Raw genomic sequence first — 113821 nt, 5'->3', positions numbered from 1 at the left:
CCAGCGCGCGCTTGCCCGCAAGCGGCTGGCGGCTGGCGATATCGGCGCCCCAATGCATGTCAATGGCATCGCGGATAAAGCCCAGACGCACCGGATTGACCTTGTGCAGCATCGCCGAGGAACCGGCAGGGTCCCACCATTCATCGGCCAGCTTTCCGAAATGGGCGGCTTCTTCGGGCCGGATGGTTACGGCTGATATTGTTGCATTGGACATATGATCCCCTTAACAGCGCGCCAACCGAACAGCCAGCATCCGCTTGGCTGGCCCTGACAAACCGCAGCAAAAAGGCGAAGCATAGTGGCTCGCATCGTGATGAAATTCGGCGGCACCTCGATGGCGGGGACAGAGCGCATTCGCCGCGTCGCCAATATCGTGCGCCGCCAGCAGGCCGCCGGGCACGAGGTGGCGGTCGTAGTTTCGGCCATGGCGGGTGAAACCGACCGGCTGGTCAATTTCTGCCGCGAGGCGAATCCGCTTTACGATCCGGCCGAATATGACGTGGTCGTCGCAGCCGGTGAACAGATCACCAGCGGCCTTCTGGCGCTGACGCTGCAGGCTTTGGGCTGCAAGGCGCGTTCGTGGCTGGGCTGGCAGGTGCCGATCCACACCGACACCGCCCATGCGAAGGCGCGCATTACCGATATCGACGCGCAGGCGATGATGGACAGCATGGCGGCGGGCGAAATCGCCGTGATCCCCGGTTTTCAGGGCATTGCCGATGATGGCCGCGTTGCAACGCTTGGCCGTGGCGGCAGCGACACCAGCGCGGTCGCCGTGGCGGCGGCGGTAAAGGCCGATCGCTGCGACATCTACACCGATGTCGACGGCGTCTACACCACCGACCCGCGCATCGTCGCCAAGGCCCGCAAGCTGAAGGCCGTGACGTTCGAGGAAATGCTCGAACTCGCTTCGGTCGGCTCGAAGGTATTGCAGACCCGCTCGGTCAGCCTCGCCATGAAGGAAGGGGTGCGCGTGCAGGTGCTGTCCTCTTTCGTGGACGATGACGCACCGCTTGCGGACGACCTCCCCGGAACATTGATCGTCAGCGACGAAGAGCTTGAAGGACTCGACATGGAAAGCCAGCTGGTAACCGGCATTGCCGCCGACAAGAACGAAGCCAAGGTCATCCTGACCCGCGTGCCCGACCGCCCCGGCGCGGTCGCATCGGTGTTCACGCCGCTGGCCGCCGCCAATATCAACGTCGACATGATCATCCAGAACGTCGGCCGCGAAAAGGGCGAAACCGACGTGACCTTTACCGTGCCCAGCGCCGATCTGGTGCGCACGCAGGCACTGCTGGAGGAAGCCAAGCCCTCCATCGGCTTCAACCGCATCATCACCGATCCCAAGGTCGCCAAGATCTCGATCGTGGGCGTGGGCATGCGCAGCCATGCGGGCATCGCCTCGACCATGTTCAAGTCGCTGGCCGATCGCGGCATCAACATCCAGGCGATCTCCACCAGCGAGATCAAGGTCTCGGTGCTGATCGACGAGGACGAGACCGAACTGGCCGTTCGCATCCTGCACACCGCCTACGGCCTCGACGTCAACGACGAAGCGGCCTGAACCGCCACGCATGACTGACGCCCCCGTCGCCATCCGCGGAGAACGCGCGAGCGACCGGGGCGCGATTGCCCGCCTGACAACAGAGGCTTTTCGCACCGCGCCCCATGCGGGCGGCAACGAAGCCGCGATCATCGACGAGTTGCGCAATGCAGGCGCGCTGGCGATCTCTCTGGTGGCCGAGCAGGGCGAGGCGCTGGTCGGACATGTCGCCTTCAGCGAAATCGCCATCGATGGCGAAGTGCGCGGCTGGTTCGGCCTTGGCCCCGTTTCCGTGCTGCCCGACCGGCAGGGCGCAGGTGTCGGCGCGGCGCTGATCGAGGCGGGGCTTCAGCGGCTCCGCGAAGATGGCGCGGCAGGCTGCGTGGTACTGGGCGATCCGGCCTATTATCCGCGATTCGGTTTCGCGGTGCAGCCGGAACTGGTGCTGCCGGGCGTGCCGGAGGAATATTTCATGGCGCTGGCGTTTGATGGTGCCGCGCCAAGGGGCGAGGTCGCCTATCATCCGGCATTCGCGGATTAGATCAGTAATCCGTGACCGGGCGATCAGACCCGTTCCACGCCATTTGCCAAGCGCCAAACGAAAACCCCCGCCGGGCCATGGGGCCGGGCGGGGGCTTCGTAATTGCTTGATCGCTGGTCTTATTCGACCGGAGCGGTGGTGTCGGTGTCGGCGGCGACCGCTGGGGTGGTTCCTGCATCCGAATCGGCAGCTGCGGCGGTCACCTCTGCGGGTGCCTCAACGCCTTCCTCGGCGCCTTCTTCCTCTGCCGGGGCCTCGACCTCGGGCAGCGGCAGGTTCGACCCTTGCGCGTTCAGATAGGCGATGATGTTGGCGCGGTCCTCGGCATTGCCAAGGCCGGCGAAGCTCATCTTCGTGCCGGGGGCAAAGGCGCGCGGGCTGGTCAGCCATGCGTCCATGTTCTCGAACGTCCAGCTGCCGCCATGCGACTTCAGCGCGTCGGAGAAGGCATAGCCGCCCCTGCCGGTGGCAATCGCCTCGCCCAGTGTGCCGTAAAGATTGGGGCCAACGCCATTGGGGCCGCCCGACGCGATGGTGTGGCAGGCCTGACACTTGGCAAAGATCGCTTCGCCCTTGGCAACATCGGCCGTGCTCAGCAGCATGGCAAGCGAGGGACCTTCCTCACCGCCTTCTGCTTCCACGCCTTCGATCACATAGCCCAGCTCCTCCGGGCGTTCGCTGTCGAAGATATGCGAGCTGACGCTGGAGAGGCCGAGCGCGACAACGCCACCAAACAGGGTCCAGCCAAAGATCGTGTTGAGCTTGCCGTCCATCTCAAGAAATATCCATCTGCCAGTGAGCGTGTGTTTATTGCGATCGTCCCGGAGCCAAGAAGGCTCGCGCAGCGCTCTAAATAAGCGTTCGCCGCATGACAAGGGCGTTTCATGGTGCCTACCCCATCATTGTGCGCAGTTTCTGTACTTGGCACAGGCGCAGGTGTGGCCTAACGGCATCGCCTCATGAGCAGTTCGCCCGATCCTTCGTCGCCCGCAGCGACCGACCTTGCCCGCCCTTATGCCGCGCCTGCCATGGCGCTGGTGCAGGAGATGACAGCCGCTGCGCTGGCCGAACCGGACCGCGCCGTGGCGTTTCAGGGCGCGCCGGGGGCGAATTCGCATATCGCGGCCTTGCAATATGATGCGGACTGCCTGCCGCTTCCCTGCTTCTCCTTCGCCGATGCGATCGATGCGGTAAAGGAAGGGCGCGCGCGCCGCGCCATCATCCCGATCGAGAATTCGCAGAACGGGCGTGTGGCCGACATCCATTTCCTGCTGCCGGAATCGGGGCTCGCCATCACGGGTGAGCATTTCATGGAAATCCATCACACGCTGATGGCGGTGGGAGCCGGGCCGTTCACTTCCGTGATTTCGCATCCGCAGGCGCTGGGCCAGTGCCGCCACCGGTTGCGCGCCGACGGGCTGGTGCCGCTGGACCATCCCGACACGGCGGGCGCCGCCGCCACCGTGGCCGAGCGCCGCGACCCGCAGCTGGCCGCCATCGCGCCTGCCATGGCCGCCGAGCTTTATGACCTCACTGTCATCGCGCGCGACATCGAGGATGCGCATGACAACATGACCCGCTTTGTGCTCTTGGCAAAGGATGCGCTGGACCCGGCAACGGTCGCGGGGACCGCGATGACGACCTTTGTGTTCGAGGTGCGCAACATCCCTGCCGCACTTTACAAGGCGCTGGGCGGGTTTGCGACCAATGGCGTCAACATGACGAAGCTGGAAAGCTATCAGAAGGGCGCTGCCTTCGCCGCTACGGAGTTCTACGCCGATATCGTGGGTGCGCCGGGACAGCCGGCGGTCGACCGCGCGCTGGAGGAGCTGGGATTTTATTCGAAGCACCTGCGCATGCTTGGCACCTATAGCCAGGCCCGCGCCCGCTGATCGCGCACGGGCAGCCGGATCAGCTGCCAAGAACGCTCCACGCCAGCATGATGCCGGCGATGATGATCGCCCACAGGACGCAGCCCAGCACCAGCCCGAAGATCATGCCGATGGGGGCTCTCGACGGTGTCTCGGGCTGGGCCGGGGTCGACATAATGTTTTCAGTTGATTTGGCAGGGGCGGAAAGCGGCTGAGCAGACGCGGGGTCCGCATCACGATCCTGCCCGGTATCGCAGCCGATCTGTGGCATGTCTTGATCCCGATCTTCGGGGAAGTCGCGCTGCCGCCCCATGGTCATGGGCATGACGCGGCAGCGCGATCAGGACGAGTTCGAGCGCGCAGAGCCATCCCCCAACGGCAGATGCGACCCGATTCAAGCCCCGAAACCGACGAGTGTGTCATATTCGCAGGCATGCGAACTTAGTACGCAATCGTCAAATATAATTCATCATCAGTTCTGATGATCCGACGAGTCCACTAACAATAGAATTATGGCCGGTTCAAGAAATAAAAGTACAGAATCTATGATAAGCCCCTGCTGCCACGCATAATTTCAGCATGGGAGATTTCGCAGTCGCGATACGCCGCGGCTCTGTGAAGAAAGATGACCCAGTTCGGGATGGCCGTGAAGAAGCGATGACCGCTTCACTTGCGCATCTGGCCGAAAGTGCAGCGTTTTTCAATGGGATGGCGCAGAATTTAGCCCCAAATCGGATCAATCCGCCGCGCTGCGGCGTTTCGCGCACATCGTAACGGCTTGGCCGGTGGGGTGAGGGTGATTCGCCCTGCATGCTGCATTGCGGTCGGCCTGCTTGACCCGGCAGGCGGTTTCGCTCCATCGCCCCGTGCGTGGAAATGAGGGAGGGCGACGTCATGAAGGCAAGGATCAGCCGCCGGGATCTGGGGGCGGTCGCATTGGGTGGACTGGCCGCATATGCCACCGGCTGCGGCCCGGCCGTGGAGGCCGTGCCTGCCGCGTCACCCGATCGCGGTGAGCAGGCTCTCGCCGCCCTGCGCGCGCTGGATACGCAGGCGGGCGGTACTCTGGGAGCCTTCATCCTCGACATCGCGAACGGGGAAAATATCGTGTGGCAATCCTCGAGGCGATTTTGTCATTGCTCCTCGTTCAAGCTCAGCCTGGCAGCGCTGATGTGGCGGGAGGTCGATGCGGGCCGGCTCGATCCCGAAGAGATGCTGCCCTACACCCGCGACGATCTCATGGCCGTGTCCCCTGTCACCACGCGCAATCTGGACGAGTCGACGGGGAAGGGCGCGCTGCCGATCCGTACGCTGGCAAGGGCGATCCAGGTCACCAGCGACAATGCTGCGGCCAATCTGCTGCTCAGGCGGCTGGGCGGGCCAAAGGGGCTGACTGCGTTCTGGCGCTCAATCGGCGATGATGTCAGCAGGCTCGATGCCTATGAGCCGGAATTGAATCGCATCCCGCCGGGCACGACCGAGAATTCCACCACGCCCGAGGCGATGGCCCGCACCGTGGCGCGGCTGACCACCGGCGATGTGCTGGAAAGCGATTCGCGCGAAACCCTGCGCCAGTGGATGGCCGACACCGTCACCGGCACACGCCGCCTTCGTGCCGGTGTGCCCGATGAATGGTGGGTGGGTGACAAGACGGGCACCAGCCTGTGGCCGGGCTTTCCCAGCACCTATGTCGATATCGGCCTGATGATCCCCGCCGGCGGCACCCCGCTGGCTGTGGCGGCCTATTACGTGACCCCTGAAACGGAGACCGAGATGAACCCTGAAAGCGAAGCGGTTCTGGCGCAGGTGGGCCGGATCGCGGCCGATTGGAGCGGATCGTGACGCGCTATACGATGCGGTTCGCAACGCCCGACGATACCGCGGCGCTGGCCGATCTTTCGCGTGACAGCTTTTGCGCCGCCTTCGCCCATCTCTACCGGGAGGAAGATCTCGGCGCTTTCCTGAAAAGCGCCTATGCGCCCGAGGCGATCGCCGCGCAGATCGCCGATCCCAAACGGCTCTACCGGCTGGCGGTGGGCGAGGACGGCACCTTGCTCGCCTATTGCAAGCTGGTGCTGGAAAGCGAGTATGCCGAGCATTCCGACGCGCGCAATCCGCTGGGGCTGGGCCAGCTTTACACCGCGCCGGGGATGACCGGATCGGGGCTGGGCGCGGCCTTGATGGAATGGGCGCTGGACGAGGCGCGCGAACGCGGCTGCGATGCGATCCAGCTATCGGTGTGGAGCGAGAATTACGGCGCGCAGCGATTTTACCAGCGATATGGTTTCGCCAAGATCGCCGATATCGACTTCTGGGTCGGCAGCCACCGCGACGATGAATTCCTGTATGAGCTGAAGCTGGATGGCGTGCCTGGCTAAACGCCCGGCGGCGGAAGATGGGCACCAGGGAACCTTAACGCCGAACCCACCTGCCGCCTGCCGGGCATTCCCCAAGCGACGCCCGGGGGCGGCCGGGGCTTTGGGGGCAGAACCGTAGCCGAATGGCGTGAAGCGATCCGGTTACCGCACTGGTAATGACACCGGGATGTTACGTGCGGATCGACCCAAACCTAGGGGAAACCCCCTAAGGACGGCGCATCACAGCCATTTCCATTTCCAGAACAGGAACAACTGCACGGCAAGAATCATGCCGCACATGGCGACCACTTCCCAAAAGGCATTGCCGTCATCGACCCCCGGCATGCCGCCGACATTGATGCCCAAAAGCCCCGTCACGAATCCCAGCGGCAGGAAGATGCCCGCCACGATGGTGAGCATATAGGTCGCCTTTTCGCTGCTGGATGCCGCTCGGGCGCGGATTTCATCCTGCAGCACGACGGCGCTTTCCTTGGATATGTCGATATCGTCAAGGAAGCGGCGCAGCCGTTCGATGGTCTCGGCGATTTCGCGGCGGTCGTGGTCCTCGAACCAGCTGGGCGCATCGCGGCTGATCCGCTCCAGCGCCTCGTGCTGGGGGCTCATGTGGCGTTTCAAGGCAAGGCAGTTGCGGCGGATCGTGGTGATCTGCGCGAGCATTTCCTCGGCATCGTCTTCGGGGTCCTGGTCCTCCAGCTTGTCGATATGCTCGTTCATATCGACGATCGACGCGCTCATCCGCGCGATCATGTGTTCGGTCAGCTGGGTGATCAGCGATCCGGCATCGGTGGGGCCGATCCCCTGGTCGATATCCGCCAGCGTGTCGCGCGGCGTCTGCAGCCGCTGGCGGCGCAGCGTGATCAGCCGCCGCCCGTCGCACCACATCTGCATCGAGACCATGTCCTCAGGCTCGGCATTGGGGTTGAAATTGATGCCGCGCAGCGTGGCGACGATGGTCTGCCCTTCGCGAAAGGCGCGCGGGCGGGTCTGGTCGGATACCAGCAGCTCCGCCGTGGGTTCGGGGATCTGCATCATCCCCTCCAGCCAGTCCTGCACGCCGGGCTGGTTGCGGCAGATATGCATCCACAGCACTTCTTCGGGGTGCAGCTTCGACGGGGTCCAGCTACGCGCCTCCTCCCAGTCGATCTTGCGCCCGCCGCCCTTGCCATCCAGCACGCGGGCGAACAGCAGCGCCTCCTCGCCGGTCTGGTCGTCGTAAAGCTGCTGGTCCAAGATCGTCTGTCTCCTGATGCTGGCGCGCCTTTAGGAATGACGTAACGCACCGGCACGCGCAATCGTGCCGCGACGGGGCGTGGACGGTTTCGGAAGGCTTCCTAACCCGCCTTCGTCAATTGCCCATCCCGCTAAGCGGCTGTATAGGCAGCACCCATGTCCTCAGACAGTATCGCAGCAATCCGTCCGTGGCGCATGATAGAGCGCCGCCAGTCACGCCAGATCATGGTTGGGAGCGTGCCCGTCGGCGGCGATGCCCCGATCAGCGTGCAGACCATGACCAACACGCTGACCAGCGACGCAAAAGCGACGATCGACCAGATCCGCCGGTGCGAGGATGCGGGCGCGGACATCATCCGCGTATCGTGCCCCGATACCGAATCGACCGATGCGCTGGGTGAGATCGTGAAAGCCGCGCAGGTGCCGATCGTCGCGGACATCCATTTCCATTACAAACGCGCATTGGAAGCCGCCGACGCGGGCGCGGCCTGCTTGCGCATCAATCCCGGCAATATCGGATCGAGCGAGCGCGTCGCCGAAGTCGTGCGCGCGGCCAAGGCCAATGGCTGCGCCATCCGCATCGGCGTGAATGCCGGCTCCCTCGAACGGGACCTCCTCGAAAAATACGGCGAGCCTTGTCCCGAGGCACTGGTGGAATCGGCGCTCGATCACATCAAGCTGCTGCAGGACCATGATTTCCACGAATACAAGGTCGCGGTGAAAGCGTCCGACGTGTTCCTCGCCGTCGCTGCCTATATGGGCCTTGCCGAAGCCGTGGATTGCCCGCTGCATCTTGGCATTACCGAGGCGGGCGGATTGATCGGCGGCACGGTCAAATCCTCGATCGGCATGGGCAATCTGCTCTGGGCCGGGATTGGCGACACCATGCGCGTCTCGCTTTCGGCAGAGCCGGAAGAGGAAGTGCGCGTCGGCTTTGAAATCCTGAAGGCGCTGGGCCTTCGCACCCGCGGCGTGCGCGTGGTGTCGTGCCCCAGCTGCGCGCGGCAGGGTTTCGACGTGATCCGCACGGTGCAGGCGCTGGAAGAACGGCTGCAGCACATCAAGACGCCGCTGTCGCTCTCGGTCCTTGGCTGCGTGGTCAATGGGCCTGGCGAAGCGCGTGAAACCGATATCGGCATCACCGGTGGCGGCAATGGCAAGCACATGGTCTATCTGTCGGGCGTGACCGACCACCACGTGCAAAGCGCCGACATGCTCGACCATATCGTCAAGCTGGTGGAAGCCAAGGCCGCCGAGATCGAGGGCGGCATGTCGGATGCAGGAAAAGCCACCGAACCCGCCGAATAGGCGTAATTCCGCGCCAGTTTTACCGCTACTTAAGCATGCCGCCCTAGGCTGGCGGCATGAGCGAGATGCACAAGATCTTCTGGGGCGTCTTTGGCCTGTGCGCCGTGGGGGCAGTCGTCACCGGCATGTCGGATAATGGCGATAATGCTGCCGATATGCCGCCAACGCCAGTTGGCGAGGCACTGGCCCTGTCCGGTCCGGTCCCGTCGGCGTCCGGCGACATGCATGGCGGCGCGATTCGGCTAAGGCGTGAAGTCGACGGGCATTTCTATGCATCGCCCAGCATCGAGGGCGCGCAGATGAACGTGCTGGTCGATACCGGCGCCAGCTTCGTGGCGCTGACAGGCGAGGATGCCCGCGCGGCGGGCCTTTACTGGAGCGAATCCGACGTCCGTCCCATTGCCCGCGGCGCCAGCGGCGTGGTCGAAGGCGTGCCGATGATGATCGACCGCATCGAACTGAACGGAACCGAGATCCGCGATGTCGAGGCCGCGGTGATTCCCGAAGGCCTGTCGGTCACGCTGCTGGGCCAGAGCTTCCTGCAGCGTTTCGACAAGGTCGCCATCGAAGGCGACACGATGGTGCTTAGCCAAGACTAACCGTTTCGGGACAATCTTGACCGTTAATTCATTCGCGTCCCGAACTGTGGTAAAGTCACAGGATGAACGGACCGGAAACCATATCCAAATCCATTTCAGCGCTCAGGATTGGGCGTCGCGGCCTTATCAGGACCGCTGCCGTCGGCGCTGCCGCCGCCGCCCTTCCGGCGAAGGCCTTTGCCGCCGCGACCAGCCTTACCGATCAGCAGCGCCGCATCCTCGACCTTGCCCGCGACAAGATCGCACAGCACGGCGAAACATTGTGGCGGCGCGACATTGCGGGAATTGCGGATTTCGGGGTCCACTCCTCGGTCCCGCGCTTTCATTTCGCCAATATAGAGGCGGGGACGGTAAAGAGCTTCCTTGTCGCCCATGGCACCGGCTCTGATCCGGAGCATGACGGCTGGCTCAATGATTTCTCCAACGTGCCGGGGTCGAACGCGACCAGCCGGGGCGCCTATGTCACCTATGAATGGTACAAGGGGAAATACGGCACCTCGATCCGGCTGGGCGGGCTGGACGACGATAATTCCAATGCCCTGCCGCGCTATATCGTCGCGCATCCGGCCGAATATGCGACCAAGGCACATGTCGAGAAATGGGGACGGCTGGGCCGCTCCAACGGCTGCTTCGCGATGGACCCCGCCGATTTCAACGAGGCGCTTTGGCACCTGTCGGGCGGACGTCTGCTCTATGCCGACAAGCTTGGCATAGGCTGACGCCGGAAAGGGCCGGGGCGCTTACAGCCCCGGATTCTCGATCGCGACGACTTCCTCGCTGGTCTTGTGCTGGCCGTGCTTCAACTGACGCGGCGCGGCAAAGCTCGCCAGCACCGGCTCGTCACGGCCATAGATGTCGTCGAAACTCCGCATCTCGCCATCAATGTCACGCGCCATGGTGAAATAGGTGATGTAGACGGGCAGCTCCTTTTCCAGCGGGACCCGCGTGTATTTGCGCGAATTGGCGATCTCGACCGCTTCCTCGCTCGACAATCCGCCCAGACCCTTGGCAAGGATCATGGCCAGCTTCATCGCGTCTTCGGTGCGCACACAGCCGTGGCTGCGGGCGCGCTGGTCGGAATTGAACAACGCCTTTGCCGGGGTGTCATGCAGGAAGATCGCATGCGGATTGGGCATGTCGAGCTTCATCAGGCCCAGCGAATTGCCCGGCCCCGGCTGCTGCACGACGATCGTCATGCCCGCATCGTTCTTGTAGCCCTTGTACCCATTGTTGCGCGCCCAGCCGGGATTGCCCAGCACTCTTGCGCCCAGCCCTTCGCCCACGACGATCGACTGCGGCACCGTCCATGTCGGGTTGAAGATCACGCCCTCCACCGTCTCTGCCAGCTGCGGGGTCGCGGTGCGCCCCGGCTTGCCGACGATGGTGCGGAAGGAGGTGTGGACCTTGTTATTGACCACCAGCCGCAGCTGATATTCGGGCACATTGGTGAGAAGATAGTTCCTGCCCAGATTGCGGCCCAGCCAGCGCCAGCGGTCCATGTTGGCGCGGATCTTGGCGCGGGCATCGGCGTCGCCCTCGCTCGTTTCCATCAGCATCTGCTTCAGCACCGCGTAGTCAGGGTGCACGGGATTGAGCGAATCGAGCGCCGCGACGATCCCGCCACTGCTGTTCGCGCCCGCGCGCCCTGCCAGCGCCTTTTCGAGGAGAGGTTTGATCGGGGTCAGCTTCCAGTCCGGGTCCTCCACGAACCATTGGCGGCGCGAATCCATCTCGGTGCGGCCATCGCGCAGGTCTTCGGCCAACCATGTGAACAGCCGGGTCGCGGTTTCGTTCAGCTTCGCCGGATCGCCCGAGGCAAGCGCGGCCTGCAATTCCTCGGGCTTGTAGTCGGCGGCGAACAGCCCCTCGTTCCCGATATTCTTGATATAGGCGAGAAGCTGCTCTGCCTGCGCGACCTGCCACGTGGGGGCGGCCTGGAAATAATCGGTCGGCAATTCCTGCACGACCGGGCTCGATTCCATTGCCGCCTGTCCGTTGGGAGCTGCCTGTCCGGTGGGGGCGGGCGATACAGGCTGTCCGCCGACAGCTGCCGGATCGGTGGTGACAGTCGATGCCGGGTCCTGCTTCGCCGGCTGGCTCACCGGCAATTCGCGAACCATCACGGTGCCGGGACGCGCATTCGGCGCCTGCTGCGCCATGGCCCCAGGCGACATCGCGCCGGCGCACAAGGCAAACAACCCTGCGCCGCCCAGCAAACGATTGAGACCAGCGAATTTCGTGGTGGCGGACATCTGACTACTTTCCCTATCAAGCCCCGGTGGCTGCGCGCCTGTCGCATATATGCGCGTCCAGCCTCTCCCCATGGGAACGACATGCGCCATTGCACGGTTCCAGACGAGCGGTGGGAAGCGATTATCCCCGTACTTGGCTTTCTGGCGGCTGAATCCGCGCATTTCGGCGGGCATGGGCGCGATATAGTCCTTTTGTCTGAGCCATGTTCGCCTTGACGAAAACGCCGTTTCGGCCCATCGCGCGCGCAAACATATTGTGCACCCGCAACACCCCGCGCGAGTCCTGCCAGCCTGGCCAGTGACGGCGCGCGACAGATCAAAAAGGGAAAAGCTCGCATGACAGCAGTTGGCAACGATACGCTCGGCACCCGCTCGACGATGACCGTCGGCGGTAAGGAATACGCATATTACTCGCTGGCCAAGGCCGCGGAAACGCTGGGCGATGTTTCCAAACTCCCCTTCTCGCTCAAGGTCCTGCTTGAGAACATGCTCCGTTTCGAGGACGAGGGTTTCACCGTGTCGAAGGACGATGCCAAGGCGATCGTCGACTGGCAGAAGAACCCCAAGGCCCCGCACCCCGAAATCCAGTATCGCCCCGCGCGCGTGCTGCTGCAGGATTTCACCGGCGTTCCCTGCGTCGTCGACCTTGCCGCGATGCGCGATGCGATCTCGGCGCTGGGCGGCGACACGCAGAAGATCAACCCGCAGGTTCCCGTGAACCTCGTCATCGACCACTCGGTCATGGTCGACGAATTCGGCCACCCCAAGGCATTCGAGAAGAACGTCGAGCTGGAATATCAGCGCAACGCCGAGCGCTATGACTTCCTCAAGTGGGGCGCGAAGAGCCTCGACAATTTCTACGCTGTCCCCCCGGGCACCGGCATCTGCCACCAGGTGAACCTGGAGCACATCGGCAAGGGCGTGTGGACCTCGAAGGACCCGTCGGGCGCTGACATCGCCTATCCCGACACCTGCGTCGGCACCGATTCGCACACCACCATGATCAACGGCCTTGGCGTTCTGGGCTGGGGCGTTGGCGGTATCGAGGCCGAGGCCGCGATGCTGGGCCAGCCGGTTTCGATGCTCATCCCCGAAGTCGTCGGCTTCAAGCTGACCGGCGAAATGGCCGAGGGCATCACCGCGACCGACCTCGTCCTCACCTGCGTGCAGATGCTGCGTGAAAAGGGCGTCGTGGGCCGCTTCGTCGAATTCTACGGCGAAGGCACCGCGAAGCTGAGCCTTGCCGACCGTGCTACCATCGCCAACATGGCGCCCGAATATGGCGCGACTTGCGGCTTCTTCGGCATCGATGAAAAGACGCTCGACTACATGCGCCTTACCGGCCGTGACGAAGACGCGATCGCGCTCGTCGAAGCCTATGCCAAGGAACAGGGCCTCTGGTTCTCGCCCTCGAATCCCGAGCCGATCTTCACCGACACGCTCGAACTCGACATGGGCAGCGTCGTCCCCTCGCTCGCAGGTCCGAAGCGCCCGCAGGACAAGGTCGCCCTCGACAAGGTCGACGAGCTGTTCAACACCGACCTCGAAAAGCTGTACAAAAAGGCTTCGGCCAAGCGCGTTCCGGTCGACAGCGAAGGCCATGACATCGGCGACGGCGACGTCGTGATCGCCGCCATCACCAGCTGCACCAACACCTCGAACCCTTCGGTTCTGGTGGCTGCCGGTCTCGTCGCCAAAAAGGCGCATGAAAAGGGCCTGACCCCCAAGCCTTGGGTGAAGACCTCGCTCGCTCCCGGTTCGCAGGTCGTGACCGACTATCTCGTGAAGGCAGGGCTTCAGGACCACCTCGACGCGATCGGCTTCGACCTTGTCGGCTATGGCTGCACCACCTGCATCGGCAACTCGGGTCCGCTCGCAGAGCCGATCTCGAAGGCGATCAACGGCAATGACATCGTCGCCGCCTCGGTCCTTTCGGGCAACCGCAACTTCGAAGGCCGCGTCTCGCCCGACGTTCGCGCCAACTTCCTCGCATCGCCGCCGCTCGTCGTCGCCTATGCGCTGAAGGGCACCGTGACGCAGGACATCACCGAAACCCCGATCGGCACCGGTTCGGACGGCTCGGAAGTCTATCTGAAGGACATCTGGCCGACCAACGCCGAAGTCGCCGAAGTCATGGCCGGCGCCATCAGCCGCGACATGTTCCAGGCCCGTTATGCCGACGTCTACAAGGGCGACGAGCACTGGCAGGCGATCAATGTCGAGGGTTCGGACACCTATCAGTGGCGCGCCGGTTCGACCTATGTCGCCAACCCGCCGTACTTCGAAGGCATGGGCATGACGCCCGCGCCGGTGAACGACATCATGGATGCCAAGCCGCTGGCGATCCTGGGCGATTCGGTCACCACCGACCACATCTCGCCCGCCGGTTCGATCAAGGAAGACAGCCCCGCGGGCCGCTACCTGACCGAGCACCAGGTCGCGAAGGCCGACTTCAACAGCTACGGTTCGCGCCGCGGCAACCATGAAGTCATGATGCGCGGCACATTCGCCAACATCCGCATCCGCAACGAAATGGTTCCGGGCGTCGAGGGTGGCTACACCACCTATAACGGCGAGCAGATGGCGATCTACGACGCTGCCATGAAGCACAAGGCGGACGGTACCCCGCTCGTCGTCATCGGCGGCAAGGAATACGGCACCGGCTCCTCGCGCGACTGGGCGGCGAAGGGCACCATCCTGCTGGGCGTTCGCGCAGTCCTCGTCGAAAGCTTCGAGCGTATCCACCGCTCGAACCTCGTCGGCATGGGCGTGCTGCCGCTGCAGTTCAAGGAAGGCGATACCCGCGAGACGCTGGGCCTCAAGGCCGACGACAGCTTCACCATCGAGGGTCTCGACAATCTGAAGCCGAGCCAGGACATCACCGTCAAGGTGACCCGCGCCGACGGCACCTCGTTCAGCTTCGATGTGCTGTGCCGCATCGATACCGCGAACGAGATGGAATACTATAAGAACGGCGGCATCCTGCAGTACGTTCTGCGTAAGCTCGCCGCTGAATAAGCGCGCGCTTTACCAACACGAAAAGGAGAGGGCGGCCCCGGCAAAGGGCCGCCCTTTCTGTTTCAGCCGTTCCATTCGATCAGCCGCCCTTGCGGGTGCCATATTCCTCACGCAGCTCGGCCATGCGGGCGCGCGCATTCAGCATGGCGCGGCGATAGCAGCGTTGTTCCGCATCGGTCGGTGGGTGCGAGCGGGGGTGATGATCGCGGCAGACAACCCGAGCCGCGCTTCGTAACCGCCGCTCCAATCGGGCAAGCCCCTCGGGCGTGGCGAAATCTGCGGCGGTGGCCTTTACCGAGCGGTGACGCGTGACCTCGTTTGCCTGCGCGGGGAGGGAAAGGGTTGCGGCAAGCGCCGCGGATATGAGTGCGATGTTGCGCATCGTTCTGTCCTTCGTATCGGGCGGGCGGGATTGCGCCGCGAAGGCCATTTTATGCTGCATCGGGTGGGCAGGCGGCTGGGGTTCGACCAGATACCGCCCTGCATCGGCAGGCGGCGAATCCGGGCGACAAGGCGTCGACCAGCATCGGCGAACATAAGACGGGTTAACGCGTCGCCCATGAAAAAGGGCGGCCCCATGCATGGGGACCGCCCGTTTTCGTCAGTGATACAATATGGGTTCAGCCGCCCGAGCGCATGGCGCGGTCGCGCTCCATATCGGCCAGCTGCGCGCGCGCATCGATCATGGCGCGGCGGAAGCAAGATTTCTGGCGGTCGTTCATCGGCCCCTTGTTGACGCGGCCCACGGTGCACACTTCGCGCGCGGCATCGCGGATCTCGCTCACCAGCGCCACGCGCTGCTGCACATTGCCGCTGCGGTCACCGACCGAAACGGTAATTTCCTGCGTATCGGGGTTGGCCAGCGCCGGGGACGCCAAAAGCCCGCCGCACATGGCGACGGCCAATGCGATCTTTCGCATCTTCGTTCTCCTCTCACGGTTCGGACCCGTTTTCGGGCCTCTTTAGGGGAACCACATATAGGCACGATCGGCGCGATTGCGCGGTTTTTTCGACCAACGCCATGAAATGGCTGCCCCGTATCCTAAGCCAAGGCCCGACGAGCCGAGCCGACAAGGCGTCAAGCCGCGCGAAAAACTGCGCAATGGGGCTAGAACCCGCAATAGTCGTCGGAATATCGCGCATCTGCGCCCTATAACTGTGCCCGCCATGGTTTCCCCCAAGACTTACGCTGGCGCAGGAATGGCGGTTTGGTTGAACGAGGAAGGAACATCCGTCAGCTGACGGGTCTGCGCGGAGTTGCGGCCCTGGGGGTCGTGATAAAGCATGCCGCGGACGAGGCCGGTGCAAGCTGGAGCCTGCCGGGCCAGCCGATGGTCGATATCTTCTTCGTGCTCTCGGGCTTCGTCATGGCCTATGTCTATATCGGTCGCCCGCTGAACTGGCTTTCCTTTGCGCAGGCGCGATTTGCCCGGATATACCCGCTGCACATAGCCACCGCGCTCTTGATTACCATTGCCGCGATAATCGTCGCGCGCATGAACGGCGATCCGCTTCCAGACCGGATCGCGCCCGGCCATGCTCTGGATGAAATCTTCCTCACCTCCACCATACCCGTCATCGGGGGCGAGCAGCCGTGGAACTTCGTGTCATGGTCGATCTCGGTCGAATGGTGGGTCTATTTCACGCTGTTCCCGCTGCTGGTCTATTTCGGCCAGCGCCTTCCGCGCAGGCTGGCCATGGCGATTGTCCTGCCGCTGGCGGCCGCGCTCGCTGTTTCATTATACGAATCGCCATCGCCGACCGGGGCATGGATCGCGTTCGCGCGCGCGCTGATCGGCTTTGGCGGAGGCTGGGTGGCGTTCCGCTTCGCCGTGGCCAAAGGCAATCTCGTGCGCTCGGGGTTTACCAGCCTATTGGCCGTCGTCATTTTGATCGCGATCTACGCCGTGCCGATGCTCACCCGGACAGAGGCGTGGTACATGCTGCCGGTCTATCCGCTGCTTATCTATTGCCTTGCCACCGACGATGGTGGTCCGGCGAGCCGGTTTCTGGCGTGGCAGCCGGTCAAATGGCTGGGGGACATCAGCTTCTCGCTCTATCTGATTCACCCGATCATCGTGAACCTGCTCTTTGAATTCGACGCGCGCGTCATTGCGATCGGCGGTCCGGTGAACTGGCTGGTCGTGACGCTCGTCCTTGCCATCACAATATCGGCCATGAGCTTTTACTGGTTCGAGATGCCGATGCGCCGCTGGCTGCATCCCAGGCCATCGCCCAGCTCAGCCGCCCGTCGTTCCGCTACCGTTGTCGAATAAACCGCCCTGCGGCATCGCGCCCGATGGCGGGGTGAGCCCGAGATGCTGCCACCCCCTGTCGTTGAGGCAGCGCCCGCGCGCGGTGCGGGCGATCAGGCCGAGCTGGATCAGATAGGGTTCGATCACCTCCTCGATCGTGTCGCGCGGTTCGGAAAGCCCGGCGGCCAGCGTTTCGACGCCAACGGGGCCGCCCTTGTAGATATCGGCGATCATGTGGAGGTAACGCCTATCCTGCGCGTCGAGGCCGAGGGAATCGACCTCCAGCCGGGTAAGGGCATCATCGGCGATCTTCGCCGTGATCGTGCTGGCCTTTGCGACATTGGCGAAGTCGCGCACGCGGCGTAGCAGGCGGCCCGAAACGCGCGGCGTGCCGCGCGAGCGGCGGGCGATTTCGGTCGCCCCGCCAGCATCGATCCCGATGTCGAGCAGGCGTGCGCCGCGGCTGACGACTTTCTCCAGCTCCTCTACCGTGTAGAAGTTGAGGCGGACAGGAATGCCGAAACGGTCGCGCAAGGGCGTGGTCAGCAGCCCCTGCCGCGTCGTCGCGCCGACCAGCGTAAAGGGCGGCAGATCGATCCGCACGCTGCGCGCCGACGGGCCTTCGCCGATGATGAGGTCGAGCGCCCGATCCTCCATCGCGGGATAGAGCACTTCCTCGACCACGGGATTGAGGCGATGGATCTCGTCGATAAAGAGGACGTCGCCCTCTTCCAGATTGGTGAGCAGCGCGGCGAGATCGCCCGATTTGGCGATCACCGGCCCGCTGGTCGCGCGGAACCCCACGCCCAGTTCGCGCGCGACGATCTGTGCCAATGTCGTCTTGCCAAGTCCGGGAGGGCCGAAGAACAGCACGTGGTCCATTGCCTCGCCGCGCGACTTCGCCGCCTCGACGAATACGCGCAGGTTCTGGCGTGCCGCTTCCTGCCCGACGAATTCGACCAGCGTTTTGGGGCGCAGGGCGGCATCCGGGTCCTCGGGCTGACGCTCGGGCGAATGGATCGGGGTTTCTTCGGTCATTGCGTCCGGCAAATATCTCTATTGTAATCCCAAGCGCCACCCGCATCGAGGCAATCATCGACCGCCAGCCAGGCCATGGCGCGCCATGCGAGCACGGCACAGGCACCGGCGACTGCGGCAAGGATGGCGGCGCGCTTCATCAAAACGGGTTCAGCGTATATCCCTGCTGCTGCAGCAGCGCGTGGGCAGTCATGGCCGAAAGCGCCATTTTAACGCCGGGAAGAAGATCGCTCTTCTCGATTCCCATCATTGCCGCGCTCTGGCCGCAGATGATGATCTGGACATCATGCTTCAGCAGTTCGGCGATGATTTTTGCGTTGGGATTGGTCGCCCCCTCGTGATGCCTCGCATAGGCCGCCTCGTTCAAGAGGTCGATGCCTGCAGGCCCATGCACCACCACGGCAAGGTGAATGTCCTCTTCAGCCACGCCCGCCTTTGCATGCATGTTGAAGAACCGCGCCAGACTGACGAGCCCGCGATTGACCTCTCCCGCATCGGCGCCCTTCGACAGGTCGAAAGCGACGCGAAATTCGGTTTCTCCGGGGATCGGCATGTCGCTGTCGATTTCGGCCACCGGGCCGAAAGAGAAGACGGGGCCGGGCTGCATGGTTTCGGGCATATCCTGCGCTGGCGCAGGGGCGGTGAGCATGGCTGCACCCATTGCGGCGACAAGCGAGATTTTGCGTGCCAGTCCCATCAGTAAAACCCCTTTCCATCGCCATGACAGCCCTGACCGATGCCGGTCCGCTGCCAATGTCCACCATCCGCCCTGCATTGCGCCGCTTGCCATTCCTCGATCGCGATGAAGATCGCGATCATCAGCAGGGCGATTGCCACGCCAGCCAGCCTGCGCCGCCAGGAGAATTGCGGTTTCACCCCGACGCTTTCTTCAACGCCAGCCGGATTAGCGCGCTTTCGCCTGCGTCCTCGCCCAGCTCGCCCTGTGCCTCTGCCACGGCCTTCGCCGCGACGGCGGGCTTGAAGCCGAGGTTTTCGAGCGCCGACACCGCATCGGCGCTGGCACTGCCGGCAGGCGCAGCCGCTATGCCGGGCGATCCCGGCGCGGTGGGCAGGCCGCCCGCCTTGTCCTTAAGCTCGTTGACGATGCGGCCTGCGACTTTCGGCCCCACGCCCTTGGCCCGCGCGACCATGGCGGTATCGCCCTGCGCGCAGGCTTTCTGCAATTCCTCGGTAGAGAGCGCCGACAGCACGGCCAGCGCCATTTTCGATCCCACGCCCTGCACCGCGTTCAGCAGGCGGAACCAGTCCCGCTCCGCCCCGCTGGCAAAGCCGATCAGGCGCATGTCGTTTTCGGAAACCTGCAGGTCGGTATAGACGGTGCACGCCTCACCCACTTCGCCCAGCGCCGATAATGTGCGCGCCGAACAATGGACGAGATAGCCCACGCCCTGAACGTCGATCACGGCCCAGTCTGTGCCGGTCTCGTCAAGCCTGCCTGATAGCTTTGCGATCATGGGGCGGGACGCTAGCGCAGGCGGAACGGGAAGGGAACACGCCGGAGCGGTTTATCCCGGTTCAGTCATTCGCCTGCATCTCTTCGGGCACGTCGTCCTCGGGTCCGAAATACAGTTTTGCGCAGTCGCAGCGCAGCACCCCGCCTTCAAGGCTGAGATCGTCCTTATAGGCATCGGCGATGTAATCGAGCGTCGAGAGGTGCCGGTCCTCGAAATACATCTCGTGCACATCGCCCCGGCCCGCGCCATAGACGATGCGCGACACGCCCGCCCAGATGCTGGCCATAGTGCACATGCCGCACGGCTGCAGCGTGGAATAGAGCGTCGCGCCTTCGAACCGCATCTCGCCAGCCTCTTTCCCGGCAGCGCGCAGGGTCACGATTTCGGCATGGGCGGTGGGGTCGCAGTCTTCGGCGGTGCGGTTGACGCCCTTGGCAAGCACCCTACCTTGATGGACGACAAGCGCCGCGATCGGCGTGTTGGCGGGATCGGTGCCCTTTTCGCTGGTGGCCAGGTCAAGCGCCTCGCGCATCCAGCGCGCATCCTCGGTGTCGGTCATGCCCCAAGAGATGGGAGAGCCCCGCCCAAGAGCAAGAGAGGAAATGAGATAATGGCAGGTGGATGGTCGCGCGATGGCGCGGTTCAGGACCAGATCGACGACACGGTGAACGATGCCGTCGCAGGGGCGCGCTCGCGCATTCCCGCGGGCGAAAGCCTGAAATATTGCGCCGAATGCGGCGAGACGATTCCCGAAAAGCGGCGCAAGGCGCTGCCCGGCGTCAGGCGCTGCATCGCGTGCCAGTCGGGGCAGGACAAGGCCGTGCGGCACAGCGCCATCAACCGGCGCGGCAGCAAGGACAGCCAACTGCGTTAATTAATGTCGTGGTCCCAGATGCGCATGCGCGATCGCCACGGCCAGCGCATCGGCGGCATCGGCACCGGCGACCTTCGCGCCGGGCAGCAGCACTTTCAGCATCGCCTGCACCTGTTTCTTGTCCGCGCCGCCGGTGCCGACGACCGATTTCTTCACCACCTTGGCCGAATGTTCGTGCACGCCCAGCCTTGCCGCGCCGCAGGCGGCCAGCACCGCGCCGCGCGCGTGGGCCAGCTTCAGCGTCGATTGCGGGTTCTTGTTGAGGAACACTTCCTCCGCCGCCGCGACATCGGGGCGATAGCGCACGATCACCTCCGTCACGGCGGCGTAAAGCGCAGCCAGCCGGTCGGCGATCTCTTCCCTGGGGCTGCTGGCGATCTGGCCATTGGCGACATGGGTCAGCCGCGCCCCCTCGCTTTTCACCACGCCCCATCCGGTGCAGGTGAGCGAAGGGTCGAGGCCCAGAACGATCATGACGAAGCCTTGGGGACGATCACTCGCCCAGCTTCTCCATCACCTCGTCAGAGATGTCGTAATTGCCCCAGACGGTCTGGACATCGTCATCGTCGTCCAGCGCGTCGATCAGCTTCAGCAGCGTCTGCGCCGTGCCTTCGTCGCAATCGACGGTGATGTTGGGCTTCCACGCGAGCTTGACGTTTTCCGCCTCGCCCAGCGATTTTTCGAGTTCGCCCGCCACTTCGTGCAGCGCTTCCATCTGGGTCCAGATGACATGGCCGTCATCGCTGGATTCGACATCGTCGGCGCCCGCCTCTATCGCGGCTTCCAGCACTGTGTCCTCACCGCCGACGCTGGCGGGATATTCGATCATGCCAAGCCGTTCGAAACCGTGGGCAACCGCACCCGCAGTGCCGAGATTGCCGCCATTCTTCGAAAACGCGGTGCGCACATTGGTCGCGGTGCGGTTGCGATTGTCGGTCAGCGCCTCGACGATCAGCGCCACGCCGCCCGGGCCATAGCCTTCGTAGCGGATCTCTTCGTAATCATCGCCCTCGTTCGCCGAAGCCTTGTCGATGGCGCGCTGGATATTGTCCTTGGGCATCGACTGGCCCTTGGCGTTGTTGACCGCCAGGCGCAGGCGCGGGTTCATGTCGGGATCGGGCGCGCCCATCTTGGCAGCGACGGTGATCTCTCGGGAAAGCTTGGAGAACATGGCAGAGCGCTTCTTGTCCTGCGCGCCCTTGCGATGCATGATGTTCTTGAATTTGGAATGGCCGGCCATTGCCGTTCTCGTCCTCTGAATCTCTGGTGTGGCGCGCCCTTACAGCAGCCGGGCGGGGAAGGGCAAGCACAGGGGTGGCTAGAGCGCCCGAAACTGGCCCCAATTAGGCGAAATCACATGACGATCAGCCGGATCGACCACATCAATATCAGTACCTCCGACCTTGCCGCCACGGTTGCGTTCTTCCGCGACATGCTCGGCCTCACCCCTTCGCCGCCGCCGGGGATGGACCCTGACTGGAACAGTTGGATGCTCGACGATGTGGGCAATGCGCTGGTGCATGTGAACACGCGGCCCGGCGGGAGCGAGCCGGGCCCGATCAACCATGTCGCCTTTGCCTGCAGCGGTTACGACGCTTACCTCACCCGCCTGAACGGCGCGGGGCATCAATGTTTCGAAAACGACCTGCGCGCCGTGGCGGGCGTGCGCCAGATCTTCGTCATCGGCCCGGAAGGCGCGCGGATAGAACTGAATTTTCGGGGGGATTAGGGTTCGGCTGCCCTTATCAGGGCATGACCTATTGCTGCGCTCGATATTCCTCGATCGTCATCGCGTCTTCATAACCTTCCTCCCCAGGGGCAAGGCAATTTCCGGAGGCCGAGACATAGCCGAGCAACCCCTTTTCCTTGACCGGTTCATCCGGGATTATCCGCATGTTCTCGCCCCGGGCCTCACATCGTTCCGCCAAGCCCCGCTGGGCATTGCGCGTTGCCATTTCGGTACAGGACGACAGGGAGATCAGCGCGCATGTCAGGAAAGCCCATTTGAATGGCTGCAAGGTTCTACTCCGCATAAAGCTGGTTGGCGTTTCAGGTTGATGCCCGCCTATCGTTGACATCGCGTTGATATGCCACCTCACCTAAAGCAGCCGCTGCCACCAGCTGACATCGCGCCAGCCATCCAGCTTCCAGCCAACCTCGCGATATACGCCGACCGGGGTAAATCCGCAGGCCTCGTGCAGGGCGATGCTGGCGTCATTGGGTAGCGCGATCCCGGCAAAGGCGGCATGGAACCGCTCTTTCAGCATCGGCAGCAGTTCGTCCATCAGCGCCCGCCCGACGCCCTGCCCGGCATAGTCCGGGTCGACATAAATGCCGACATCGCAGGATGAGCCATAGGCCGCGCGGGTGCGGTGGGGGCTGCCATAGGCATAGCCGATGACCTGCGTCCCCTTCACCGCGACCAGCCAGCCGTGCGACTGGCCGAAATCCCGGATGCGGCGCAGCATTTCCGAAGCCGTGGGCGGCTCGGTCTCGAAACTGACCCATGTGTCGGTGACGAAGGGGGCATAGAGCGCAGCGCAGCCGGCGGCGTCGTCGGCGCGGGCGCGGCGAATACGGTATTGGGTCAAGTGTCGCCTATTCGAGAATGACAGCAGTGCCCGAGACCGAGACCATCAGCATCGAGCCATTCTGGCCCAGCACCTCGTAATCGATGTCGACACCGATCACGCCATTGCCGCCCAGCGAGAGGGCTTCCTGCCGCATTTCGGCCAGGGCTTCCTTGCGCGCGCGGGCCAGCACTTCCTCGTACTTGCCAGAACGCCCGCCGACCAGATCGGTGATCGAGGCGAAGAGATCGCGGAACAGGTTCGCGCCCACGATCACCTCGCCGGTGACGATGCCGAGATATTCGACAGCCGGGCGGCCTTCGACCGAAGTCGTGGTGGTGACCACCATGCCGCCGCCGTCACCGCGATTGCTCCAGGGATTGGGCATGAACTCTCTCCTCTCGTCTGCGCTTCGATATGGACGCCGCCGGTTCTACCCGGTCGCCGCCGCGATGCAAGGAGGGGAGAGGCTCCTGTCTTACTCGATGCCGAGCGCCGCCTTGTAGGTCTCGAGGATGGTTTCCATCTCGCGGCGGTCGTCGGGCTTCATCTTACGGATGCGCACGATCTGGCGCATGATCTTGACGTCATAGCCCACGGCCTTCGCCTCGGCGTAGACGTCGCGGATGTCGTCGGCGATGCCCTTCTTCTCTTCTTCAAGGCGCTCGACGCGCTCGATCAGAAGGCGCAGGCGATCGTCGGTGTTTTCGGCTTCGGCCATGGCTGGTCAGCTCCGCAAAAGGAATCGGTGTCACAGAATCGGTTGAAGTCGGGCCTGATAGGGGCAGCCCCGGCGCGGGTGAAGCACCGGGGGGCATACTTATCCCCAAACTGGCCCGTTCTGCCTTATTCCGAAGCCGGTGCGACGGCGTTCCGCTTCAGGCTCTCTTCCATGCGGGCCAGCTGTTCGTCGGTGGCGGGCGTCTGGAACTTCGTCTTCCATTCGTCCATCTCCATCCCGTGGATAACGGCGCGCGCCTCGGCCTTGTCGCCCTCGAACCCGGCGTCGCGGATCCAGTCGGCAAGGCAATTGCGGCAGAAACCGGCAAGGCCCATCAGCTCGATATTCTGGGCATCGTGGCGATGGCGCAGGTGTTTGACCAATCGGCGGAATGCGGCTGCGGCGACATCGTCGGGCAACTGGTCGATGGGATCACTCATGATACGCTCCAATAATCTGATTTTGCGGTGCACGGGACCGCTGCAAAGCTTGCGCGGGTCGCCCTGTAACCGGTAGGGCAAACGCTAGCCAGCCAACAACACAGCAAGAAGCGGACCTTTCCCTTGGCCAAGTTCGAACCGCGCGACCGCAAGGTCAAGATCCTCGCCACTCTCGGGCCGGCCAGCACCGACCCGGAGATGATCGCCCGCCTGCACAAGGCAGGGGCCGATGCGTTCCGCATCAATATGAGCCATGGCGACCATGCGAGCCATGAAAAGACCTTCAACGCGATCCGCGCGCTGGAGCTTAAGACCGGGCACCCGATCGGCATCCTGTGCGACCTGCAGGGCCCGAAACTGCGCGTCGGCAAGTTCGAGGGCGGCAAGGCGGTGATCCCGCACGGGCGGCACTTCACCCTGGACCGCGATCCCACGCCGGGCGATGAAACCCGCGTCCAGCTGCCGCACCCCGAACTTTTCGGTCTGATGGAAAAGGGCCAGCGCCTGCTGCTTGACGATGGCAAGCTGCGCCTGCGCGTCATTCGCGCCGATGAGAACGAGATCTTGTGCTCCGCCGAAGTGGGCGGCGTGATCCGCGACAACAAGGGCGTGAATGTGCCCGACGCGGAAATCCCCATCCCCGCGCTGACCGACAAGGATCGCCGCGACCTTGCTTTCGCCGTGCAGCACAAGGCGGACTGGATCGGCCTGTCCTTCGTCCAGCGGCCCGAAGACCTTGCCGAGGCGCGGAAGCTGATGGGCGGCTATGGCGCGCTGATGGCCAAGATCGAAAAGCCGCTGGCCGTGCGCCACTTGTCGCAGCTGATCGAGATGTCCGATGGCATCATGGTCGCGCGCGGCGATCTGGGCGTCGAACTGCTGCCCGAAGAAGTGCCGCCGCTGCAAAAGCGCATCGTCGAGCAGGCGCGCGGCGCGGGCAAGCCCGTGGTCGTGGCGACGCAAATGCTCGAATCCATGATCGAGAGCCCCGCGCCCACCCGCGCCGAGGTGTCGGATGTGGCGAACGCGGTTTATGACGGCGCGGACGTGGTCATGCTCTCGGCCGAAACCGCGGCGGGCCAGTGGCCCGAAGAAGCGGTGACGATCATGGACCGCATCGCCAAGCAGGTCGAGAACGATCCGGGCTATGACGTGCGCATCGCATTGTCGCGCGGAGAGCCCGATCCCACGACCTCCGACGCGCTGGCCGAAGCCTGCGCCTCGATCGCGCGGACTTTGCGCATTTCGGCGGTTTCGGTGTTCACCTCGTCGGGGTCTTCGGCCCGCCGCGTGGCGCGCGAACGTCCGCGGGTGCCGCTGCTGGTGCTCACGCCTTCGCAGGTGACGGCGCGGCGCACGACGCTTCTGTGGGGCGCGCATCCGGTGCGGACAAAGGACATCGGCAGCTTCGAAGAGATGATCGCCAAGGGCAAGCGCATGGCACTGCGCCACGGTTTCGGAGAAGCCGGCGGAAAGCTCGTGGTGCTGGCGGGCGTGCCCTTTGGCGTGCCGGGGGCGACCAACCTGCTCCATGTCGTCACCCTGCAGGGCGACGAGTTGAAGCGCCATGGCGAGGCCGACCATCTGGGCTGATATTCGGGGCTTTCAAAGCCGCGCTTGACGCGTGGACCTGCAGCAAAGCATGGGCAGCGCATGACAGCCCTTACGCGACTCTTTGTTTCCGACAATGCCGCCTGCGTCCATCCCCGCGTGTGGGATGCGATGCGCGCCGCCGATGGGCCTGATATGCCCTATGATGGCGATGCGCTGTCGCAGGCGCTGGATGCGCGCTTTTCGGCACTGTTCGGGCGGGAGTGCGCGGTTATCTGGACCAGCACCGGTACGGCGGCCAATGCGCTGGCGCTCGCCTGCCTGACCCCGCCCTTTGCCGGCATCGTGTGCCATTACGACGCCCATGTGGAGGCGGATGAAGGCGGCGCCCCCGAATTCTACACCCATGGCGCAAAGCTGATGCTGGCAGGCGGTGAAGGCGCGAAGGTCACGCCTGAGGGTATCGCCAAGGTCATCGACCCGATCCGCGACGATGTGCACCGCGTGCAGCCGCATACGCTGGCTCTGACGCAGGCGACGGAAGAGGGGCGCGTCTATTCGCCAGGCGAACTCGCCGCACTGACGGCTTTTGCCCGCGAAAGGGGCCTGCGCGTCCATCTCGACGGGGCGCGTTTCGCCAATGCGGTTGCGCATCTGGGCTGCGCGCCCGCCGATGCGGGGCCCGCGCATGGGATCGACACGCTTTCCTTCGGCTTCATCAAGAATGGCGGGATGAGCGCGGAGGCGCTGGTCGTGTTCGACACCGGCCTTGCCATGGAAGCGCGCCGCCGCCGAAAACGCGCCGGGCAATTGCAGTCGAAGGGCCGCTATCTCGCAGCGCAGCTTCACGCCATGCTCGACGATGATCTGTGGCTCGCCAATGGCCGCGCCGCCAATGCCGCGGCGCAGACCATCGCGCAGGCCGCGCCCGACCGCCTGTTGCAACCGGTGGAGGCGAACGAGATCTTCATGACGCTGACCGCGCCAGAGCGCGAGGCGCTGCGCAATCAAGGTTTCGCCTTTTACGACTGGTCTGACAGCTCGGCGCGCTTCGTCACCTGCTGGAACACCAGCGAGGAAGACGCAGGCGCTCTCGCTGCCGCACTGGCGGCGCTTTAGACATGGGCGAGCCATCCGCGCTGAGGCGCTGGTTTCCCTTCATTCTGTGCGTGCTGATCTGGTCGTCGACCTGGCTCGTCATCAAGGACCAGGTCGGGACGGCCAGCGCGGGCTGGTCGATCACCCTGCGCTTCGCGCTTGCCAGCATCGGCATGTTCGTGCTGGCCGCGGTGCGCGGCGATGGCTGGCGGCTGAAAGCGGGCTGGGCGCCGGTGACGATCATCGTCGCGATCACCCAGTTCGTGGGCAATTTCCAGTTCGTCTATCGGGCAGAAATGTATCTGACATCGGGCATCGTCGCGGTGTTCTTCGCGCTGCTTCTGGTGCCCAACGCGATCCTTGCGCGGCTGGTGCTGGGGCAGACCAGTTCCCGGCGTTTTTTCGTCGGTTCGGGCATCGCGATCTGCGGCATCTTCCTGCTGTTCGCGCATGAATACACCAAGGCGGGGCTCGATGGCGGCGTGCTGGCGGGAATCGTGCTGGCAACGCTTGCCATGCTGTCCGCCTCGGTTGCCAATATCAGCCAGGCGACCGAGGCTGCGCATCGTCAGCCGTTCATCCCGATGCTGGCATGGGCGATGCTGATCGGCACGATCGTCAATGCCGCGATCTCGATCGCGCTGGAAGGCGCGCCGACATGGCCATCCGATTGGCGCTATTATGGCGGTATCGCCTATCTCGGCCTGATCGGTTCGGTGCTGACCTTCCCGCTTTATTTCGGTCTGGTGCGTTCGATGGGCGCAGGCCATGCCGCCTATGTCGGGGTGGCGGTGCCGCCCATCGCCATGGGGCTGTCGACCGCGTTCGAGGGCTATGAATGGAGCGCCATGGCCGCGGGCGGCGTGGTGCTGGCAATGGCCGGCCTGATCATCGCGGTTCGCACCAAGGCGAAACCGCCCGCTGAGCCGCCCTTATCCGCCGAAACCGCCATCCGCGAGGCAGGCGACTAACCCTTCGCGATAGGTGGGGTAGGCAGGGTCCCAGCCCAGCACCCGCTTCGCTTTCCCATTCGCGACGCGGCGGTTCTCTGCATAAAACCCGCGCGCCATGGGGGACAGGTTGGCCTCCTCCATCGACTGTAGTGGCGGAGGGGCCACGCCCAAGAGGCGGCATGCCTCCTCGATCAGTTCGTTCTGCGGACACGGCAGCTTGTCGGACAGGTTATATGCCCCCGGCGGCGCATTGCCCGTGAGCGCCAGTGTCACCCCTTGGGCGATATCCTCGACATGGACGCGGCTGAAGACCTGATCCGGAATGTCGATCCGGTGGGCGCGGCCCTCTTTCACCCGCTCCAACGCGCTGCGGCCGGGGCCATAGATGCCGGGCAAGCGAAAGACGCAGGCACCTGCCGCCAGCCAATGCGCATCCGCTTCGGCGCGCGCCGTGCGGCGGCCCGTGCCGGTGGGCGATGCCTCGTCCACCCAAGCGCCGAGCGCATCACCATAAACCCCGGTTGAGGAGAGATAGCCGCGCCAGCCGCGAAAACCCGCCAGCGCTTCCCCATGCGTTTCCAGCACCGGATCGCCGCCGCTCTTTGCCGGCGGGACGGAGGACAATATCGCATCGGCCCGACCCAGCGCGGCGGCAACCGCGTCACGGTCGGCAAATTCCAGCGTGCCGTCGCTGCCGGTCGATTCGATGTCCCAGCCAGCGCCCTGCAGCCGGGCCGCGATCCGCTTGGCGCTATAGCCGAGGCCGAAGATCAAAATTCGCATGGCCCCCCATAACCCGCGCTTTGCCGTGGGTGCGAGGCAAAACTTGCGCCCGCGTTTATCCAATCGTCAAAAATACCTTGAGAATCCTTCGCCAAGGCATGATCTAGTTTCCATGGATATCGCCCGTAACCCCGCCACCGTTCCCGGTAACCCCGAACTCGCCGATGCCGCCGTCGAACCGGCACAGCCGGAGACCATTCATCGCCTCGATTACACGCCGCCCGCATGGCTGGTGCCGGAAATCAGGCTGGAATTCGAACTGGGAACGGAGCTGACCAAGGTGAAATCGACCATGAAGGTCGAGCGTAACCCGGATGGCTCGCACGATCAGACCATGCATCTGTGCGGCGACAATATCGCGGTGATGAGCCTGTCGGTCGATGGCAAGCCCGCCGAGGGCTGGACGATGTCGGGCGCGAACCTGCTGCTCCCGCTGCCCGGCGACGCGCATGAGGTGACGATCGAGACGCATCTGCACCCGGCCACCAACAGCCAGCTGATGGGCCTCTATGCCTCGAACGGCATGCTGTGCACCCAGTGTGAGGCGGAAGGCTTCCGCCGCATAACCTTCTTCCCCGACCGCCCGGACGTGCTGTCGCGCTATACCGTGCATATGAGCGGGCCGAAGGATGCATTCCCGATCCTCCTGTCAAACGGCGACATGACGGCAAGCGGTGAGGGCGAAGACGGCACCCACTGGGCCGAATGGACCGATCCGTGGCCCAAACCTTCATACCTGTTCGCGCTGGTCGCGGGCGAGTTGGTGGCGCGCAAGGAAGTCTTCACCACCATGAACGGGCGCAAGGTCGATCTGGCGGTCTATGTCCGTCCCGGCGATGAAGAGCGGACGGAGCATGCGATGCGCTCCCTCGTCAATTCGATGAAGTGGGACGAGGAGACGTTCGGCCGCGAATATGACCTCGACACGTTCAACATCGTCGCCGTTTCCGATTTCAACATGGGCGCGATGGAGAACAAGGGGCTCAACATCTTCAACACGCGCTATATCCTGGCCGATCCCGATACCGCCACCGATGGCGATTTCGACGCGGTGGAGGGCGTGGTCGGCCACGAATATTTCCATAACTGGTCAGGCAATCGCGTGACCTGCCGCGACTGGTTCCAGCTGAGCCTGAAAGAAGGCTTCACCGTGCTGCGCGACCAGATGTTCAGCGCGGCGATGGGATCGGAACCGGTCAAGCGGATAGAGGATGTGCGCATCCTGCGCGCTGCCCAGTTCCCCGAGGATTCCGGGCCGCTGGCGCATCCGATCCGCCCCGATTCCTATCAGGAAATCAGCAATTTCTACACCGCGACCGTCTATAACAAGGGTGCGGAAGTCATTCGCATGATGCACACCATGGCGGGGCCCGAAGCGTTCCGTAAGGGCAGCGATTTGTATTTCGACCGCCATGATGGCGAAGCCGCGACCTGCGAGGATTTCGTCAAGGCGATGGAGGATGGCGCAGGCCTCGATCTCACCGCTTTTCGCCTTTGGTACGAACAGGCGGGCACGCCCAAGGTCACGGTCCACTCCGAATTTTCTGACGGCACGCTGACGCTGACGGTGAAGCAGAAAGTTCCGGCAACTCCGGGCCAGCCGCACAAGAAGCCGATGCCGATCCCGCTCAAGATCGCCCTTTTCGACCGTGCGACCGGCAGCCATTCGGGCGAACACACACTCATGGTCGACAAGGCGGAGCAGGTCTTCACCTTCGACGGCTTTGCCGAGGCTCCGGTCCTCTCGCTCAATCGCGGCTTTTCCGCCCCGATCCAGCTGGAGAGCGAGGTTTCGGACGCCGATATCAAGTTCCTCGCCGCGAAAGACGACGATGCCTTCGCTCGCTATGAGGCGCTGCAGCAGCTGCTCACCCGCGAACTGCTGGGTGCGGTCGAGCATGGCCCAGACGAAGCCCGCCGCGCCGCCATCGCCGAGGCTTTGGCCGCAGTGCTGGACGATGACGGTATCGACGATCTGATGCGCGGGGAGCTGATGATGCTTCCCACGATCTCGTTCCTGATCGAATTGTCGGCCCCTGCCGATCCGATGGCGATCCATGCGTCGCGCGAACGGCTTAAGGCCTATCTTGGCCAGAGGCTGCACGATAGGCTGACGGCGCTGCATGACCGTGCAAGCGCCGTGGCATATTCGCTTGAGGCCGACGCCCGCGGTGCGCGCAAGGTCAAGACGCAGGCGCTGATCCTGCTCTCTGCCGCTGACGAGGCGGAAACCGCCCGCCGGGCGGAGGCGCAGTATCGCGCCGCCGACAATATGACCGACCGGCAGGGCGCTTTGGCTGTGATGGCCAGCCTCGATGCGCCGGCGCGCGATGATTTGCTGGCCGATTTCCATGGCCGGTATGAAGGCAATGCGCTGGTCATCGACAAATGGTTCGCGATCCAGGCAAGCTCGCTGCGCCCTGATGTGCTCGATGCGGTGGAGGCGCTGGCAAAGCATCCCGATTTCACCATGAAGAACCCCAATCGGGTCCGCTCGCTCTATATGACGGTGGCGGGCAATCCGATCGCGTTTCACGATGAAACCGGGCGCGGCTATCGCATGATCGCCGATCTCGTGCTGGCGCTCGACCCGCTTAACCCGCAGACGGCGGCGCGTTTCGTGCCGTGGCTGGGCCGCTGGCGCAAGATCGAGCCGAAGCGCGCCGCGATGATGCGCGCCGAGCTTGAGCGCATGGCCAAGGAGCCCAGCCTGTCGAAAGACGTGCGCGAGCAGGTGACCAAGAGCATCGACGCGGCCTGAAAATGCCGGGGGTCGACGTGATCACCGCCGCGCCGCTGGCCGGATTGCCGCATGGCTTCCTTGGCCGCCGGGGCGGGGTATCGGCGGGTGCCTATGCATCGCTGAACGTGGGCACGGGTTCGCCCGACGATCCGGCATTGGTGGAGCAGAACCGCCGCATCGCCGCCGATGCGGTGATGGCAGGCGCGCCGCTGGCAACGGTCTACCAGGTGCATTCCGCGCTGGTCGAGCGCGTCACACAGCCATGGCCGCTGGATGAGCGCCCGCATGCCGATGCGATGGTCACCGACACGCCAGGCGTTTTGCTGGGCATCCTCACCGCCGATTGCGCGCCGGTGCTGCTGGCCGATGAAGCCGCTGGCGTCGTGGGCGCGGCCCATGCCGGATGGCGCGGCGCGATCGGGGGCGTGACTGACGCGACGCTGGCCGCGATGGAAAGCCTTGGAGCGGATCGCAGCCGCATTGCCGCTGCCGTCGGCCCATGCATCGCACAGGCGAGTTACGAAGTGGACGACGGTTTCCTCGCCCGGTTCTGCGAGGATGAGCCCGATAACGAACGTTTCTTCAAGCCCGGAAAGCCCGGTCACCAGCAATTCGACCTTGCCGGCTATGTCGCGGCGCGGCTGGCGCGGGCGGGTGTGAAAACGGTCGCCATCACCGGTCATGACACGCTGGCCGATGATGCGCGCTTCTTCTCCTATCGCCGCTCGACGCTGGCGGGAGAGGATGCCTATGGGCGGCAGATCAGCCTGATCGGGCTTTCGCCCACAGGCTGACCTGCGCGGCCCCTTAAAGCGACGAGAACAGCGCCATCATCCGCGCCCACGCCTTTTCGGCAGCAGCTTCGGCATATTTGGGGCTGTCGATCACCGTCCAGCCATGGTTGCCGTCATAGACCTCGACCTCGGCATCGACGCCCTTTTCGGCGGCGGTGTCCTTCAGCACGGTCTTGGCCTCGGGGTCCTTCTCGTCATCGTCCTTGGCGATGGCGACAAGATAGGCCGTGCCCGGTTCCATGAGCTTGTGCGGGCTTTGCGGACCATCGGTGACAAGCCCGCCGCCGTGCATAGAGGATGCGGCCTTCACGCGGTCGGGCACGGCGTGCGCGGCGTAGAAACTCCATGATCCGGTCATGCAATGGCCGTTCGCGCCGATACCCTTGGCGGTGTCGACCGCGCCTTGTTCATCCAGCCATGCGACAAATGCCTTTGCATCGGCCATCACAGCATCGGGGGTGAGCTTTTCACGCCAGGGGCCCACGGTCTGGAAGCCGCCGCTTTCGGCGAAACCGGCGAAATCCTCGAACTGGGTGCCTGATACATCGCGGTAATAGGGGTTCATGTGCAGCACCGCATAGCCTTCGCCTGCCAGCCTTTCGGCCATGGTGCGCGTTGCGGGGCGGACGCCTGCGATGTCGGGCCATTCGATGATCGCGGCATGCGCGCCTTCGGCCGGGTGATAGAAGAACCCGTCGGCGGTGCCCGCATCGGTGGGGATCGAAACCGGCGTCACCATCACGCCGCTCGCGTCCATGGCGCTTTCCTCGCTGCTCGCTTCCTGTGCGGGGGTGCATCCGGCCAGCACGGCAGCGGTGCCGATCGCGCCAAAGCTCCTGCGGTTCATCCGGCCCGAACGCGAAAGCTCGCCCCGCATGTTCGCCAGCTGTGTTTCATCGCACATCGTATCGGTCTCCTTGGGCCACCCGTCTGACCCAAGGATAGGTGCTCACCGATTACATGCAACCGGCGAAGCGGCCGCCCCATTCCTGTGGGCCGCTCAGCGCCGCGTAAGCGCCGCTTCGCTCTCTGCCAGCAGCGAGGCGATGATGTCGGCGACCGGCTCTTCGGTCTTGACCATGCCGACCGACTGGCCTGCCATCAGGCTGCCGTTCTCGATATCGCCGTCAATCACCGCGCGGCGCAGCGCGCCTGCCCAGTAATGCTCGATCTGCAGCTGCGCCTCGCTCATGGCGATGCCTTCGCCATCGAGCAGGCCCGCCACTTCGCGCTGTTTCGCGGTGAAGGCCTCGGTGCCCTTGTTCTTCAGCGCGCGGACCGGGATCACCGGCAGGCGCGGATCGACCTGCACGCTGGCAATCGCGTCGCGGGCCCCGGCGCGGAAGAACGCCTTTTTGAAATCGGGATGGGCGATGCTTTCGGTCGCGGCGGCAAAGCGGGTGCCCAGCTGCACGCCAGCCGCGCCCATTTCCAGATATCCGGCAATCGCCTCACCGCGCCCGATGCCGCCCGCCACGAAGACGATGTGATCGGCAGCGAGTTCAGGCAGGAATTCTTGCGCCAGCACGCTGGTCGAGACGGGGCCGATATGGCCGCCTGCCTCCATCCCCTCGATCACCATGGCGTCTGCGCCCGAACGCAGCAGTTTTTTCGCCAGCGCCAGCGTGGGAGCAAAGCAGATCACCCTGGCGCCGCCTGCCTTGATCGCATCGACGCTGCCCTTGGGCGGCAGGCCGCCTGCCAGCACGACATGGCCGACGCCATGCTTCTTGCACACTTCGATCAGTTCCATGATCTGCGGGTGCATGGTGATGAGGTTCACGCCGAACGGCTTGTCCGTCATCGCCTTGGTCGCGGCAATCTCGGCATCGAGCAGATCAGGCGTCATCGCGCCGCAGGCGATCACGCCGAACCCACCGGCGTTGGAAATGGCCGAGACGAGGTTCCGCTCCGATACCCAGCTCATCGCGCCACACAGGATCGCATATTCGCTGCCGAGGAATTCGGCACCGCGCGCCATCAGCGCCTGGGTCTTGGGGTAGCTGGTCATATTCGTCTCGCGTCCTTGCCGGGAAAGCCGGGCCAGCGCATAGCTGGTCGCGCGGCTTTAAGGAGCGCGCTGGCGAACGGCAAGTGCCGGGAACGAGCCTTGCACTGCGAATGGCGAGGCGACCGGGTGAGGGGAGCGTCCGCTATTGGGCCCGGTTTCGATGTCGGCTTATGACCGGAATGGGGTGGGAAGCGGACGTCAGTCCAACACGAGACGAACCCCATCTTCAGCCTCGTCGCCGCCTACATCGTGTTCACGGATTATCTCAAGCAACCAATCGAAGACGGTGGGTCCTTCACCTTGTTTCGCTCTGGATAAATCGGCTCTGACATGCTGCCGGTTCGACGGGTGGCATTGCTCCAGCCGCTTCTCCAATTGCTTTACAGTCTCGGCATAGCCCAATCTTTCGCGAGATGCGCCCGAGTTTGCCCATCTCAAGATAAAGCCCCCTTCTGGCGTGCCAAAGCCGCCACGAAGGATGTCGTTGAAAGCGACTAAGTTGCGCCCCCAATATGCGCCAGGAATAAGCGTATCGCTTATCGCATCGTAGAAGGCATCTAGCGAAGTAACCTTCGAGCCATCGAGGATGTATTCCTTGGTCATGTAGCCCAACTTAAATCGGCTAAGACATTGTCCGCAATCGATCGTTAGCAGACCGGCCGCTTCCGTCCCCAAATGCAGCAAAGCCGCGGCGATCCTAAACCTCGCGGCTTTCAGGCGGGCCCTTGCAGCCGCTGGCGATGACGTACCATTCCGAACTGTCTTTGCGGCTGGCTGGCGGCTTGGCGTGTTTTACGCTGGTGAAGTGCTTTTTGAGCACGTTCAAAAGCGCCGTGTCGGTGCCGCCTGCAAAGACCTTGGCAATGAAGGTGCCGCCTTCGGCCAGGGTGCGGATCGCGAAGTCGGCGGCGGCTTCGACCAGCCCCATGGTGCGAAGGTGGTCGGTCTGCTTGTGGCCGACGGTGTTGGCGGCCATGTCGCTCATCACGAAATCGGGCGCTTCGCCCAATGCGTCCATCAGCTTTTCGGGCGCGTCATCGGCCATGAAATCCATCTGGAAGATGGTCACGCCCGGCAGCGGATCGACTTCCAGAAGATCGATGCCCACGATCTTTGCCTGCGGGTTCTTCTTGGCCACATACTGGCTCCACCCGCCCGGCGCGATGCCCAGATCGACGACGGCGCGCGCGCCTTTTAGCAGGGAGAATTTTTCGTCCAGTTCGGCCAGCTTATAGGCGGCGCGGCTGCGATAGCCCTCGGCCTTTGCCTTGACCACATAAGGATCGTTCAGCTGGCGCGACAGCCAGCGATGGCTGCTCGCCTTGCGCTTCTTGTTGCTCTTCAGGCGCTGGCGATCATTTCCGGAACGGCTCATGGATCGGCCCTACAGCGGGTGTTCGCGATGGGGAAGGGCCGAGCGGTCGCCCGATCCCGAATTCGCATGGGTACCGCCCATCAGCGACCGCAGGATCCCTTCGCGAATGCCGCGATCGGCCACGCCCAGCCGCGTCGCGGGCCACAGGTCGAGAATCGTTTCCAGAATGGCGCAGCCCGCCACCACCAGCTCGGCGCGTTCGCGCCCGATGCAGGGCAGCTCGGTCCGCTCGTCAAAGCTCATGCCCGACAGGTCCGATGCGATCTGACGCATCGCCTGCGCCGGGACGATCAGCCCGTCGACCGCCTGCCGGTCATATTGCTCAAGGCCAAGGTGCACGCTGGCCAGAGTCGTCACCGTGCCGCTGGTGCCCAACAGGCGCGGGCCGTTCTCGTTTTCCTCCCGCGGGATGCCGCGAAACGGTTCGAGGCGGCTTGAGAAATCGCTGAAACTGCTAGCCACCTGCGCGCGCATGCGGCGATAGCGCGTCAGCCGCTCCGCGTCGCTTTCGTCATCGGGTGCGGGGAAGCTTTCGGTCAGCGAGACCACGCCCCATGGCACGGATTGCCAATCAAGGATGCGCGGCACGGTATCGCCGGTCTCGATCAGCACCAGCTCGGTCGAGCCGCCGCCGATGTCGAAGATCATGGCAGGCCCTTCGCCGCGTTCAAGCAATACATGGCAGCCCAGCACGGCAAGGCGCGCTTCTTCCTGCGCGGAGATGACATCGAGGAGGATGCCCGTTTCCTCGCGCACACGGTCGATGAAGGCCTGCCCATTGGATGCGCGGCGGCACGCCTCCGTCGCGACGGAGCGGGCGAGATGCACATTGCGGCGGCGCAGTTTCTGCGAGCAGACCTTCAATGCCGACAGGGCCCGGTCCATCGCCTCGTCAGACAGGCGTCCGTTCTGCGCCAGCCCTTCGCCCAGCCTGACGACGCGGCTGAAAGCATCGATGACCATGAAATTCTCACCCTGCGCGCGGGCGATCAGCAGGCGGCAGTTGTTGGTGCCAAGGTCGATCGCGGCATAGGCCTGCCGTGATGCAGTAGGCCGTGATGCCGGGGGGCGCGATGCCGGAGACCGCGATCCGGGTGCCTCACGCGCCTGGCCGTTCGCACTCGCAGCCTTGGCCGGGGCGTTCCTGTCCGCTGCATTATCGGTTTTCGTGTTACCGGATTTCAAGTTGTCGGAGTTCGGAGCAGCCGGGCGCGAGTTTCCGCGCTGGCTCCTGCCTTGCCGATCATGACCCTTGTTGCCGACACCATTGGGGGCGGATTTGCCCTTTCGGGGCTTGCCGCCGTGATCGGCGCTCGCACGGTTACGATCGCGTCGTGCGCGCCGATCCCCGGATTGCGATGCCGGCGGAAGCGATTCCGCCATTTTGCCAGACTTTCCAAACATTCACATCGACCGCGCGGACCGGAAACGCCGAAAATATAGCGCAGCCGTTATTGGCCCGAGCGGGGGACCTGACGATGATGCTAGCGATGGGGCACCCCGGTGGCAAGTTCACCAATACTGCATTATATGAGGTGACCGGAACCGGGACTCGAACAGATGGGTTGACGCATGGCACGACCCTATATAGAGGCCCCGGCTCACAGCGTTGCCCCGTCGTCTAATGGTAAGACTACGGACTCTGACTCCGTCAATTGAGGTTCGAATCCTCACGGGGCATCCAGCTGTTTTCCTCAAGCTTCTGTAAATAAATGCTTTTTCGACGTTTCGATCCGCTGGTTCCCACAGAAGAACCCTACTTGAGTTGGGCTTGCATTGGCTGAGGTTGGTTGGCTTCCCGGGCCAGACTTGCGAATTTTTGCTATCGCGCTGCCGCGTCGTGCGACGAATGAATGGCGGCGATCTTGCCTGCGGTCCGGCTAATTGAAAACGGGCGGAGCATGGCCGAGAACATGTGGTCGGGCAGGAGGCCAACGTCCTCCGCGAACATGCAGAACACCAGCCGGTTGACGAAATGGGCAACCTCGTGCCCCTCGTGGCCGCGAGAGCGAAGCCGCTGGGCGAGCTGGGCGAACTCCTCCGCCGCTTCCTCGGTAAGCATCTGCCGGGTCTTGGCCGGGCGAAGTTCCTCGGGATGCAAGAAGGCATTGCGCAGCAGATCGCGGGTGGATGCGTCCATCAGGTCGTCGAGTGCAAACTCGTGCACCTGCTGCACGGTGTTGGTCCAGTTGGTGTGGATGCGGAAGCGGTCCATGTCGGACACGATCAGGAGCGGGGGGTTCTCCAGTGCGATGGCGTACTGCTGAAGCTGGGCGAAGGCCTTGTTCAGGTCCTTCTTCTTGCCCTTGTACTCCCAAGCGAAGCAGCCCTTGCGCCATACATCGGCCCACCCGTCGCCCCCGCCGGTCTTGGATGCGCCCTTCTCGAAGGTGTACCAATCGCCTTTGGGGTCTGCGGTCGTAGGATCATCGATGTCGAGCAAACGGCACAGATCGAGAAAATGGCTCTGGGACGCGGAACGCTCCTTGAGCTCGATGTTGCGCCATTTGGCGATAAATTCATGAGGTTGCATCTGGAGCGTGATAGCGCCGCAAAGTTACCAGTGTCATCCGGCCATCGATGGTATCAACAGCAAGACGATTTTCGAGATCTACTTCGGCATTATGTGGGAATCGGTGTGGGATCGATAAATCTAAGTCAGAAAACTACTATTGTTATCAGCGCTATATTCTAATCCAGCGGATTCCTATCTAGGATTAGAATTGGTCCGGTCGGCCCATTCGGAGGGGCGGAGCATCGCCTTCAGGAGCTCCGGCATGGCGGCCAGCGAAACGCGCAAACCTAAGCCATCCAAGGTCACGAAGTCTTCAACGGCATCGGGTCGCGTCTCTGCTAGCCGATCCACCAGAACCCGGAGCGCTTCAATGCGCGTTCGAATCTTGATGCCATCAGCGGCGACACCTGATGCGAGCGCGAACAGCGTAGTCGCCTCGTCCTGGGCTCGGGTGAGATCGGTTTGGCCTGTGCGTAGGAACTGAGCATCGGCGCGCTCGATTGCAGACGGGAAGGGGATAAGGTTGTCAGTCATCGCTTTGCTCCGCTTTTGTGGAGCTTCGGCATTGTTCGCATAAATTGGTGTCTGTCGACGAGATTGTTGCCGGTTGGCATTATCGGCAGATCGGACAGCTACGGCGCCGGGCGAGATAGGGCAGTCTTCCAGCCATTCTACTGACGATGTGGCGCCCGAGCTTCGGTGGGTGGCAGCCCTTGATGCCATCCGGTGAATGATAGGGCGCGAGCCCAAAGCCGAGAATGCAGATTGCCGGTGTAGCGAGCACCTACGGATAGCGGGCCACATCACCGCGCGGCTGGGTCCCCCACCCCCCGGCCCCACCCCGGCGCCGGGCGAATATACCATTCCCATCGCCCGCACTAAATTTTTTTAACGCTCCGATGCTTCCCCCAATTTGTAGTAATATCTCACTAGAGGCGCGATTATAGGCGGGATACCCGTAGTACTAAATATGATAGTTACTACAAAATGTCTCAATAATCCATAGTTTACATAAGGATAGTGGTGTTGACCGGAGATGATTTTTGTCCATGTATAGATATACATCACTATGGGGTGGCAAAAAATCATGAATGAAGAATTGAACCCGCTTGCTGATACTGTGGATGTTGCAGCAACGCGATTGAGCATCTGTCGAGCTCAGCTCTACAAAGAAGTGGCTGCTGGACGCTTGAAAGTTCGTAAGGCTGGGCGCCGTACTCTGGTAGAACGGAGTGAACAACAGCGTTGGCTCTCTGCACTCCCCGTCAAGTCTGCTGCAGATTGAAGGAGCGCGCATGATGCCACGCACGCAAAACTTTTATTACCAGAGGACCCCCACGACGCAGGTTGCCGGAAGTCTCGCCAAAGCCCTCTTTGGCGACCCAGCCGCGCGAGCAGCGCAGGCGCAGCGCGACGCAGAGCTCGAGCAGATGCAGGCCCGAGCTCGTGCGTCCAACGCGCAGGCGGAGCTCTATTCTTCGCAGGAGCAGGGGCAGGCGCAGCAGAACGCGGCGGCAGCAAGCCTGCCGGAGCTGATGGCGCGCATGGGCACGGCAGAGCCGCAGCCCGCAGCCGCGCCCGCCCCACAGATGGGTTTCGCGGATTGGCTCGGGGGCGGCGCGACCCTGCCCGCCACGGCGGCCGCAGCGCCCCCGGTCGAGAATGACTTGCTTGCTGGCACGCCCATGGCGGGGCCGGTCGAGCAGCCTGCAGCGCAGCCTGTGGGGATGCAGGCGTCATTGCCGCAGGTGCTCGCGCAAATGGCAATCATGAACGGCGAAGGCGTCGATCCGCGCCAGATCATCGGCACCTATGCGGCAATGCTGGGCAATGATGAAATGGCTCGCCGCTCTCTCGTCGTGCAGGGCAAGACCCCCGGCGAAAACTTCGCGCTCACGGCGGGCCGGGCGGATGATATTTCCGCACGCGATGCAGCCGAGGATTATCGAAAGTCCACGGGCGTCGCGACGATCAATCACGCGAACGACATTCCTGTGGCGAATATCCGCGCCGGAGCTACCCGCGACGCAGCGAGCATTCGCGCCAGCGCGACGCGCGATGTTGCCAATATTCGCGAAAAGGGCATGACTTCGCGCGCAGCCGCCAAGAACGGAACCGGTGCGGACGGCAAGCCGCTGAAGCCAGTCAACTCCGCGACGCTGAAGATGATCGATGCGGAGCTGATGCAGCAACTTGGCGAGCTGGGCTATTATGGTGACGGCGCGACGGATCAGGTGTCGGGGGGCACGATCAACCTGCTTCGCCGCCTTGCCGTTGAACGCTACCGGGGCAGCGGCGATCCGTCTGACGCTGTGCGCGCTTCGATCAAGCAGATCGAGGATCGGCGCGACGAAATGAACCGCGAACGCGGCATTGCCACCGACGAGTTCGCTGCTCCCCCGCCTCCGGTTGTGCAAACGCGCCGCCGTGGGGCGCCCTCCCTGCGGGCATTCTTGATGAAGGCTCGCGCAGCGAACCCCGCTGTCAGCGATGCGGAGCTCACGCGATACTACAATGAGAAATATGGCTCATGATTGTTTGCGGTGGACCAACAAGCAGGGCCCGAATTCTAAGTCCATTAAACGCGTAGGTCGACATGACCGGATGGCCAGAGCCGACCGTGGGCTGAGGTCAGGGATGGCCTCGCGGCGCACGAGACCTAGCTACGGTTCTGACGCAGTAGCCCTGTTGCGTGGCAGGGATGCGCCACCGCGATCGCAGAGAAATCAATCCGTCTCGGCCGCCACAATTACCCGCGCCGAAGACCGGAAGGCATGACTGAGGTTAAATCCCATGAATAATGAAGGTATCAGTTACCGGGTTGCGCGCGTTACCCTCCAGCTAGAGGGGGAGCACCCTGCCGGTCTAGGCTTCTTTAGCGAAGACGATCCACGCGATCCCGACCGCTTCGTCGCGGGTGACAGCGGCCCGTCACTGGATGAGAAATACCAGAAGGCCGAGGCGGACGCGAAAAGGGTGAGGCGCGCAGAAGAAGCTTTCCAGTGGGTCAGTTGCGCTATCACCCCCATAACCGACCATCTGGCGTCCCTTGGAGCGATCCGAGCGGACAATTGTTCAAATGCAATTTTTGGTTCGGCCGGTGCTTGCCACGATCCCACGTTTTTCATCGTTTATGAATGCAGTCCCCAAGCATCCGCGCACCTTGTCGAGCTTGGAAATCTGGAAGCCGCTTTGGCGGGGGTTTCGTGCGATGAACTTGTTGAGTTTGATGTTTCGGCGGACTTCTTGACTGTAGATGACGATCCCTTGTTGATCGTGCAGGCGGTGTTCAACGCAATGCCAAGGCGCGAAGCATTCGCTGGTGTCGGCATCTGGGGCGGCACCGGGACGCCTGAACGACTGCCGCAGGAGGACGAAGGCCTGAGCGGCTGGCTGGAGCGCGTGGCGCTTTCTGAGACGGACTTGGCGGCAATGGCGGAGCGGTGGGAAGTCGTGGGCCGCGACATCGATCTATTCAATGCTTTTGGCTCCCATCTGGAATGCGGAGGACCGCAAGAGGTCGAATTTCTGGTGCCCGGCGTGCTCGCGAGAGGCGCAATCACTTCGCTGGTCGGAACAAATGGCGTGGGAAAATCAACCATCGCTCACGAGTGGGCCGCTATCCTTACCGGGGAGCCGCTGAGCCGCCCGAGAAAAATCCTGGGTAAAGCAGTGGACGGCTGCCCAAGGGTGGCGCTCGTGTCTGGGGAAGACGGGCCGGGGCGCGTGAACGAGCGATCAAATAAACTCTCAACCGTTTGGGGTGTCTCCCGCTATTACCGGTTCGACGGGACATCGCGGTCTTGGGATCAGATATATACTTGGCTGGAACGGGCGCCGCAGCTCGATCTGGTCATTCTTGATCCTGTTCGCGTTGCGATGACCGGGAATGAAGACCTCTCGGGCGACGCCTCAAACTTCTACGACGATCTGTCCCGACTGGCGCGCATAAAGAAATGCGCGGTGCTCGTCGTTCATCATCTGTCAAAAGGGCATCCGCGTCGATTGAGCGATCTGCGCGGAATGGTCCGTGGCTCTGGCGTCCATGTCGACCGGCCCAGAATGGTGATCGGCATTATTGGCCGCGCCAATGGGGCAATCGAAATCGGACCCATCAAACACAATTTCGATCCGGATACGGTTTGGAGTAAGCTCAACGAGGGAACGCTTTATCAGCGCGACCCAGCTAGCGACACGCTGATCCCGCTGGCCGAGATGGTTGAGAGCAGCGCTAATCAGGACAGGACCAGCCGCGTGCTCGCTGCCATTGCTCGCTTGAACGACGCCGGTCAGATAGTGCGCCGCTCCGGCAAAACCGGCCTATTCGAAATGAGGCTGCCGGAAATGTCAGGCCTCTCTAGGAATGTCATTCTCGAAACTATCGAAGAGCTTGCGCAGTCTGGCTCAATTGCCATCGCCTCAGACGGCGGGCTTGTGGCGCAAAATACCGACTAGTTGTCGTAATGACTTTTAAGCGGTATCATAATACCGTCCCCAGCAGCATCCCCAGCCATCCCCGCGTTGGGGATGGCGCATGACGAAACTGTAAAAAATGGCAGATTTCTGCGGTTTTCCCATTTCCGCCCCATCCCCGGCAGCCATCCCCAGCCGCAATGATGAAAGTGATTTTATCATTATTTTTCAGTGCTATCGCCATCCCCATTTTCGGCTCCCCGCTTAAGAGAGAGAGGGTAGGGATGAACCTACCCTCTCTCTAGCTTAACAGCCGAAGCAGACCGACGAAGGAGGAATACCAATGCCGATCCCCAGCATCTCCGAACAGAAGCAGGGCTTTCATTCCATTCCGCTCGTGCTCGAAGAAACTTGGGACGAAACGGAACGACGCTGGTTTGCGTCTCTTCCGCCAGGCCATCCCACATGGCCAATCTTCATTCAGTGAAGATGAAAATCGGCCTCCACGCGCTTGGTGCTGATCGCTCTGGAGGGAGGCAATCACTCTCCCTCCAGACATGCATCTGGGTCTTCGTCGGCTTGACAGCTTACTTCGTCCAACGCTCCCCAAGAGGCGCCAAACAGGGACAGGAACAGCGCTACCGCGACTAGCGAGCCTACGAGGCGGACAAACCATTCCCCGACGGCTGACTTCCCCGTGCTGCGCTGAACGCTGGCCCCGTTGCGGAAGATGAAGAGAGGCCCAGCCGCGGCAGCGAGCAGGCCAAACATCAATATCGCCATAAGAAGGGTCGCTCCGATGGAGCCCATGATGTCGAGAAGATATCCAAGCCATGCAATCATCGCTGGGTTATCTCGCTTGAGGGGACAGAAGCTCGAAACGCTGCCCACATACCCGCCAGAAAGATCGCGGATGACAAGACGTTTAGGGCCGCCCAATGCTCGCGCGCCAAGCTGATCGGGAATATCGGATTAAAAATCGGCTATTCGGATTTGAGTGTTGAAACGGCTGCTGCATGTGCTACTCCTATTTCGGATTAGCGTGTGGAAAGGAGTGTCGTGTGATGAAATGGTTTCCGAAGTTTGAGGTCGTTGGTAGTTCGACCTGTAGCGCATGGTCTGACGATAATTTCGAAGGCCGGACCCTGGTCGTCGGTTGGGGGCGATGGCTCTTTGAATGCAGCCTGTCGAGGAGGGTCGCGCGATGACCGAGCACACCCCCGGCCCATGGTCCTTGGATGAAAACGACATCCGCGACGAAGCACAAGCAGTGCTGACGGATCGGTTTGGCGGGACAGTCGCAGATGTCTTTACCGGCCATCGCCATGGCGAATGTGAAGCCAACGCCCGCCTAATCGCAGCGGCTCCTGAATTACTCGATGCGCTGGAGTATCTAGTCTCGCTTGGTGGTGGTGACTGCCTCGATATGGCCAGAGACGCCATCGCGAAAGCTCGCGGGAGTAAAGCATGAGGCCCTTTCTCGTCGTGGCCGATCTCGACAAGCCTACTGCCGAGCCGTTCATGGTGCTTTCGGTCGACCCGACCAAGAGGGTGGACGGAGGCTGCAAAGCGATCGTCATGTCCCTGCATTGGACCCGGGAAGAAGCGGAGGCGGCAATCGCGGCGGCAGACTCCGACTCCACATCTTAATCCGACCGAGGCAACACGTGGTTGATGTCGAATCATTTCTATCCGGAGTGGACCGTGGCTGAGGTCCGCGAGATCGGTGACACCTACGAGGTTGATGCCAGCTACGATGTGGACCCCGAGGCTTGCCTGAAGTGCGGCGTCGTCGGCCAGCTTTACAAGCACGGCACCAAGACGATCCGCTACGTCGACGCCCCGGTCCACGGTCGCCAAACCTTCGTGAACTGCAAGCGAGCGCGATACCGCTGTCGCGACTGCGGTGGCACCTTCATGCAGCCGCTGCCCGATATGGACGATGATCGCCGCATGACCGTGCGCTGCCGCGAATACATCGAGAAGCAGTGCCTGCTGAAGCCGAACACCCATGTTGCGGAGGACGTGGGCATCAACGAGAAGGTGGTGCGCCAGATCGGCCAGGCCGACGCTGACCGCCGGTTCGAGGAACACGCCGAGGGCATCACATGCCCGCGTGTGCTCGGCATCGACGAACTGTTCCTTGGCGGCGAGATGCGCGCGATCTTCGTGAACGTCGAGACCAGCTGGCCGATCGAGCTGCTGCCCAGTCGCGGGAATGTCGCGGTGACCAACTTCCTCTGCAACCTGCCCGGCCGGCACGACTGCGAGATCGTCACGACCGACATGTGGAAGCCTTACAAGGTCGCGGTCCAATACGCGATGCCGCAGGCCGTGCTGATCGTCGACAAGTGGCACGTGATGCGCATGGCCAACGAGGTCATGGACACCGCTCGCAAGCGCTTTCAGGGGCTGCTCACCGATGCCGACCGGAAGTCGCTCAAGAACCGCAAGTCGATGTTCTTGCGGCGTCCGTTCCAGCTTAGCCCGAAGGAGCAGCTGGACCTTGATGGCTGGCTGAAGAACACGCCCGAGCTGCGCGGTGCCTACGAGACCAAGGAAGCCTTTATGGCGATCTGGCAGCACCGGAAGCGCGAACTGGCGAAGGCGGCGCTGGACGAGTGGCGAGCGTCGATCCCGGGCCATCTGAAGGCGCTGTTCCGACCGGTCGTGACCGCGACCACGAACTGGGAAACCGAGATCCTCAACTACTTCGATCACGGGCGCTTCACCAACGCCGCGACCGAGGCGCGCAACCGCGTCATCAAGATGACCAACCGGCTCGGCGCTGGCTACAGCTTCAAGATGATCCGCGCCCGCGCTCTGTTCGGCAAGAGACCGGGCAGGCTGAAGGCGGAGGCCGAAGCCGCACGCAAGGACCGGATGATCGAGTGCATGAGTTGCAAGGCGCTCTTCGACCCCGGCGTGGTGGTTCATCATATCAAGCCGGTGGCTGCCGGGGTCGAGGATAACCTGATCCGGCTGTGCCCCGACTGCCATCGATTCCACACGGAGGAGTGGTTCAATCATGGCTCACGTTCCACGCGGAAATCCGAATAGCCTAAAAATCAGGGCTACCATTACAAAAACGGCAGTCCATCCTTCACGTCTTCGCCGTAGAAACCCGTAGGCGATCAATCCCGCCGATAGGAATGCGACCAAGCGAAGCAGCTGATAGTAGCCGTAGGGGAGCGGCCCGAGCGCGACCAACATCATGAGGGCGGGAATGATGAAAAGGAGCCTGTTCCTCACCGCGCAAAACCGCCTGCATAACTATAGAGGTAGCACATCCGCCGCGCCGTATGTGGAGAAGCACTTCCCGGCCTGCGAGCTGGGCAAGGCAGTTCGATGGGCACTTTGCGCCGGGTTAGGACGCCTTTGGCATGGAGGCGCAGCAGGACACGGTTCACAGTGCGACGCGGCAGACCAAGAGGCCGATACACATCACGCAGGATGAATGATCCGCCTAACTTGTCGATGTAGGAGATGACCTCGTCTTGGATGACAGGGGCATTTTGCCACGCCCCTAAGTTATCGTTTCGGTAAACTGTCTCGGACATTGCCCCCTCCGTCCGCCTTACACTCGGGGGATTCTCAAACAATTAGCCGGAGCTGTCCAGACTGTGCCAATTCACGATGGGCATAAAAATAGGTCGTAAGGATATTGGCTGGCTACATGCACGAAATAGTCTGCGCAATCCACGCACGCGCCCGCCCGCTCTAAACCGCCTCAGGCCGCAACTTCTTGCCTTCCAGCCATATCGACGATGTTGTTGCCGCCTGCCGATAGCGAAGGAGCTACAAACCGGCCCCAGCCGTCCATGAGCGAGCGCCGCATGTCGCGGAGGTCGGTTCGCAGATAGGCTTGCTCGGTCGCAGTGCCGACTTTGTGCGCCAGCGCCATCTCCGCAACCATGGCGGGGATCGTCGGCATCCGCTCGGCGGCCCAATCGCGGAACGCGCTGCGGAACCCATGCACCGTGACTTCTTCACCAGCCAGCCGCATTACCCTTGTCAGCGTCATGTCGCTGAGAGGCTTCCCTCGTGCCGCGCCGGGGAAAATCAGCCCATCGGTGCCGAACAAGGCGGCAGCGCGTTCAAGCAAGGCAATGGCGGCATCAGACAAGGTGACCGCATGACCGCTCTTCATCTTCATGAGCTCCTTGGGCCTTGTCCACGTCCGATCCTCCAGCGAGATATGTTCCCATCGGGCGTTTCGGACCTCGCCGCTGCGCGCGGCAGTCAGGATTGTGAATAGCAGTGCCATCCGGCCGGGGGTCTCTTCCTTCAAGAGCTGCTCGGCAATGAACTCAGGCACCTGGGCGAACGGCATGGCGGCGAAGTGACTTCCACCTGATTGTTTCGCGAGACCGCTGCTTATGTCTTTAGGGGTTGGCAGCGGGTCCGTTCGCCAACGCTTCGCCTTGGCGAACTGTAGGACCTGCATGATGCGAACACGGACTTTCTTCGCGATTGCGGGTTTCTCGGTCCAAATTGGCGCCAGAGCCGCGATGATCTGATCTGAATGGATGCAGTCGATCCGCTTCGATCCTATGCGCGGGGCGACGTGCTGACTGAGTGAGGATTTGAAGGCGGCAGCAGTTTTCTCCGACCAGCCCTTTCCTAGCTCTTCATGGGCGGCCTTCATCGCCTCGGCAAATGTCGGCACTCGCACCTTTCCTTTATCGCGTTCGGCGCGTGCATCGTGACCCTGTCTAGCAAGCTTCCGAAGGTGCGCGGCCTTTTCCCTCGCTTCGGCCAGAGAGAGGTCGGCGGGATAGCCCCCGAGCCCAATGTCTTCGCGGCGGCCCATGTGCTGCACGCGAAGCACCCAAGACTTCGCGCCGCTCGGCTTCACGCGCAGATACAATCCAGCCCCGTCGCCGTGCACGCCCGGCCCGGCCTTCTTAACTTTCATATCGGTCAGCTTTGCCACAGGATCGCCCCTAATGTTCCCACGTTAGTTCCCACACTAAACTGGAGCTTTGGGTTTCTGTCAATAGCCATCGATAGACAAAAGTTCCTACAGAATGTAGGAATTACAGCGCATTGATTGGATTCCAATGCCCTCCAGTGAACGTCTGTAGACGTGGATTAGAATCCTCACGGGGCATCCAGCTGTTTTCCCACATAATCCGATCTTTTAGCTGCAGCCGCGCCGTGGCTTTCGCGATTCGCGCGTGCCCTTGACTGATGCATACGGGCGCAAGCGGCTTAAGCCGGTTTCAAAGTCGATGCCGCCTGCTAGTGTCTGCCGATGCTTTGACCGGGGGGAAGACGACGGTGATCGCCAGATTTCTGACATGGGCCGCCATGATCCTGATCAGCGGCACCGCGCCAGCGCGTGCGGATGACCTGGTGATCCGCAATGTTCGGCTGGTCGACCTGTCGGCCCGGCAGCCTGAATGGAGCGAGCCGCGATCGGTGCTTGTGCTGGGCGACCGCATCGCCGCGATCGCGCCCTTTGCCGAGCTGCCCGCGCCCGAAGGCACTCCGGTGGTCGATGGCAAGGGCGGCTATCTTCTGCCCGGTCTTACCGACATGCATGTCCATGTGTGGGATGAAGCCGCGCTTGGCGCTTATCTGGCACATGGGGTGACAACTGTCCGCAATGCTTCGGGCATGCCTTTCCACCTCTCTCTGGCACGCCGGGTGGCGAGCGGCGAACTGGCGGGGCCGCGCCTTGTTACCACTGGCCCGATCCTGAATAGCCATGGGGCGAACGAGCAGCTCAATCATCAAATCGTCACGACCGAGGAAGAGGCGCGCGCCGCCGTGCGCTGGCAATATGATGCGGGGTTCCGGCGTCTCAAGGTATATTCCAACCTGACCCGCGAGGCATGGGCCGGCGTAAGGGCCGAGGCCGACGCGCTTGGCATGTCGATCATGGGCCACACGCCAGAGGGCATCCGTTCGGGGGGCATGCCGCAGGACAAGCCCTTCGACATGGCGTTCGAGCGGTTTCTCGATGCCGGTTTCGTCACGATCGAACATGTCGAAAGCGTGGTCTGGCATGGATTGCGCGACAGGCACGATCGCGCCGCCGCACAGGCCCTGGCCGCACGCATCGCCAGATCGGGCACGCCGGTCGACCCCACGCTGGTCGCCTTTCGCAACTTGCTGCATGTGGCTGAAACAAGGGGCACCTACCTCTCGCGTCCGGGCACCGAAATGATGAACCCCATGCTCGTCGCGATGGAACAGCCGGTTTACGAGCGTTGGTCGAAGGAGCCGGTGGAGCGCCATCGTGCCGCCTTCGAATTCTATCTCGGGATGACCAAAATCCTGTCGGAGTCTGGGGTCACGCTGGTCGCGGGCAGCGATGCGGGCATATTCACCAATATTCCCGGCGCATCGCTGATCGACGAACTGGACCTGCTTGCCGAAGCGGGCCTTACGCCGGTTGAAACCCTGCGCACGGCGACTTCGAATCCGGCCATGGTTCTGGGCGAGGAGACCGATCGCGGCGCGATTGGCGAGGGCATGATCGCCGATCTCGTGCTGACCTCGACCGATCCGCTGAAAGGTTTTGCCGCTTTGCGCCGTCCGGTGCTGGTGGTCGCGCAGGGCCGTGCCTATGACCGCGCAGCGCTTGATGACCTGCTGGTCAAGGCCGCCGGGCAGGACCTCGGCCGTACGCAGGCGAACGTGTTCGGCGGATTGCAGGCGCAGGGTACCGACATCGGTGCGCTGACGGGCAGATAGGGAAAAATCCGGGCCGGGGCCTGTTGGTCAGGATCGACTTCCCCTCCCGGTCATTGTGCTGCTCATAATCGCTAAAATACTTCACAGCCGCGCAAACTTGCGCGATGGAGAGGTGATGACTGATAGAGAAGAACCGCCGGTGGAACCCGGCCAGCCCGGTCCGCATGGCAAACCCGAACGGGCCGATCGCAAGCTTACCCCCCGCAAATTCTACAAGGCCGAAGACGAGGCCGCCTTTACCGAAGCCTCGCCAACCCATACGCCGCAAACGCGCCACCCGGCCTATCGCCTTGCCTATCGCGACGTCGATTTCCTGCTGCGTGACGATCTTCGTCCCGTGCGTTTCCAGCTTGAACTGCTCAAGGCGGAAACGATGCTGGAGGAGGCAGGCGTCGGCTCGACTTTGGTGATCTATGGATCGGCCCGCATTCCCAGCCCCGAAAAGGCGGAAGAGCTGATGGCCAATGCCGACAGCGATCCGCGCGGCCGCAAGGTGGTCGAGAATCTCGTCGCCAAGGCGAAGTACTATGATGAGGCGCGCCGGCTTGCTTTCATGGCCAGCTCCTGCGCCATCATCGAAGAGGGACAGCGCCAGTTCGTCGTCACATCGGGCGGCGGGCCCGCCATCATGGAAGCGGCCAATCGCGGCGCGGCGGAAGCAGGGGCGGAGAGCATCGGCCTCAACATCGTGCTGCCGCACGAGCAGGCGCCCAATGAATATGTGACCCCGCGCCTGTCGTTCCAGTTCCACTATTTCGCGCTAAGGAAGATGCACTTCCTGCTGCGCGCCCGCGCGGTGGCGGTGTTCCCGGGCGGTTTCGGCACGTTCGATGAATTCTTCGAGCTGATCACGCTGATCCAGACCGGCAAGATGAAGCCGATCCCGATCTTCCTGTTCGGCAAGGAATTCTGGAACAAGGTCGTCAATTTCGACGCCATCGCCGACGAAGGCGTGATCAGCCGCGACGACCTCGACCTGTTCCGCATGGTCGACACCGCCGAAGAGGCGTGGGAGCGGATCGTGAAATTCTATGAACTGTCGTGCCCCACCGCCATGCCCGATCCCGGCAGGCTGGCGGCGGAGTAGGGCGCTAGAGCCGGACGGCCTGCTGACCAAGCGGGCCGTTTCCGGCGCCAAAGCCAGGTGCGGCAAGAATCGCCGCGCGCACGAAATGGCGCGCCTGTTCGATGGCGTCGACAAGGTTCAGCCCTGCACCCAACCCGGTAGCAATGGCGCTGGCCATTGTGCACCCGGTGCCATGTGTGTGGCGCGTTTCGATCCTGTCCGACTGCCATGACAGCGGGGCGTGGCCGGGGCCGTAGAGCGTGTCGGTCAGCACCGGCCCGCTGGCATCGCCGCCTTTGGCGAGGAAGCTCACGCCTTTCGAGGCCAAGGCCTCTGCGCCGCCCAGTGCCTCCAATTCCGGGACATTGGGCGTGGTCAGCGTTGCCATGCCCATCAGCCGTTCGAAACCGGCGATGGTCGCATCATCCGCCAGCACCGATCCGCTGGTCGCGACCATGACCGGGTCGAACACGATGGGCGCATCGACGCGCTCCAGCAGATCCGCCACCGCCGCGCTGATTTCGGGCGAACCCAGCATGCCGATCTTCACCGCGTCGACGCCGATGTCGTCAATGCAGCTTTGCGCCTGCGCGACCACCATCTCGGCAGGCAGCGCCTGCACGCCCTGAACGCCCAGCGTATTTTGCGCGGTGATCGCGGTGATCGCGGTCATCGCATGGCCGCCCAGCATGGTGACGGTCTTGATGTCGGCCTGGATCCCCGCGCCGCCGCTGGAATCCGAACCTGCGATGATGAGGATGCGCGGCGGGGTCACTTTTTCCTCGCCAACCGTTCCTGCACCGCGACACTGCGCGTCGGGCGGTCGACAAGCTCACCGCCGCAATTGGGGCAGGTGTCGTCCAGCGCCTCGGCGCAGGGGGCGCAAAAGGTGCATTCGAAGCTGCAGATGAAGGCGCCATGCGCTTCTGCCGGCGTTTCGGTGCCGCAGCGTTCGCAGGCGACGCGCATTTCCAGCATTATGCACCCACCACGGCATCGCAGATCGCATCGACGACCTGCTGCACTTCGCCCTCGTCATCGCCCTCGGCCATGACGCGGATGACGGGTTCGGTGCCCGATTTGCGGATGACGATGCGGCCTTTGCCCGCAAGCTGCCCTTCGGCCTGCGCGATCACGTCCTTTACCGCCGGGTTTTCCAGCGGATTGCCGGAAAAGCGCACGTTCTTCAAAAGCTGCGGCACGGGATCGAACAGGTGCAGGACCTCGCTCGCGCGCTTGCCGGACTGGATCAGCGCGGAAAGCACCTGCAGCGCCGCCACCGTGCCATCGCCGGTGGTCGCATGGTCGAGCAGGATCATGTGCCCCGACTGTTCGCCGCCCACGTTATATCCGCCGCTCCGCATCGCCTCCAGCACATAGCGGTCGCCAACCGCGGTGCGGACAAGGGTGAGGCCCTCGCCTTCCAGGAAGCGTTCAAGGCCAAGATTGCTCATCACCGTCGCGACCACGCCGCCGCCGGTCAGGCGGCCCGCGCGGTTCCAGTCGCGCCCGATCAGCGCCATGATCTGGTCGCCATCGACGGTTCGGCCCTTTTCGTCGACGACGATCAGACGGTCGGCATCGCCGTCCAATGCGATGCCGATATCCGCGCCTTCCGCCACCACGCGCTCCTGCAGCGCCTTGGTGTCGGTCGATCCCACGCCGTCGTTGATGTTGAGCCCATTGGGCTCGACCCCCATGGCGATAACCTCTGCGCCCAGTTCCCACAGCGCAGGCGGCGTCACGTCATAGGCCGCGCCATTGGCGCAATCGACGACGATCTTGAGGCCATCGAGGCGCGTTTCATTGGCCAGCGAATTCTTGACCGCGTGGATATAGCGGCCGCGCGCGTCATCGATGCGGCGGGCGCGCCCGATATCCTTCGACGGGACCAGCAGCTGTTCCTGGTCCAGCATGACCTCGACCGCCATCTCGTCCTCGTCCGACAGCTTGAACCCGTCGGGACCGAACAGCTTGATGCCATTGTCCTCGAACGGATTGTGGCTGGCCGAGATCATCACGCCCAGATCCGCCCGCATCGACCGTGCCAGCAGCGCGACCGCAGGCGTTGGCATCGGGCCCAATAGCACGACGTCCATCCCCACGCTGGTGAAGCCAGCCACCATCGCGCTTTCCATCATGTATCCCGACAGGCGCGTATCCTTGCCGATCACGACGCGGTGCTTGTGGTCGCCGCGCAGGAAATAGGTGCCCGCGGCCTGCCCGACCTTCATCGCCATGGATGCGGTCATGTTGCCCTGATTGGTGCGACCGCGAATGCCGTCGGTGCCGAAATATTTGCGTCCCAAGCCCTGTGTCCTTCGCCCTAAGTCGCTGGTGCGGGTGTGCGCGCGGTTGCGCGAGAGTCTCTGCTCCTCCATGTCACCTCACCGCGATACAGGAAAGGGGCAGCGCGATTCGAGACACCGCAGACCAGGACCGTCCGGTGGAAACAGGCGCAAGCGCCGCCACCCTCGATGCTCCCGAAATTCGCATGCCGACATGGGCGACATTGGGCGGGCTCCTGGCCGGGATCGCGCTGGGTATCGCGCTGCGCGGCACGGGGGGAGAGGCGTTCGTCAGCACTTTCCTTGGCCCTGTTGGTACGCTCTGGCTCCATGCGCTGCAGATCACCATCGTGCCGCTGGTTGCATCGCTGGTGGTGACCGGCATGATGCACATGGCGCGCGCCGCGCGGGCAGGGCGCATGGCATTGCTTACGCTTGGCAGCTTCGCCGCGATCCTCGTCTCCGGGGCGGTGCTGGCCGCTTTGTTGATGCCCGCGATCCTCACCGCCTTTCCGGTGCCGGAGGGAACGGCCGCCGGTTTCGCGCTGGATGCCGATGCGGGCGCGATCCCTGCGCTGGGCGATTTCATCACAGGTTTCATTCCGACCAATATCTTTGCCGCTGCGTCCGAAACCGCGATGGTCCCCATCGTGCTGTTCGCCGCCGCCCTGGCGCTGGCGGCGATGAAGCTGAACCAGCCGCAGCGCGAGATGATCGCTCTCTTTTTCGCCTCTGTCGCCAATGCCATGCTGGTGATGATCGGCTGGGTGCTCAAGGTCGCGCCGATCGGCGTGTTCGCGCTGGGTGCGGCGCTGGGAGCGGGCGCTGGCATCGCTGCCGTGGCGACATTGGGGCATTACATCCTGGCCGTATCCTCGATCGGCTTCGTGATTTTCCTGTCCGCGTATGTGCTGGCGGCGGTGCGGGTAAAGGCGGGGCTCGCCGCATTCGCCCGCGCCGTGCTGCCCGCGCAGGCGGTGGCATTGTCGACGCAAAGCTCGCTCGCCAGCCTGCCGCCGATGCTGGCGGGTGCGAAGCGGCTGGGTGTCGATGACGATACAGCCGATTTCGTGCTGCCCATGGCGGTCACCGTGTTTCGCGCGACCAGCCCCGCCATGAACCTCGCCGTGGCGATCTATGTCGCCTACCTCCTCGGCATTCCGGTCACGGCGGGGACATTGGTGGCGGGCGTCGTCGTCGCTTCGCTCACCACGCTGGGCGCGCCCTCGCTGCCCGGTTCGATCAGCTTTGTCGCCTCCATCGGCCCCATCGCCATCGCCATGGGCGTGCCGGTCGCGCCGCTGGCCGTGCTGGTCGCGGTGGAGATGCTGCCCGACATCATGCGCACGGTCGGCAATGTCACGATGAATGTCGCGGTTACGGGCGCGGTGGACCGCCATACCGTCACCGCAACGCCGGATTCCGCAGATTAAGCGCAAAGAATCGGAATTTTCCGCATCTGCAACCCAATCGGCCCCTTGTCGGTTGGGTTAATGAGCCCCAAGTCGCACCACGCGAGACAAACAGGAGATTTACAATGGCGATCGCCTTCCCCGACCTTCCCTATGCCGATGACGCGCTGGCCCCGGCCATCTCGGCCACCACGCTGCAGACGCACCACGGCAAGCATCACAAGGCCTATGTCGACAAGACCAATGCTGCCGTAGAGGGCACCGATCTCGCCGATGCATCGCTTGAAACGATCATCGCCGAAGCTGACAGCGCCGGTAACGCAGGCCTGTTCAACAATTCGGCGCAGAGCTGGAACCACGCTTTCTACTGGAACTCGATGTCGCCTTCGAGCGCGGCTCCTTCGGGTGAGCTGGCTGCTGCCATCGACGCCGCTTTCGGTTCCGTGGACGCGCTCGTCGAAAAGCTGCAGACCGCAGGCGCAGGCCACTTCGCCAGCGGCTGGGTGTGGCTGGCAGCCGATGCCGACGGCAAGCTCTCGGTCGAAGAGACGCATGATGCCGGCACGCTCGCCATCGGCGGCAAGAACCCGCTCCTCACGCTCGACGTTTGGGAGCACGCCTATTACCTCGACCACAAGAACGTGCGTCCCGACTATCTGAAGGCGGTCACCACCGGCCTCATCAACTGGGATTTCGCGGCAGAGAACTATGCCCGCGGCACGATCTGGAGCTATCCGTCGGCCTGATCGACGGTTTCCAAAGCCAGATACGAAAAGGCCGGGCATCGCGCCCGGCCTTTTTTGTGTCTGGCTTTGGAATTTCTTATTCCGGATCTTCCTCCTCCGGCGGCAGGAACAGCGATTCCCCGAACAGGAAGCCGACGATGTTCGGATGGCCCAGATGCTGGAACACCGCGATCAGCGTGATCAGGATCGGCACCGACAGCAGCGCGCCCAATACGCCCCAGATCCATGTGAAATAGCTGATCGCGATCAGGATCAGCACCGGGTTCACGGTAAAGCGCTTGCCCAGGATTGCGGGCGTGACGGCATTGGCCTCCACCGCGTGCAGACCCAGATAGCAAGCCGCGGGGATCAGGCCGAGAAAGATCGTGTCCGCCGTGCCCAGACCGACCAGCAGCAAGATGCCCGTCATCACCAGCGGCCCCAGATAGGGCAGGAAGTTCAAAAGCGCGGCCAGACCGCCCCACATCACCGGCGCATCAAGGCCCAGCGCCCATGCGCCCAGCCCCGCGATAACGCCCACGCCCGCGTTGATAAGGCCGACGGTCAGAATATAGCTCGCCACCCGGTCCTGCACGTCGCGGATCGCGCGCGCGGCGCGCAGCGAAGCGTCGAATTCGGCGCGTTCCAGCAGCAGGCGCCGGCGCAGGCGCACGCGCGCCTCTATCATGAAGAACGCCATCAGCAGCGTCAGCAGCGTTTCAAGGACCAGCGTCGGCGTTGCCAGCGCCAGTCGCTCGATCATCGAGGGGGAGGCGATCACCACCTCGTTCGTCGATCCGCGTCCGGCCAGCTGGCCCAGCCGCTGATTGAGGTCGTTGATCCAGTCGAGCTGCCCGCGAAACTGGGTGAAGGTGTCGTCGATGGAGGCGACAAGCTGCGGCACCCGGTCGAACAGGTCGATGGCAGGCGACAATATCGTCGCCAAGGCCAGCAGGACCACCCCGATGAACACCACCACCGCCATGAAGGACGCGATGAGATTGGAAACGCCCAGCCGCGTCATCGTATCGGCCAGCGGCGACAGGATGATGGTCAGCACCAGCGCGGTGACCAGCGGCAGGAACACCACCGCCCCGATCGACAGCACGAAGGGCAGGGCGAGGAACAGCCCCAGCCCCAGCACCAGCAGCAATGCCGATGCCAGACGGTTGAGATCGCGGCTCACCCAGATGGTGGTGCGATGCGTATCGTCGGGCTGGTCGCCCGGCTCCTTCGCGTTGCCATGATTGCGGTCCACCACAATCGGGTCGGCGCCTGTGGGGCCGGGGGCCGGGGCCGGGGGAGGGTTACTCGCTTCGTTCATCGGCGCGGCACCCCCTCCGGTCCGCTATGGTGGGTTCGGTCAGGCCTTGGTGCCTTAACCGCCCGGGTTCGACTGGGGCTCGGCCATCGAATCGAGCTCACCCATGATGGCGTTATGCGCCACCGCGTCATCTGTCGAGCGTTGCGGGATCGAGCCTTCGTCGAGCATCGAATTCAGCGCGGCGCGGGCGCGGCCCACGCGGCTCTTGATCGTGCCGACGGCGCATCCGCAGATCTCGGCTGCCTCTTCGTAAGAAAAGCCGCCGGCACCCACCAGCAACAGCGCCTCGCGCCGTTCGGGCGGGAGCGTCAGCAGCGCACGATGCATGTCCGACAGGTGCAGCGGGCTTTCCTGTCCCGCAGGCGCGGTCAGCACGCGTTCTGCCACCGTCTCGTCATAATCGGCACGGAAACGATTGCGGCGCATATCGGTGAGATAGGCATTCCTGAGAATCACGAAGGTCCATGCGCGCATCGACGTGCCGGGCTGGAAACGCTCTTGCGCGGCCCATGCCTTCATCAATGCTTCCTGCACCAGATCATCGGCCAGGTCCGGCCGTCCGCAAAGACCGCGCGCGAATGCGCGCAGATGCGGAATAACCTCGGTCAGCTCTCGTTTGAATTCCCTTGCGCGGGTGGCTTCATCCATTTCCACCGCTTCGCCGTTTGCCCCATTCGCGGTACCGCTGCCTGCGGTCTCGGTGCGAGCGGTCATCAGCTATCCTCGCCGTCGAGCTTTTTCAGCAGGTCGCCGAAACTGTCGGGGAGCGGCTCTTCCACCACCGAATCGTAAAGCTGGCGCAGGCCCACCGCCCATTCGGGGCGCTGACCCGGGCCGTCCTTGCCCACGGGGCGACGGTCACCGTTTTTCGGTTCGTCTGATTGATCTTTCTTCACGTTACCCTTGCCTGTCATCTCGCCGGCTACAGCTCCGAATTACTTCCTGCCGGGGTCTCGCAAATGGCATGCGAAACCCGCTTTGCAGCAGGGGCCGGGGGCGTCGATTGGATTGCCGGACCCCTCGATCCACTATCCGGCTCAATTTCGGGAACGTTCCGCCCCCACGATGGTTCCCGCCGACACAGGAGTTTCATTTTCGCGCCTGTTCACGAGGATCATCCGGTCCGCGAGGCTTTTCCGGCAATGGCGTCGGCAGTCCGGGCAGATGCGGCGGCGAAGTATTGCAAGAGGGGCCTACCAGATCGCCGACGGGGATTACAGTAGCGGCACGTCGTCGCAACCGGGCGGTAGCAGGGCATCGAGCCAGAGCCGGGCGGAACGCCGCATGGGCGGCGTCTTGCGCTGGTTCTCACGCTTTCCACGCGCCTTGCCGCTGGCGATCTTCCTTCTCATCACGGGCCTCACATTGCTGGGCGTCTATGCGATCGAGCGGGCAGAAAGCGATGCGCGCCGCGCCGATATCGAACAGCTTGCGGTCGAGGTCAGTTCCGCGTTGGAGCGCAGGGCCAATTCGAATGCCGCCTATCTCAGATCGGGTGCGGCCTTGTTCGCCAGCCAGGAAAGCGTGCCTGCACCGCTCTTCCAGACTTTTATCGGGCAATTGCGGCTCGATGCGAATTTCCGCGGGGCAGAGGGGATCGGTTGGGCCGCGCGAGTCAATACGACCGACATCCCGGCGTTCCAGCAGGCCATGCGCGAAAGCGGGGTGGAGGATTTTCGCATTCATCCCATGCCGCGTTCCGACCAGGCCTATGCGGTCCCGGTCACCAATCTCCAGCCGCTGACCGAGCGCAATCGCCGTGCCATCGGCTTCAACATGTATTCCGAACCCGTCCGCGGCGAAGCCATGCGCGAAGCGGAGGAAACCGCCCGCCCCACCGCATCGGGCAAGGTCGTACTGGTACAGGAAGGCGGGGAGAACGCAGCAGGCTTCCTCGTCTACATGCCAGTCTTTCGCGCAAGGCCGGGACAAAACGGCGGACGGGACCTGAAAGGCTATGTCTATAGCCCCTTCAACGCACAGGATTTCGTCGATTCCGCGCTTCAGGGCATGGAAAACCGCACTGTCCAGATGCGCGTCTATGACGAGGAAGTCGCACCCGAACGGCTGATGGCGGAACGCGCCGTCGGCGAGCCGGGCGGCGAGGTCGTGCGCCAGCAGGTCAATATCGCCAATCGCCACTGGATCGTGGTGCTGCATTCGCTGCGCCCCTCGGCCCTCAGCCAGATTTCGCTGATCACGCTGATCGCGGGTTTCACCTGCTCGACGCTGGCGCTGGCCATCGCATGGCTGCTGACGCGCCAGGCGGTGGAGGCGCGCGAAATCATTTCCCTGCTGGAAGAGCAGGCGGCGATCCGCAACTCGCTGACGCGTGAGCTTAATCACCGCGTCAAGAATACGCTGGCCAATGTGCTGTCGATCGTCTCGCTCACGCGCCGCAGGGCGACCGACATCGACAGTTTCGCCGATTCCCTCGACGGCCGTATCCGCGCGCTGTCGGCGACGCATGACCTGCTAACCCAGTCCGAATGGGGCACGACCCCGGTCCGGTCCGTGATCGAGGTCGAGATGGCGCCCTATGCGCAGGCACGCGATGCGCTGGTCGAAATGGATGGTCCGCATGTGGAACTGGCCCCGAATGACGCGCTTTCGCTGGGTCTTGCGGTTCACGAACTGGCGACCAATGCCGCCAAATATGGCGCGCTTTCCACGGCCGACGGCAAAGTCGAGGTCAATTGGGATCTCGTCTCCGAAGAGCTGGTGCGCGTGCGCTGGCGCGAAAGCGGCGGCCCGCCTGTCCCCGAAAAGCGCCCGCGCGGTTTCGGGACCGAACTGATCGAAAAGATCGTCGCGCATGAATTGCGCAACCCGGTCGAGCTGATGTTCGAAACATCTGGCGTACGCTGCACCATGCTGATCCCGGTACGCAAACCCAGCGAGTTCATGATACGCGCCAAGCGCATGCAGCAGCGGATCGACGGGAAGGGCTGATCTTTCGGACCGCATCGCCACGGCTTTAACCGAACGCAAACCGCCATCGTGCACGATCTGCGGATGGTCGCACCTGCCCGAAAATGTCCGCCCGATTGCGGTAATCCCCATCACGTGCCGGACGAGTTGCGCATCCAAAGCGTTCGCTGCGACAAGTATCATGATTGGCTGCTCGAGCAGGCGAAAAGCCTGAGGCTGCGCGACAAGAGTTCGGGGCAGGCGGCTCCGCCATTGGCGGACTATGTCATGGCGCTCCACCGGGCGGTCCGGCGGTCAAAAGGGCTTGATGAATATACAGGTAAGCAGGTCAAATGGTATCGCATCAACCACCAGCGCCCCGCCGGACCCGGCCGCCGCAAGCATCGCACGCGCGGTACATGGCCCAGCGTCGATCATTACAATGGGACTGGAAAGCTCGATTACCGGATCTGCTCGGCCACGGTGAATTTCGCCAAGAGCGCGCTGGACGAGGCCGCGTTCGTCGATTTGTGCCGTAAGGTGGTGAGGCACCACAACAAGGCGCAAAGCGAACGCAACGAACGCGTCGCCAGCGCCCGCCGCGCGGCTAAGGCGCACGCGGCGCAGCATGCAAAAAGCGCCCGGAACCCGAAGGTGCCGAGCGCTTCCGCATGAACTGTCTTTAATGCCTTATGGCAGCGGGCTGCTTGATCCGAAGAACAGCGCCTGGCTGATCGCGGCACGAACGGTGCTTTCCTGAAACGGCTTGGTGACCAGATAGGTCGGCTCGGGGCGGTCGCCCGTCAGCAGGCGTTCGGGATAGGCGGTGATGAAGATCACCGGCACCGAATCGAGCGCGAGAATATCATCCACCGCGTCGAGGCCCGAGGAGCCGTCTGCAAGCTGGATATCTGCGAGCACGAGGCCCGGCATCTGGTCGGCGATGACATCCTGCGCCTGCGTGCGCGTGGCGGCGGTGCCGCAGATGTCATGGCCCAGCGAACGCACGAGATCTTCGAGCTGCATCGAGATCAGCGGCTCGTCCTCGATGATGAGGACATTGGTCGCGGATTCGCGATCAATCTCGCTCACCGCCTCCTGAACAAGGCCTTCGACCTCGTTCTCGGTCAGGTCCATGATCTCTGCCGCCTGCTGGATCGAGAAATCCTCCAGCGTGGTCAGCAGCAGCGCCTGGCGGTTGAGCGGCGTGATGACGGCAAGCCGCTCCTGCGCAGCGGTCTCATGGTCACCGACGAAATCTTCGTCGGCAGCGACCTGCAGATAGGCGCTGGCCCACAGCTTGTTGAACGCGCGATACAGCGGCACACGGCCGCCTTCGGCAAGGCTCTCCTTTAGTTCCGGATCGGCGAGGACCGCTTCGAGCGTGGCGCGCACGAATGCGTCACCCGTGCTCTGGGATCCGGACAATGCGCGGGCGTACCGGCGCAGATATGGAAGATTGGCGGCAACTTTGGCCCCAAGAGACATGAATACCCTTCCCTTAAGTGCAATGTCGGCTTCAACGCGCGCGTCGCGAGAAGGTTCCCGCGGATATAGGCCATTCCGGCCACGGCCCGACATGGCGGTGATGTGATCCTAATGTTGTTGCTTATTGCTGCAAGCGCAATATGCATAACGCAGAAATTGTGCCGAGCGGGTCGGCTGCAAACTTGATGCCCTGAAATGGGCCGAATGCATGAGAAACTCCGGATGAAAAGTTCTCAGGCGAGTGTCGCCTGCACCAGCTGTCCCCTGCTCGCGTGTCCGGGTCTGATCGACGCCAGTCAGGAAAGGCTGGTCGAAACCCAGAAATTCAAGCAGGGCGAGATCGCGCTGGATAAAGGCGGCCAGGCCATTATCCAAGGCGCGCGCAGTCCGCAGATCTATTCGGTGCTATCGGGTGTGTTGATCCGTTTCCGCCTGCTGGATGACGGGCGGCGGCAGATCATCAATTTCCTGTTTCCCGGCGACCTCATCGGCCTGCAGTCGATGCTGGATGAGCCGATGACACACGGAGTCGAGGCGCTGACCCCGGCTCGGCTGTGCTGCTTTCCGCGTGACGGCTTTCTCGATTTCGTCGGCGCCAATCCGCATCTGGGCTATGACATCATCTGGCTCGCCGCCAAGGAAGAGGCGGCGCTGGAAGAGCATCTCGTCGCGCTGGGGCAAAGGAATGCGCGCGAACGTATCGCCTATCTGGCCCTGTTCCTGATCAAGCGGGCCGAGGCGACCTGCCTTGCCGGCGACGACCACCGGCTTGAGATGACCGTAACGCAGGGTCAGATCGCCGACATGCTGGGATTGTCGCTGGTGCACACCAATCGTTCGATCCAGACCCTGCGCAAGGAAGGGCTGGTCCACTGGTCGCTGACAGAAATCGTGCTGCCAGATCCCGACGCGGTGGCGAATTACGTCCGCTATGATCCCAATCTGTTCGTGAAGCGGCCTTTTCTGTAAAAAATAAACTTTTGAAAACAGGTGGTTGCGAAAAAAATAGCATAGACCGCAAATTTTTCTGCAAGCGCGAGGAACCGCAGGTCGAGGCGATCATTATACCCTTGTCACCGCCGAGACCCCCCCTCCCGTCCAAGCGGCTGGTGATACGATCCCGAAAGGCCATCATCCCACGAAGAGGGGGTGGTGGCCTTTTACGTTGGTTTTTGCGTCAGGCCGTATCAAGCCGAGCGCGTCGCCCTCAGCCTCGCAGGAACACACGCAATTCATGCGTGGACGCAGACGCGTCTTCCGAAAGGATCAATGGTGGGAGATTGCGCCCCTAATGCGCTGGAACAGGCCGGTGCGGCGGGTGTCGCGCACCGCTTCCAAAAGCGCCTCGGGCGCATAGGGCTTGGCGAGGACCTTGCCCATTTCCTTGATGCCGGCGGGGATCGCCTGCGGATTGCCGGTGCTGAATACGATGCGCGGCGGTTGCGGGCCCAGTTCCTTGACCAGCTCTGCCACGGCCCAGCCGTCGTCGCGGTCGACAAGATGCACATCGAGCACCAGCACGTCGGGGCGCTTTTTTTCAAGCGCGGCGACGGCCTGTTTGGTGGAAGAGCACACGGTGACTTCCGGCGAGCCGCCGCCCAGCAGAATGTCTTCCAGCGAAAGAGCCAGGATCGGATCATCCTCCACGACGAGCGCCGTGCCGATCCGGTAATCGGAATCCTTTTGCACGGTGCTTGAACTCATCTGGGCGGTATCCTTGGCGCAGGTCGGTTGTCGATGCGCCATTATACTGCGCACCCGTTAATTCGAACGCCTCGAAATGCTCGCAGGTTCCCGGCCATGTGCGATGGCGGTCGCGCTGTGGCCGTGCGGCAACTGTGGAGAGGCTCAGAGAGCCTTCTGGTAGATGGTGTATTCCTTGTTCACCGTCGCATTGATCGCCTCTGCAATGGCGTTCATCCCCTGATTATCGTCAAGGATCCAGCCGATCTCACCGCGCACACCGCCATAGTCCTTTACCGCGGCACGGCGGATATATTCGATCATCATAAAGGCAAGCTGGCTGGCAAGGCGGCTGCTCTGCAGCTCTTTCTTCACCCCCATCAGCGGCACGCGCATGTCGGCGGGGTAAGGCTTCCTGATCCACTTTAGCAGCTTGAGGAAGCCGAAGGGAAAGAGCTTGCCGCCGATTTCCATGAGCGGGCGGTTGAGATCGGGCAGCGTCATCATGAAGGCGACGGGCTCGCCCTCATACTCTGCGATCATGATCAAATCTTCGCGCACCAGCGGCTTCAGCTTCTTGCCAGTATGCGCAACCTCGCGGTCGGTCAGGGGCACGAAGCCCCAATTTTCGCGCCAAGCATCGTTGAGGAGGCCGAGGATGATCGCCGCCTCCTCGTCGAACTTGCTCTTATCGACGGGGCGAATGCGGATCTTCGCGTTTTTCTCGCCCGACTTGATAATGCGCTGGATCAGCGGCGGATATTCGACGCGAATGTCGATGTCATAGGTGCGCAATGTCTTGGCGGGGGTATAGCCCTGTGCCTCGACCCAGCCTTGATATTGCGGCGCGTGGTGCCCCATCATCACCATCGGCGGGTGGTCATGCCCCATGGTGAGCAGGCCCGGCTCTTCCCAGATCGACAGCGAAATCGGGGCGAGCACGCGGGTCATGCCATGTTCGCGCAGCCAGTCTTCCGCCCGCGCGATCAGCGCCGCGGTCGTTTCCTCGTCCACCGCGTCAAGAAAGCCCCATTGGCCGGTGCCGGGACCAAAGCCCTGCTCGGCCGGCATGTCGAGTGCGAGCTTGTCGTAATGGGCGGAAATGCGTCCGACCGGCTTGCCATCGCGCCTGGCGATAAAAAGCTGCACCTCAGCATGGTCGAAGAACGGGTTCTTTGCCGGGTCCACGACTTCCATCGCCTCGGCGCGCAGCGGAGGGACCCAGTTCGGATCGTCCCTGTTCAGCGCATAGCCGATGTCGACGAAAGCCTTGCGGCCTGCCTTGCCGGAAACCGGCTCGATGGTGAGGTTGGACAAGGGTATCGGTCCTGTCTGGCAATGGAGGCGTGTCAGGCGCCTCCATTATCCGGACGTTTGGGATCAGGCCAGATCTTATTGGGCGATGGTGTTCTTCGACGCATTGGGGTCGAAGCCTTCCTTGCCCTTGACCCGGCGGCGCGGATGGCCCGATGCGATGCCACCCGACAGGTCCTTCACATAGGGCCATTTCGCGGCAATCGCCTCGTCATAGCCGAGGTTGAACACCGTGGGCGAACGCTTGGGGCGGTCCTTCTTGATGTAATAGGTGCCCAGCACGCGGTCCCAGAAATAGTTCGTGATGCCGTAATTGCCGTCCTCGTCGAAATAGTGATGCTCGACGTGGCGCTGCTTCATGTGCTGCACCCACTTCCAGCGCGGCTTGAACGCGAGGTGCTGGATGCAGTGCATGAATTCGTAATAGCAGGTGGTGAGAAGGCCGCCGGCAAAGGCCGCGCAAATGCCGCCCACGCCTCCGATCAGATAACCGACCGGCGCGGTGGCAAGGAAGATCGTCGGCACGGTGGTGTGGAGCGCGCCAAACAGCACTTCCAGATGGTTCGGGTCCTGGTGGTGATCGTAATGGATACGCTTCCACGTCGATGCCAGAGGCTTGATCTTGTACATCCACTGACCGTGCAGGACATACTGGTGCAGCAGGTGCCAGACCAGCGGATAGACGATCAGCGCCGCCGCGAACGAGGCAATCGCGCGGATCGGCGTGGTCGGGAAAAACGCGAAGGCCACCACGCATGCCGCCGTCAGCCCCAGATAGGCGACGATGGTGTAATGCTGGAAATAGGCGACGATCAGCTGCTTCAGCGTCATGCGGTCGAGGTAATGCGACCTCTTCCAGAACGGGAGCTTTTCGTTGCCGGTTTCGGCGGTGGGGTTGCTGTTGGCCATCTGTCTTGCTGCATCTGTTACGGACGGCAGGCGCATAGGCCTGCAACTGTCCCGGAAAACGCGCTGCCCTTAACACAGGGCCCGTGCGGCTGGCCAGATTGCCAGCGACAGGTCCGGTGCGTTTGGGAAGCACGGCGTATCTATGATGCAACGCCTTAACCGCAAGTGAGTGAGGCGCATTGATCCGAATCAAGCGCCTGCAAGCGCAAAGAAAAAGGCCGCCCGGTTGCCCGGACGGCCCTTTTTCATGGCGATGATAAGCCAGATCAGTTGGTTTCGACGCTCATCGACGGATCGCCATCGGCATCGACGGTGGCGGTGGTGCCATCGTCAGTGGTCATGGTGGCGTTCATGCCGTCGCTGTCGATGCTCATCGAAGCGCCGTCTTCGGCGGTTGCGCCTTCGCCGGTGACATCGCCGGTCACGACAGGGGCTGCATCCATGGTCGCGGTTTCATCGGTGGCGGTCGTTTCGGCAGGCTCGCTGCAGGCTGCGACACCAGCAAGGGCGACAGTGGCGAGGGCGGGCAGAATGATCTTCTTCATGGGAAGTCTCTCCATCAATATTGCGGCGCCAGATTGTGGCACGATTGTGGCAAAGACGAATGAAGCGGGAAGAGGTTCCGAAAAACCCTATTCCTCGGTTTTCAAAAGCACCGTTTCGCCGATCAGCAGGAACAGCAAAAACGGCGCCCATGCGGCCAGAAACGGTGGATATCCGCCGAAATTGCCGATGGCGATGGCGGCATTGTCGACCACGAAATAGGCAAAGCCCAGCGCCATGCCGATGACTGCTCGCACGAACAGCTGTCCCGACCGGGCAAGCCCGAATGCGGCAACCGCGCCCAGAAGCGGCATCAATGTGGCGGAAAGCGGGCCGGAAATCTTGTGCCACCATTCGCCGCGGATTTCCTGGGTGCGGCGTCCGGCGGCATCCATCGCGGCGATGGATTCGCGCAATGTGACGATGTCCTCGGACTGAGCGTCGACGGAACTGATCGCGATTTCGCGTGGGGTGATCCCGGTGGCGACCACCGTGTCGCCCGGTTCGCTCTGCTTGGCGGTGGCGATGTTGAAGCGGATCGGGTCCTTCAGCTTCCAGCCCGCGCCGGTAAAACTCGCGCTATCGGCGCGCCATTGTTCAGACAGCATGAGCTGCGGATCGCGGCGATACCAGGTGACCCCGCTCAGCACCATGGACGTGCCGCTGCCCACTGCCGAACGGGCCGACAGGATCGCATCGCCATCGACCAGATAGATATTCGTTCGCGTGCGCCCGCCGGTCGGCACCGGGCCCCATTCGGCCTTTTCCCATGCCGATAGCGTGGCCGTGGCGCGGGTCACGACGCGTTCGTTGAAAACAAAGCTGACGCCCGACACCACCACTGCCGTTGCTACCAGCGGGGCGAGGATCTGGTGCGCCGAGAGTCCGGCCGCCTTCATCGAAATCACTTCCGAGTTCTGATTGAGCGTGGCCAGCGTGATGATCGTCGCCAAAAGCACCGAATAGGGCAGGAACCGCGCGACCAGCTGCGGCGCGCGCAGCGAGACATAGGTCCAAAGCTCGCCCTGCCCATTGCCATCGACGGCAAGAATGTCGCCGCTCGCGCCGAGAAGGTCGAGCATCTGCAGCACGAGCACCAGCATGAAGAGCACCGCGGCGATGCGCACCACGAACATCTTGGCGAGATAGATCGTCAGCCGGCGGGAGGGGAAGAAATCAAGCCGCACCTTAATTCTCCGCCTTCCGGTCGCGTGCCTGCTGCTCGGCCTCCGACCGGGCGCGGCCCCTTGAGGCTGGCTGCGCCTGTTCGCGCGCGGCTTCCTCTGACGCGCGCGCACGGGCGGCCAGTTCGCGCCTGCCGGTAAAGCGCAGCAGGCGGAACAGCACCATCAGCTTCTTGGTGATGATCGCCGCGCCCTTTTCCAGCCAGCCGATCGCTTGCCCGCCGGGCACATAGGCGACGCGCCAGTACATCCACACGATCAACGCGCCGAACAGCAGGAACGGCAGCCATAGCGAGACGATCGGGCTGACGAGACCCAGCGCGGCCACGTCTTCGCCATACTGGTTCACCTTGTGATAGGCGACGACCATCACGATCGACACGAACACGCCCAATGTCGAACTGGATCGTTTCGGCGGGATCGCCAGCGCGACCGACAGCAATGGCAGGAGGAGCATCATCAACACCTCCACCATGCGGAAGTTGAAGCTGGCGCGCGACTGATCGCGGACTTCCTGACTGACTTCCTTGTTCCAGCCCATCTGCAAAAGCTCGGGCAGGATATATTCGCGTTCCGCCCCGCCGCGGGTGCGGAACCGCTCGATCTCCGGAAGGTCGATCGGCAGGTCATAGCTGGCAAAGGAAAGCACGCGCGGGGTCGGGATCGACGGCTGGTCCTGCACGATCGTGCCGTCGGTCAGCCGCAGGATGATGGTGTTCGGCTCTTCCCGGTTCGCCATGAACTTGCCCTGCCGCGCCGAGATCGAAAGCATGTCGCCATCAGGCTTGGTCACGCGCGCGAAAATGCCCCCCAGCTCACGCCCGTTGTCGCGCGACTCCTCGATGCGGAGCGCGGTGCGGTCTTCGAGCGTGGTAAACTCACCCACCTTGATCGAAGCGCCCAATGCGCCCGACTGCAGTTCAAAGGCGAGACGCTGGTAGTCGTAGCGGCTGACCGGCTGGATGAAATAGACCAGCAGGAAATTGAAGGCGAGCAGCGCCAGCGTGATCAGATAGGGCACGCGCAGCAGCCGCCCATAGCCAAGGCCAACGGCGCGCATCACGTCCAGCTCGGAGCTGGTCGCCAGTTTCCGGAAAGCGAAGAGAATGCCCAGCATCAGGCCAAGCGGGATCGCAAGGCTCATATATTCCGGCAGCAGGTTCGCCAGCATCTGGAAAATCACACTGACGGGGCCACCCTCGTTCGCGACCACTTCGAATAGGCGCAGCATCTTGTCGAGGATCAGCAGCGATGCGGCGAGCGCCAGCGTTCCCAGCATCGGCATCAGCACGAGGCGGAACACGTAACGGTCGACGTCGGTGATGAAGTTCTTGAACAAGGGCCCTTGCTGAGCTGCTTTGGATTTGCGCCCGCCATAGTCGAGCGCGGGCGTCAGGTCACGCCCCTCGCGGCAAGATTATGCTTATGCGCAGGGAAAGCGCCGAAGCGCGGACGAAAAACTCAGTCCTTTTCCAGCGTGCATTGCAGCGGGTGCTGATTCGCGCGGGCGAAATCCATGACCTGGTTCACCTTGGTCTCCGCGATCTCATACGGGAACACCCCACACACACCCACGCCGCGCTGGTGAACATGGAGCATGACGCGGGTCGCCTGTTCCATGTCCATGCGGAAATAGCGTTTGAGGACGAGCACGACGAATTCCATCGGCGTGTAGTCGTCGTTGAGCATCAGGACCTTGAACTGGCTCGGCTTCTTGGGCTTGGCACGGGTGCGAGTGGCGATGCCGACCTGGCCTGCGCCATCGGTGCCGCCGCCGTCCTCGCCTTCGCCGTCATCATCGCCATCCGGCCCCATGCGTGGCACGGCCAGCGCGCATACGACTTCGCAGCCCTCGGAATCGAAGGCGTGGGCGGTGAGCGTCAGGTCGGAATCGGGCTGATCAGTCATAATTGTCACGCAGAATATCGTATCGCGGGCCAGCCATACAAGAGGGGGATGCACACGAGGGCGACGAGTGTTGCATCAAGGGCGGTTAAGGAGTGATGATCCGCCACCTTGAAAAAGCGAAGGGGCCGGAAGGCTTGTACCTTCCGACCCCAATGCTGTCTCGGCCCGTTCAGGCCGCGGAGAGCCAGGTCTCCGCCAGATGAGGCTGGCTCAGGCCGCCTTCACCTTTTCCATCGCGAGGCTCACGCGGGTCGACAGCGGCTGGGCCGCGTCGTTTGCGAGCTTGAGCATCGCTTCGGTGTTCTTCGACGACATGGCGACGGCCTTGTCGAAGTTCTTGCGGAGCATCGCGCTCTGCAGCTGGAAGAATTCGGTCGGCGACTTGACCGAAGCCATTTCCTTGACCTCTGCGGTCAGGGCTTCGAACTCGGCCTTGCTGTCGGCAACGGCCGACTTGCCCATGTCTTGGATGCCCGACGCGAAGATCTTGCTCGATTCCACGAAAGCTTCGAGGTTGCCCTTGGCAAACTCACCAGCTTCCGAGAACATTTCGGTGCTCTTCTTGTAGGCTTCCTGCGACTTCGAGGTCATCTCGGTCATCGCATCCTGGAACGACTTGGTCATTTTTTCGGCATCGGTCATTTTTACGAACTCCTGGGACAGACTTACAATTGTTGCTGGCGGAACGGTATTTTCGGCCGGCTTTGGTGCTGGCTTCGCTGCCGAGGCGGCGACCAGCGGCGCCTTTTCCTTCGGCTTTGAAACGGGCTTCGGTTTGGGAGCCGCCTTTGCGGGCGTCTTCTTCACCGGGGCCTTCTTCGGCGTCGCCTTGGCCGGAGCCTTCTTGGCAACCGCCGGAGCGGGCTTCTTCGCGGCCACCTTCTTGGGCGCCGGCTTTTTCGGCGCGACCTTCTTGGCGGCGGGCTTGGGTGCAGGCTTGGCCTCGGGCTTGGGTGCGGGCGTTTCGGTTACCGCGGCAGGCGCGGTGGTCGCTTCCAGCTCGGCCTTGGGAGTGGGCTCGGGGGTTACCGTGTCGGCGACCTTCTCGACCACTTCCTCTACCTTGGGCGCTTCTGCGGGAACTTCGGCCTTGGTCTCTTCGACTTTCGGTTCCGGAGCCTTCGCGGCAGGAGCGGGCGCGGGCTTTGCCGCAGCCTTCGCCGGTGCCTTTTTGGCTGCCGGCTTCTTGGCCGGAGCCTTCTTTACCGGAGGGGCCTTCGACTTGGCCGCGTTATCGGCAGCCTTGCCGGCGGCAGCCTCATAGGCTTTCGCTTCGCTATCCTGTTTGTCTTCTGCCATAGCCAACACCTCTGCATATTTGCGGGGGGTTGATCTCCCGCGTGATGGCCGGTTTCCCCTCCGACCAGCACTGCATTGCTCTCATATCGCCGTCGCTTGTTTCAGCGATGTTGCAATGCACAAATAGGCGTTCGAACTGGCAGAGTCAAAGAATTTTTGTGCAGTGCACAAAAATCGACCCTGCAGGTGCAGCATAAATTCCGAAAGGTGATTCAGGGGTCAGGCGCAAACCCGCCAAGGTTCAGCCTTTTACATACCGGCCCGGCGCGTCCTCGATCACCTTGTCCCCGCGTCCGCCGGGCTTGCGCTTGCCTTTTACAGGCACTTCTTCTGGCCCAAGCTGGCGAATCCAGTCGCGCCAATAGCCCCACCAGCTGCCGGGATTCTCGACGGCCTTGCCGATGAATTCGGGCAGCGAGTCGGGCAATGCGTGATCGTTTTCGGGGAGTGTCCAATACTGGTATTTGCCAGCGACCGGCGGATTGACCACGCCGGCGATATGGCCCGAACCCGCCAGCATGAATTCGATGGGTCCGGCGAAATGGCGGGTTGCCTTCCACACGCTTTCAGGCGGCGCGATGTGATCTTCGCGGCCTGCCTGGATGAAGGTCGGCGTCTTGATCCGGCGCAGGTCGATCGGCGTGCCATTGAGCGTGATCGCATCGGGTACGACCAGCCGGTTGTCCTGATAAAGCTGGCGCAGATATTCGGAATGGAAGCGCGCCGGCAGATTGGTGCCGTGACCGTTCCAGTACAGAAGGTCGAAGGCCTTGTAGTCCTCACCCAGCAGGTAATTGTTGATCACGTAGTTCCACAGGAGGTCGGGACTACGCAGCAGGTTGAACGCGACATTGAGATAACGCCCGTCGAGGAATCCGTCGGCGGCCAGCTTCTCCACCGCGGCAAGCTGGTGCTCGTCGATAAAGGCTTTCAGTTCGCCCGCTTCGGAGAAGTCGACCTGCGCGGTGAAGAAGGTGGCCGAGGCGACCTTGTCCTCTTCGCCGCGCCGCGCCAGCATGGCCAGCGTTGCCGCCAAAGTCGTGCCCGCGACGCAATAACCGATGGTGTGGACCTTATCGACCTTCAGCCGCTTGCGCACCGTGTCGATCGCCTCGACCATGGAGGCGGCGTAATCCTCCCACCCGATATTCGCCATCGAGGCGTCCGCCGATTTCCAGCTGACCATGAAGACCGAGAGGCCATGGTCGAGACACCATTTGACGAAGCTCTTCTTCGCGGTGAGGTCGAGGATGTAGAACCGGTTGATCCACGGTGGGAAGATGATGAGCGGGATTTCCGCCACGGTTTCTGTCGTGGGCGTGTACTGGATCAGCTGGAACAGCGGCGATTCATAGACGACCTTGCCCGGCGTCGACGCGATGTTCTCACCGATCTCGAACGCGCTCTTGTCGGTGTGGCTGAGCTGGCCTGCCTTAAGGTCGCTCAGGAAATGCTCCATCCCGCGCAGCAGGTTTTCGCCGCGGGTTTCCAGCGTGCGTTCGATCACCAACGGATTGGTCAGCGGGAAATGGGCAGGGCTCAGCGCCTCGGTCAAAAGGCGGGTGAAGAATTTGAGCTGCGCCTTGCGGTCGGGAGACAGCCCCTCGACCTGATCGGCGGCGGCGATAAGCTGGTCGGCGGCCATCAGATAGGCCTGGTGCAGCATGGCGAAGACCGGGTTGTCGCTCCATTGCGGATCCCGGAACCTGCGGTCCGAACGCGGCAATGCCTTGCCTTCGCTGCTTCCGGTCGTCGCTTCGCCCATCATGGCCTGAGCGATATTCATGCCTTCGCTCTGAACCTGCGCCATCACGCTTTCCCAAAGCGACAGCAGATCGGCAAAGGCGCGATTCGCCGTTTCCTCTCCGCCCAGCGGGAATTGCATGATCCACTTGCCCGCCATGTCCAGCCAGCGCGAAGGATCGGCAATGCCGCTTGCGGCGATGGCGGGGTTCTCGGTCGCGAATTGCTGCCACATCTGGGCCAGCTCGTTCATTACCGTTGACCATTCATTCGGTTCGGCATCGCTGGCAGGCGCTGCGCCTTCCGGCTTTTCGCTGGCGGGCAGGAAGGCATCGAGCATCTGTTCGGCAGCGGCCGATTGCAGCGCGATCATCTCGCGCATCGGCCCTTCCATCATGGCGACGAAGGGGCCGGCGAACAGGGATGTCGGCAGTTCCATCAATGCGTCGGTCTGAAACTCGTTCTTGCCGTCCTTGACGTTGCCCTCTGCCATTCTTGCGCCTCGCCCGTACTTCCGTGAACCCATTGCGATTACTGCGCCGCGCGCAGCAAAATGGCAACCGTCAGCAGGCGAATTGAAACAATTGCACGCGATTTGCCTTGCGGCGGGCGCTTTCTGGCACCATGGGCGAAGCCTGTGCGTTGCGCTAAGACGGCCCCGCACATTCAACGCCAATGGACAAGAGAGAGATGAGCCAGGACTTTTACCGCATCAAGCGCCTACCGCCATATGTCATCGCCGAGGTGAACGACATGCGGGCAGCGGCGCGGCGAGCGGGACAGGACATCATCGATCTCGGCATGGGCAACCCCGACCTGCCGCCGCCCCAGCATGTCGTCGACAAGCTGTGCGAGGTGGCGCGCAAGGCCGACGCCCATGGCTATTCGCAGTCGAAGGGCATTCCCGGCCTTCGCCGCGCGCAGGCGAACTACTATGGCCGCCGCTTCAACGTGGAACTGGATCCCGAGCGCGAGATCGTCGTCACCATGGGATCGAAGGAGGGGCTGGCCAGCCTGGCCACCGCGATCACCGCGCCCGGCGATGTCATCATGGCGCCCAACCCCAGCTATCCGATCCACACTTTCGGCTTCATCCTTGCCGGTGCGACCATCCGCGAGGTGCCGACCACGCCGGATGAGAAATACTGGACCGCGCTCGACAATGCGATGCGCCATTCGGTGCCGCGCCCGACGGTGCTGATCGTCAATTATCCGTCGAACCCGACGGCGGAGACGGTCGACCTCGCTTTCTATGAGCGGCTGGTCGCGTGGGCGAAGGAGAACAATGTCTGGATCATCTCCGACCTTGCCTATTCGGAACTGTATTACGACGGCAAGCCGACCCGCTCGATCCTCGAAGTGCTGGGCGCGAAGGACGTGGCGATCGAGTTCACCTCGATGTCGAAGACCTATTCGATGGCCGGATGGCGCATGGGTTTTGCCTGCGGCAACAAGGACCTGATCGCGGCGCTGACGCGGGTGAAGAGCTATCTGGATTACGGCGCCTTCACCCCGATCCAGGCGGCGGCCTGCGCGGCGCTGAACGGCCCGCAAGACATCGTCGAGAAAAACCGCAAGCTCTATCAGGCGCGCCGCGACGTGATGGTCGAAGCGTTCGGCCGTGCCGGTTGGGATATCCCCTCGCCGCCCGCATCCATGTTCGCATGGGCTCCGCTGCCCCCTGCATTGAAGGAAATGGGCAGCCTCGAATTTTCCAAACAGCTCCTCACTCATGCCGAAGTCGCGGTTGCGCCGGGCGTGGGTTACGGCGAGCAGGGCGAAGGCTATGTCCGCATCGCCATGGTCGAGAACGAGCAGCGCCTGCGGCAGGCCGCGCGCAACGTAAAGCGCTGGTTCCGCAGCATGGGCATGAACGTCTGATATAAAACTTTGCGCTCCGGCGGTTTTGACCGATTGCCAGATCGGACAAAGGCCGCTAGGGGCGCTACCTCGCACCACAGGTGAGGCCCGATGGCGGAGTGGTGACGCAGCGGACTGCAAATCCGCGCACGCCGGTTCGATTCCGGCTCGGGCCTCCATCTGGTGTCTTGCCGCCCGCGCGCTTCGCGGGTAACGGGGCATCGGTGTTGGGCCGCTTTAGCTCAGTTGGTAGAGCATCGCATTCGTAATGCGGGGGTCACAGGTTCGAGTCCTGTAAGCGGCACCACACTTCCCACAAGCGCCTGATTTCCATCAGGAACCGCAGATTTACCGGCCCTTCATCCTCGCCAGGGTACATGGCGGAGGTACAAAACGTGGGCCTATACATCATGCATATCCTCAAGCACTCGTCGGGTCGTCGCAGCTTCAGGCGAGTGATCCCTGATGACCTTCGGCCCTTCTGTGGCGGGAAACGGGAGCACAAGGTTTCCCTCGGGTTCGAAAGCGATCCAGAGTTCCTGACGCGATACGCGACAGCGAGTGCGGAATGTGACCAGCTCCTCGCCCAGGCCAGGAGGAGGCAGGCGGGCGCACATGACCCGCTCGACCACCTTCTGATCGCCCGCTTGGCCGAAATCTATTATCGGCAGGCTATGGAGGATGACGACGAGGCGCGTTTCTCTCCTGAAGAGCGTAGCCTGTTCGCAAACGTGCGTGACCGCGCACAGGAGCATGATGCCGGAGCGCTCAACTGGCGTGGTGATCCTCGCAGACGCTGGGCCGACAAGAACCGAGAGACCACCGAAGGCATGCTGTCGGTATATCGAGACCGGCGGGCGATTGGTGACGTAGACGGTATCGTGGAGCTGTGGGAAGACGAGGCGCAATTGCTCGCCGAGGTGGACGATGCATTCCTCGATCCCAATGACCATAAAGGCATGCAACGGCTGTGTCTGGCTCTGAACGATGCCGCGATCAAGGCCTGCCAAGACAAGCTGCGCAGGCTGGATGGAGATGAGATCCTGACGCCCTCGGAACCCGAAAGGCAGCCTGGTCCTGCTCGGCAGAAGTCGCAGCCTAACGAGGGTGTGTCCCTTCTCGACATCTATGATCGATACGCCCTGGCCAAGGGTCTCACGCCTGGCGTGCGTGATGAATGGCGTCGGTACATAAAGCGTCTGGTGGAGTTTGTAGGTCACGATGACGCCACTCGAATATCTTCTGACGACCTCCGTGCCTGGCGTGACGTTTTGTTACAGGAGCCTACGAAGCGGGGTGCACGGCGAGACCCTTCCACGGTGCGCGACAAGTACATCACATCGGTTAGGGCTGCCTTGGGTTGGGCGGTGCAGGAACGGGCCCTGTCGACCAATGTGGCGGCAGACGTCGTTGTTGATGTGCCTAAGAAAGCCCGATTGCGTGACCCTGACTTCACTGCGGCAGAAGCCGAGGCGATACTGAAGGCCAGCCTCATGTCTCCGGCAGCGAAGATGTCCGATTGCTATGTTCGCGCTCGTCGATGGATACCCTGGCTATGTGCCTATACTGGGGCTCGCGTGAACGAGTTCAGTCAGTTGCGACGCGAGGATGTGAAGCAGATCGGGGACATCTGGACAGTCCGCATCACGCCAGAAGCGGGAAGGGTGAAGACCAACGAAGCTCGTATCGTCCCCATCCACGAACACCTAATTGAACAGGGTTTCGTCGCTATGGTACTGAGCCAGCCGGAGGGGCCGCTGTTTTACGAACCTGGTCGCCAGCGGGTCGACGTCGAGAGCAATCGGCATTTCAAGAAGGTCGGTGAGCGTTTGGCGAAATGGGTGCGAGACGAGGTGGGCATCACTGACAAGGGTATCAAGCCAAACCATGCCTGGCGGCACACCTTCAAGTCGCTTTCGTACACTGCTGGGATTGAGGAGCGGGTTGCGGACGCTATCCAAGGGCACGCCCCTGCGACGACCGGTAGACGATACGGGAAGCCGCCATTGGTGGCTCTTGCAGAAGCGATCGGGAAAATACCGCGCTTCAATGTGGATACGCCGATCGTCGTGACCTCGACTTCTTCGGAGCGATCGGGGTCTTGCGAGGCGCCAGCGAATGCGGTGTAAGTTCAACTTCGACATTCAGGGCGCGTCCGCGTCCCAGGGGGAAATGTGCCAGTAGACCTTCAGGACCTCACGCGCCGCCTGTTCGCGACGGCGGACCAGTTGTGGACCAACACCGACCTCAGGCCCGACCAGTATGCCCAGCCCGTGCTGGCCCTGATCGCCCTCAGGCAGATGGAGGCGAAGTTCGACCTGGTCCATGAAGAACTGTCGAAGACCTTTACGGGGCGCCTGAAGCCGACCCCGCAGGACTACCATGGCCTCGGGGCAGTCTTCCTACCTGAGCACGCCCGCTTCTCCTACCTCCTAGGCCTGCCGGAGACCGAAGACCTCGCCAAGGCGCTGAACGCGGCAATGGAGGCCATCTCAGAGCACAACCCCGACCTCGCTGGTGTGATGCCCAAGGGCTACGGATCGCTGCCTCAAGGGGTCCTGAAGGAGCTCCTGAGGCTCCTCCAGCCGCTCGACATCGACGGGGACGCATTCGGCCTCATTTTCGAGTACTTCATGGGCGAGTTCGCCTCGTCCTTCATGCAGAAAGGCGGCGAGTATTTCACTCCGGCCTCGATCGTGAAACTGATCGTGGAGGTGCTGGAGCCGTACCACGGGAAAATCTTCGACCCCGCCTGCGGCTCGGGCGGCATGTTCGTGCACTCAGCGGAGTTCGTGAAGCGCCATCACAAGAGCCCGATGCGCGAAATCGGCATCTACGGCACCGAAAAGATGTCGGACACTCAGAAGCTGTGCCGCCTGAACCTGGCGGTCCACGGGCTCTCTGGCGATATCAGGGTGGCCAATAGCTACTACGAAGACCCGCTGGGCATGGTAGGGAAGTTCGACTTCGTCATGGCCAACCCGCCTTTCAATCAGTCCGAGGTCGATCGGGACCGTCTGGTGACTGAGGCGGACGAAGTGGATGCGAGATTTTCACTGGGCATACCTCGCGAGAACAATGCCAACTACCTGTGGATCGGGCTCTTCAATGCCGCCCTGAACGAAACAGGCCGAGCGGGCTTTGTCATGGCGAACTCGGCTTCCGACAAAGAGCGGGACATGCGCCGCAAGCTGGTGGAGAGCGGAGCGGTGGATGTGATCATCTCGACGTCCCCCAACATGTTTTTCACAGTGACCCTGCCGGTGACCTTGTGGTTCCTCGACAAAGCAAAAGCGAAAGGTGAGCGGGCCGACCAGGTGCTCTTTATCGACGCCCGACACATCTTCCGCCAGGTGACCCGTGCGCATCGCGAGTACACCCCGGACCAGATCGAGTTCCTAGGCAACATCGTGCGCCTGTGGCGTGGGCAGGATGAAGAGCTGGATGCAGGTAGCGGCCAGCAGATGACTGAGACCTTTGGTGACGAGGGCTACAAGGATATCCCAGGCCTCTGCAAGGTTGCTAGCCGCACCGAAATTGCCGCGCACGACTGGAGCCTGAACCCTGGCCGCTATGTGGGCGTGGCGCCTGGCGAGGAGCCCGATGACGAGGACTTCAAGGAGCGACTGGAGGCCCTGCAGGAGGAACTCGAGGGACTAAACGCCGAGGCGACGCGCCTGCAGGAGTTGATCGGGCGGAATGTCGCTGAGGTGCTGGTAGCATGACCGCGTGGTCAACCGTCCGTATGGGGGAATTGGCTGACTTCCGAAACGGCCTGAACTTCAACGCATCAGATCGTGGGCCAGGTGTGGCTGTCGTTGGCATCCCCGAGTTCCAGGACAGGTTGTTTGTAGAGTATTCGGGGCTCGATGAAGTCACGCAAACGGTTGTCAAATCGGACAGCGACCTGCTCAAAGCGGGCGACATTCTTTTCGTTCGGTCGAATGGCAATCGCGAGCTTATCGGTAGATCACTTTTGGTCCGTGAGGCGCCTCCGAAGCCTACGTCCCACTCCGGGTTTACCATCCGATTGCGTTTCAAGGACGTCAGGGCTGACCCTCGCTATTTCGCATACTTGGTGCGGAGCGACAGTATCAGGCGGCGAATGTCCAACCAGGGAGGCGGGACAAACATCAACAACCTCAACCAGGGCATCCTTTCCAACCTTGAAGTCCCTCTTCCCCCTCTCGACACCCAACGGCGCATCGCGGCGATCCTGGGGGCGTATGACGACCTGATCGAGGTTACCGGCGCCGAGTGGCGGTGCTGGAGGAGATGGCGCGGGGGATCTTCGAGGAATGGTTCGTCCGCTTCCGCTTCCCTGGCCACGAGAGCGTGCCGATCGTCGACACCCCAGACGGCCCGCTGCCGGAGGGATGGGCGCATGCACCTTTGGAGGACTTCTTGGTTCTTCAGCGTGGCTTCGACTTGCCGAAGTCCAAGAGGGTCGAGGGCGGCGTACCGGTCTTCTCTGCTAGTGGCTATCATGGCGGTCACAACGAGGCGAAGGTTGCCGGGCCTGGCATCGTCACCGGTCGATCCGGTACCATTGGGCAGGTCCATTTGGTGATGGATGACTACTGGCCGTTGAACACTGCGCTCTACGTGCGCGAATTCCGCAAGGCAGGTCCAGCCTATGCCCTTCTATTGTTGCGGCACATGGACCTCGCCAAGCACAGTAGCGGATCAGCAGTGCCCACACTCAACCGAAACCATGTACACGGGATCAAGCTGCCTGCTGCACCTCAACCTCTGATGGATCAGTTCGAACGGATCGCTTTCACCAATTTCGAGTGCATCCGAACGATCGAGCAGCAAAATGAAGGCCTCGCAGCCTCCCGAGACCTCTTGCTCCCACGGCTCATCTCCGGCCAGCTCTCGGTCGAGGCTGCCGAGCGTGACCTGGAGCTCGCTGCATGATCGTCAAGCTGGGCAAGGTCGAGCGGGTGAACTTGCGGGCTGCATGGCCGAACGAGGCCTCGCACTTCACGCCTTGGCTGGCATCCGAGGAGGGTCTGGAGCTCCTGCAGGACACCCTCGACATGGATCTGGAGGTGGAAGCTACGGAGAAGTTCGTGGGGCCCTTCAAGGCCGACATCCTGGCGAAGCGTACCGACACCACCGATGACCACTGGGTCCTTATCGAAAACCAACTGGAGAAGACGGATCACAGGCACCTGGGGCAGCTTCTGACCTATGCGGCTGGCCTGGACGCGGCCACGATTGTCTGGGTCGCCGAGACCTTCAGCGATGAGCACCGTGCAGCCCTCGACTGGCTCAACGACATCACCAGCGAGAAGTTCGAGTTCTTCGGGCTGGAAATTGAGCTCTGGCAGATCGGAAATTCGGACATGGCGCCGCAGCTCAACATCGTCGCCGAGCCGAACGAGTGGGTCCGAGAGGTAGCGCAGGGCGCAGCGGCGACACAGGTGTCCGACCTGAAGGAGCAGCAGCATCGATACTGGCAGTCGGTCCGCTCGATCCTGCTGGAGACCAAGAGCCCCGTTCGGCCCCGTAAGGCGCGGCCAAGGCACTATGCGAACTACGCCATCGGGCGTTCCGGGACGTGGATTTCCGCATGTGTGAACTCGTCGCGCAAGTCCGTGTGGGTGGAGTTCGCGTTCCGGGGGCCTCCAGGCAAGCTCTGGTTCGACGAGTTAGCCAGCCAGCGCGAGCAAATCGAGACAGCCATAGGGCAACCACTCGACTGGCAACGGCTCGACGGCAAGAAGATGTGCCGGATCGTGCTGCAGTTCGAGGGGGCGGACCCAACTAACGAAGTCGACTGGGCCCGCCAGCATGCCTGGGTCGTCGAGAAGCTGGAGCTGTTTCAACGGGTGTTCCGGCCCCATGCGATGGCGTTCAGCGACTTCGAGGGTGCTGATGGCGATGCCGAAGAGCCTGAAGACGCCTGATGCCCCCGTCGCTTTCCGGTCTCGTCGCCTCTGAGGATGGCATCGTCGAGCAGCCTGCTCTGGAGCTGCTGCAGGAACTCGGCTGGGCGCACGTCAATCTGATGGAGGAGCGGCCAGGTGCTACCAACCCGACCGGGCGTACGAGCTTCCGCCAGACATACCTACCTGCAAGGCTCCAGGAAGCCCTCAGGAAGCTCAATTCCGACCTACCCCAGGAAGCCCTGCAGCAGGCCGAAGAGGTGCTCACACGCGACCGTACGGGCATGGTGCCGGTGCATGCGAACCGAGAGGTCCTGGGACTGCTCGTGGACGGCGTCCCGGTCCAGGTGCGTCGGGAAGACGACGGCCAGTTCGAGGGCCTTCTGGTCCGCGTGATCGACTGGAAGAACCCCGAAGCGAATGACTTCACCGTGGCTAGCCAGGTCTGGATCGAGGGCGTGCTCCATAAGCGGCGTCCGGACACGATCGGCTTCGTCAACGGGCTGCCGTTGCTCTTCGCTGAGTGGAAGGCGCCTACCAGTCCATTGGCCGATGCCTACGAGAAGAACCTCAGGGACTACAAGGACACCGTCCCCCGCCTGTTCGATGCCAACGGTTTTGTGCTGCTCTCCAATGGCCTGGAGGCGGTCATGGGGGCGAGCCACGCGGCGTTTCAATGGTATGCTCCATGGAAGCGGTTGGAGGAGGGCGGCGTCGAGGACCCCGGCCTGGAGACAATGCTGCGGGCCACTTGCGAGCCCAGCCGCTTCCTCGACCTGATCGAGAACTTCGTGCTCTTCGACGATGCCAAAGGCGGCCTGCGCAAGGTGATCGGCAAGTACCACCAAGTCCTGGGGGTAAACAGAGCGATCGAGGCCGTGCGGCACATTGAGGACAACAAGGGACGCCTGGGGGTCTTCTGGCACACCCAGGGTTCCGGCAAGAGCCTGTCGATGGTGATGTTCGCCGAGAAGGTCCTGCGGCGGCTGGGAGGTAACTACACCTTCGTGGTCGTTACCGATCGGACCGAGCTCGACGATCAAATCGCAGGCCAGTTCGCATCGGTCGGAGCTCTGACCAAGGACATCCACCAAGCCCAGGCAGGCAGCCGAGCGCACCTGAGGGAGCTGCTGGCTGGGAACGAGCGGTATGTCTTCACCCTGATCCACAAGTTCGGCACCACGGACCAGGAGGTCATGCCGGTGCTGTCCGAGCGGTCCGACATCATCGTAATGACCGACGAGGCCCACAGGAGCCAGTACGACCAGCTCGCGGCCAATATGCGCAAGGCCCTGCCCAATGCCTCCTTTATTGGCTTCACGGGCACCCCGCTGATCCAGGGCGAAGAGAGCAAGACCCGCGAGGTCTTTGGCGACTACATCTCCGTCTACGACTTCGCCCAGTCGGTGAAGGATGGCGCGACCGTCCCGCTGTTCTACGAGGCTCGCAAGCCCGAGCTGCAAATGGACGCGGATGAGCTGCGTGACGAGCTGGACCAGTTGTTGGATGAGGCGGCGCTCGACGAGGAGCAGGAGAAGAAGCTCCAGCGCCAGTTCGCCCGACAGTACACGCTCATCACTGCGCCCGACAGGCTCGACAAGGTGGCCGACGATGTGGCGCTCCACTTCGCCCAGCGCGGGTATCGCGGGAAGGCAATGTTCGTGGCGATCGACAAGGCCACCGCCGTCGCCATGTACGACCGCGTCAAGGCTTCGGTCGCCAGGCTGATCGCCGAGGACGAGGAGAAGCTGAAGACCGCGCATGAGGCCGAAGGTGCGGCGATCGCCGAGCGGCTCGTCTGGCTGCGTGAACTCGACATGGCGGTGGTGGTCAGCCAGGGCCAGAACGAGGTCGACGACCTACGGCAGAAGGGCCTCGACATCCTTCCTCACCGGGAGCGGATGCTGAAGGAGGACCTGGAGGCCAAGTTCAAGAAGGCCGAGGACCCGCTGCGCCTGGTGTTCGTGTGCGCCATGTGGATCACGGGCTTCGACGTGCCATCGATCGGTACCGTCTACCTCGACAAGCCGATGAAGAACCACACGCTGATGCAGACGATCGCTCGCGCCAATCGCAAGGCCGAGGGCAAGACATCGGGTGTGATCGTCGACTACGTCGGTGTGTTCTCGAACCTCCAGAAGGCCCTGTCGGTCTATGCGGCTGGCGGCGGCGGTGAGAAAGGCAAGACGCCGATCGAGGACAAGGGGGCGCTGGTCGAGGACCTTGAAGAGGCGTTGCGACGTGCTCGGGCTTTCGTGGAGCCAAAGGGTGTCGATGTAGACGCGATCATGGCAGTGAAGGGGCTGGAACGCCTGAAGGTCCTCCAGGCGGGCCTTGAGGTCCTGGTGGCTCCTGATGACCGCCGACGTGAGTTCCTTCGCCTGGCTGGTGCCGTCACGAGGGCCTACAAGGCGATCCTGCCTGATGAGCGGGCCGTTCCTTTCCTCAGCCCTGTGGCGGCCATCCACGGCCTGGCGGAGTGCGTCAGGGCCAAGGTGGGGCCGGTCGACATCTCGGCCATCTCCGAGCGTATCGCGCAGATCATCGATGAGAAGCTGGAAGGCGTGGCGATCGTGACCCCGATGGTCGAGGGGGACACTGCTGAAGGCCGCGTGGACCTGTCGGGCATCGACTTTGAGGCATTGGCGAAGCTGTTCGAGAAGAGCCCCAAGGTGACAACCGAGCGCCTGAGGGAAGAGGCCGAGGAACAGGCCCGAAAGATGGCCGAGGCCAATCCCACCCGCATCGAGCTGGTCGAGCGGCTGGAGAAGTTGGTTGCCGAGTACAACGCGGGGTCGATCGACGTCGAGACGCTGTTCGGCGAGCTGCAGAAGTTCGTGAAGGGCTTGAACGAAGAGCAGCAGCGGGCGGCGCGAGAGGGACTGTCAGACGAAGAGCTGGCGATCTTCGACATGCTGACGACGCCGGAGCCCAAGCTGTCCAAGGCTGACGAGGTCGCGGTGAAGTCTGTGGCCCGAGAGCTCCTGGAGAAGCTTCACGAGCTCGTCGATGCTGTGGACTGGGTGAAGGCCCAGGAGACCCGTGGGGCCGTCTGGACGGCCATCAGGATGGGCCTCAACACTCTGCCCGAAGAGCCCTATCCACAGGAGCTGTGGGACGCCAAGGTAGCCCAAGTATGGGACTTCGTGCTGCAGCGGTATTCGGGTGGGGCGCCAGGGGCGGCCTGATTATTCGAAGTAGCCGGACGGCTTTGTCCATTCGACATCGTCGATCCAGACTGTAACGGCCTTGACCGCTTCGGGTTCAGTCTGGTCGCCGAAGTCAGAGAAAATGGTGACGGCGCCTAGAGCTCGCTCGTTGAAGTACCAGTTGATGGACCGAACGCCTTCGTCATCATCTTCGACTTGGCGTCCTCTGAGGACTACGAAGTCGCCCGACCTGATCTGTTCCAGCGTCTCATCATCGACCTCGATCGTGTGACTGCCGGTCGGGCTGCTGATGTCTCCATGAGCGGCCAGAAGAGCTTCGACATAGTCGACCCGGATCGTGTGCTCGCGGCTCATCATTGGATGGCACTCCTGGTCCGAGTTAGACACGACCAGCCAACATGGTGGGTCGAAGTAACCTTCCACCTCATCGTCTTCGTAAATGTAGTGGATTAGGGAGCCGATAACGCGCCGGGGCTTGTTGGACACGGTCTCCTTCGGTGAAGTGTTGACCCACCATTGGGCGTCGCCCCCTTCTCCTTCGCTTCTGAATGTGAGGCCCGAGCATTCCAGGCGCGGCCCACGATGAGCTTCGGTCGCACCCACGTCGACGCCCGTTTCCAGTCCAGCGCGTTGGAGCGTGGCCAAGGCTGCATCGACTTCTGCCTTGGACAGGTAGTGGAGAAGGAACAGGGCGCCGTTCTTCTTGGCAGGCCTGAAGGACCGCTCAAAGGCTTCGACCCCGCCTGCGTACCTCTGCGTGACCGCATCGCGCTTCACGATGACCGAATGGTATGCGGCAGGAAGGGCCCAGGGGTCGAGGATCATGACGGTCATCGTACCGGGAAATCCTTGCCATCGAGTGTAGTCCAGCCAGATGGGGTGGTGTTGCCGTCCTCGTCGGTGCTCCAGGTCAGCCTCCAGGTCTTGCCTGATGCAGTGTCGAGCTGGATCGCTTCCTGCGTGCCCGTTAACCAAACGATGACGAAACGGCCTGTCTGGAGGTCGTCGTAGCGGGTGGGTTGTACCGGCGCAGGTGAACTGCAGGCACTCAAGACGAGGCTGGCAGCGCCCAAGAGGGCAAGGCGAGGGCTTGAGGTTCGATAGTCGGCCATGGCTCGGCGCTCCTTCATGAGCGCGTGATGCCGTCAGGGCACCCGGAGCCGTTGGTGATAGGGTGATATTACGCAATCACCTTATTGGCGTCTAGCGGATAACGGCCTGTTGGTTTGGCTTCGGACAGCGAGGGGACTTTTCGTACTATATTACTGTCCGCGCCTGTTCGCTTCTTTCGGGCCTGAAGGGGCCTGAGGCTTAGGTGGTGGTGTAGACCACATCCCTGGTCACCTTAGGTCCTATTAGGTCCCCTTCGGTTTCTTCAGGGTCACCCTCGGGATCGCTGTAGAGGGGCGCCCCACCACACCCTCCACATAGGACAGGAAGGCTTTCTCTAGGACCCTTTTGGCTACTTCAGCGCCCGACAGCGGCACGATCAGTGCGTCATGCACCGGCAGGACCGCGATGTCCCTCTGGAACATGAGCGTTTCCATTGCAGATCGCAAGATTTCCGCCTCGTGATACTGCAGGTCGAGCGTGTCGATCCCGCAGGTCTCAAGGTGGAGAAGGGTCGGGTGGCGGTCGATCACAACGGCACCTACTTCGCGAATAGCGAACTCATCCTGCAGCCAGCGTCCTGGTCTCTCGTCCTCGTAAGCATCCTCGGCATCGTCCGACCACTGGAAGGGCCGGGAGTTGGACCCGCCGATGGCCTGCGATACCCAAGCCTTGATGACCGCTCGAGGCCAATCTGAAAACTTGTAGGGGTCGACATTGGCGTCGAAAGGCTGCCCCAGGAGGGCATGGAGGAGTGTAATATGGGATGCTCGCAGGTCGACCTCGGTCACCGCCTCCCCGTTTATCATGATGCTTTCGCGGCGGCGTTCGGCGCTCCACGCTTCGTATCGGTGCCCGCCCCGCAGCGAGTAGTACCTGCCGCCCTTGTTCCAGGCGTAGTCAGTTGTGTCCCCATTGTTGAAGATGCGGCGGAGACCAGGGAAGGCGACGCCGGAGATCCTCTGGGTGCTCAGGTAGCTGTTGATGCGCTCGACATCGTCCAGGAGCCCTTTGGGCACCGGGGAGGTCTCATCGAACAAGACGACTTCCGTAGGCTGCTTCGTGCGCCCCTTCCGTTCCCTCGTTTTCCTAAGGGCCAGACGCGGGGTATCTGAACTCGGCTGAACGCGACCCTCGGTGAAGCAGGTCCAATTCGCTCCCCAGGCGTCGATTGTCACGCCGTGCTGAGATGCGAGCTCAATCATACTGTCCGCCAGCCCGAAGCAGGTCTTCGATCCACCGATGACCTCGAAGCGCCCGGCCACGCGTCGATATACGGCTTGGCCATCGGTCTGTAGTAGAAGGCCGTTCGACACGAGTGGCACGACCGCGTCCCGGAAGATGTCGTAAGCGAAACCGAGGTCCTTCTTGACGAAGTTGGACCTGGACATTCCGTGATACCCCTGCCGGGGCTGCGCATTGGCCCGTGGACCTCTGTGAAAGTCGAAGAGGTCCGCGAGCAAGGCACCCGTCGCCGTCCGCATGGCCTGGACACTGGAGGGACGAGGCTCTCGTACTACACCCTCCTTGTCGACTGTTGCCTTGGCCGGAACAATGAAGGCCTGCATCAAATGCTCGACGAGGCCCTTTGCCTCAGACGACCGGGCGCCTCCCCACATGACCAAGGGGTAGGCTTTGGTCCGAAAGGCCTGGGCGGACTGGCGGCTGGCGGCGAAAGCCATAGGTACTCCTGGGTGTCTCTGCGGGTGCCGTCACGGCTTTCCCGGAGATGGGGTCAACGCCACTCGCCGATAGCGCCCAGAAGGCTCGAATGGAGCCACCAGAGCGCGATCCGGAGGAAGTTGTCCGCCGATTATTTATGGGGTGATCAGGAGGTTGCGTGTTGGCCGCAGTACCGTTTGACGCTGGTGGGACTAATGCCGAAGTGGGCTGCGGTTTGGCTGATGCTCGCGCCCTGTGCCTGTCTCCAAGAGGCCACCTGAGAGGCGTCAGCCGCCATCGGGCGCCCGAGGCTCACCTTGCCCCTGTGCGTGCGTCCAGTGGCCTTCAGGGAGGCCCTGGCAGCCTCTCGCCCAGCATCGCATCGCTCCCTGATCCGGTTGCGCTCGATTTCCGCCATCTGGGCCAGGACGGCGACGATGATCTTGCCTGCGTCACCCGCGATGGGTCCGAGGCCCCTGACGTCGACCGTAACGCCCTTGTCGATGAGGCGCTTCACCGTCGCCTGCACGTCGAGAGCATCACGGCCCAGGCGGTCGATCGAGAAGACGTGGAGGGTGTCGCCCTTACGAACATGGGCCAGGAGGCGACCGAAGCCAGGCCTGTCGGCTGCCAGCGTCCCACCGCTGACGCCCTCGTCAACGAACTCCTCGTCGAACGTGCGGCCCAAGGCCTCCCTCTGGGCCTCCACAGACTGGTCGTGGGTGCTGACACGGAAGTAGGCGACGTGATGGGTCATGGGTGGCCTCAATTGGTCCAAAAGATACCAATATTTATGGGCTAGGATCACAACGCCGTCAATGGTTCTTGTGGCCCATCCCAAGGAGGCCATTGGTGGGTGGTCCACAACCTACAAGTAGACGACCAGGCGCATCACCGAATGATTACTCGCCCTTAAGAGACCGCCAGTATGCTCGCCCACTGCAACATCAAACGCTGCGGGGTGACATGGGAAAAGGCGGATACAGCGGAGGCTCAACTGTATTCGGGCCGAGAGACTGGGATTGGTACGGCTACAGCAACGGTCACGGGGGCAAAAAGAAGTCCTTCAAGGCAGCCCGTCGTGGCAGCAGAAGGGCGCGTGAAGCGGCAATCGCTCGGTACGAGTTGGCCCTGCAGTGTGATCGTTATGCCCTACTCGCGGACGCGCTCAGGAAGGAGGGGTTCTCGGAAGCCGAAGTTCGGCGTGGGCTGCAGCTTCAGCGAGCACGAGACCGAACCAAACCTTGATCATAGGGTGGGGCCAGAAACGCGAATGTTCACGGCTCGCCCTGATCGCCGCCACTGGGATCATCGGACTTCGTCTTATAGATGTCACGAAGGTTCACGAGCTCCCGCACAATCTCATCGACGGACATTAAGCTCGTGCTGAGGGCCAGGCGGTTGGCCAATGATGGGGCGGCCTTGGCGACATCGTCTTTTGTCAGTCGGTGCCAGATAGGCAACAGTCGGCCCTCGCCACTTAGGGCCCGTTCGACCAGTCCATCCAGTTCGTAGCCGGTCCATTGCTTTGCGAAGAAGCTCGGGGAGAGGACCGCTACACCGAAGTATGAGCCACTTAGACCCTCGTCGATCTTCTGGCGTAAGCTGTCACCCCACTTCATGGCGAACTCGTCGTACCAGACCCGGAGGCCAGCCGCTGTTGCCTTCTCGGCGAGCTCGCGAACGAAGTCATCCTTGTCTTCCCAAGCATGCGAGATGAATACGTCGTACGCGTCGCTTTCGCCCGGAGGTGCAACCGGAGAGAACCGTGGGGCATTCCCAGCCTCCGCCTCTATAAACTGCGACACTTGGGCCTCAAGGTCTGCGATCCGCTGCTGCAGAGCTTGAGTGTTCGCCGCTGCAGCCTCCTCCGACCGCTTCTGACGGGCAGTATCCTCGCGCCTCCGTCTGTCCTCGGCTGCCATGTCCTTCTTCCGCTCGCGCTCTTCCTCTCGGCTGATCCGTTCCTGCAGCTTCCCGATCTCCTGCGTCTTAGAGGCCGCCTGATTTGCGATCCGGCTCTGATTGGCCTGGGCGGTCTGGAGCTTCTGCGCCTCCCGACTGGCTGTCGACATGTATGTTTTGGCCATGCTGGACGAGGAAGTCCGTTGTGCAGACCTCTGGGCGTTGTCGATCTTCTTCTGTGCGTCGGCGATTTTTTTGACTTCGCCAGCCTCCTTGGACCTCAGGTCCCCGAGCTGCTTGTTAAGCCGGATCAATGTGGCTCGATCTTGGGACAGGGACATGGACGCTCCGGGTTCTCGACTGGCGAGGTAATGTAGGCAAGCGTGCGTCAATTACGAGGCCGAGGAAACCTGGCGGACCAATGTCCCTCTTAGGTCGCTGGGTCCCTCTGGTGGACGCTGACGGTACCGCTGGGTGAATGTCGTGACCTCCTTAAGAAACGCGCCTTCGCTGCGATTGATATTGAAAGTTGGACCCTGAAGGTACAAACAGGCGGTCCAACCAACGCTGGACGGGGTCGTCTGAGGCACGGTTTTCTGCGGTTTCTGAAGATGGTCCGCCGCATCCTGTAAGCGGCACCATCCTCCCTTGAAAAATCGCGAAGGCCCAGTGCGCAATTTCTGGCGCAGCACCGGCTTGCAGCCATTCGCCGCGAATGGCTCGCCAATACGGTCCCCAATCGTTAGGATGTCCTCGTCGCCAGGTGCATGCAGGGGAGCAGGAGCAGGGGACGCCAATGATGGAAAAATCATCCGGGCAGGTTGAACCGTTTCCCAAGGGAATGGTCGTGGCCTCGATCGAAAAGCAGTTGGCGCATCTGCGCGACATGCTCTTGGCAGAGCTTCCCTTCGCTCTCGACGTCGCGATCAGCTTTGATGGAAAGCTGGAAATCCATGTCGATGTCCGCCGCCAGGAAGAGGCCTATCTCGTCGAGACGAAGCTGGGTTCGTTGCCGATCGGTCGATTTCAGCACATTAATCGCGGCAGCCCCCCGCATCACCCCTTTCTCCACCGGGTCAGCGCGCAATTCGTCCGCGATGCTGATGACGACGCTCCGCATGTTCCGGGCCCTGATGGCAGCGCGCGGGCGTAACGGCGGCTGGAAGATCAGCCCAGCAGCAATCCGGCCATCGACAGCAATGTCGCGGTGAAGACCGCGTTGAGCGCCATGCCAAGGCTTGCAAAAGCGCCGGCGGTCGGATCGACCTGAAACGCGCGGGCGGTGCCGAAGCCATGGGCGGAAACCCCTGCGGCGAATCCACGCGCGCGATAATCGGTGACCTTCATCAGGTTGAAAAGCGGCGTTGCCGTCATCCCGCCGACGACCCCTGCAAATAATACAATGGCCGCCGCGAGCGAGGGCACGCCGCCAAGCGCCGTGGCCATCGCCATCGCGACCGGCGTCGTCGTCGCGCGCGGGGCGATCGTGACCAGTATGTCCTGCGGCGCGCCGAACGCCAGCATGATGCCCACCGCGCTGATGATCGCAGTAACTGCGCCAGCTGAAAGTGCGATGCCGATCGGCAGTGCCAGCCTGCGGATCAGCGCGCGCTTTTCCCAGATCGGCACGGCAAGGCCGACGACCGCCGGGCCCAGCAGGAAGCTCAAGGGAAAGGTGGCATCGTAATAGCTGCGATAGTCGGTGCCCGAGAAATACAATATGGCGATCAGCACGGGCGTCGCCAGCAGCACGGGATGCGCGAATGGATGGCGATTGCTGGCGCGCGAGAGGGAGTCGGCCCCCTCGAACACGACAAAGGTGACGGCCAGCCAGAGGAGCGGCGCGGTCAGCGCAATCATGTCGCCGCGTCCTTGCCGCCTTCCGAAAAGCGCAACGCCCAGCGGAAGACCGATGCCGTCACGAACAAGGTCAGCACGGTCGAGACGATCGTCGCCAGCACCAGGGCGATCCCGTATTGCGTGAGCGCGTCGCCTTCATCGATCAGCCCGACCGCTGCGGGGATGAACATGATCGACAGATGCGCCGTCAGCCAGCCGCTCACGGCCGTCAGGCTCGGCCATTCGCGGCGCGTCAGGGCAAGCCAGCCGATCAGCAGGATCATGCCGATCACCGATCCGGGCAGCGGCACGCCCGACAGGCGGTGAATAATCTCACCGCATAGCTGAAAGACGAGCAGGAGGGCGATCGCACCGAGCATGGTCATGATGGGGCCAATCCGAATTTGTTTGGCAAGGGAACAGATGCCTCCTCTATCCGTGCGCGCGCCGGTTGTCGCAAGCGCGCATCGTGCACGCCCATTGGACATTGGCCCAATTGACGACATAGGCCCCCGATCGCGGTGTCATCGCTTCGGTTTCAACGACCCCACGGTCATGCATGGCCGTGGTGGATGAGGATTATTCATCCCTGATCAATCACTTGCACACCCGAAAGGGGGAGGGAAAGAGTTCCCGGCCCTTTCGCATTAGCGACATGCCCCCCAAAGCGTCGCCCCGGCGCGAGCAATCTCTGTTACGACAGATTCGTATGTCTGGGGAATTGAATTGAACAAAGGCGTTTCCGTCTATCTCGACCTGCTACGCATCCTGGCGGCCTTTGCGGTGCTGCTGGGGCATGCGCAGGGCTATATCCTGCCGGCCCTGCCCAAGATCATCGCCAGCCATTCGGAAGAGGGTGTGGCGATTTTCTTCGTGCTTTCGGGTTTCGTGATCCGCTTCGTCTCGATCGAGAAAGAGCGGGACTGGCAAACCTACGCCTTCGCGCGTTTTACCCGGCTGTTCTCCGTCATCCCCATCGCACTTGCCGCGACGTTTCTTGCCGACCGCATCGGGCTGGCGCTGGCGCCTTCCTATTATGCGGGCATACCCTGGTATGGCGCGGATTATGCCGGTGCGTTGCTGCATTCGCTGACCTTCACGAACGAGATCTGGGCGCAGTCCTCTACCTTCGGCAGCAATCATGCCTATTGGTCGATGGGTTTCGAGGTGCAGTATTACATCCTCTTCGCGCTGGTCATGTTCCTGCCGCGCCGCTGGGCCGTGCCTGCGGCGCTGGCCTGGGCGCTGGTGGTGGGGCCGACCATCGCGATTTATCTCTCGCTATGGCTGATGGGCGTCGCCACGTTCGAAATTGTGCGGGCCGGGCTGCCGGCGGCAAAGGGCAGGAAGGGGCAGCTTGCCGGGCTTGCCATGTTCGGCGGTTCGCTGGTGCTTTATGGGATCGTGAAATTCGGCTTCCGCGACCTCAAGGTGCCGATGACCGAATTCCGCGACATTCCATCGCTCCTTCAGTCCTGCGCCTATTATGTCGGGGTCGCGCTGGCAGTGGTGTTCAACATCCTTGGCGCAAATTGCCTGTTGCAGGAACGCGATGTCTTTTCACACCGCATGGTAAAGGCGGTCCGCTGGATCGCGGGCGGGACCTTCACGCTCTATCTCGTGCATCAGCCGCTGTTGACGCTGGCCCGCGCGGCGATCCCCGATTACCCGGCGCGCCCCCTGCTGGCGGGTGTCGTGGTGCTGGCCATTACCGCGGTCTGCTATTTGCTGGCCGAGCTGGGTGAAAGGCGCAAGCATCTCTACAAGCGGGCTTTCCTTTGGGTCGGACAGCTTTGGCGCAGCCAGCCAAGGGAAGGCATGGCCAACTAAGCGCAGGGCCTACCCTTCCGATCGCCTCGCCTGTCGATGCGCCGCTTGCATAAGAGGCAAGCGCTCCCATCTCCCGTCCGTTGTGCAATGCAGCGCGGATTGTCCGGCGCTGCCGACGATGGATATCAAATGACCGAACTATTCTCCCCCTTCACCCTTAAAGACGTGACGCTCAGGAACCGTATCGCGGTTCCTCCGATGTGCCAGTACAGCGCGCGTGACGGCTATGTCACCGAATGGCACCAGCCGCACTACACCAGCCTTGCCCGCGGCGGCGCCGGGCTGGTCATCGTGGAAGCCACTGCTGTATCGCCCGAGGGGCGGATCTCGCCTGAAGACCTTGGCATCTGGGAAGATGGCCAGATCGAGGGGCTTTCGAAAATCGCCCACGCCATCAAGGCAGGCGGCGCGGCGGCTGGCATCCAGATCGCCCATGCCGGTCGCAAGGCAAGCGCACGCCGCCCGTGGGATGGCGACGATCACATCATGGACGCGGCCGATGGCGGCTGGGAAACGATCTCCCCCAGCGCGATCCCCTTTGGTGCGAACCTGCCGAAAGAGCCAAAGGAAATGACGCTTGAGGATATCGAGCGCGTGAAGGCCGATTTCGTGGCGGGGGCAAAGCGTGCGCGCGAAGCCGGTTTCGACTGGCTCGAGCTCCATTTCGCCCATGGTTATCTGGCGCAGAGCTTCTTTTCCATTCACGCCAACACCCGTACTGACGAATATGGCGGCGATGCCGAGGGGCGCGGGCGTTTCCTCCTTGAAACGGTGCAGGCCGTGCGCGAGGTCTGGCCCGAGAACCTGCCGCTGACCGCGCGCTTCGGTGTGCTGGAATTCGATGGCCGGGACGAGGAAACCATGGCCGAGGCTGCCGAACTGGTGCGCAAGTTCAAGCATGCGGGTCTCGACTTCCTCAATGTCTCGATAGGGTTTTCGACGACCGAATCGAACATACCGTGGGGCGATGCGTTCATGGCCCCGATCGCGCGGAAAATGCGCGAAGAAACCGGTCTGCCCGTCGCCACCGCATGGGGCATGGACAAGCCGGCCGATGCCGCCGCCGCCATCGACAATGGCGACATGGATCTGGTGATGATCGGTCACGCCCATCTCGCCAATCCGCATTATCCGGTACGGGTTGCCCGCGATCTGGGCCTTGATGTCGGCGCTTCGCTGCTTCCAGCGCCCTATGGTAGCTGGCTGGCGAAATGGCGCGACATGCGCGGGTGAAGTGACCGCCTTAGCGACGACGCGATTGCAGGCGGCGCGCGGCTGAGTTATGCTGCACTGCAACATGGCCGGAGGCGTCCGATGTCAAAGCGTGTCGTCCATACTCTCGACGTCGCCCTGCAGGGTGGAGGCGCGCATGGCGCCTTTACCTGGGGCGTCGTCGATCGCCTGCTGGAATATGATTATATCGACATTGGCGCGGTCAGCGGGGCCAGCGCCGGGGCCATGAATGCCGCGATCCTCGTTTCCGGCCTTGTCGCGGGCGGGAAAGAGGATGCGAGCCGCCGCCTCTGGGCATTCTGGAAGGCACTGAACCGGGCGGTCCGCGATGCCGGGCCCATGGTGCCCATGGCCGAAGCATTTCCCTTTGCCTTTGAGGCCGTGACCGACTGGTGGACGGCGGTGCTGGGCGACATCAAGTTGCCGACCTCTCCCGAAATGGGGCGAAGCGCGCAGGAGACGCTGCGCCAGCTGATCGACGAATATGTCGATTTCGACGCGATCCGCGCGAAAGATGCGCCACTGATATTCATCTCCGCCACCAATGCCCGCACGGGCGGGGCGCATATCTTCCGCAATGCGGATGTCAGCACCGATGCGCTGCTCGCCTCGGCCTGCCTGCCGCTATTGTTTCCGCCGATCCGGATCAATGGCGCGGATTACTGGGATGGCGGCTACAGCGCCAATCCGCCATTGATGCCGCTGGTGCAGGAAAGCCCGAACGATGACCTGCTGCTGGTCACGATCAACCCGATCACGCGCGACAAGACGCCCCACACGCCCGAAGGCATCGCCAGTCGCCTGACCGAGCTGGGGTTCAACCAGACGCTGGTAAAGGATCTGCGCGGGCTCAACCTGCTAAAGCAGGCCATGTCGCCGCTGCCATGCACCGACGGGCTGCTCGGCAGCCTGCAGCGTCTGCGCATTCACGAGATTCACGACCAGCCACTGCTGGCCGAGATGGACCCGCGGTCCAAGCTGTTTCCGATGTGGCACATGCTGATCAAGCTGCATGCCGCAGGTCGCCGCGCGGCCAACGAATGGTTGCAGAAGCCGGCCCGGCAATTGGGCAAGAAAAGCACGGTGGACCTGACCGACCGCTATGGACCGTCCTGATCCCATGCGGGAGGCCGGAATCGCGAAGGCCGCCGGGGGAACCCACCCCCGACGGCCTTTCGCATTTCCTGCCCCCCCGCGAGCGGGAAAGCGAAATCAGGCCTGAGCCTGTTCCTTGGCGGCATCGATGGCCGCGATCTGCTTGGTCGACCAGACCGATGCGGCGAAGCTGATGCCGGTCCCGACAATTGCCAGGGCAGTGATCATGGAATTTCTCCTTCTATAAACCCGACTCGACAATACTGGGGAAGGGTTAAGAATTGCTTTGGCCCGGTTTACTGTCCCGTTGCTATCCGTGCTTGAGAAGGTGTCGGAATTTCTTCTTCGCTTGCCGGAACGCTTCCAGCAAGAGCCGCAACGCGGGCTTTAAGGTTAAGCACAGCCGGCACGCTCTTCTTTGCATAATCGCGCATTTCCTGCGCTGATCCAGGCGGCGAGATCAGGAAGCCCTGCGCCTCGTCGCAGCCTTCGGCAGCCAGCCTTTCAAGCTGTTCCAGCGTCTCCACCCCTTCGGCCACGACCGAGGTGCCAAGGCTGCGCGACATCTGCATGATGGACTGGACGATATTCCACGTCTTCTCGTCATCCGACTGCACGAAGCTGCGGTCGATCTTGATCGTGTCGAAGGTAAAGCGGTTGAGATAGGAAAGCGAGGAATAGCCCGTCCCGAAATCGTCGAGCGCGACGCGAACCCCCATGCCGCGCAATGCGGTGATCACCTGCTGCGCCCGCTCGTCATCTTCGATCAGCACGCTTTCGGTGATCTCGATCTCCAGCCGCGAATGGGGCAGGCCGCTTTCCTTCAAAGCGGTGTCGATCGCGGAGACGAGGCCCGGATCCTGAAACTGGCGCGGACTGATGTTGATCGAGATCGCGGCCCCGCCCAGCTCTTCGGCCGCGGCGCGGCAGGCCTCGAAGATGACCCATTCGCCGATGGCGACGATCAGCCCGCCTTCCTCGGCAATGGAGATGAAATCATCGGGCGATATCAGCCCCCCGTTACGGCGCCAGCGTACCAGCGCCTCATACCCGGCCAGCTCTCCCGTCGCCATGGTGATGCGCGGCTGGTAATGCAGTTCCAGCTCCTCCCCGCTTACCGCATGGGCGAGCGCCTGCTCCAGCTCCTGTCGCAGGCGCAGGATATGACCCATCTGCGGGCGATACTGGCTATAGCGGTGGCGACCGCGCTTCTTGGATGCGTAAAGCGCAAGATCGGCGTTCTGGATCATCGCCTCGGCATCGATGGCATCGCCCGGGCTCATCGCGATGCCGATGCTCACCTGCGGCTTGATGGTCTGCCCGCTGGGCAGGATCAGCGGCTGCGCGACCGCGTGCAGGATGCGATGGGCAAGGTCCAGCGCCTGGTTCTCCAGCGTGATCCGGCCATAGACAATGGCGAATTCATCGCCGCCCAGCCGCGCCACCGTATCGCTGCCGCGCACGCATTTCCTCAGCCTGTCGGCAAGATTGATCAGCAGCATGTCGCCTGCCGGGTGGCCATGCAGGTCGTTCACATCCTTGAAACGGTCGACGTCGATCAGCAGCAGCGCGACAAGATCGTGCTCCTTACGGCGGTCGAGCGCCTGTTCCAGCCGGCGGTTGAACAATTCGCGATTGGGAAGGTCGGTCAGCGTATCGTGCAGGGCAAGATGATAGATGCGCTTTTGCGCGCGCTCACGCTCCGACAAATCGGTGATGCGCATGACCGTGATCGAAAGCCCGCGAAGGGCCATTTGCCGCAGGCGGTATTCGACCGGTACGTCGCCGCCTGCCGCATTGATGATGCGAGCGCGATGCGCGCGGCCGTCGGGCTGCGCGATGCAGCGGGCGACCGTTTCGCTATGATCGGGATGGAACAGCGCAGCGGGCGCCTTGGCATAAAGCATGGACTGGTCGGAGCCGAACAATTCGCTGGCCGCCGGGTTCGCATTTTCGATCCGGCCATTGTGGATGAGGATGATGGCATCCGAACTCACTTCGCCCAGCGCGATCAGCGGCTGGTCGTCTGCCGCGCCCTGTTCCGTCAGGAGCTTGCTGGCGCGGGTCTCCTCCTCTTCCTGAAGGCGGTCCATCAATGCGTTCAGCGTAGCGGCGACAAGCTCGTTGTCGTCGCCTGTCTCCACCTCGATCCGCCGCCGTTCTGCGGGAAGGGAGGCGGCGTAATCCTCGATCGCGGCGCGCAGGCGATCGGTGCCCAGCCTTGCCCCATGTTCGCTGACGTTGAGGCCGACCTCCTCACCCTCTGTCGAGATGCGAAGCCGCACGAAATTGCGGATGAGTGAGATCAGCACCAGTCCCAGCCCGAAGGACCAGATGAAATTCGCCAGCGATCCGATCGCCTGCACCTTGAGCTGGGCCAGATGCGAGCCGGCCGGAAGAACGTCGGCCGGGGCCAGCAGCGCAAGTCCCACCGTGCCGACCACGCCTGCGACACCATGCGCGCCGACCGCGCCGACCGCGTCGTCGATCCTGAGGTGGTCCCGAAGCAGGTCGTTGGCCTTGTTGGCGCAAAAGCCCCCGGCAGCGCCCAGCACCAGCGCGCCCGAAGGGCCGACGAGATGGCAGCCCGCCGTGATCGCGACCAGCCCGCCGATCAGCCCGTTGATCGCGCGTTCGGGCAGCATGGCGCCCCTGAACCAAAGCCCCCCATAGCCGATCGCGGTGCCCGCTGCGCCTGCAAGCACGGTATTGAGCACGATGCCGGGAACCGCGGACGTGGCCGCCAGCGTCGAGCCGCCATTGAAACCGATCCAGCCCACGAAGAGCAGCAGCGCGCCGCCCGAGCTCAGCACCGCGTTGTGGCCCCCGATCCTGAGGGGCGAATCCTTGTCGAAGCGGCCATGTCGCGCGCCAAGCACGATGCAGGCCGCCAAGGCGAACCAGCCCCCCGTTGCGTGGACCACGGTCGAACCGGCGAAATCGACGAAGCCCGCATTGGCGAGCCAGGCATATTCCTGCGCCGCGATGGCATTGCCCCAGGCAAAGCGCGCGAAAACCGGATAGATCAGTGCGGACAGCACGACGCTCAACACCAGATAGGCGCGGATGCGCATGCGTTCGGCGACCGCGCCCGAAATTATCGTCGCCGCCGTGCCGCAAAACATGACCTGAAACAGGAAGAACAGGGCATTCCCCTGCGGCTGCGTGCCAAAACCCAGAATACTGCTGCCATTGAACGCGATCTGGTAGCCGACCAGCGCGAAGGCGATCGTTGCAAAAGCGAAATCGAGCACATTCTTCTGCGCGACGCTCACCGCGTTCTTGGTCCGCACAGCGCCTGCTTCCAGCATGAGGAAGCCGAATTGCATCATCAGGATCAGGGCCGCGGCAACCAGCACCCAGATCATGTCGAGAGCGCCTTGCATCTGCGCCATCGCCAGATGCCCGCCCGTTGCCCCGCCCGAAGATCCGCCTGCCGATCCGGCAGGGAGCATGGCCGATGCCGGGATCGAGCCCAGCAAAAGTCCAGCCGCCGCCAATAAGGCGATTATCCGTCGGAAAAAAAGCATCGGACCCCATTTTTCAAATATTCGTGTCCGATCTACTCAATAAATCCTAACAATCCCTGCTCGTCCGAAGCGGTTTATGCAGAAATTGCGTGTTCGTTTACGATGTCCGCTAACTGCGACGGGATCGGCGCTGGCTCGTGGATCGTGGAAAAGCGCCGGGCATGCGCGTTGACCGGGGCGGACCGGGCGGGCACCAATTGTCCATGGATAAGCTTTTCCAGCACGGCGATCGGGCCTCGGACCCCTCCGCTTCCCATGGGGTTGAGCCGGAGGATGCATGCGAAGAACATGCCGCGAGGGACTTTGTCGCGGCGCTGCCCGGGCCAGCTGCCGCGCCGCGCGCGAGCAGGGCGGTCGCGCTTGACTGGGCGGGGCGGGAAGGCTGGCTCGAAGGGGGCTTTGCGCATGACGACCCGGTGCATATCCATCACGCGCCCGAGGGCTCCGCGCGGGAGATCCAGCGCCTGCTCTGTCCGAAACTGCTGACAGGTTTCGAACGCTGGGACCAGGCCGCCCTTGCCGATGGCAGCGCAGGGGAAGTCGAAAGCCTGTCCGATAGCGACAACCTGCTGATCCATGGCGAGAACCTGCAAGTGCTCGCCACGCTCAGGGCGCGCTATGCGGGGAAGGTTTCGCTGATCTACATCGACCCGCCCTATAATACGGCGAGCGGGGGCTTTGCCTATAACGACCGTTTTTCGCGGGCCGACTGGCTGAGCTTCATGCGCGCGCGCCTGCTGTTCGCAAGGGAGCTTCTGGCGAGCGATGGCAGTATCTACGTTAACATTGATTTCAACGAGGCCCATTACTTGAAAGTGCTGATGGACGAGGTGTTCGGCCCGTCCAATTTCCAGCGTGAAATTATCTGGCGGATCGGCTGGCTGTCGGGCTTCAAGACGCGGGCCAGCAATTACATCCGCAATCATGACACGGTGCTGTTCTACAGCCGTGATGCCGCGAAGATGAAATTCAACAAGGCCTATCTCGGCCCCGATGACTTCGCCCCCCGCTTCAAGCCCGCCGAAGCCGCCGAGCTAACCGCCATGCTGGAAGGGCAGGGGCTTTCGCGGGCAGAGGCGCGCAAGTTCATGAAGGCGGCGCAGGCGATCGGCCTGCCAAAGCGCTATCCGGTCGAGGATGTGTGGAACGCCAGCAATTACGACCGCCTCAATTCGATCGCGATCACCTCCTTTGCGGGCGAAAGCGTGTCGAAGCTATTGGGCACAGGCGAAGTAAAGGGTCAGAAATCCGAAGCGCTTTTGAAGCGGATCATCGAAGCATCGAGCGATCCGGGCGATATCGTGCTCGATTTCTTCGCAGGCTCCGGCACAACCTGCGCCGTGGCGCACAAGCTGGGCCGCCGCTGGATCGGGGTGGAGCAGATGGACTACGCCCGCGACGTGACTCTGGCGCGCATGAAGAAAGTGGTGGCGGGCGACAGTGTCGGCATCTCGCGCCGCACGGGATGGAAGGGCGGCGGGAGCTTTGTTTTTTGCCAGCTTGCCGATTGGCGAGATGCTTTGCTGACCGATGGTGGCGACGTGGATGCGCTGGCGCGAATGGTGCGCGGGATCGGGTTTATGCATCGCGATGCGAATGGTGCGGAGTGGGATTGGAACGCGTTTGCGGCTCTGCCGGACGCGGAGCGGCGCGCGGCGTTGATGGCAGCGATTGCGGTCAATCCCATGCCGGTGGCGGTGCGCCATGCGGAAGACGCGGTTCTGGGGTTCAGCGAAGCGGAGCGAATGAATAATGTAAGTTTGCAGGCTGATTAGGCGACGTCTGCGTTTATAGAATTTTCGCCAAAAGCGGCCAGTCTGCAAACGACCGATTGCGGACGTTCGAAAAGCCGATACTCTGTAGCAATGGCGACAGTCCACGGTCCTCCTGCGAAAGATTTGCGCTTGAAGAGTGCGGCTATCGGATTTGGCGTTACATTAGCTACGATAGCTGCTCTGGCAGGCGTGCAGTTCTTGTTGGCTCCTCACACGGTCACGGTCGTTGGTCAAATGGACCCCGAGATTGACACTTGGGCAGTTGCCCAATTGCGATGGCAGCTTGGAGAGTTCTACGCGTTGGTCATTGCAATGCTGGCGATCTATTGGCTGCTAGTCACCGCCGCTGGAAGGGGACAATTGCTACGGATTAGGAGCGCGAATGTAACCTTGGCGTTCTCGGGCCTAATTTTCGCTTTGGCGATGGCAGTCGCAACCTTCGTGCAGGTCCCGGAGGCATTCAAGGCTGCTTGCCCGGTTCTTGGCGTCTCCGACACATTTCCACCTCTTCCTGAGGGCGTCTTCCGGTTCGACGGGCAAACGCCGTGTGAGACTTTTCTCCGACGAGCAGTACCCTCATGCCTATTTGGACTGCCAACCATTATGCTCATTGCGAGTGCTGTCCTTCGAATTTTTGGCTCTCGCACGCAGCGATGAGCGACTTCCGCTTTCCACCCCATTCCCGTCAGATTGGGCGTTCAACAAACACACCAATAGCCGCCCCTCAAACCGCCATATTGTCGATCAGCCGCGTTCCGCCGATCCGCGCCGCGACAAACAGCCGCGCATTGGCATTGGGCCCGTCCAGCCTCTCAATCGAATCCGCATCGCGCAATTCGGCATAGTCGATGCTGGCAAAGCCTGCGCCCAGCACGCTCTCGCGCAACTCCACCAGAGCAGCCTCCGCCGGATCCCCCGCCGCAATGCGTGCAATTGCCGCAATCATCGCGCGTGGCAGGGCGGCGGCAGCTTCGCGCTGCTCGGGCGAGAGATAGGCGTTGCGCGAACTCATCGCGAGGCCATCCGCCTCGCGCACGATGGGCACGCCGTGGATGGCATCCACACGGGGCAGCATGAGGTCAAGATCGCGCGCCATGCGCCGGATCACGGCCAGTTGCTGCCAGTCCTTCTCTCCGAAAAAGGCCATGTCGGGGCGGACCTGGTTGAACAGCTTGTTCACCACGGTCGCCACGCCGTCGAAATGGCCGGGCCGGTCCGCGCCGCATAATCCCGCGCTCACGCCCGAAACCGAGATATTGGTCGCATAGCCCTCGGGGTACATCGCCGTGGGTTCGGGCGCCCACAGCAGGTCGACGCCCTCGGCCTCCAAAAGTCCGGAATCCCGCTCCAGCTGGCGGGGATAGGCGTCGAGATCCTCGCCCGCGCCGAACTGGCGCGGGTTCACGAAGATCGAGACGGCGACCAGATCCGCCTTTGCCTTCGCCTCGCGCGCCAGCGTCAGATGCCCCTCATGCAAAGCGCCCATCGTGGGCACCAGCGCCAGCTTTGCGCCCTCTTTGGCGGCAGAACGCAGGGCGGCCACTGTCTGTCGTAGTGGATTCAGGGCGCGAACGGTTTGCATCTTGGGAGTCTCGCTTGGTAAACTGCGATTTGTCGAAGGCGCGGGTGTAACGCCCTGCCTGCCCGCGTAAAGAGTTGAACACGATCATGAGCCAGCCCCACCGCATCGTTTTCGCCAATGAAAAAGGCGGGACCGGCAAATCCACGACCGCGGTGCATGTCGCCGTGGCGCTTGCCTATCAGGGGGCGAAGGTCGCCGCGATCGACCTCGATCCGCGGCAGCGCACCTTTTACCGCTATTTCGAAAACCGGCTGGAAACAGAGCGTCGGCGGGAAATCGAACTGCCCGGCGCGATGGTCGGCGTGTTTGGCGGTCCGAATATCGAAACGCTGGACGCGATGATCGAGGAAGCGTCTGAAGGCATGGATTTCCTGATCTTCGACACGCCGGGGCGCGACGACAAATACGCCCGCCATGTCGCGGCGCAGGCCGATACGCTGGTCACACCCCTCAATGACAGCTTCGTCGATTTCGACCTGATCGGTCATGTCGATCCGGAAACCTTCCGGGTGAAAAAGCTCTCTTTCTATGCCGAGCTGATCTTCGAGGCGCGCAAGAAGCGCGGCCTTGCCACCATGGGCGGGCGGCGCGAAATGGATTGGGTCGTCCTCAGGAACCGTACCCAGCATATCGAGGCGCGCAACATGCGCCGTATCGAGGAAGCCCTGTTCGAACTGTCGAAGCGCGTGGGTTTCCGCACCATGGCGGGTCTTTCCGAACGCGTGATCTATCGCGAACTTTTCCCCTCGGGCCTCACCCTGCTCGACAAGGGGCATCTCGGCGACATGGCGACCAGCCATCTGGTCGCGCGGCAAGAGCTGCGTTCGCTGGTGAAGGGGCTGAACCTGCCCATGCCCGACAAGGGTGAGAGCGTGGGGCAGGCAGCGTGAAGTTCATCCTCCTCGCCGTTCTGGCGGCGATCCTTTGCAAGATGATTTTCAAGCGCTGGCCGTGGGAATTCTGGGCCGCGTCGGAGAAATCGCAAAAGCGCGCGCAGGCCCGCGCCCTGCTGGGCGTGGAGCGCAGCGCCAGCCGTGAGGACATAATGGCCGCGCATCGCCGCCTTATGCGCACGGCGCATCCCGACAAGGGGGGATCGCCGGAAGAGGTGTATCGAATTGATGCCGCGCGTGACATATTGCTGGAACAAATAGGCCGCACCGACACTAAGGTACGGTAATTCCCGCCGGACGCGTCCTGCGCTTCGGCCATTAAGACCAGCAAGTGAAAGGCGCTCTCCAGCCATGTCTCATAAATTCGATTCCACCGTCCTTCGCGAATATGACATTCGCGGCATTATCGGAGAGACGCTGGGCCCCGACGACGCACGCGCGATCGGGCGCGGTTTCGCCACGCTGCTTCGCCGTGCTGGCGGCAGCAAGGTCGCGGTCGGCTATGACGGGCGCGTATCCTCGCCCGTACTCGAACATGCGCTGGTCGAGGGGCTGACCGCTTCGGGCTGCGACGTGGTGCGTATCGGCCTTGGCCCCACGCCCATGCTTTATTACGCTGAGGCGTCAGCCGAAGATGTTGATGGCGGCATCCAGATAACCGGCAGCCATAACCCCGCCAATTACAATGGCTTCAAGATGGTATTTCAGGGTCGGCCGTTTTTTGGCGCCGACATCCTCAAGATCGGGGAGATGGCGGCGGCCGGCGACTGGGACGATGGGGCCGGTTCGTCCGAGAGCCGCGATGTCGTCGATGCCTATATCGACGCGCTGATGAAGCCGTTCGAAGGGCTGGATGCTGGCCAGATGGAGGCGCTCTCGAAGCTCAGGATCGGCTGGGATGCCGGAAACGGTGCGGCGGGTCCCTGCCTCGAAAAGCTGGTCGCACGGCTGCCGGGTGAGCATTTCTGCCTTTTCACCGAAGTGGATGGCACGTTCCCCAATCATCATCCCGACCCCACGGAAGAAAAAAATCTCGTCGATCTGAAGGCGCTCGTCGCCGAGAAGAACCTCGACTTCGGCATCGCCTTCGACGGTGACGGCGATCGCATCGGCGCGATCGACGGCACGGGCAGGGTTATCTGGGGTGACCAGTTGCTGATGATCTATTCCGAGGATCTGTTGAAATACCTACCCGGCGCGACGATCATCGCCGACGTCAAGGCCAGCCGAGCCCTGTATGACAGCGTGGCAAAGAACGGCGGCGAGCCGCTGATGTGGAAGACCGGCCACTCTCTCATCAAGTCGAAGATGAAGGAAACCGGCTCTCCGCTCGCGGGTGAGATGAGCGGCCACGTGTTCTTCGCCGATCAGTATTACGGTTATGACGATGCGCTGTATGGCGGCGTTCGCCTGATCCTTGCCAGTGCGCGGCTTGGCAAGAGCGTGACCGATCTGCGCAGCGCCATGCCCGACATGATCAATACGCCCGAAATGCGCTTCCAGGTCGATGAAAGCCGCAAGTTCGCGGTCATCGACGAGGTGAAGGCACGTCTTGCCGACAGTCCGGATGAGGTGAACGCAACCGATGGTGTGCGTGTGACCAATGACGATGGCTGGTGGCTGCTGCGCGCCTCCAACACGCAGGACGTGCTGGTCGCGCGCGCCGAAAGCGATAGCGAGGAAGGTCTGGAGCGGCTGATGGGCCAGATCGACGCGCAGCTTGCGCTTTCCGGTCTGGAGAGGGGTCCGCAAGCGGGCCACTGATCACCACGGGCCATGGCCCGGGTTTTCCGAATCGCGAATCACGTTTTACGGCGCTCGGTGGCTTCAGAAGGGATTGAAACCCCTTTTGACACCGGGCGCCGCTGCATGTGCGAAGCTTTTCCACAGCAATGCAAACACCCTAAATCGCTGAAAAAACGGCCTTACTGACAATTTTGCAAAAAGAGCAAACGGCCTGTGACTTTTCGCAGTTGCAATACGACGTGCTGCGATGCACAAAGAACCTGCCTTTCAGGCATCCTCTCCCAAAACTTCAAGGGCCCGGCCGGTTCATCCGCCGGGCCTTTTTTTTGGTTTAATTATGTAGCGGGGCCATTATGCGAACCCGCGCCGTGAACCGATCCGCCTGCTATGGGTTGGTCACAGGCATGGCGATTCCCGCAACGATCGAGCGCTGGTTTGAAGAGCGCGACTGGCGCATCCGTCGCCATCAGGCAGAGATGCTGGACGCCGACGATGCTGGCGCGCACGCCTTGCTGACCGCCGATACGGGCGCAGGCAAGACGCTGGCGGGTTTCCTGCCGACCCTTGCCGCTTTCAGTCCGGAGAGACTGGGGGAGGGGCCGCCAGGAGATGGCCTCCACACGCTCTATGTTTCGCCGCTGAAGGCGCTTGCCACCGATGTGAAGCGTAATCTGCTGGTGCCCGTGGAGGAGATGGGCCTGCCCATCCGGATCGAGACCCGCAGCGGCGATACCCCCTCTGACCGGAAAAAGCGCCAGCGGGCGAAGCCGCCGCATGTGCTGCTCACCACTCCGGAATCGCTCTCGCTGCTGATCTCTTACCCAGAGGCGGCGGAGATGTTTGCCGGGCTGCAGCGCGTGGTGATCGACGAACTCCATGCCTTCGCGACCGGAAAGCGGGGCGATCTCTTGATGTTGGCGTTGTCCCGGCTACGGGGCCTTGCGCCGGGGATGCGCAGTATCGGACTGTCGGCGACGGTTTCCGATGCCGAAGCCTATCGCGGCTGGCTGGCACCGTGGGGCGAGATTGACACGGTCCGTCATGTCACCGGCGAGGCGGGCGCTCCGCCCGATGTCACGATCCTCTTGCCCGAGGAGGAGCGCGTTCCCTGGGGCGGGCATGCCGCGACATGGGCGGTGCCGCAGATCATGGAGCAGATCCGCGCGAACAAGACGACGCTGGTCTTCACCAATACCCGCTTTCTGGCCGAGTATATTTTCCAGAAGCTGTGGGAGGCGAACGAAGACACGCTGCCGATCGGCATCCATCACGGCTCGCTTTCGGTCGAGGCGCGGCGCAAGGTTGAGGGCGCGATGGCGCGCGGAGAACTGCGGGCGCTGGTGGCAACGGCCAGTCTCGATCTGGGCGTGGACTGGGGCGACATCGATTGCGTGATCCAGATGGGCGCGCCCAAGGGATCGTCCCGCCTCTTGCAGCGGATCGGGCGTGCCAATCATCGCCTCGACCAGCCAAGCCGCGCCTTGCTGGTGCCGGGCAACCGCTTCGAGTTTCTGGAGGCACAGGCTGCCTTGGACGCGGTGGAGGAAGGCGTTCGCGATGGCGATGATTTCCGGCCCGGTGGCCTCGACGTTCTTGCGCAGCATGTGATGGCCTGCGCCTGTGCCGGGCCGTTTCAGGAAGACGCGCTATTGTCGGAAGTCCGGTCGACGCTCGCCTATAACTGGATCGACGCAGAGGGTTGGGGCCGCGTACTCGGCTTTGTTGAAAGCGGCGGTTATGCGCTGCGGGCCTATGACAGGTTCAAGCGCATCACGCGTGAGGACGGTGGCTGGTGGCGCTTGACGCATCCCGAACACGCGGCGCGTCACCGCCTTAACGCCGGAATAATCATCGACGGCGAGATGCTGACGGTTCGGTTTCGCAATGGCCGCTCACTCGGGCGGGTGGAGGAACGCTTCGCGGCCAGTCTCAGCCCAGGCGACACCTTCCAGTTCGCAGGGTTGGATCTGGAGGTGGAGGCGATCAAGGAGGTCGAGCTGATCGTCCGCGCTGCCAAGAAATCGGCGATGATCCCAAGCTATGGCGGCGCGCGCATGCCGTTGACGACCCATCTGGCCGATCGCGTTCGCGCAATGCTGGTCGACCGGCCGGGCTGGGCGCGCTTTCCCGATGACGTGCGCGAATGGCTGGAGGTGCAGGACTGGCGCAGCGAGATGCCGGGGCCGGGCGAGCTATTGGTCGAGAGCTTTCCGCACGACAAACGGGAATATAGCGTTTTCTATACGTTCGAAGGCTGGAATGCGAACCAGTCGCTTGGCATGCTCATTACCCGGCGGATGGAGGATCGTGGCCTTGGGCCGCTTGGCTTTGTCGCCAATGATTATTCGCTGGCGGTTTGGGGGCTTAAGCCGATCACGGACCCGGCATCTTTGCTCTCGCCTGACATCCTTGCGCATGAATTTACCGAATGGGTGACCAATTCACACCTGCTGCGCCGCGCTTTTCGCGAAGTGGCAGTCATTGCGGGACTGGTTGAGCGCCAGCAGCCCGGAAAGCGCAAGAGCGGGAAGCAGGTCACTTTCTCGACCGACCTGATCTTCGATGTGCTCAGGAAATATGAGCCTGATCACGTGCTGATCGAGGCGGCGTGGCAGGATGCGCGCGCGCGAATGACCGATGTCGGGCGTCTGGCCGATGTGCTTGACCGCGCGGCGGAGCAGACGGTGCATGTCCGGCTGGAGCGTGTAAGTCCGCTGGCGGTGCCTGTTCTGGTGGGCATCGGCCGCGAAAAGACGCCGACCGGCAGCGCGGATGACGAAATCCTGATCGAGGCTGAAAGCCTTGCCTCTGCCGCCATGCGGGCCGACCCGCTGCACGACGAGGCGCGGGACTGACCGTGAGCATCAAACGAAAAAGGGCGGACCCTGCGGCCCGCCCTGTTCCTGTTTCGCTGATCTGAAGAGCGATTACTGCGCGCTTTGCGTAGCGTTCACTTCCTTCGGACCCGAATCGAAGATGCGGTAGCGTTCGTTACCGACAAAGCCGAACTTCGTCGCGCCCGAACCCTTGATGATCTTCAGCACCTGAGCCGTCGTGTCGTAGCTGGCGAACTCTTCGGGCTCGAACTGCAGTTCGGGCTCGACGGGAAGCAGCAGCGACTGCTGGATGGTGTTGAGCAGCTCACCCTGCGTCTGCGGGGTGCCGTTCCAAAGGATCTCATCATCGCGCGTGATGATCACCTTGTTCTTCACCGGGTCGATCACGGTATCGGACGGTGAGTCGCTGGGAGCAGGCAGGTCGATATTGACCGCATGCGTTGCCACCGGGATGGTGATGATGAACATGATGAGCAGAACGAGCATGACGTCGATAAGCGGCGTCGTGTTCATTTCCATCATCGGGCTGCCGTCGTCCTTGCCTCCGGACATTGCCATGGCAGGTCTCCTTTTCTCTTAAGCCGCGATCAGCCGTTCGGATCGATCGGGGTCGAAATGAAGCCGACCGTCGGATAGCCAGCCGCCTGGATCTGGAAGATCGCACCGGCCACGCATTTCCACGGGGCATTCACGTCGCCACGCACATGCACCTGCGGGATCTTTTCGGGATCCTCGGCGATGGCCTCGGGGCCACCTTCGCGCTGCACGATCGCATCCAGACGCTTGAACGCGGTGTCCTGCAGCTCGTCCGAGCTGACAGGGGTACCATTGATGTAAACGCGGCATTGTCCGTCACGGCTCGCACCGGCATAGCCGGGCTGACCGGGGCTGATGCCGTTTGCGTCGGTTGCAGTGATCGAAAGCTGGAGATTCTCCGCCTTGTCTTCCGAAGGATCGGAAACAAGGATCGGCATCTTGAGCTGTTCGACCGACTGGATCGCAACCGGAACCGCAATCAGGAAGATGATCAGGAGCACCAACATCACGTCCACGAGCGGCGTGGTGTTGATTTCCGACATCGGTGTCTCGGCGCCACCGCCGCCTGAAGAAATTGCCATTCTCTTACCCTATCTGGCCATTGCGGCCCGTTACTGTCGGGCCTGGTCCTCGGGGGCGATGCCTGTTTCGAGACCCTGTTGCGGGCACCGAAGGGCGGTCATCGCCCGTGGAGAAGGACCGGGCAGGGCGAACCTGCCCGGTACCTGCAACTTACTTCTTGACCTGGGCGCCAGCAGCGGTCGTGGCCGGCTTCGCCTTGGCGGCGGGAGCTGCGGTCACGGCGGGCTTCACTGCGCCCTTCGAGTTGATGTTCGCCAGGATGTCGGTCGAGAAGCCCGACAGGTGCTCGGCGATACGCTTGTTGCGAGCCTGCAGGTAGTTGTAGGCAAGCACGGCCGGAACGGCGACGAGCAGGCCGAGCGCGGTCATGATCAGTGCTTCACCGACCGGACCTGCGACCTTGTCGATCGAGGCCGAGCCCGAGATACCGATGTTGATCAGTGCGCGGTAGATGCCGACCACGGTACCGAACAGACCGATGAACGGAGCGGTTGCACCGACGGTCGCGAGGAAGGGCAGGCCACCAGCAAGCTTCGCGTTGATCGAAGCTTCCGAGCGAGCGAGCGAACCGTGCAGCCAGTCATGGGCTTCGAGGCTGTCGGTCATCTTCGAGTGCTGTTCTTCAGCTGCAAGGCCGTCGTCGACGATCTGGCGATAGGCCGAGTTCTTCGAGAGGCGGCCAGCGCCTTCACGCAGCGAGTTCGCGCGCCAGAAGCTGGTGCGCACTTCACGGTTCTGACGGAACAGCTTGTTCTGTTCGAACCATTTGGTGAACAGGATGTAGAACGAACCGAACGACATGATGCCGAGGATGACGACGGTGGCATAGGCGATGAAACCGCCCTGCTCGAGCGCTTCGGCAAAGCCGAACTTGTTGGCCGGCGCTTCGGCGGCAGCGGCGAGAATGTCGATGATCATGCGGAAGCTTCCTTCGTTTAAAAGAATTTAGTCTTTAACTTTGAAATCGTTGGCGATGACCCGCCCGTATGTGGTCCCGATCAGTTCGGGAGCACGTAGCGGATGGTCTGGGTCATCGTGGCTGTGATCGGGTTGCCAGCTGCATCAAGCGCCGGGTCGTACCGGGCGTAACGCTGCATGCCTTCGCACGCTGCCTCGTCCAGCGAGGACGATCCGCTCGACGAGGTGACGGTGCAGGCCGAGACCCGTCCGCGTTCGTCGATGGTGACACGCATGCCCACGGAACCCTGCTCATCGTTGCGCAGAGCGCGCGAAGGGTAGTTTTCCTGGATGCGGGCCGCCCAGCGGGCCGTGTTCTTGCCGCGAGCGCCACGTGCCTGCGAAGGCGGTGCGGGCGGTGCGGGCGGGGCTGCCACCGGCGGGATCACGACCGCGGGCGGAGCCGGCGGCGGGATCGTGGTGACCGTCTTGATCGGCGGCGCGGGCCGCGTGATCTTCACCGCAGGCGGCGGTGCGACGGGCGGCGGCGGCGCGACCGGCTCCGGAATGTCCGGCGGCGGCGGCGGCGGCGGCGGCGGTGGCGGCGGATCCTCAATATTAACCGCGGTGACCGTCTCCTTGACCTTCTCGATCGCCTCGTAGGCGAGGCCCGTGACCAAGGCATAGATGGCCGCGAGATGCAGAAGGGCAACGATGACGATCGCAGCGATCTTGTTGCCGCTCATCTGTTGGTCAGCATAAGCCATTCAAAAAACCACTCCTAAATTGCACGCGCAAGCAGGCCTGCAAGAAGCCTGCCCTCATGATGAAATGTCAATGGGGCACAGATGCCCCATTTCGATCCCATATTCCTGCCCTGCCGGTAGAACCGGGCGCACGTTACCGGTGTCGACACGAGGGAGCGTCTTCACCGTTGAACATGCGCAAGATTATTGCGGCCCGGTCTGGCGCCGAGCCATTTGTCTTGGGGGTGTAACGCCGAAGGCAGGGGTTCGCAAATGCTTTGTCGATTAAGGAGCGATTCACGAAGTCGCGCGTTTGATGTCAGGGCTTGTGCCCATGGCTCTCGCGTGGATCTTCGCGCGCGAGTCTCAATATACACACGGGGGCTGACTATTTCGATGTTCCATTCCGCATTTCACCATGGCGGCCGCATTGCGATTCTGGCGGGCGCTCTTGCCCTGACACTTTCGTCAGGTACCGGCGCGCTGGCCCAGCAGGCCGTCCCGGCTGCAGGTGATTCGCAGCTGACCTACGCCGATATCGCCGATCTGGCGCTGCCCTCGCCCATGGTCGTGGTCGCGACCGTCAAGCGCATGAGCAAGCTTGATCCCGAACGCAGCGGGCCGGTCAATCCCGGCTATGCGCGCGTCTATGTCGAGGCGCAGACCAAGAGCCTGCTCGCCGGCAGTTCGCCTGTGGGCGCGAAGCTCAAATATCTGGCCGACGTCAAGCTGACGCCCAAGGGGCGCGTGCCCAAGCTCAAGGGTAGCGAGGTCGTGCTTTTCGCCCGGCCCGTCCCCGGCAAGACCGATGAACTGCAATTGGTGACGCCGGATGCGCAGGTCCCGTCGGGCGACCTCGACATGGTGGCACTGCGCGCCCTGCTGGCCGAAAAACTGTCTCCCGATGCGCCGCCGGTGGTGACCGGGGTGCGCGATGCGCTGCATACGCCGGGCAATCTGGCGGGAGAGGGCGAGACGCAGATCTTCCTCAAGACCGAGGATGGCTCGCCTGCTTCGATCGCGGTCGTGCGCAGCCCGGGGCAGGCGCCCGCTTGGGGGCTTTCAACCGGAGAGCTGGTGCAAATCGATGCACGCCCGCCGCGTCCCGGTACGCTTGAGTGGTATCGCCTTGCCTGTGCGCTTCCCGGCACACTCCCGGCAGGGGCGCAGCTCTCGTCGGATCCCTCGCTCCGGCAGCGTGCGTCCGCCGATTATGCGCTGGTCGTGCAGCAGCTTGGCCCCTGCGCCCGTTCGCGCAATATCTGACGGATATATTATTTCCGATCAGTCTGTTTCCGCGTAACATAATGAACCGGCCGGGGCGGTTTTCGGTATTGCAACCGAAGATCGCTCTGGCCATTCGCCTCACTCTCGCCTAACCGCCACGCTTTCTCATCACCTCGATGGAGCCTGAAAGCGTGTCCGATACCGTCCCAAGTCATCCTGCACCTCTTCGTATCGCCCTTGCCGGTCTTGGCACGGTCGGCGCCGGGGTCATTCGGCTGATTGAGACGAATCGCGAATTGCTGGCGCGCCGCGCCGGGCGTGAAATCGAGATCGTGGCCGTGTCCGCCCGTGACCGCAGCAAGGATCGCGGCGTCGACATTTCCCGCTATGACTGGGAAGACGACATGGGCGCGATGGCGAATCGTGACGATGTCGATGTCGTGGTCGAACTCGTCGGCGGGTCCGACGGTCCGGCGCTGACGCTGGCCCGGAACGCGATCGCCAATGGCAAAAGCTTTGTCACCGCCAACAAGGCGATGATCGCGCATCACGGTCTCGGCCTTGCGCAGGAAGCGGAAGGCGCGGGCCATGCGCTGAAGTTCGAGGCGGCGGTTGCTGGCGGCATCCCCATTGTGAAGGGCCTGCGCGAAGGCGCGGCAGCCAATGCGATCGAGCGGGTCTATGGCATCCTCAACGGCACCTCGAACTATATCCTTTCCACCATGGAGGATACCGGGGCCGACTTCGCCGACGTGCTGGGCGAAGCACAGGCCATGGGCTATGCCGAGGCTGACCCGACCTTCGACATCGACGGCATCGATGCCGCGCACAAGCTCTCGATCCTTGCCAGCATCGCTTTCGGGACAGAGCTCGATTTCGCCAATGTCTCGACCGATGGCGTGCGCCGCATCCTGGCTGCCGACATCGCGCAGGCTGCGTCGCTGGGATACGTGATTCGCCTGCTGGGCATGGCCAATGTCGAGGAAGCCGACGACGGCACCACGCGCCTTTTCCAGCGCGTGCACCCCTATCTCGTGCCCAAGAACCATCCGCTCGCCCATGTCGACGGGCCGACCAATGCGGTGGTGGCCGAAGGCAATTTTTCCGGCATGCTGCTGTTTCAGGGCGCGGGCGCGGGCGATGGTCCGACTGCCTCTGCCGTGGTCGCCGACATCATCGACATCGCGCGTTACTGGGACAGCGAGGGCGAGATCGATCCGCCTTTCTCGATCCCGGTGGCCGAACTCGACAAGACCATGCCCGCTGAAACCGGCAATCGCAGCGGCAAGGCCTATCTGCGTTTCCTCGTCGCCGACCGTCCGGGCGTGCTGGCCGAACTGGCCGCCGCAATGCGCGATGCAGGCGTTTCCATCGAAAGCCTGATCCAGAAGGGCGCGGAACACACCGGCGGCACCGACGGGTCGGTGCTGGTCTCGATGGTCACGCATGAAGGCGAGGAGGCCGCGGTCGAAAAGGCGCTCGACATGCTGTCGGGTTCGCCCAGCCTGACCGCGCCGCCGCTGGTGATGCACATCCTCAAGCAGTAAACGCCGAACGCGTCGCCGGGCGGGACGCTGGCGTGGCCTCGCTCGACAAGGCGATCCGGCTCGGATAACGCGGCACCCAACAATAGAGTTGGAAGGGAAAGACCAGCCGTGCCGCAAGCCAGTGACGTTCTCAATCGCGTTCTCGTCCTTGAAATGGTCCGCGTGACCGAGGCGGCGGCCATTGCTGCTTCGCATCTCGTCGGACGCGGCGATGAAAAGGCTGCCGACGCCGCCGCTGTCGAGGCGATGCGCAAGGCCTTCGACGAGCTCTACATGGACGGAACCGTCGTCATCGGCGAAGGCGAGCGCGACGAGGCGCCGATGCTCTATATCGGCGAAAAGGTCGGCGGCGCGCCGGGCAAAGGGCCGAAAATCGACATCGCGCTCGATCCGCTGGAAGGCACCACCATCACCGCCAAGGCCGGACCCAACGCGCTGGCCGTGCTGGCCGCCGCGGAAGAGGGCTGCCTCTTGAACGCGCCCGACGTTTACATGGAAAAGATCGCGGTCGGCCCCGGCTATCCCGAAGGCGTGATCGACCTCACCAAAACCGCGACCGAGAACGTGAAATCGGTGGCCGACGCCAAGGGCGTGAAGCCCGAAGAAATCATCGTCTGCGTGCTCGACCGGCCACGCCACGAAAAGATGATCGCGGAACTGCGCGAAATCGGGTGCGGCGTCGTGCTGATCGGCGATGGCGACGTGGCGGGCGTGATCGCCACCACTAATCCCGAAACCACCATCGACATCTACATGGGTTCCGGCGGCGCACCCGAGGGCGTGCTTGCCTGCGCGGCGCTGCGCTGCGTCGGCGGGCAGTTCAAGGGCAAGCTGCTTTTCAGGAACGACGACGAACGCGCCCGCGCCCGCAAATGGGGTATCGACGATCTTGACCGCATCTATGACCTTACCGATCTGGCGAAGGGCGACTGCATCTTCGCCGCGACCGGCGTGACCGACGGATCGCTGCTGTCGGGCGTGAAACATCTGAAGGGCGGCAAGATGACCACCGATTCGGTCGTCATGCGCGCATCGTCACGCACCGTGCGCTGGATCAAGGGGGAGCATCACCGCGAGCCGGTGTAGGCCCTAATCCTCGCCCGGAATGTCGCCGCGATAGCCGAGGCCGCGCAATTTATCGGCGCGGCCCTGCGCGGCGAGATCCTCCAGTGTTTCCTCAGTCCCCAGCCGCGCCAGTGCGCCGGCGGTCCATAATTCGGGTTCTTCAGCCTCGGGCGCTGGCGAATCGACCGGCGGGGATTCGCGCGTCGGTGACGCCCCCGAAGACGGCCCCAGCCACAGCCGCAGCACCAAAAGCAGCGCGAGAATCGCGATCATCCCCCAGAAAAGCATGGGCGGCAGCTTATTCTACCTTCATCATGTTGCAATCACGGGTCCTGCCGCTAAGGCCCGGTCGGGAAAGGGCCGGAACGGATCGCCGGCTCTATGATGCCAGCCGTTTGAGGGATCAGCGCCATGAAGATCATGTCCGGCAACGCCAACCTGCCGCTCGCCCGTGCCATTGCCGGTTACCTTGAGGTGCCGCTCACCGACGCCAGCGTGCGCCGTTTCGCGGACGAGGAAATCTTCGTCGAAATCCATGAGAACGTGCGCGGCGAGGATGTGTTCATCGTCCAGTCGACCAGCTTCCCGGCTAACGACAATCTGATGGAACTGCTGATCGGCATCGACGCTCTCAAGCGCGCATCGGCCAAGCGCATCACTGCCGTCGTCCCCTATTTCGGCTATGCCCGGCAGGACCGGAAGCCCGGCCCCCGCACACCCATCAGCGCGAAGCTGGTCGCCAATCTCATCACCGAGGCGGGTGCCGACCGCGTTCTGGCCGTCGACCTGCATGCCGGGCAGATCCAGGGCTTCTTCGATATCCCGACCGACAATCTTTATGCCGCGCCCGCCATGGCGGCCGACATCCAGGCGCGCTACGGCGATCAGGATCTGATGGTCGTGTCGCCCGACGTCGGCGGCGTGGTCCGCGCCCGCGCGCTGGCGAAACGGCTCGACAATGCGCCGCTGGCTATCGTCGACAAGCGCCGCGACCGCCCCGGCGAATCGGAAGTCATGAACATCATCGGCGATGTGAAGGGCCGCCACTGCATCCTGATCGACGACATCATCGATTCGGGCGGCACGCTTTGCAACGCGGCGCAGGCGCTGCTGGACGAAGGCGCGAAAAGCGTTGCGGCCTATATCACCCATGGCGTGCTGTCGGGTGCAGCTGTCGCGCGTGTCGAGAAATCGGCGCTCAAGGAACTGGTCATCTCCGACACGATCCAGGCGACCGAAGCGGCCCGCGAGTGCCCCTCCATCCGCATCCTGTCGATCGCGACGCTGATCGGTGAAGCTATTCGCCGCATCGCCGACGAAAGCTCGGTTTCCAGCCTTTTCGACTGATCGATGCGCCTGACCGACGATATCGCCCTTGCCCAGCGCCTTGCCGATGCGGCGGGTGCGGCGATCCGCCCGCATTTCCGCAGCGGGCTGGATAGCGAGCGGAAGGGCGATGCCTCGCCCGTGACTATCGCCGACCGCGCCGCCGAAGAGGCGATGCGCTCGATCCTCAATGCCGAACGCCCCGAAGACGGCATCATCGGTGAGGAATTCGGCAGCGAGCGCACGGGCGCGAAACGGCAATGGGTGCTGGACCCGATTGACGGTACGGCGGGGTTCCTGGCGGGTCGCCCGATCTTCGGCACTTTGATCGCGCTCATGGTCGATGGCTGGCCGGTGATGGGCATTATCGACCAGCCCATCGCGGGCGAACGCTGGGTCGGCGCATCGGGCATGCCGACGCTGCTGAATGGCGCGGAAGTGCGCTGCCGTCCGTGCCGCGAATTGTCCGATGCGACGCTGGCCACCACTGGCCCGCATTATTTCGACGATCACGACGGCGAACATTTTATGGGTCTTGCCGCCAAGACCGATCACCGCCGGATGGTCATGGGCGGCGACTGCTACAACTACGCCATGCTGGCGAGCGGGCATCTCGACCTCGTGTGCGAAGCGGGGCTGAAGCTGCACGATTACGCCGCGCTGATCCCGGTGGTCGAAGGCGCGGGCGGGTTGATGACCGACTGGAACGGCGATCCGCTCCATGCCGGCAGCGATGGCCATGTGCTGGCGCTGGGCGATAGTGCCCGGCTGGAAGACGTGATCGAGGCGCTGGCCTGCCATCATTAGACCTGGGCATCATTGATGGGGCGGCCCGGCTTGGTCTTTGTCTATGGCACGCTGCTCGCTGGCAGTGGGACACCCGCCAATCTCTGGCTTGAGCAGCGGAGCGCCGCGCTTGGTGCCGCATCCGTTCCCGGCAGGATGATCGCGATCCCCACGCGGTTGGGCTGGTATCCCGCCCTGCTGCCTGCCCGCAATCCACGCCAGCGTGTGCATGGCATGCTGATGCGGCTCGATTTCCGGCCGGGCGACTGGCGCTGGCTCGATCATTATGAAGGC

The 113821-nt window shown here is 62.7% G+C and carries 111 protein-coding genes, 3 tRNA genes and 1 pseudogene (2 of these 115 running past the window's edge); 55 read left to right on the top strand and 60 right to left on the bottom strand.

The window, feature by feature from the left end:
- A protein-coding gene (ubiG, locus tag A9D13_RS10250) for a bifunctional 2-polyprenyl-6-hydroxyphenol methylase/3-demethylubiquinol 3-O-methyltransferase UbiG (protein WP_066773065.1) crosses the window boundary here: on the bottom strand, positions 1-214 show its start. The gene continues 524 nt to the left of window position 1, outside the view; the window shows 214 of its 738 coding nt (coding positions 1-214); the start codon lies at positions 212-214; its stop codon lies beyond the left edge, outside the window.
- A gap of 84 nt (positions 215-298) precedes the next feature.
- On the opposite strand from ubiG, the gene A9D13_RS10245 reads away from it, so the two are divergent.
- Positions 299-1567 (top strand): aspartate kinase, encoded by a 1269-nt coding sequence (locus A9D13_RS10245; RefSeq protein ID WP_066773063.1) that lies wholly within the window; start codon positions 299-301, stop codon positions 1565-1567.
- Between the two features lie 10 nt (positions 1568-1577).
- The gene (locus A9D13_RS10240; RefSeq protein ID WP_066773060.1) at positions 1578-2087 is read left to right on the top strand and encodes a GNAT family N-acetyltransferase; all 510 of its coding nucleotides are present in this window, start codon (positions 1578-1580) and stop codon (positions 2085-2087) included.
- A gap of 119 nt (positions 2088-2206) precedes the next feature.
- Here A9D13_RS10240 and A9D13_RS10235 read toward each other — a convergent pair whose 3' ends face one another.
- Positions 2207-2860, bottom strand: coding sequence for a c-type cytochrome (locus tag A9D13_RS10235; protein ID WP_066773058.1), 654 nt, complete (start codon positions 2858-2860; stop codon positions 2207-2209).
- 186 nt (positions 2861-3046) lie between these two features.
- Here A9D13_RS10235 and A9D13_RS10230 point away from each other — a divergent pair, with 186 nt between their 5' ends.
- A complete protein-coding gene (locus A9D13_RS10230; protein ID WP_082922268.1) occupies positions 3047-3979 on the top strand; it encodes a prephenate dehydratase in 933 nt (310 codons plus the stop codon).
- 19 nt (positions 3980-3998) lie between these two features.
- On the opposite strand, the gene A9D13_RS10225 is transcribed toward A9D13_RS10230, so the two are convergent.
- Positions 3999-4277 carry a hypothetical protein gene (locus tag A9D13_RS10225; protein ID WP_066773055.1) on the bottom strand — a complete coding sequence of 93 codons (279 nt, stop codon included), beginning with the start codon at positions 4275-4277 and terminating at the stop codon, positions 3999-4001.
- Between the two features lie 575 nt (positions 4278-4852).
- Between A9D13_RS10225 and bla the strand changes: the two genes are divergently transcribed.
- Both bla and A9D13_RS10210 read left to right on the top strand, forming a co-directional pair.
- Positions 4853-5800 (top strand): class A beta-lactamase, encoded by a 948-nt coding sequence (gene bla, locus A9D13_RS10215; protein ID WP_172808145.1) that lies wholly within the window; start codon positions 4853-4855, stop codon positions 5798-5800.
- Positions 5797-6336, top strand: coding sequence for a GNAT family N-acetyltransferase (locus A9D13_RS10210; protein WP_308420359.1), 540 nt, complete (start codon positions 5797-5799; stop codon positions 6334-6336). Before bla ends, A9D13_RS10210 begins: the two co-directional genes overlap by 4 nt.
- Positions 6337-6555: 219 nt before the next feature.
- On the opposite strand, the gene A9D13_RS10205 is transcribed toward A9D13_RS10210, so the two are convergent.
- Positions 6556-7569 (bottom strand): zinc transporter ZntB, encoded by a 1014-nt coding sequence (locus tag A9D13_RS10205; RefSeq protein WP_066773051.1) that lies wholly within the window; start codon positions 7567-7569, stop codon positions 6556-6558.
- A gap of 153 nt (positions 7570-7722) precedes the next feature.
- Here A9D13_RS10205 and ispG point away from each other — a divergent pair, with 153 nt between their 5' ends.
- From ispG to A9D13_RS10190, 3 genes are all read left to right on the top strand, one after another.
- The gene (gene ispG / locus A9D13_RS10200; RefSeq protein ID WP_066773045.1) at positions 7723-8874 is read left to right on the top strand and encodes a flavodoxin-dependent (E)-4-hydroxy-3-methylbut-2-enyl-diphosphate synthase; all 1152 of its coding nucleotides are present in this window, start codon (positions 7723-7725) and stop codon (positions 8872-8874) included.
- 56 nt (positions 8875-8930) lie between these two features.
- Complete coding sequence (locus A9D13_RS10195; protein ID WP_066773043.1) at positions 8931-9473, top strand: retropepsin-like aspartic protease family protein; 543 nt, start codon at positions 8931-8933, stop codon at positions 9471-9473.
- A 62-nt stretch (positions 9474-9535) separates the two neighbouring features.
- The gene (locus tag A9D13_RS10190; protein ID WP_066773041.1) at positions 9536-10192 is read left to right on the top strand and encodes a murein L,D-transpeptidase catalytic domain-containing protein; all 657 of its coding nucleotides are present in this window, start codon (positions 9536-9538) and stop codon (positions 10190-10192) included.
- 21 nt (positions 10193-10213) lie between these two features.
- Here the strand turns inward: A9D13_RS10190 and A9D13_RS10185 are convergent, their stop codons facing one another.
- Positions 10214-11725, bottom strand: a complete 1512-nt coding sequence (locus A9D13_RS10185) for a L,D-transpeptidase family protein (protein WP_229665228.1) — start codon at positions 11723-11725, stop codon at positions 10214-10216.
- Between the two features lie 336 nt (positions 11726-12061).
- On the opposite strand from A9D13_RS10185, the gene acnA reads away from it, so the two are divergent.
- A complete protein-coding gene (gene acnA / locus A9D13_RS10180) occupies positions 12062-14743 on the top strand; it encodes an aconitate hydratase AcnA (protein WP_066773036.1) in 2682 nt (893 codons plus the stop codon).
- A gap of 79 nt (positions 14744-14822) precedes the next feature.
- Here acnA and A9D13_RS20825 read toward each other — a convergent pair whose 3' ends face one another.
- Together A9D13_RS20825 and A9D13_RS10170 are read right to left on the bottom strand one after the other, a co-directional pair.
- Positions 14823-15125, bottom strand: a complete 303-nt coding sequence (locus A9D13_RS20825; RefSeq protein WP_172808144.1) for a UrcA family protein — start codon at positions 15123-15125, stop codon at positions 14823-14825.
- Between the two features lie 238 nt (positions 15126-15363).
- Positions 15364-15663, bottom strand: a complete 300-nt coding sequence (locus A9D13_RS10170) for a UrcA family protein (protein WP_066773031.1) — start codon at positions 15661-15663, stop codon at positions 15364-15366.
- Between the two features lie 288 nt (positions 15664-15951).
- Between A9D13_RS10170 and A9D13_RS10165 the strand changes: the two genes are divergently transcribed.
- Positions 15952-17019 (top strand): acyltransferase family protein, encoded by a 1068-nt coding sequence (locus A9D13_RS10165; protein WP_082922265.1) that lies wholly within the window; start codon positions 15952-15954, stop codon positions 17017-17019.
- On the opposite strand, the gene ruvB is transcribed toward A9D13_RS10165, so the two are convergent.
- From ruvB to A9D13_RS10145, 5 genes are all read right to left on the bottom strand, one after another.
- The gene (gene ruvB, locus A9D13_RS10160; protein WP_066773027.1) at positions 16984-18036 is read right to left on the bottom strand and encodes a Holliday junction branch migration DNA helicase RuvB; all 1053 of its coding nucleotides are present in this window, start codon (positions 18034-18036) and stop codon (positions 16984-16986) included. The two genes, A9D13_RS10165 and ruvB, sit on opposite strands and share 36 nt — an antisense overlap.
- Positions 18037-18175: 139 nt before the next feature.
- A complete protein-coding gene (locus A9D13_RS10155) occupies positions 18176-18733 on the bottom strand; it encodes a DsrE family protein (RefSeq protein WP_066773022.1) in 558 nt (185 codons plus the stop codon).
- Positions 18733-18912 (bottom strand): hypothetical protein, encoded by a 180-nt coding sequence (locus tag A9D13_RS20485; protein ID WP_156521997.1) that lies wholly within the window; start codon positions 18910-18912, stop codon positions 18733-18735. Before A9D13_RS20485 ends, A9D13_RS10155 begins: the two co-directional genes overlap by 1 nt.
- Positions 18909-19511 (bottom strand): Holliday junction branch migration protein RuvA, encoded by a 603-nt coding sequence (ruvA, locus tag A9D13_RS10150; protein ID WP_066773020.1) that lies wholly within the window; start codon positions 19509-19511, stop codon positions 18909-18911. Before ruvA ends, A9D13_RS20485 begins: the two co-directional genes overlap by 4 nt.
- Positions 19512-19572: 61 nt before the next feature.
- The gene (locus tag A9D13_RS10145; RefSeq protein ID WP_066773018.1) at positions 19573-20070 is read right to left on the bottom strand and encodes a nucleoside deaminase; all 498 of its coding nucleotides are present in this window, start codon (positions 20068-20070) and stop codon (positions 19573-19575) included.
- Positions 20071-20121: 51 nt separating this feature from the next.
- On the opposite strand from A9D13_RS10145, the gene A9D13_RS10140 reads away from it, so the two are divergent.
- The gene (locus A9D13_RS10140; RefSeq protein WP_066773016.1) at positions 20122-20385 is read left to right on the top strand and encodes a DksA/TraR family C4-type zinc finger protein; all 264 of its coding nucleotides are present in this window, start codon (positions 20122-20124) and stop codon (positions 20383-20385) included.
- Here the strand turns inward: A9D13_RS10140 and ruvC are convergent, their stop codons facing one another.
- Positions 20386-20859, bottom strand: a complete 474-nt coding sequence (gene ruvC / locus A9D13_RS10135) for a crossover junction endodeoxyribonuclease RuvC (RefSeq protein WP_066773014.1) — start codon at positions 20857-20859, stop codon at positions 20386-20388.
- A gap of 19 nt (positions 20860-20878) precedes the next feature.
- Entirely contained in the window at positions 20879-21625 is a 747-nt protein-coding gene (locus tag A9D13_RS10130) for a YebC/PmpR family DNA-binding transcriptional regulator (RefSeq protein WP_066773013.1), read from the bottom strand.
- A gap of 117 nt (positions 21626-21742) precedes the next feature.
- On the opposite strand from A9D13_RS10130, the gene A9D13_RS10125 reads away from it, so the two are divergent.
- The gene (locus A9D13_RS10125; protein ID WP_066773011.1) at positions 21743-22114 is read left to right on the top strand and encodes a VOC family protein; all 372 of its coding nucleotides are present in this window, start codon (positions 21743-21745) and stop codon (positions 22112-22114) included.
- Positions 22115-22142: 28 nt separating this feature from the next.
- Here the strand turns inward: A9D13_RS10125 and A9D13_RS10120 are convergent, their stop codons facing one another.
- The 5 genes from A9D13_RS10120 to A9D13_RS10100 all read right to left on the bottom strand — a co-directional run bounded on the left by A9D13_RS10120 (position 22143) and on the right by A9D13_RS10100 (position 24116).
- Positions 22143-22403, bottom strand: a complete 261-nt coding sequence (locus A9D13_RS10120) for a hypothetical protein (RefSeq protein ID WP_066773008.1) — start codon at positions 22401-22403, stop codon at positions 22143-22145.
- An 81-nt stretch (positions 22404-22484) separates the two neighbouring features.
- Complete coding sequence (locus A9D13_RS10115; RefSeq protein ID WP_066773006.1) at positions 22485-22976, bottom strand: GNAT family N-acetyltransferase; 492 nt, start codon at positions 22974-22976, stop codon at positions 22485-22487.
- Between the two features lie 7 nt (positions 22977-22983).
- Complete coding sequence (locus A9D13_RS10110) at positions 22984-23304, bottom strand: heavy metal-binding domain-containing protein (protein ID WP_066773991.1); 321 nt, start codon at positions 23302-23304, stop codon at positions 22984-22986.
- A gap of 129 nt (positions 23305-23433) precedes the next feature.
- Positions 23434-23676: a DUF2312 domain-containing protein gene (locus A9D13_RS10105; protein WP_066773004.1), complete on the bottom strand. Its 243-nt coding sequence runs from the start codon at positions 23674-23676 to the stop codon at positions 23434-23436.
- Positions 23677-23801: 125 nt separating this feature from the next.
- Positions 23802-24116: a DUF1244 domain-containing protein gene (locus tag A9D13_RS10100; RefSeq protein ID WP_066773002.1), complete on the bottom strand. Its 315-nt coding sequence runs from the start codon at positions 24114-24116 to the stop codon at positions 23802-23804.
- Positions 24117-24239: 123 nt separating this feature from the next.
- Here A9D13_RS10100 and pyk point away from each other — a divergent pair, with 123 nt between their 5' ends.
- The 3 genes from pyk to A9D13_RS10085 are packed head-to-tail and all read left to right on the top strand — an operon-like array spanning position 24240 to position 27736.
- The gene (gene pyk / locus A9D13_RS10095) at positions 24240-25709 is read left to right on the top strand and encodes a pyruvate kinase (protein ID WP_066773000.1); all 1470 of its coding nucleotides are present in this window, start codon (positions 24240-24242) and stop codon (positions 25707-25709) included.
- 60 nt (positions 25710-25769) lie between these two features.
- Positions 25770-26786, top strand: a complete 1017-nt coding sequence (locus A9D13_RS10090; protein WP_066772998.1) for a threonine aldolase family protein — start codon at positions 25770-25772, stop codon at positions 26784-26786.
- A 2-nt stretch (positions 26787-26788) separates the two neighbouring features.
- Positions 26789-27736 carry a DMT family transporter gene (locus A9D13_RS10085; RefSeq protein ID WP_066772996.1) on the top strand — a complete coding sequence of 316 codons (948 nt, stop codon included), beginning with the start codon at positions 26789-26791 and terminating at the stop codon, positions 27734-27736.
- On the opposite strand, the gene A9D13_RS10080 is transcribed toward A9D13_RS10085, so the two are convergent.
- The gene (locus A9D13_RS10080; protein WP_066772994.1) at positions 27698-28501 is read right to left on the bottom strand and encodes a Rossmann-fold NAD(P)-binding domain-containing protein; all 804 of its coding nucleotides are present in this window, start codon (positions 28499-28501) and stop codon (positions 27698-27700) included. The two genes, A9D13_RS10085 and A9D13_RS10080, sit on opposite strands and share 39 nt — an antisense overlap.
- Positions 28502-28613: 112 nt before the next feature.
- Here A9D13_RS10080 and pepN point away from each other — a divergent pair, with 112 nt between their 5' ends.
- Together pepN and pgeF are read left to right on the top strand one after the other, a co-directional pair.
- Positions 28614-31262: an aminopeptidase N gene (gene pepN / locus A9D13_RS10075; protein ID WP_066772991.1), complete on the top strand. Its 2649-nt coding sequence runs from the start codon at positions 28614-28616 to the stop codon at positions 31260-31262.
- A gap of 2 nt (positions 31263-31264) precedes the next feature.
- Positions 31265-32038 (top strand): peptidoglycan editing factor PgeF, encoded by a 774-nt coding sequence (pgeF, locus tag A9D13_RS10070; RefSeq protein WP_066772989.1) that lies wholly within the window; start codon positions 31265-31267, stop codon positions 32036-32038.
- 13 nt (positions 32039-32051) lie between these two features.
- Here pgeF and A9D13_RS10065 read toward each other — a convergent pair whose 3' ends face one another.
- The 5 genes from A9D13_RS10065 to A9D13_RS10045 form a co-directional block, all read right to left on the bottom strand.
- Positions 32052-32942 carry a dienelactone hydrolase family protein gene (locus A9D13_RS10065; protein ID WP_066772987.1) on the bottom strand — a complete coding sequence of 297 codons (891 nt, stop codon included), beginning with the start codon at positions 32940-32942 and terminating at the stop codon, positions 32052-32054.
- 96 nt (positions 32943-33038) lie between these two features.
- Positions 33039-34049, bottom strand: coding sequence for an NAD(P)H-dependent flavin oxidoreductase (locus A9D13_RS10060; protein WP_066772984.1), 1011 nt, complete (start codon positions 34047-34049; stop codon positions 33039-33041).
- A gap of 198 nt (positions 34050-34247) precedes the next feature.
- Positions 34248-34652: a barstar family protein gene (locus A9D13_RS10055; protein WP_066772982.1), complete on the bottom strand. Its 405-nt coding sequence runs from the start codon at positions 34650-34652 to the stop codon at positions 34248-34250.
- Positions 34653-34746: 94 nt separating this feature from the next.
- Positions 34747-35424, bottom strand: a complete 678-nt coding sequence (locus A9D13_RS10050; protein ID WP_066772980.1) for an RlmE family RNA methyltransferase — start codon at positions 35422-35424, stop codon at positions 34747-34749.
- Positions 35425-35433: 9 nt separating this feature from the next.
- The gene (locus A9D13_RS10045; protein ID WP_082922264.1) at positions 35434-36807 is read right to left on the bottom strand and encodes a Ppx/GppA phosphatase family protein; all 1374 of its coding nucleotides are present in this window, start codon (positions 36805-36807) and stop codon (positions 35434-35436) included.
- A 227-nt stretch (positions 36808-37034) separates the two neighbouring features.
- Here A9D13_RS10045 and A9D13_RS10040 point away from each other — a divergent pair.
- Positions 37035-37108 (top strand) — tRNA-Gln (locus tag A9D13_RS10040).
- Between the two features lie 138 nt (positions 37109-37246).
- On the opposite strand, the gene A9D13_RS10035 is transcribed toward A9D13_RS10040, so the two are convergent.
- Together A9D13_RS10035 and A9D13_RS10030 are read right to left on the bottom strand one after the other, a co-directional pair.
- Positions 37247-37957: a type IIL restriction-modification enzyme MmeI gene (locus A9D13_RS10035; protein ID WP_066772978.1), complete on the bottom strand. Its 711-nt coding sequence runs from the start codon at positions 37955-37957 to the stop codon at positions 37247-37249.
- A gap of 174 nt (positions 37958-38131) precedes the next feature.
- Positions 38132-38473 carry a hypothetical protein gene (locus A9D13_RS10030; protein ID WP_066772976.1) on the bottom strand — a complete coding sequence of 114 codons (342 nt, stop codon included), beginning with the start codon at positions 38471-38473 and terminating at the stop codon, positions 38132-38134.
- Positions 38474-39026: 553 nt separating this feature from the next.
- Here A9D13_RS10030 and A9D13_RS20110 point away from each other — a divergent pair.
- The 3 genes from A9D13_RS20110 to A9D13_RS10020 all read left to right on the top strand — a co-directional run bounded on the left by A9D13_RS20110 (position 39027) and on the right by A9D13_RS10020 (position 42394).
- Positions 39027-39224, top strand: coding sequence for a MerR family transcriptional regulator (locus A9D13_RS20110; RefSeq protein ID WP_082922344.1), 198 nt, complete (start codon positions 39027-39029; stop codon positions 39222-39224).
- A gap of 13 nt (positions 39225-39237) precedes the next feature.
- Complete coding sequence (locus A9D13_RS10025; RefSeq protein WP_156521996.1) at positions 39238-40473, top strand: hypothetical protein; 1236 nt, start codon at positions 39238-39240, stop codon at positions 40471-40473.
- A gap of 259 nt (positions 40474-40732) precedes the next feature.
- Entirely contained in the window at positions 40733-42394 is a 1662-nt protein-coding gene (locus tag A9D13_RS10020) for an AAA family ATPase (protein ID WP_066772972.1), read from the top strand.
- Between the two features lie 25 nt (positions 42395-42419).
- Here the strand turns inward: A9D13_RS10020 and A9D13_RS20480 are convergent, their stop codons facing one another.
- The gene (locus A9D13_RS20480) at positions 42420-42602 is read right to left on the bottom strand and encodes a hypothetical protein (protein WP_156521995.1); all 183 of its coding nucleotides are present in this window, start codon (positions 42600-42602) and stop codon (positions 42420-42422) included.
- 954 nt (positions 42603-43556) lie between these two features.
- Between A9D13_RS20480 and A9D13_RS10010 the strand changes: the two genes are divergently transcribed.
- Genes A9D13_RS10010 through A9D13_RS10000 form a run of 3 tightly spaced genes read left to right on the top strand, consistent with a single transcriptional unit; the run spans position 43557 to position 45412 of the window.
- Positions 43557-43823 (top strand): hypothetical protein, encoded by a 267-nt coding sequence (locus tag A9D13_RS10010; RefSeq protein ID WP_066773989.1) that lies wholly within the window; start codon positions 43557-43559, stop codon positions 43821-43823.
- Positions 43820-44002 carry a hypothetical protein gene (locus tag A9D13_RS10005; protein ID WP_066772968.1) on the top strand — a complete coding sequence of 61 codons (183 nt, stop codon included), beginning with the start codon at positions 43820-43822 and terminating at the stop codon, positions 44000-44002. Before A9D13_RS10010 ends, A9D13_RS10005 begins: the two co-directional genes overlap by 4 nt.
- Positions 44003-44026: 24 nt before the next feature.
- The gene (locus A9D13_RS10000) at positions 44027-45412 is read left to right on the top strand and encodes an ISL3 family transposase (protein WP_066772966.1); all 1386 of its coding nucleotides are present in this window, start codon (positions 44027-44029) and stop codon (positions 45410-45412) included.
- Here A9D13_RS10000 and A9D13_RS21425 read toward each other — a convergent pair.
- Both A9D13_RS21425 and A9D13_RS09995 read right to left on the bottom strand, forming a co-directional pair.
- Entirely contained in the window at positions 45386-45604 is a 219-nt protein-coding gene (locus A9D13_RS21425; RefSeq protein WP_373288731.1) for a DUF6804 family protein, read from the bottom strand. The genes A9D13_RS10000 and A9D13_RS21425 overlap by 27 nt on opposite strands.
- Positions 45605-46082: 478 nt before the next feature.
- Positions 46083-47288 carry a tyrosine-type recombinase/integrase gene (locus A9D13_RS09995; protein ID WP_156521994.1) on the bottom strand — a complete coding sequence of 402 codons (1206 nt, stop codon included), beginning with the start codon at positions 47286-47288 and terminating at the stop codon, positions 46083-46085.
- Positions 47289-47635: 347 nt separating this feature from the next.
- Here A9D13_RS09995 and A9D13_RS09990 point away from each other — a divergent pair, with 347 nt between their 5' ends.
- Positions 47636-49057 carry an amidohydrolase family protein gene (locus A9D13_RS09990; RefSeq protein WP_172808143.1) on the top strand — a complete coding sequence of 474 codons (1422 nt, stop codon included), beginning with the start codon at positions 47636-47638 and terminating at the stop codon, positions 49055-49057.
- 115 nt (positions 49058-49172) lie between these two features.
- Complete coding sequence (locus tag A9D13_RS09985) at positions 49173-50144, top strand: LOG family protein (RefSeq protein WP_082922262.1); 972 nt, start codon at positions 49173-49175, stop codon at positions 50142-50144.
- A 4-nt stretch (positions 50145-50148) separates the two neighbouring features.
- On the opposite strand, the gene thiD is transcribed toward A9D13_RS09985, so the two are convergent.
- Genes thiD through glmM form a run of 3 tightly spaced genes read right to left on the bottom strand, consistent with a single transcriptional unit; the run spans position 50149 to position 52432 of the window.
- A complete protein-coding gene (gene thiD, locus A9D13_RS09980; protein ID WP_066772954.1) occupies positions 50149-50898 on the bottom strand; it encodes a bifunctional hydroxymethylpyrimidine kinase/phosphomethylpyrimidine kinase in 750 nt (249 codons plus the stop codon).
- Complete coding sequence (locus A9D13_RS09975; RefSeq protein WP_066772952.1) at positions 50895-51101, bottom strand: DUF1272 domain-containing protein; 207 nt, start codon at positions 51099-51101, stop codon at positions 50895-50897. Before A9D13_RS09975 ends, thiD begins: the two co-directional genes overlap by 4 nt.
- On the bottom strand, positions 51101-52432 hold the full coding sequence (glmM, locus tag A9D13_RS09970) for a phosphoglucosamine mutase (protein ID WP_066772950.1): 1332 nt from the start codon (positions 52430-52432) through the stop codon (positions 51101-51103). The genes A9D13_RS09975 and glmM overlap by 1 nt, the downstream gene beginning before the upstream one ends.
- Before the next feature lie 137 nt (positions 52433-52569).
- Between glmM and A9D13_RS09965 the strand changes: the two genes are divergently transcribed.
- Positions 52570-53844, top strand: a complete 1275-nt coding sequence (locus A9D13_RS09965; protein WP_229665226.1) for a dicarboxylate/amino acid:cation symporter — start codon at positions 52570-52572, stop codon at positions 53842-53844.
- Between the two features lie 104 nt (positions 53845-53948).
- Complete coding sequence (locus tag A9D13_RS09960) at positions 53949-54569, top strand: superoxide dismutase (RefSeq protein WP_066772948.1); 621 nt, start codon at positions 53949-53951, stop codon at positions 54567-54569.
- Positions 54570-54645: 76 nt separating this feature from the next.
- Here A9D13_RS09960 and A9D13_RS09955 read toward each other — a convergent pair whose 3' ends face one another.
- The 3 genes from A9D13_RS09955 to A9D13_RS09945 all read right to left on the bottom strand — a co-directional run bounded on the left by A9D13_RS09955 (position 54646) and on the right by A9D13_RS09945 (position 56768).
- Positions 54646-55872, bottom strand: a complete 1227-nt coding sequence (locus tag A9D13_RS09955) for an AI-2E family transporter (RefSeq protein ID WP_082922261.1) — start codon at positions 55870-55872, stop codon at positions 54646-54648.
- 54 nt (positions 55873-55926) lie between these two features.
- Complete coding sequence (locus tag A9D13_RS09950; RefSeq protein ID WP_066773981.1) at positions 55927-56520, bottom strand: sigma-70 family RNA polymerase sigma factor; 594 nt, start codon at positions 56518-56520, stop codon at positions 55927-55929.
- A gap of 65 nt (positions 56521-56585) precedes the next feature.
- On the bottom strand, positions 56586-56768 hold the full coding sequence (locus A9D13_RS09945) for a NepR family anti-sigma factor (RefSeq protein ID WP_156521992.1): 183 nt from the start codon (positions 56766-56768) through the stop codon (positions 56586-56588).
- Between the two features lie 388 nt (positions 56769-57156).
- On the opposite strand from A9D13_RS09945, the gene A9D13_RS09940 reads away from it, so the two are divergent.
- Positions 57157-58824 carry a CHASE domain-containing protein gene (locus tag A9D13_RS09940; RefSeq protein WP_066772946.1) on the top strand — a complete coding sequence of 556 codons (1668 nt, stop codon included), beginning with the start codon at positions 57157-57159 and terminating at the stop codon, positions 58822-58824.
- 63 nt (positions 58825-58887) lie between these two features.
- Positions 58888-59457, top strand: a complete 570-nt coding sequence (locus A9D13_RS09935; protein ID WP_156521991.1) for a hypothetical protein — start codon at positions 58888-58890, stop codon at positions 59455-59457.
- Positions 59458-59472: 15 nt separating this feature from the next.
- On the opposite strand, the gene A9D13_RS09930 is transcribed toward A9D13_RS09935, so the two are convergent.
- Positions 59473-60270 carry a response regulator gene (locus A9D13_RS09930; protein WP_066773978.1) on the bottom strand — a complete coding sequence of 266 codons (798 nt, stop codon included), beginning with the start codon at positions 60268-60270 and terminating at the stop codon, positions 59473-59475.
- A gap of 222 nt (positions 60271-60492) precedes the next feature.
- On the opposite strand from A9D13_RS09930, the gene A9D13_RS09925 reads away from it, so the two are divergent.
- Positions 60493-61239, top strand: a complete 747-nt coding sequence (locus A9D13_RS09925; RefSeq protein WP_172808142.1) for a Crp/Fnr family transcriptional regulator — start codon at positions 60493-60495, stop codon at positions 61237-61239.
- Positions 61240-61536: 297 nt separating this feature from the next.
- Here the strand turns inward: A9D13_RS09925 and A9D13_RS09920 are convergent, their stop codons facing one another.
- The 9 genes from A9D13_RS09920 to A9D13_RS09880 all read right to left on the bottom strand — a co-directional run bounded on the left by A9D13_RS09920 (position 61537) and on the right by A9D13_RS09880 (position 71193).
- Positions 61537-61974: a response regulator gene (locus A9D13_RS09920; RefSeq protein ID WP_066773976.1), complete on the bottom strand. Its 438-nt coding sequence runs from the start codon at positions 61972-61974 to the stop codon at positions 61537-61539.
- Positions 61975-62118: 144 nt separating this feature from the next.
- Positions 62119-63270: a GNAT family N-acetyltransferase gene (locus tag A9D13_RS09915; RefSeq protein ID WP_066772940.1), complete on the bottom strand. Its 1152-nt coding sequence runs from the start codon at positions 63268-63270 to the stop codon at positions 62119-62121.
- A gap of 75 nt (positions 63271-63345) precedes the next feature.
- The gene (locus tag A9D13_RS09910; protein ID WP_066772938.1) at positions 63346-64176 is read right to left on the bottom strand and encodes a sterol desaturase family protein; all 831 of its coding nucleotides are present in this window, start codon (positions 64174-64176) and stop codon (positions 63346-63348) included.
- A gap of 266 nt (positions 64177-64442) precedes the next feature.
- Positions 64443-64721: a hypothetical protein gene (locus A9D13_RS09905; RefSeq protein ID WP_066772936.1), complete on the bottom strand. Its 279-nt coding sequence runs from the start codon at positions 64719-64721 to the stop codon at positions 64443-64445.
- An 87-nt stretch (positions 64722-64808) separates the two neighbouring features.
- Positions 64809-65906 (bottom strand): LPS export ABC transporter permease LptG, encoded by a 1098-nt coding sequence (gene lptG / locus A9D13_RS09900; RefSeq protein WP_066772934.1) that lies wholly within the window; start codon positions 65904-65906, stop codon positions 64809-64811.
- Between the two features lies 1 nt (position 65907).
- Positions 65908-67188 (bottom strand): LptF/LptG family permease, encoded by a 1281-nt coding sequence (locus tag A9D13_RS09895; RefSeq protein ID WP_082922343.1) that lies wholly within the window; start codon positions 67186-67188, stop codon positions 65908-65910.
- A gap of 176 nt (positions 67189-67364) precedes the next feature.
- Complete coding sequence (clpS, locus tag A9D13_RS09890) at positions 67365-67718, bottom strand: ATP-dependent Clp protease adapter ClpS (RefSeq protein ID WP_066773975.1); 354 nt, start codon at positions 67716-67718, stop codon at positions 67365-67367.
- Positions 67719-68021: 303 nt separating this feature from the next.
- A complete protein-coding gene (locus A9D13_RS09885; RefSeq protein ID WP_066773973.1) occupies positions 68022-68864 on the bottom strand; it encodes a phasin family protein in 843 nt (280 codons plus the stop codon).
- A gap of 487 nt (positions 68865-69351) precedes the next feature.
- Positions 69352-71193, bottom strand: coding sequence for a PHA/PHB synthase family protein (locus A9D13_RS09880; protein ID WP_172808161.1), 1842 nt, complete (start codon positions 71191-71193; stop codon positions 69352-69354).
- 350 nt (positions 71194-71543) lie between these two features.
- Between A9D13_RS09880 and A9D13_RS09875 the strand changes: the two genes are divergently transcribed.
- From A9D13_RS09875 to A9D13_RS09840, 9 genes and pseudogenes are all read left to right on the top strand, one after another.
- Complete coding sequence (locus A9D13_RS09875) at positions 71544-72734, top strand: LL-diaminopimelate aminotransferase (RefSeq protein WP_066772927.1); 1191 nt, start codon at positions 71544-71546, stop codon at positions 72732-72734.
- 84 nt (positions 72735-72818) lie between these two features.
- A tRNA-Cys gene (locus tag A9D13_RS09870) sits at positions 72819-72892 on the top strand.
- A 52-nt stretch (positions 72893-72944) separates the two neighbouring features.
- Positions 72945-73020: transfer RNA gene (locus A9D13_RS09865), tRNA-Thr, on the top strand.
- Positions 73021-73123: 103 nt separating this feature from the next.
- Entirely contained in the window at positions 73124-74842 is a 1719-nt protein-coding gene (locus tag A9D13_RS09860) for a tyrosine-type recombinase/integrase (protein ID WP_229665224.1), read from the top strand.
- 45 nt (positions 74843-74887) lie between these two features.
- Positions 74888-76438 (top strand): type I restriction-modification system subunit M, encoded by a 1551-nt coding sequence (locus A9D13_RS09855; protein ID WP_082922258.1) that lies wholly within the window; start codon positions 74888-74890, stop codon positions 76436-76438.
- Positions 76435-76950, top strand: a pseudogene (locus A9D13_RS21420) (restriction endonuclease subunit S); the annotation flags it as partial. The gene A9D13_RS09855 and the pseudogene A9D13_RS21420, both read left to right, overlap by 4 nt.
- Positions 76951-76970: 20 nt before the next feature.
- Complete coding sequence (locus tag A9D13_RS21105; RefSeq protein WP_066772923.1) at positions 76971-77633, top strand: restriction endonuclease subunit S; 663 nt, start codon at positions 76971-76973, stop codon at positions 77631-77633.
- Positions 77630-78628: a DUF4268 domain-containing protein gene (locus A9D13_RS09845; protein WP_066772921.1), complete on the top strand. Its 999-nt coding sequence runs from the start codon at positions 77630-77632 to the stop codon at positions 78626-78628. The genes A9D13_RS21105 and A9D13_RS09845 overlap by 4 nt, the downstream gene beginning before the upstream one ends.
- Positions 78628-81795: a type I restriction endonuclease subunit R gene (locus A9D13_RS09840; protein ID WP_066772919.1), complete on the top strand. Its 3168-nt coding sequence runs from the start codon at positions 78628-78630 to the stop codon at positions 81793-81795. Before A9D13_RS09845 ends, A9D13_RS09840 begins: the two co-directional genes overlap by 1 nt.
- Here the strand turns inward: A9D13_RS09840 and A9D13_RS09835 are convergent, their stop codons facing one another.
- The 5 genes from A9D13_RS09835 to A9D13_RS09815 all read right to left on the bottom strand — a co-directional run bounded on the left by A9D13_RS09835 (position 81796) and on the right by A9D13_RS09815 (position 86768).
- Positions 81796-82611: a hypothetical protein gene (locus A9D13_RS09835; RefSeq protein ID WP_066772917.1), complete on the bottom strand. Its 816-nt coding sequence runs from the start codon at positions 82609-82611 to the stop codon at positions 81796-81798. It abuts the gene before it with no gap.
- The gene (locus A9D13_RS09830) at positions 82608-82889 is read right to left on the bottom strand and encodes a YgdI/YgdR family lipoprotein (protein ID WP_156521988.1); all 282 of its coding nucleotides are present in this window, start codon (positions 82887-82889) and stop codon (positions 82608-82610) included. Before A9D13_RS09830 ends, A9D13_RS09835 begins: the two co-directional genes overlap by 4 nt.
- 243 nt (positions 82890-83132) lie before the next feature.
- The gene (locus A9D13_RS09825) at positions 83133-84569 is read right to left on the bottom strand and encodes a hypothetical protein (RefSeq protein WP_066772913.1); all 1437 of its coding nucleotides are present in this window, start codon (positions 84567-84569) and stop codon (positions 83133-83135) included.
- Positions 84570-84715: 146 nt separating this feature from the next.
- Positions 84716-85306 carry a recombinase family protein gene (locus A9D13_RS09820; RefSeq protein ID WP_066772911.1) on the bottom strand — a complete coding sequence of 197 codons (591 nt, stop codon included), beginning with the start codon at positions 85304-85306 and terminating at the stop codon, positions 84716-84718.
- Positions 85307-85826: 520 nt separating this feature from the next.
- The gene (locus A9D13_RS09815; RefSeq protein WP_172808141.1) at positions 85827-86768 is read right to left on the bottom strand and encodes a toll/interleukin-1 receptor domain-containing protein; all 942 of its coding nucleotides are present in this window, start codon (positions 86766-86768) and stop codon (positions 85827-85829) included.
- A gap of 485 nt (positions 86769-87253) precedes the next feature.
- On the opposite strand from A9D13_RS09815, the gene A9D13_RS09810 reads away from it, so the two are divergent.
- Positions 87254-87607, top strand: a complete 354-nt coding sequence (locus tag A9D13_RS09810) for a type III secretion system chaperone family protein (protein ID WP_156521987.1) — start codon at positions 87254-87256, stop codon at positions 87605-87607.
- A 14-nt stretch (positions 87608-87621) separates the two neighbouring features.
- Here the strand turns inward: A9D13_RS09810 and A9D13_RS09805 are convergent, their stop codons facing one another.
- Positions 87622-88314: an LrgB family protein gene (locus A9D13_RS09805; protein ID WP_066772907.1), complete on the bottom strand. Its 693-nt coding sequence runs from the start codon at positions 88312-88314 to the stop codon at positions 87622-87624.
- Complete coding sequence (locus A9D13_RS09800; protein ID WP_308420357.1) at positions 88311-88679, bottom strand: CidA/LrgA family protein; 369 nt, start codon at positions 88677-88679, stop codon at positions 88311-88313. The genes A9D13_RS09805 and A9D13_RS09800 overlap by 4 nt, the downstream gene beginning before the upstream one ends.
- 340 nt (positions 88680-89019) lie before the next feature.
- Between A9D13_RS09800 and A9D13_RS09795 the strand changes: the two genes are divergently transcribed.
- From A9D13_RS09795 to A9D13_RS09785, 3 genes are all read left to right on the top strand, one after another.
- Entirely contained in the window at positions 89020-90123 is a 1104-nt protein-coding gene (locus tag A9D13_RS09795) for an acyltransferase family protein (RefSeq protein WP_066772905.1), read from the top strand.
- A 129-nt stretch (positions 90124-90252) separates the two neighbouring features.
- Positions 90253-91356, top strand: a complete 1104-nt coding sequence (locus A9D13_RS09790) for an NADH:flavin oxidoreductase/NADH oxidase (protein WP_066773967.1) — start codon at positions 90253-90255, stop codon at positions 91354-91356.
- 81 nt (positions 91357-91437) lie between these two features.
- Positions 91438-92472 carry a patatin-like phospholipase family protein gene (locus tag A9D13_RS09785; protein WP_066772903.1) on the top strand — a complete coding sequence of 345 codons (1035 nt, stop codon included), beginning with the start codon at positions 91438-91440 and terminating at the stop codon, positions 92470-92472.
- Between the two features lie 275 nt (positions 92473-92747).
- On the opposite strand, the gene A9D13_RS09780 is transcribed toward A9D13_RS09785, so the two are convergent.
- Positions 92748-95951 carry an EAL domain-containing protein gene (locus A9D13_RS09780; RefSeq protein ID WP_172808140.1) on the bottom strand — a complete coding sequence of 1068 codons (3204 nt, stop codon included), beginning with the start codon at positions 95949-95951 and terminating at the stop codon, positions 92748-92750.
- Positions 95952-96184: 233 nt separating this feature from the next.
- Here A9D13_RS09780 and A9D13_RS09775 point away from each other — a divergent pair, with 233 nt between their 5' ends.
- Positions 96185-97756, top strand: coding sequence for a site-specific DNA-methyltransferase (locus tag A9D13_RS09775; RefSeq protein ID WP_066772901.1), 1572 nt, complete (start codon positions 96185-96187; stop codon positions 97754-97756).
- A 724-nt stretch (positions 97757-98480) separates the two neighbouring features.
- On the opposite strand, the gene panC is transcribed toward A9D13_RS09775, so the two are convergent.
- Positions 98481-99338: a pantoate--beta-alanine ligase gene (gene panC, locus A9D13_RS09765; protein ID WP_066772897.1), complete on the bottom strand. Its 858-nt coding sequence runs from the start codon at positions 99336-99338 to the stop codon at positions 98481-98483.
- 86 nt (positions 99339-99424) lie between these two features.
- Here panC and A9D13_RS09760 point away from each other — a divergent pair, with 86 nt between their 5' ends.
- The 4 genes from A9D13_RS09760 to A9D13_RS09745 all read left to right on the top strand — a co-directional run bounded on the left by A9D13_RS09760 (position 99425) and on the right by A9D13_RS09745 (position 104832).
- A complete protein-coding gene (locus A9D13_RS09760; protein WP_066772895.1) occupies positions 99425-100228 on the top strand; it encodes a division plane positioning ATPase MipZ in 804 nt (267 codons plus the stop codon).
- The gene (locus tag A9D13_RS09755; protein ID WP_082922252.1) at positions 100225-100518 is read left to right on the top strand and encodes a J domain-containing protein; all 294 of its coding nucleotides are present in this window, start codon (positions 100225-100227) and stop codon (positions 100516-100518) included. Before A9D13_RS09760 ends, A9D13_RS09755 begins: the two co-directional genes overlap by 4 nt.
- Before the next feature lie 64 nt (positions 100519-100582).
- Positions 100583-101995: a phosphoglucomutase/phosphomannomutase PgmG gene (pgmG, locus tag A9D13_RS09750; RefSeq protein WP_066772894.1), complete on the top strand. Its 1413-nt coding sequence runs from the start codon at positions 100583-100585 to the stop codon at positions 101993-101995.
- Between the two features lie 386 nt (positions 101996-102381).
- Entirely contained in the window at positions 102382-104832 is a 2451-nt protein-coding gene (locus A9D13_RS09745) for a ligase-associated DNA damage response DEXH box helicase (RefSeq protein WP_082922251.1), read from the top strand.
- Positions 104833-104904: 72 nt separating this feature from the next.
- Here A9D13_RS09745 and A9D13_RS09740 read toward each other — a convergent pair whose 3' ends face one another.
- The 4 genes from A9D13_RS09740 to A9D13_RS09725 form a co-directional block, all read right to left on the bottom strand.
- Positions 104905-105372, bottom strand: coding sequence for an ExbD/TolR family protein (locus A9D13_RS09740; protein WP_066772892.1), 468 nt, complete (start codon positions 105370-105372; stop codon positions 104905-104907).
- A 29-nt stretch (positions 105373-105401) separates the two neighbouring features.
- Positions 105402-105932, bottom strand: a complete 531-nt coding sequence (locus A9D13_RS09735) for an ExbD/TolR family protein (protein WP_082922250.1) — start codon at positions 105930-105932, stop codon at positions 105402-105404.
- A 151-nt stretch (positions 105933-106083) separates the two neighbouring features.
- Positions 106084-106851, bottom strand: a complete 768-nt coding sequence (locus tag A9D13_RS09730; RefSeq protein ID WP_066772888.1) for a MotA/TolQ/ExbB proton channel family protein — start codon at positions 106849-106851, stop codon at positions 106084-106086.
- An 80-nt stretch (positions 106852-106931) separates the two neighbouring features.
- Positions 106932-107597, bottom strand: a complete 666-nt coding sequence (locus tag A9D13_RS09725; protein WP_066772886.1) for an energy transducer TonB — start codon at positions 107595-107597, stop codon at positions 106932-106934.
- Between the two features lie 375 nt (positions 107598-107972).
- Here A9D13_RS09725 and A9D13_RS09720 point away from each other — a divergent pair, with 375 nt between their 5' ends.
- The 3 genes from A9D13_RS09720 to glpX all read left to right on the top strand — a co-directional run bounded on the left by A9D13_RS09720 (position 107973) and on the right by glpX (position 111436).
- Positions 107973-108842 carry a hypothetical protein gene (locus A9D13_RS09720; RefSeq protein WP_066772884.1) on the top strand — a complete coding sequence of 290 codons (870 nt, stop codon included), beginning with the start codon at positions 107973-107975 and terminating at the stop codon, positions 108840-108842.
- A 152-nt stretch (positions 108843-108994) separates the two neighbouring features.
- The gene (locus A9D13_RS09715) at positions 108995-110350 is read left to right on the top strand and encodes a homoserine dehydrogenase (protein ID WP_229665222.1); all 1356 of its coding nucleotides are present in this window, start codon (positions 108995-108997) and stop codon (positions 110348-110350) included.
- 108 nt (positions 110351-110458) lie between these two features.
- Complete coding sequence (glpX, locus tag A9D13_RS09710) at positions 110459-111436, top strand: class II fructose-bisphosphatase (protein WP_066772878.1); 978 nt, start codon at positions 110459-110461, stop codon at positions 111434-111436.
- Positions 111437-111439: 3 nt separating this feature from the next.
- Here the strand turns inward: glpX and A9D13_RS09705 are convergent, their stop codons facing one another.
- Positions 111440-111703 (bottom strand): hypothetical protein, encoded by a 264-nt coding sequence (locus A9D13_RS09705; RefSeq protein WP_066772876.1) that lies wholly within the window; start codon positions 111701-111703, stop codon positions 111440-111442.
- Positions 111704-111826: 123 nt separating this feature from the next.
- On the opposite strand from A9D13_RS09705, the gene A9D13_RS09700 reads away from it, so the two are divergent.
- The 3 genes in view from A9D13_RS09700 to A9D13_RS09690 are tightly spaced (at most 15 nt apart) and all read left to right on the top strand, a layout consistent with a single transcriptional unit that may run on beyond the window.
- Positions 111827-112762: a ribose-phosphate pyrophosphokinase gene (locus tag A9D13_RS09700; protein WP_066772874.1), complete on the top strand. Its 936-nt coding sequence runs from the start codon at positions 111827-111829 to the stop codon at positions 112760-112762.
- Positions 112763-112765: 3 nt separating this feature from the next.
- Complete coding sequence (gene hisN, locus A9D13_RS09695; RefSeq protein WP_066772872.1) at positions 112766-113548, top strand: histidinol-phosphatase; 783 nt, start codon at positions 112766-112768, stop codon at positions 113546-113548.
- A gap of 15 nt (positions 113549-113563) precedes the next feature.
- Positions 113564-113821, top strand: partial view of a gamma-glutamylcyclotransferase family protein gene (locus A9D13_RS09690; protein ID WP_066772870.1) — the 5' portion only. The gene runs 198 nt beyond the window's last position; only the first 258 of its 456 coding nucleotides appear in the window; its start codon is at positions 113564-113566; the stop codon falls past the right edge of the window.

The sequence above is a fragment of the Croceicoccus mobilis genome (assembly GCF_001661965.1).
GTDB classification, from domain to species: Bacteria; Pseudomonadota; Alphaproteobacteria; order Sphingomonadales; family Sphingomonadaceae; genus Croceicoccus; species Croceicoccus mobilis.
Note: the sequence above shows the minus strand (reverse complement) of the source record. Positions and strands in the feature narration are given on the sequence as shown.

Bases quoted from the DNA above. Each gene is read 5' to 3' on its own strand.
- A9D13_RS10240 (WP_066773060.1), top strand. From the start codon at position 1,578: ATGACTGACGCCCCCGTCGCCATCCGCGGAGAACGCGCGAGCGACCGG.
- A9D13_RS10235 (WP_066773058.1), bottom strand. From the start codon at position 2,860: ATGGACGGCAAGCTCAACACGATCTTTGGCTGGACCCTGTTTGGTGGC.
- A9D13_RS10230 (WP_082922268.1), top strand. From the start codon at position 3,047: ATGAGCAGTTCGCCCGATCCTTCGTCGCCCGCAGCGACCGACCTTGCC.
- A9D13_RS10225 (WP_066773055.1), bottom strand. From the start codon at position 4,277: ATGACCATGGGGCGGCAGCGCGACTTCCCCGAAGATCGGGATCAAGAC.
- bla (WP_172808145.1), top strand. From the start codon at position 4,853: ATGAAGGCAAGGATCAGCCGCCGGGATCTGGGGGCGGTCGCATTGGGT.
- ispG (WP_066773045.1), top strand. From the start codon at position 7,723: ATGTCCTCAGACAGTATCGCAGCAATCCGTCCGTGGCGCATGATAGAG.
- A9D13_RS10195 (WP_066773043.1), top strand. From the start codon at position 8,931: ATGAGCGAGATGCACAAGATCTTCTGGGGCGTCTTTGGCCTGTGCGCC.
- A9D13_RS10190 (WP_066773041.1), top strand. From the start codon at position 9,536: ATGAACGGACCGGAAACCATATCCAAATCCATTTCAGCGCTCAGGATT.
- A9D13_RS10185 (WP_229665228.1), bottom strand. From the start codon at position 11,725: ATGTCCGCCACCACGAAATTCGCTGGTCTCAATCGTTTGCTGGGCGGC.
- acnA (WP_066773036.1), top strand. From the start codon at position 12,062: ATGACAGCAGTTGGCAACGATACGCTCGGCACCCGCTCGACGATGACC.
- A9D13_RS20825 (WP_172808144.1), bottom strand. From the start codon at position 15,125: ATGCGCAACATCGCACTCATATCCGCGGCGCTTGCCGCAACCCTTTCC.
- A9D13_RS10170 (WP_066773031.1), bottom strand. From the start codon at position 15,663: ATGCGAAAGATCGCATTGGCCGTCGCCATGTGCGGCGGGCTTTTGGCG.
- ruvB (WP_066773027.1), bottom strand. From the start codon at position 18,036: ATGACCGAAGAAACCCCGATCCATTCGCCCGAGCGTCAGCCCGAGGAC.
- A9D13_RS10155 (WP_066773022.1), bottom strand. From the start codon at position 18,733: ATGGGACTGGCACGCAAAATCTCGCTTGTCGCCGCAATGGGTGCAGCC.
- ruvA (WP_066773020.1), bottom strand. From the start codon at position 19,511: ATGATCGCAAAGCTATCAGGCAGGCTTGACGAGACCGGCACAGACTGG.
- A9D13_RS10145 (WP_066773018.1), bottom strand. From the start codon at position 20,070: ATGACCGACACCGAGGATGCGCGCTGGATGCGCGAGGCGCTTGACCTG.
- A9D13_RS10140 (WP_066773016.1), top strand. From the start codon at position 20,122: ATGGCAGGTGGATGGTCGCGCGATGGCGCGGTTCAGGACCAGATCGAC.
- ruvC (WP_066773014.1), bottom strand. From the start codon at position 20,859: ATGATCGTTCTGGGCCTCGACCCTTCGCTCACCTGCACCGGATGGGGC.
- A9D13_RS10130 (WP_066773013.1), bottom strand. From the start codon at position 21,625: ATGGCCGGCCATTCCAAATTCAAGAACATCATGCATCGCAAGGGCGCG.
- A9D13_RS10125 (WP_066773011.1), top strand. From the start codon at position 21,743: ATGACGATCAGCCGGATCGACCACATCAATATCAGTACCTCCGACCTT.
- A9D13_RS10110 (WP_066773991.1), bottom strand. From the start codon at position 23,304: ATGGTGGTCACCACCACGACTTCGGTCGAAGGCCGCCCGGCTGTCGAA.
- A9D13_RS10105 (WP_066773004.1), bottom strand. From the start codon at position 23,676: ATGGCCGAAGCCGAAAACACCGACGATCGCCTGCGCCTTCTGATCGAG.
- A9D13_RS10100 (WP_066773002.1), bottom strand. From the start codon at position 24,116: ATGAGTGATCCCATCGACCAGTTGCCCGACGATGTCGCCGCAGCCGCA.
- A9D13_RS10090 (WP_066772998.1), top strand. From the start codon at position 25,770: ATGACAGCCCTTACGCGACTCTTTGTTTCCGACAATGCCGCCTGCGTC.
- A9D13_RS10085 (WP_066772996.1), top strand. From the start codon at position 26,789: ATGGGCGAGCCATCCGCGCTGAGGCGCTGGTTTCCCTTCATTCTGTGC.
- A9D13_RS10080 (WP_066772994.1), bottom strand. From the start codon at position 28,501: ATGCGAATTTTGATCTTCGGCCTCGGCTATAGCGCCAAGCGGATCGCG.
- pepN (WP_066772991.1), top strand. From the start codon at position 28,614: ATGGATATCGCCCGTAACCCCGCCACCGTTCCCGGTAACCCCGAACTC.
- pgeF (WP_066772989.1), top strand. From the start codon at position 31,265: ATGCCGGGGGTCGACGTGATCACCGCCGCGCCGCTGGCCGGATTGCCG.
- A9D13_RS10065 (WP_066772987.1), bottom strand. From the start codon at position 32,942: ATGTGCGATGAAACACAGCTGGCGAACATGCGGGGCGAGCTTTCGCGT.
- A9D13_RS10060 (WP_066772984.1), bottom strand. From the start codon at position 34,049: ATGACCAGCTACCCCAAGACCCAGGCGCTGATGGCGCGCGGTGCCGAA.
- A9D13_RS10055 (WP_066772982.1), bottom strand. From the start codon at position 34,652: ATGACCAAGGAATACATCCTCGATGGCTCGAAGGTTACTTCGCTAGAT.
- A9D13_RS10050 (WP_066772980.1), bottom strand. From the start codon at position 35,424: ATGAGCCGTTCCGGAAATGATCGCCAGCGCCTGAAGAGCAACAAGAAG.
- A9D13_RS10045 (WP_082922264.1), bottom strand. From the start codon at position 36,807: ATGGCGGAATCGCTTCCGCCGGCATCGCAATCCGGGGATCGGCGCGCA.
- A9D13_RS10035 (WP_066772978.1), bottom strand. From the start codon at position 37,957: ATGCAACCTCATGAATTTATCGCCAAATGGCGCAACATCGAGCTCAAG.
- A9D13_RS10030 (WP_066772976.1), bottom strand. From the start codon at position 38,473: ATGACTGACAACCTTATCCCCTTCCCGTCTGCAATCGAGCGCGCCGAT.
- A9D13_RS20110 (WP_082922344.1), top strand. From the start codon at position 39,027: ATGAATGAAGAATTGAACCCGCTTGCTGATACTGTGGATGTTGCAGCA.
- A9D13_RS10025 (WP_156521996.1), top strand. From the start codon at position 39,238: ATGCCACGCACGCAAAACTTTTATTACCAGAGGACCCCCACGACGCAG.
- A9D13_RS10020 (WP_066772972.1), top strand. From the start codon at position 40,733: ATGAATAATGAAGGTATCAGTTACCGGGTTGCGCGCGTTACCCTCCAG.
- A9D13_RS20480 (WP_156521995.1), bottom strand. From the start codon at position 42,602: ATGGGGATGGCGATAGCACTGAAAAATAATGATAAAATCACTTTCATC.
- A9D13_RS10010 (WP_066773989.1), top strand. From the start codon at position 43,557: ATGACCGAGCACACCCCCGGCCCATGGTCCTTGGATGAAAACGACATC.
- A9D13_RS10005 (WP_066772968.1), top strand. From the start codon at position 43,820: ATGAGGCCCTTTCTCGTCGTGGCCGATCTCGACAAGCCTACTGCCGAG.
- A9D13_RS10000 (WP_066772966.1), top strand. From the start codon at position 44,027: ATGTCGAATCATTTCTATCCGGAGTGGACCGTGGCTGAGGTCCGCGAG.
- A9D13_RS09985 (WP_082922262.1), top strand. From the start codon at position 49,173: ATGACTGATAGAGAAGAACCGCCGGTGGAACCCGGCCAGCCCGGTCCG.
- A9D13_RS09975 (WP_066772952.1), bottom strand. From the start codon at position 51,101: ATGCTGGAAATGCGCGTCGCCTGCGAACGCTGCGGCACCGAAACGCCG.
- A9D13_RS09960 (WP_066772948.1), top strand. From the start codon at position 53,949: ATGGCGATCGCCTTCCCCGACCTTCCCTATGCCGATGACGCGCTGGCC.
- A9D13_RS09955 (WP_082922261.1), bottom strand. From the start codon at position 55,872: ATGAACGAAGCGAGTAACCCTCCCCCGGCCCCGGCCCCCGGCCCCACA.
- A9D13_RS09950 (WP_066773981.1), bottom strand. From the start codon at position 56,520: ATGGATGAAGCCACCCGCGCAAGGGAATTCAAACGAGAGCTGACCGAG.
- A9D13_RS09940 (WP_066772946.1), top strand. From the start codon at position 57,157: ATGGGCGGCGTCTTGCGCTGGTTCTCACGCTTTCCACGCGCCTTGCCG.
- A9D13_RS09935 (WP_156521991.1), top strand. From the start codon at position 58,888: ATGGTCGCACCTGCCCGAAAATGTCCGCCCGATTGCGGTAATCCCCAT.
- A9D13_RS09930 (WP_066773978.1), bottom strand. From the start codon at position 60,270: ATGTCTCTTGGGGCCAAAGTTGCCGCCAATCTTCCATATCTGCGCCGG.
- A9D13_RS09925 (WP_172808142.1), top strand. From the start codon at position 60,493: ATGAAAAGTTCTCAGGCGAGTGTCGCCTGCACCAGCTGTCCCCTGCTC.
- A9D13_RS09920 (WP_066773976.1), bottom strand. From the start codon at position 61,974: ATGAGTTCAAGCACCGTGCAAAAGGATTCCGATTACCGGATCGGCACG.
- A9D13_RS09910 (WP_066772938.1), bottom strand. From the start codon at position 64,176: ATGGCCAACAGCAACCCCACCGCCGAAACCGGCAACGAAAAGCTCCCG.
- A9D13_RS09905 (WP_066772936.1), bottom strand. From the start codon at position 64,721: ATGAAGAAGATCATTCTGCCCGCCCTCGCCACTGTCGCCCTTGCTGGT.
- A9D13_RS09895 (WP_082922343.1), bottom strand. From the start codon at position 67,188: ATGCCGATGCTGGGAACGCTGGCGCTCGCCGCATCGCTGCTGATCCTC.
- clpS (WP_066773975.1), bottom strand. From the start codon at position 67,718: ATGGGGCCGGATGGCGATGATGACGGCGAAGGCGAGGACGGCGGCGGC.
- A9D13_RS09880 (WP_172808161.1), bottom strand. From the start codon at position 71,193: ATGCTCGATGCCTTCCTGCCCGCCAGCGAAAAGCCGGAAGGCGCAGCG.
- A9D13_RS09875 (WP_066772927.1), top strand. From the start codon at position 71,544: ATGAGCCAGGACTTTTACCGCATCAAGCGCCTACCGCCATATGTCATC.
- A9D13_RS09860 (WP_229665224.1), top strand. From the start codon at position 73,124: ATGCATATCCTCAAGCACTCGTCGGGTCGTCGCAGCTTCAGGCGAGTG.
- A9D13_RS09845 (WP_066772921.1), top strand. From the start codon at position 77,630: ATGATCGTCAAGCTGGGCAAGGTCGAGCGGGTGAACTTGCGGGCTGCA.
- A9D13_RS09840 (WP_066772919.1), top strand. From the start codon at position 78,628: ATGCCCCCGTCGCTTTCCGGTCTCGTCGCCTCTGAGGATGGCATCGTC.
- A9D13_RS09835 (WP_066772917.1), bottom strand. From the start codon at position 82,611: ATGACCGTCATGATCCTCGACCCCTGGGCCCTTCCTGCCGCATACCAT.
- A9D13_RS09830 (WP_156521988.1), bottom strand. From the start codon at position 82,889: ATGGCCGACTATCGAACCTCAAGCCCTCGCCTTGCCCTCTTGGGCGCT.
- A9D13_RS09825 (WP_066772913.1), bottom strand. From the start codon at position 84,569: ATGGCTTTCGCCGCCAGCCGCCAGTCCGCCCAGGCCTTTCGGACCAAA.
- A9D13_RS09820 (WP_066772911.1), bottom strand. From the start codon at position 85,306: ATGACCCATCACGTCGCCTACTTCCGTGTCAGCACCCACGACCAGTCT.
- A9D13_RS09810 (WP_156521987.1), top strand. From the start codon at position 87,254: ATGGAAAAATCATCCGGGCAGGTTGAACCGTTTCCCAAGGGAATGGTC.
- A9D13_RS09805 (WP_066772907.1), bottom strand. From the start codon at position 88,314: ATGATTGCGCTGACCGCGCCGCTCCTCTGGCTGGCCGTCACCTTTGTC.
- A9D13_RS09800 (WP_308420357.1), bottom strand. From the start codon at position 88,679: ATGACCATGCTCGGTGCGATCGCCCTCCTGCTCGTCTTTCAGCTATGC.
- A9D13_RS09790 (WP_066773967.1), top strand. From the start codon at position 90,253: ATGACCGAACTATTCTCCCCCTTCACCCTTAAAGACGTGACGCTCAGG.
- A9D13_RS09785 (WP_066772903.1), top strand. From the start codon at position 91,438: ATGTCAAAGCGTGTCGTCCATACTCTCGACGTCGCCCTGCAGGGTGGA.
- A9D13_RS09775 (WP_066772901.1), top strand. From the start codon at position 96,185: ATGGATAAGCTTTTCCAGCACGGCGATCGGGCCTCGGACCCCTCCGCT.
- panC (WP_066772897.1), bottom strand. From the start codon at position 99,338: ATGCAAACCGTTCGCGCCCTGAATCCACTACGACAGACAGTGGCCGCC.
- A9D13_RS09760 (WP_066772895.1), top strand. From the start codon at position 99,425: ATGAGCCAGCCCCACCGCATCGTTTTCGCCAATGAAAAAGGCGGGACC.
- pgmG (WP_066772894.1), top strand. From the start codon at position 100,583: ATGTCTCATAAATTCGATTCCACCGTCCTTCGCGAATATGACATTCGC.
- A9D13_RS09745 (WP_082922251.1), top strand. From the start codon at position 102,382: ATGGCGATTCCCGCAACGATCGAGCGCTGGTTTGAAGAGCGCGACTGG.
- A9D13_RS09740 (WP_066772892.1), bottom strand. From the start codon at position 105,372: ATGGCAATGTCCGGAGGCAAGGACGACGGCAGCCCGATGATGGAAATG.
- A9D13_RS09735 (WP_082922250.1), bottom strand. From the start codon at position 105,932: ATGGCAATTTCTTCAGGCGGCGGTGGCGCCGAGACACCGATGTCGGAA.
- A9D13_RS09730 (WP_066772888.1), bottom strand. From the start codon at position 106,851: ATGATCATCGACATTCTCGCCGCTGCCGCCGAAGCGCCGGCCAACAAG.
- A9D13_RS09725 (WP_066772886.1), bottom strand. From the start codon at position 107,597: ATGGCTTATGCTGACCAACAGATGAGCGGCAACAAGATCGCTGCGATC.
- A9D13_RS09720 (WP_066772884.1), top strand. From the start codon at position 107,973: ATGTTCCATTCCGCATTTCACCATGGCGGCCGCATTGCGATTCTGGCG.
- A9D13_RS09705 (WP_066772876.1), bottom strand. From the start codon at position 111,703: ATGCTTTTCTGGGGGATGATCGCGATTCTCGCGCTGCTTTTGGTGCTG.
- A9D13_RS09700 (WP_066772874.1), top strand. From the start codon at position 111,827: ATGAAGATCATGTCCGGCAACGCCAACCTGCCGCTCGCCCGTGCCATT.
- hisN (WP_066772872.1), top strand. From the start codon at position 112,766: ATGCGCCTGACCGACGATATCGCCCTTGCCCAGCGCCTTGCCGATGCG.